The sequence below is a fragment of the Acinetobacter tibetensis genome, assembly GCF_023824315.1.
GTDB classification, from domain to species: domain Bacteria; phylum Pseudomonadota; class Gammaproteobacteria; order Pseudomonadales; family Moraxellaceae; genus Acinetobacter; species Acinetobacter tibetensis.
Map to the genome: position 1 here is coordinate 1,730,146 of NZ_CP098732.1, position 115,343 is coordinate 1,845,488.

120 protein-coding genes, 1 tRNA gene and 1 riboswitch (2 of these 122 only partly in view) are annotated in these 115,343 nt (G+C 39.4%); of the genes, 63 read left to right on the top strand and 58 right to left on the bottom strand.

Annotation, left to right across the window (positions count from 1 at the left end; all coding sequences use genetic code 11):
• Positions 1-321, top strand: partial view of a LysR family transcriptional regulator gene (locus tag M5E07_RS08370; RefSeq protein ID WP_252218437.1) — the 3' end only. Its footprint begins 618 nt before the window's first position; 321 of the gene's 939 nt are visible here — the last part of the coding sequence; the start codon falls outside the window, past its left edge; the stop codon is at positions 319-321.
• A 391-nt stretch (positions 322-712) separates the two neighbouring features.
• On the opposite strand, the gene M5E07_RS08375 is transcribed toward M5E07_RS08370, so the two are convergent.
• Together M5E07_RS08375 and M5E07_RS08380 are read right to left on the bottom strand one after the other, a co-directional pair.
• Positions 713-1,711, bottom strand: a complete 999-nt coding sequence (locus M5E07_RS08375) for an NADP-dependent oxidoreductase (RefSeq protein ID WP_252218438.1) — start codon at positions 1,709-1,711, stop codon at positions 713-715.
• A gap of 55 nt (positions 1,712-1,766) precedes the next feature.
• Positions 1,767-2,570 carry an oxidoreductase gene (locus M5E07_RS08380; protein WP_252218441.1) on the bottom strand — a complete coding sequence of 268 codons (804 nt, stop codon included), beginning with the start codon at positions 2,568-2,570 and terminating at the stop codon, positions 1,767-1,769.
• 234 nt (positions 2,571-2,804) lie between these two features.
• On the opposite strand from M5E07_RS08380, the gene M5E07_RS08385 reads away from it, so the two are divergent.
• The 4 genes from M5E07_RS08385 to M5E07_RS08400 are packed head-to-tail and all read left to right on the top strand — an operon-like array spanning position 2,805 to position 6,399.
• The gene (locus M5E07_RS08385) at positions 2,805-3,818 is read left to right on the top strand and encodes an alpha/beta fold hydrolase (RefSeq protein WP_252218443.1); all 1,014 of its coding nucleotides are present in this window, start codon (positions 2,805-2,807) and stop codon (positions 3,816-3,818) included.
• A gap of 24 nt (positions 3,819-3,842) precedes the next feature.
• A complete protein-coding gene (locus tag M5E07_RS08390) occupies positions 3,843-4,706 on the top strand; it encodes an alpha/beta fold hydrolase (protein ID WP_252218446.1) in 864 nt (287 codons plus the stop codon).
• A gap of 47 nt (positions 4,707-4,753) precedes the next feature.
• Positions 4,754-5,140, top strand: a complete 387-nt coding sequence (locus tag M5E07_RS08395; RefSeq protein ID WP_252218448.1) for a helicase — start codon at positions 4,754-4,756, stop codon at positions 5,138-5,140.
• 8 nt (positions 5,141-5,148) lie between these two features.
• A complete protein-coding gene (locus M5E07_RS08400) occupies positions 5,149-6,399 on the top strand; it encodes an NADH:flavin oxidoreductase/NADH oxidase family protein (RefSeq protein ID WP_252218449.1) in 1,251 nt (416 codons plus the stop codon).
• Between the two features lie 69 nt (positions 6,400-6,468).
• Here the strand turns inward: M5E07_RS08400 and M5E07_RS08405 are convergent, their stop codons facing one another.
• The 3 genes from M5E07_RS08405 to M5E07_RS08415 form a co-directional block, all read right to left on the bottom strand.
• A complete protein-coding gene (locus M5E07_RS08405) occupies positions 6,469-6,903 on the bottom strand; it encodes a winged helix-turn-helix transcriptional regulator (RefSeq protein WP_252218450.1) in 435 nt (144 codons plus the stop codon).
• 156 nt (positions 6,904-7,059) lie between these two features.
• The gene (locus M5E07_RS08410; protein ID WP_252218452.1) at positions 7,060-8,127 is read right to left on the bottom strand and encodes an alpha/beta hydrolase; all 1,068 of its coding nucleotides are present in this window, start codon (positions 8,125-8,127) and stop codon (positions 7,060-7,062) included.
• An 11-nt stretch (positions 8,128-8,138) separates the two neighbouring features.
• Entirely contained in the window at positions 8,139-8,654 is a 516-nt protein-coding gene (locus M5E07_RS08415) for a cyclophilin-like fold protein (RefSeq protein WP_252218453.1), read from the bottom strand.
• Between the two features lie 238 nt (positions 8,655-8,892).
• Between M5E07_RS08415 and M5E07_RS08420 the strand changes: the two genes are divergently transcribed.
• The gene (locus tag M5E07_RS08420; protein ID WP_252218454.1) at positions 8,893-9,798 is read left to right on the top strand and encodes a LysR family transcriptional regulator; all 906 of its coding nucleotides are present in this window, start codon (positions 8,893-8,895) and stop codon (positions 9,796-9,798) included.
• Here M5E07_RS08420 and M5E07_RS08425 read toward each other — a convergent pair.
• Positions 9,761-10,969, bottom strand: coding sequence for an MFS transporter (locus tag M5E07_RS08425; RefSeq protein ID WP_252218456.1), 1,209 nt, complete (start codon positions 10,967-10,969; stop codon positions 9,761-9,763). The two genes, M5E07_RS08420 and M5E07_RS08425, sit on opposite strands and share 38 nt — an antisense overlap.
• Positions 10,970-11,843: 874 nt before the next feature.
• On the opposite strand from M5E07_RS08425, the gene M5E07_RS08430 reads away from it, so the two are divergent.
• Positions 11,844-12,398, top strand: a complete 555-nt coding sequence (locus tag M5E07_RS08430; protein ID WP_252218459.1) for a TetR/AcrR family transcriptional regulator — start codon at positions 11,844-11,846, stop codon at positions 12,396-12,398.
• Positions 12,399-12,637: 239 nt separating this feature from the next.
• Here M5E07_RS08430 and M5E07_RS08435 read toward each other — a convergent pair whose 3' ends face one another.
• Together M5E07_RS08435 and lipA are read right to left on the bottom strand one after the other, a co-directional pair.
• On the bottom strand, positions 12,638-13,729 hold the full coding sequence (locus tag M5E07_RS08435; RefSeq protein ID WP_252218462.1) for a sigma-54-dependent transcriptional regulator family protein: 1,092 nt from the start codon (positions 13,727-13,729) through the stop codon (positions 12,638-12,640).
• A gap of 233 nt (positions 13,730-13,962) precedes the next feature.
• Positions 13,963-14,937 (bottom strand): lipoyl synthase, encoded by a 975-nt coding sequence (gene lipA / locus M5E07_RS08440; protein ID WP_252218464.1) that lies wholly within the window; start codon positions 14,935-14,937, stop codon positions 13,963-13,965.
• A gap of 342 nt (positions 14,938-15,279) precedes the next feature.
• Between lipA and M5E07_RS08445 the strand changes: the two genes are divergently transcribed.
• The 13 genes from M5E07_RS08445 to M5E07_RS08510 all read left to right on the top strand — a co-directional run bounded on the left by M5E07_RS08445 (position 15,280) and on the right by M5E07_RS08510 (position 28,396).
• On the top strand, positions 15,280-16,242 hold the full coding sequence (locus M5E07_RS08445; RefSeq protein ID WP_044740668.1) for a thiamine pyrophosphate-dependent dehydrogenase E1 component subunit alpha: 963 nt from the start codon (positions 15,280-15,282) through the stop codon (positions 16,240-16,242).
• A gap of 15 nt (positions 16,243-16,257) precedes the next feature.
• The gene (locus tag M5E07_RS08450; protein WP_004979604.1) at positions 16,258-17,277 is read left to right on the top strand and encodes an alpha-ketoacid dehydrogenase subunit beta; all 1,020 of its coding nucleotides are present in this window, start codon (positions 16,258-16,260) and stop codon (positions 17,275-17,277) included.
• 1 nt (position 17,278) lies between these two features.
• Positions 17,279-18,814 carry a dihydrolipoamide acetyltransferase family protein gene (locus tag M5E07_RS08455; RefSeq protein ID WP_252218466.1) on the top strand — a complete coding sequence of 512 codons (1,536 nt, stop codon included), beginning with the start codon at positions 17,279-17,281 and terminating at the stop codon, positions 18,812-18,814.
• A gap of 11 nt (positions 18,815-18,825) precedes the next feature.
• On the top strand, positions 18,826-20,226 hold the full coding sequence (gene lpdA, locus M5E07_RS08460; RefSeq protein ID WP_252218467.1) for a dihydrolipoyl dehydrogenase: 1,401 nt from the start codon (positions 18,826-18,828) through the stop codon (positions 20,224-20,226).
• Positions 20,227-20,237: 11 nt separating this feature from the next.
• Positions 20,238-21,023, top strand: coding sequence for an acetoin reductase (locus M5E07_RS08465; protein ID WP_252218469.1), 786 nt, complete (start codon positions 20,238-20,240; stop codon positions 21,021-21,023).
• A gap of 24 nt (positions 21,024-21,047) precedes the next feature.
• Positions 21,048-22,106, top strand: a complete 1,059-nt coding sequence (locus tag M5E07_RS08470; protein WP_116763636.1) for a 2,3-butanediol dehydrogenase — start codon at positions 21,048-21,050, stop codon at positions 22,104-22,106.
• A gap of 218 nt (positions 22,107-22,324) precedes the next feature.
• A complete protein-coding gene (locus M5E07_RS08475; RefSeq protein ID WP_252218470.1) occupies positions 22,325-23,656 on the top strand; it encodes a type II toxin-antitoxin system HipA family toxin in 1,332 nt (443 codons plus the stop codon).
• Positions 23,653-23,967 carry a helix-turn-helix domain-containing protein gene (locus tag M5E07_RS08480; RefSeq protein WP_252218471.1) on the top strand — a complete coding sequence of 105 codons (315 nt, stop codon included), beginning with the start codon at positions 23,653-23,655 and terminating at the stop codon, positions 23,965-23,967. The genes M5E07_RS08475 and M5E07_RS08480 overlap by 4 nt, the downstream gene beginning before the upstream one ends.
• A gap of 229 nt (positions 23,968-24,196) precedes the next feature.
• The gene (locus M5E07_RS08485; RefSeq protein WP_252218472.1) at positions 24,197-24,778 is read left to right on the top strand and encodes a TetR/AcrR family transcriptional regulator; all 582 of its coding nucleotides are present in this window, start codon (positions 24,197-24,199) and stop codon (positions 24,776-24,778) included.
• A gap of 183 nt (positions 24,779-24,961) precedes the next feature.
• Complete coding sequence (locus M5E07_RS08490; protein ID WP_252218473.1) at positions 24,962-25,096, top strand: Rossmann-fold NAD(P)-binding domain-containing protein; 135 nt, start codon at positions 24,962-24,964, stop codon at positions 25,094-25,096.
• Positions 25,097-25,138: 42 nt separating this feature from the next.
• Entirely contained in the window at positions 25,139-26,344 is a 1,206-nt protein-coding gene (locus tag M5E07_RS08495; RefSeq protein ID WP_252218475.1) for an MFS transporter, read from the top strand.
• A 369-nt stretch (positions 26,345-26,713) separates the two neighbouring features.
• Complete coding sequence (locus M5E07_RS08500; protein ID WP_252218478.1) at positions 26,714-27,265, top strand: shikimate kinase; 552 nt, start codon at positions 26,714-26,716, stop codon at positions 27,263-27,265.
• A gap of 576 nt (positions 27,266-27,841) precedes the next feature.
• Positions 27,842-28,396: a TetR/AcrR family transcriptional regulator gene (locus M5E07_RS08510; protein ID WP_252218481.1), complete on the top strand. Its 555-nt coding sequence runs from the start codon at positions 27,842-27,844 to the stop codon at positions 28,394-28,396.
• A 148-nt stretch (positions 28,397-28,544) separates the two neighbouring features.
• Here the strand turns inward: M5E07_RS08510 and M5E07_RS08515 are convergent, their stop codons facing one another.
• The 7 genes from M5E07_RS08515 to M5E07_RS08545 all read right to left on the bottom strand — a co-directional run bounded on the left by M5E07_RS08515 (position 28,545) and on the right by M5E07_RS08545 (position 33,665).
• Positions 28,545-28,976 (bottom strand): hypothetical protein, encoded by a 432-nt coding sequence (locus M5E07_RS08515; RefSeq protein WP_252218483.1) that lies wholly within the window; start codon positions 28,974-28,976, stop codon positions 28,545-28,547.
• Between the two features lie 330 nt (positions 28,977-29,306).
• On the bottom strand, positions 29,307-29,543 hold the full coding sequence (locus M5E07_RS08520) for a VF530 family protein (protein ID WP_003651786.1): 237 nt from the start codon (positions 29,541-29,543) through the stop codon (positions 29,307-29,309).
• Between the two features lie 335 nt (positions 29,544-29,878).
• Positions 29,879-30,640, bottom strand: a complete 762-nt coding sequence (locus tag M5E07_RS08525; protein WP_252218486.1) for an alpha/beta fold hydrolase — start codon at positions 30,638-30,640, stop codon at positions 29,879-29,881.
• Positions 30,641-30,782: 142 nt separating this feature from the next.
• The gene (locus tag M5E07_RS08530) at positions 30,783-31,661 is read right to left on the bottom strand and encodes an MBL fold metallo-hydrolase (RefSeq protein WP_252223759.1); all 879 of its coding nucleotides are present in this window, start codon (positions 31,659-31,661) and stop codon (positions 30,783-30,785) included.
• A 2-nt stretch (positions 31,662-31,663) separates the two neighbouring features.
• Positions 31,664-32,083: a DUF6691 family protein gene (locus M5E07_RS08535; RefSeq protein WP_252218489.1), complete on the bottom strand. Its 420-nt coding sequence runs from the start codon at positions 32,081-32,083 to the stop codon at positions 31,664-31,666.
• Between the two features lie 2 nt (positions 32,084-32,085).
• Positions 32,086-32,499, bottom strand: coding sequence for a YeeE/YedE family protein (locus tag M5E07_RS08540; protein WP_252218491.1), 414 nt, complete (start codon positions 32,497-32,499; stop codon positions 32,086-32,088).
• Positions 32,500-32,765: 266 nt separating this feature from the next.
• Entirely contained in the window at positions 32,766-33,665 is a 900-nt protein-coding gene (locus M5E07_RS08545; RefSeq protein ID WP_252218492.1) for a LysR family transcriptional regulator, read from the bottom strand.
• 124 nt (positions 33,666-33,789) lie between these two features.
• On the opposite strand from M5E07_RS08545, the gene M5E07_RS08550 reads away from it, so the two are divergent.
• Both M5E07_RS08550 and M5E07_RS08555 read left to right on the top strand, forming a co-directional pair.
• Positions 33,790-34,200 (top strand): CidA/LrgA family protein, encoded by a 411-nt coding sequence (locus M5E07_RS08550; RefSeq protein WP_434087809.1) that lies wholly within the window; start codon positions 33,790-33,792, stop codon positions 34,198-34,200.
• Positions 34,197-34,892, top strand: a complete 696-nt coding sequence (locus tag M5E07_RS08555; protein ID WP_252218497.1) for an LrgB family protein — start codon at positions 34,197-34,199, stop codon at positions 34,890-34,892. Before M5E07_RS08550 ends, M5E07_RS08555 begins: the two co-directional genes overlap by 4 nt.
• 16 nt (positions 34,893-34,908) lie before the next feature.
• On the opposite strand, the gene M5E07_RS08560 is transcribed toward M5E07_RS08555, so the two are convergent.
• The 12 genes from M5E07_RS08560 to ybaK form a co-directional block, all read right to left on the bottom strand.
• The gene (locus M5E07_RS08560) at positions 34,909-35,667 is read right to left on the bottom strand and encodes an adenosylcobinamide-GDP ribazoletransferase (RefSeq protein WP_252218499.1); all 759 of its coding nucleotides are present in this window, start codon (positions 35,665-35,667) and stop codon (positions 34,909-34,911) included.
• Entirely contained in the window at positions 35,664-36,269 is a 606-nt protein-coding gene (locus tag M5E07_RS08565; RefSeq protein ID WP_252218502.1) for a histidine phosphatase family protein, read from the bottom strand. Before M5E07_RS08565 ends, M5E07_RS08560 begins: the two co-directional genes overlap by 4 nt.
• A gap of 10 nt (positions 36,270-36,279) precedes the next feature.
• On the bottom strand, positions 36,280-37,332 hold the full coding sequence (gene cobT, locus M5E07_RS08570; RefSeq protein ID WP_252218504.1) for a nicotinate-nucleotide--dimethylbenzimidazole phosphoribosyltransferase: 1,053 nt from the start codon (positions 37,330-37,332) through the stop codon (positions 36,280-36,282).
• Positions 37,329-37,850, bottom strand: coding sequence for a bifunctional adenosylcobinamide kinase/adenosylcobinamide-phosphate guanylyltransferase (cobU, locus tag M5E07_RS08575; RefSeq protein ID WP_252218506.1), 522 nt, complete (start codon positions 37,848-37,850; stop codon positions 37,329-37,331). Before cobU ends, cobT begins: the two co-directional genes overlap by 4 nt.
• Positions 37,832-38,476, bottom strand: a complete 645-nt coding sequence (locus tag M5E07_RS08580) for a 2'-5' RNA ligase family protein (protein ID WP_252218509.1) — start codon at positions 38,474-38,476, stop codon at positions 37,832-37,834. Before M5E07_RS08580 ends, cobU begins: the two co-directional genes overlap by 19 nt.
• 112 nt (positions 38,477-38,588) lie before the next feature.
• Positions 38,589-40,724, bottom strand: a complete 2,136-nt coding sequence (gene mtlD, locus M5E07_RS08585; RefSeq protein ID WP_252218510.1) for a bifunctional mannitol-1-phosphate dehydrogenase/phosphatase — start codon at positions 40,722-40,724, stop codon at positions 38,589-38,591.
• Positions 40,725-40,997: 273 nt separating this feature from the next.
• Positions 40,998-41,234, bottom strand: coding sequence for a hypothetical protein (locus M5E07_RS08590; protein ID WP_116760598.1), 237 nt, complete (start codon positions 41,232-41,234; stop codon positions 40,998-41,000).
• A gap of 477 nt (positions 41,235-41,711) precedes the next feature.
• Positions 41,712-41,788: transfer RNA gene (locus tag M5E07_RS08595), tRNA-Met, on the bottom strand.
• 179 nt (positions 41,789-41,967) lie between these two features.
• A complete protein-coding gene (locus M5E07_RS08600; RefSeq protein ID WP_016167826.1) occupies positions 41,968-42,177 on the bottom strand; it encodes a cold-shock protein in 210 nt (69 codons plus the stop codon).
• A 170-nt stretch (positions 42,178-42,347) separates the two neighbouring features.
• Complete coding sequence (locus tag M5E07_RS08605; protein WP_116760600.1) at positions 42,348-42,569, bottom strand: transposase; 222 nt, start codon at positions 42,567-42,569, stop codon at positions 42,348-42,350.
• Between the two features lie 239 nt (positions 42,570-42,808).
• Complete coding sequence (locus M5E07_RS08610; protein ID WP_252218511.1) at positions 42,809-43,546, bottom strand: hypothetical protein; 738 nt, start codon at positions 43,544-43,546, stop codon at positions 42,809-42,811.
• A 238-nt stretch (positions 43,547-43,784) separates the two neighbouring features.
• Complete coding sequence (ybaK, locus tag M5E07_RS08615; RefSeq protein WP_116760604.1) at positions 43,785-44,252, bottom strand: Cys-tRNA(Pro) deacylase; 468 nt, start codon at positions 44,250-44,252, stop codon at positions 43,785-43,787.
• A 158-nt stretch (positions 44,253-44,410) separates the two neighbouring features.
• Between ybaK and M5E07_RS08620 the strand changes: the two genes are divergently transcribed.
• Genes M5E07_RS08620 through M5E07_RS08645 form a run of 6 tightly spaced genes read left to right on the top strand, consistent with a single transcriptional unit; the run spans position 44,411 to position 50,279 of the window.
• On the top strand, positions 44,411-45,061 hold the full coding sequence (locus M5E07_RS08620) for a CDP-alcohol phosphatidyltransferase family protein (protein WP_252218513.1): 651 nt from the start codon (positions 44,411-44,413) through the stop codon (positions 45,059-45,061).
• Between the two features lie 22 nt (positions 45,062-45,083).
• Positions 45,084-46,838, top strand: a complete 1,755-nt coding sequence (locus M5E07_RS08625; RefSeq protein WP_252218514.1) for a bifunctional alpha/beta hydrolase/class I SAM-dependent methyltransferase — start codon at positions 45,084-45,086, stop codon at positions 46,836-46,838.
• Between the two features lie 6 nt (positions 46,839-46,844).
• Positions 46,845-48,197, top strand: coding sequence for a phosphatase PAP2/dual specificity phosphatase family protein (locus tag M5E07_RS08630; RefSeq protein WP_252218515.1), 1,353 nt, complete (start codon positions 46,845-46,847; stop codon positions 48,195-48,197).
• Entirely contained in the window at positions 48,194-48,637 is a 444-nt protein-coding gene (locus tag M5E07_RS08635; RefSeq protein WP_252218517.1) for a hypothetical protein, read from the top strand. The genes M5E07_RS08630 and M5E07_RS08635 overlap by 4 nt, the downstream gene beginning before the upstream one ends.
• A gap of 14 nt (positions 48,638-48,651) precedes the next feature.
• Positions 48,652-49,338, top strand: coding sequence for a lysophospholipid acyltransferase family protein (locus M5E07_RS08640; RefSeq protein WP_252218520.1), 687 nt, complete (start codon positions 48,652-48,654; stop codon positions 49,336-49,338).
• Positions 49,335-50,279: a phosphatidate cytidylyltransferase gene (locus M5E07_RS08645; protein ID WP_116760616.1), complete on the top strand. Its 945-nt coding sequence runs from the start codon at positions 49,335-49,337 to the stop codon at positions 50,277-50,279. Before M5E07_RS08640 ends, M5E07_RS08645 begins: the two co-directional genes overlap by 4 nt.
• A gap of 314 nt (positions 50,280-50,593) precedes the next feature.
• Here M5E07_RS08645 and M5E07_RS08650 read toward each other — a convergent pair whose 3' ends face one another.
• Positions 50,594-51,088, bottom strand: coding sequence for a CinA family protein (locus tag M5E07_RS08650; RefSeq protein ID WP_116760618.1), 495 nt, complete (start codon positions 51,086-51,088; stop codon positions 50,594-50,596).
• A 141-nt stretch (positions 51,089-51,229) separates the two neighbouring features.
• Between M5E07_RS08650 and M5E07_RS08655 the strand changes: the two genes are divergently transcribed.
• The 4 genes from M5E07_RS08655 (at position 51,230) to M5E07_RS08670 (ending at position 53,934) form a co-directional block, all read left to right on the top strand.
• Complete coding sequence (locus M5E07_RS08655; RefSeq protein ID WP_116760620.1) at positions 51,230-51,460, top strand: hypothetical protein; 231 nt, start codon at positions 51,230-51,232, stop codon at positions 51,458-51,460.
• 232 nt (positions 51,461-51,692) lie between these two features.
• Positions 51,693-52,343, top strand: coding sequence for a TetR/AcrR family transcriptional regulator (locus tag M5E07_RS08660; protein ID WP_116760622.1), 651 nt, complete (start codon positions 51,693-51,695; stop codon positions 52,341-52,343).
• A gap of 106 nt (positions 52,344-52,449) precedes the next feature.
• The gene (argF, locus tag M5E07_RS08665) at positions 52,450-53,370 is read left to right on the top strand and encodes an ornithine carbamoyltransferase (RefSeq protein ID WP_116760624.1); all 921 of its coding nucleotides are present in this window, start codon (positions 52,450-52,452) and stop codon (positions 53,368-53,370) included.
• A gap of 90 nt (positions 53,371-53,460) precedes the next feature.
• Positions 53,461-53,934, top strand: a complete 474-nt coding sequence (locus tag M5E07_RS08670) for a hypothetical protein (protein WP_252218522.1) — start codon at positions 53,461-53,463, stop codon at positions 53,932-53,934.
• A 6-nt stretch (positions 53,935-53,940) separates the two neighbouring features.
• On the opposite strand, the gene M5E07_RS08675 is transcribed toward M5E07_RS08670, so the two are convergent.
• The 8 genes from M5E07_RS08675 to rpiA form a co-directional block, all read right to left on the bottom strand.
• Positions 53,941-54,294 carry a YnfA family protein gene (locus M5E07_RS08675; RefSeq protein ID WP_252218524.1) on the bottom strand — a complete coding sequence of 118 codons (354 nt, stop codon included), beginning with the start codon at positions 54,292-54,294 and terminating at the stop codon, positions 53,941-53,943.
• 98 nt (positions 54,295-54,392) lie between these two features.
• The gene (clpA, locus tag M5E07_RS08680) at positions 54,393-56,669 is read right to left on the bottom strand and encodes an ATP-dependent Clp protease ATP-binding subunit ClpA (protein WP_116760630.1); all 2,277 of its coding nucleotides are present in this window, start codon (positions 56,667-56,669) and stop codon (positions 54,393-54,395) included.
• A gap of 9 nt (positions 56,670-56,678) precedes the next feature.
• Positions 56,679-57,092, bottom strand: coding sequence for an ATP-dependent Clp protease adapter ClpS (gene clpS / locus M5E07_RS08685; protein WP_116760632.1), 414 nt, complete (start codon positions 57,090-57,092; stop codon positions 56,679-56,681).
• A gap of 14 nt (positions 57,093-57,106) precedes the next feature.
• Positions 57,107-57,859: a DUF6776 family protein gene (locus tag M5E07_RS08690; RefSeq protein WP_116760634.1), complete on the bottom strand. Its 753-nt coding sequence runs from the start codon at positions 57,857-57,859 to the stop codon at positions 57,107-57,109.
• Positions 57,860-57,937: 78 nt separating this feature from the next.
• A complete protein-coding gene (gene argC / locus M5E07_RS08695; protein ID WP_116760636.1) occupies positions 57,938-58,987 on the bottom strand; it encodes an N-acetyl-gamma-glutamyl-phosphate reductase in 1,050 nt (349 codons plus the stop codon).
• 105 nt (positions 58,988-59,092) lie between these two features.
• Positions 59,093-60,214, bottom strand: a complete 1,122-nt coding sequence (locus M5E07_RS08700; protein ID WP_252223761.1) for a GGDEF domain-containing protein — start codon at positions 60,212-60,214, stop codon at positions 59,093-59,095.
• 172 nt (positions 60,215-60,386) lie between these two features.
• Complete coding sequence (locus M5E07_RS08705; RefSeq protein ID WP_252218527.1) at positions 60,387-61,070, bottom strand: YgjP family zinc-dependent metalloprotease; 684 nt, start codon at positions 61,068-61,070, stop codon at positions 60,387-60,389.
• 152 nt (positions 61,071-61,222) lie between these two features.
• Complete coding sequence (rpiA, locus tag M5E07_RS08710; protein WP_116760640.1) at positions 61,223-61,894, bottom strand: ribose-5-phosphate isomerase RpiA; 672 nt, start codon at positions 61,892-61,894, stop codon at positions 61,223-61,225.
• 105 nt (positions 61,895-61,999) lie between these two features.
• Between rpiA and ilvA the strand changes: the two genes are divergently transcribed.
• Positions 62,000-63,538: a threonine ammonia-lyase, biosynthetic gene (gene ilvA / locus M5E07_RS08715; RefSeq protein WP_116760642.1), complete on the top strand. Its 1,539-nt coding sequence runs from the start codon at positions 62,000-62,002 to the stop codon at positions 63,536-63,538.
• A gap of 46 nt (positions 63,539-63,584) precedes the next feature.
• Here the strand turns inward: ilvA and M5E07_RS08720 are convergent, their stop codons facing one another.
• A complete protein-coding gene (locus tag M5E07_RS08720; protein WP_252218529.1) occupies positions 63,585-64,127 on the bottom strand; it encodes a hypothetical protein in 543 nt (180 codons plus the stop codon).
• 156 nt (positions 64,128-64,283) lie between these two features.
• Here M5E07_RS08720 and M5E07_RS08725 point away from each other — a divergent pair, with 156 nt between their 5' ends.
• Both M5E07_RS08725 and M5E07_RS08730 read left to right on the top strand, forming a co-directional pair.
• Entirely contained in the window at positions 64,284-64,934 is a 651-nt protein-coding gene (locus M5E07_RS08725) for a potassium channel family protein (RefSeq protein WP_116760646.1), read from the top strand.
• 1 nt (position 64,935) lies between these two features.
• A complete protein-coding gene (locus M5E07_RS08730; RefSeq protein ID WP_116760648.1) occupies positions 64,936-66,276 on the top strand; it encodes a TrkH family potassium uptake protein in 1,341 nt (446 codons plus the stop codon).
• 258 nt (positions 66,277-66,534) lie between these two features.
• Here M5E07_RS08730 and M5E07_RS08735 read toward each other — a convergent pair whose 3' ends face one another.
• The 3 genes from M5E07_RS08735 to M5E07_RS08745 all read right to left on the bottom strand — a co-directional run bounded on the left by M5E07_RS08735 (position 66,535) and on the right by M5E07_RS08745 (position 71,259).
• Complete coding sequence (locus tag M5E07_RS08735) at positions 66,535-67,689, bottom strand: phospholipase A (protein ID WP_252218530.1); 1,155 nt, start codon at positions 67,687-67,689, stop codon at positions 66,535-66,537.
• Between the two features lie 26 nt (positions 67,690-67,715).
• A complete protein-coding gene (locus M5E07_RS08740; RefSeq protein WP_252218532.1) occupies positions 67,716-70,655 on the bottom strand; it encodes an insulinase family protein in 2,940 nt (979 codons plus the stop codon).
• Between the two features lie 154 nt (positions 70,656-70,809).
• Positions 70,810-71,259, bottom strand: coding sequence for a GNAT family N-acetyltransferase (locus M5E07_RS08745; RefSeq protein ID WP_131323527.1), 450 nt, complete (start codon positions 71,257-71,259; stop codon positions 70,810-70,812).
• Positions 71,260-71,407: 148 nt separating this feature from the next.
• On the opposite strand from M5E07_RS08745, the gene M5E07_RS08750 reads away from it, so the two are divergent.
• The 8 genes from M5E07_RS08750 (at position 71,408) to M5E07_RS08785 (ending at position 77,239) form a co-directional block, all read left to right on the top strand.
• Complete coding sequence (locus M5E07_RS08750; RefSeq protein WP_116760657.1) at positions 71,408-72,415, top strand: adenosine kinase; 1,008 nt, start codon at positions 71,408-71,410, stop codon at positions 72,413-72,415.
• A 14-nt stretch (positions 72,416-72,429) separates the two neighbouring features.
• On the top strand, positions 72,430-72,738 hold the full coding sequence (locus M5E07_RS08755) for a Rieske (2Fe-2S) protein (RefSeq protein ID WP_165492958.1): 309 nt from the start codon (positions 72,430-72,432) through the stop codon (positions 72,736-72,738).
• A gap of 15 nt (positions 72,739-72,753) precedes the next feature.
• Positions 72,754-73,371 carry an OB-fold-containig protein gene (locus tag M5E07_RS08760; RefSeq protein ID WP_116760771.1) on the top strand — a complete coding sequence of 206 codons (618 nt, stop codon included), beginning with the start codon at positions 72,754-72,756 and terminating at the stop codon, positions 73,369-73,371.
• A 523-nt stretch (positions 73,372-73,894) separates the two neighbouring features.
• Positions 73,895-74,086 carry a cytochrome oxidase putative small subunit CydP gene (cydP, locus tag M5E07_RS08765; protein ID WP_116760773.1) on the top strand — a complete coding sequence of 64 codons (192 nt, stop codon included), beginning with the start codon at positions 73,895-73,897 and terminating at the stop codon, positions 74,084-74,086.
• Positions 74,086-75,666: a cytochrome ubiquinol oxidase subunit I gene (locus M5E07_RS08770; RefSeq protein ID WP_116760661.1), complete on the top strand. Its 1,581-nt coding sequence runs from the start codon at positions 74,086-74,088 to the stop codon at positions 75,664-75,666. Before cydP ends, M5E07_RS08770 begins: the two co-directional genes overlap by 1 nt.
• The gene (gene cydB / locus M5E07_RS08775; protein ID WP_116760663.1) at positions 75,663-76,808 is read left to right on the top strand and encodes a cytochrome d ubiquinol oxidase subunit II; all 1,146 of its coding nucleotides are present in this window, start codon (positions 75,663-75,665) and stop codon (positions 76,806-76,808) included. Before M5E07_RS08770 ends, cydB begins: the two co-directional genes overlap by 4 nt.
• Before the next feature lie 23 nt (positions 76,809-76,831).
• Positions 76,832-76,933, top strand: coding sequence for a cytochrome bd-I oxidase subunit CydX (cydX, locus tag M5E07_RS08780; RefSeq protein ID WP_002120988.1), 102 nt, complete (start codon positions 76,832-76,834; stop codon positions 76,931-76,933).
• A 21-nt stretch (positions 76,934-76,954) separates the two neighbouring features.
• Positions 76,955-77,239 carry a cyd operon YbgE family protein gene (locus M5E07_RS08785; protein WP_434087810.1) on the top strand — a complete coding sequence of 95 codons (285 nt, stop codon included), beginning with the start codon at positions 76,955-76,957 and terminating at the stop codon, positions 77,237-77,239.
• Positions 77,240-77,285: 46 nt separating this feature from the next.
• Here M5E07_RS08785 and M5E07_RS08790 read toward each other — a convergent pair whose 3' ends face one another.
• The 3 genes from M5E07_RS08790 to prmB form a co-directional block, all read right to left on the bottom strand.
• Entirely contained in the window at positions 77,286-77,822 is a 537-nt protein-coding gene (locus M5E07_RS08790) for a GNAT family N-acetyltransferase (RefSeq protein ID WP_252218535.1), read from the bottom strand.
• Positions 77,823-77,980: 158 nt separating this feature from the next.
• Positions 77,981-79,075, bottom strand: a complete 1,095-nt coding sequence (aroC, locus tag M5E07_RS08795; protein ID WP_252218536.1) for a chorismate synthase — start codon at positions 79,073-79,075, stop codon at positions 77,981-77,983.
• A 12-nt stretch (positions 79,076-79,087) separates the two neighbouring features.
• Complete coding sequence (gene prmB, locus M5E07_RS08800) at positions 79,088-80,098, bottom strand: 50S ribosomal protein L3 N(5)-glutamine methyltransferase (RefSeq protein WP_116760671.1); 1,011 nt, start codon at positions 80,096-80,098, stop codon at positions 79,088-79,090.
• A 282-nt stretch (positions 80,099-80,380) separates the two neighbouring features.
• Here prmB and M5E07_RS08805 point away from each other — a divergent pair, with 282 nt between their 5' ends.
• The 5 genes from M5E07_RS08805 (at position 80,381) to M5E07_RS08825 (ending at position 85,515) form a co-directional block, all read left to right on the top strand.
• Positions 80,381-80,683 (top strand): hypothetical protein, encoded by a 303-nt coding sequence (locus M5E07_RS08805; protein WP_252218537.1) that lies wholly within the window; start codon positions 80,381-80,383, stop codon positions 80,681-80,683.
• Positions 80,684-80,830: 147 nt separating this feature from the next.
• Positions 80,831-82,204, top strand: coding sequence for an ABC1 kinase family protein (locus tag M5E07_RS08810; RefSeq protein WP_116760675.1), 1,374 nt, complete (start codon positions 80,831-80,833; stop codon positions 82,202-82,204).
• 233 nt (positions 82,205-82,437) lie between these two features.
• On the top strand, positions 82,438-83,724 hold the full coding sequence (locus M5E07_RS08815; protein ID WP_252223763.1) for an acyl-CoA dehydrogenase family protein: 1,287 nt from the start codon (positions 82,438-82,440) through the stop codon (positions 83,722-83,724).
• A gap of 24 nt (positions 83,725-83,748) precedes the next feature.
• The gene (locus tag M5E07_RS08820) at positions 83,749-84,948 is read left to right on the top strand and encodes an acyl-CoA dehydrogenase family protein (protein WP_252218539.1); all 1,200 of its coding nucleotides are present in this window, start codon (positions 83,749-83,751) and stop codon (positions 84,946-84,948) included.
• A gap of 81 nt (positions 84,949-85,029) precedes the next feature.
• Positions 85,030-85,515 carry a GNAT family N-acetyltransferase gene (locus M5E07_RS08825; protein ID WP_252218541.1) on the top strand — a complete coding sequence of 162 codons (486 nt, stop codon included), beginning with the start codon at positions 85,030-85,032 and terminating at the stop codon, positions 85,513-85,515.
• A gap of 75 nt (positions 85,516-85,590) precedes the next feature.
• On the opposite strand, the gene M5E07_RS08830 is transcribed toward M5E07_RS08825, so the two are convergent.
• On the bottom strand, positions 85,591-86,808 hold the full coding sequence (locus M5E07_RS08830; protein WP_252218543.1) for an alkane 1-monooxygenase: 1,218 nt from the start codon (positions 86,806-86,808) through the stop codon (positions 85,591-85,593).
• 187 nt (positions 86,809-86,995) lie between these two features.
• Here M5E07_RS08830 and M5E07_RS08835 point away from each other — a divergent pair, with 187 nt between their 5' ends.
• Entirely contained in the window at positions 86,996-87,919 is a 924-nt protein-coding gene (locus tag M5E07_RS08835; protein ID WP_252218546.1) for an AraC family transcriptional regulator, read from the top strand.
• Between the two features lie 17 nt (positions 87,920-87,936).
• Here M5E07_RS08835 and lpxB read toward each other — a convergent pair whose 3' ends face one another.
• The gene (gene lpxB, locus M5E07_RS08840) at positions 87,937-89,106 is read right to left on the bottom strand and encodes a lipid-A-disaccharide synthase (protein WP_116760687.1); all 1,170 of its coding nucleotides are present in this window, start codon (positions 89,104-89,106) and stop codon (positions 87,937-87,939) included.
• Positions 89,107-89,327: 221 nt separating this feature from the next.
• Between lpxB and M5E07_RS08845 the strand changes: the two genes are divergently transcribed.
• From M5E07_RS08845 to M5E07_RS08875, 7 genes are all read left to right on the top strand, one after another.
• On the top strand, positions 89,328-91,427 hold the full coding sequence (locus M5E07_RS08845; RefSeq protein ID WP_252218547.1) for a TonB-dependent siderophore receptor: 2,100 nt from the start codon (positions 89,328-89,330) through the stop codon (positions 91,425-91,427).
• A gap of 61 nt (positions 91,428-91,488) precedes the next feature.
• Positions 91,489-91,782, top strand: a complete 294-nt coding sequence (locus M5E07_RS08850) for a hypothetical protein (RefSeq protein ID WP_252218549.1) — start codon at positions 91,489-91,491, stop codon at positions 91,780-91,782.
• 3 nt (positions 91,783-91,785) lie between these two features.
• Entirely contained in the window at positions 91,786-93,342 is a 1,557-nt protein-coding gene (locus M5E07_RS08855; RefSeq protein ID WP_252218551.1) for a PepSY-associated TM helix domain-containing protein, read from the top strand.
• Positions 93,342-93,629: a DUF1634 domain-containing protein gene (locus M5E07_RS08860; RefSeq protein WP_252223765.1), complete on the top strand. Its 288-nt coding sequence runs from the start codon at positions 93,342-93,344 to the stop codon at positions 93,627-93,629. The genes M5E07_RS08855 and M5E07_RS08860 overlap by 1 nt, the downstream gene beginning before the upstream one ends.
• 138 nt (positions 93,630-93,767) lie before the next feature.
• Positions 93,768-94,658 (top strand): sulfite exporter TauE/SafE family protein, encoded by an 891-nt coding sequence (locus M5E07_RS08865; protein ID WP_252218553.1) that lies wholly within the window; start codon positions 93,768-93,770, stop codon positions 94,656-94,658.
• A gap of 125 nt (positions 94,659-94,783) precedes the next feature.
• Entirely contained in the window at positions 94,784-95,875 is a 1,092-nt protein-coding gene (locus M5E07_RS08870) for a 3-deoxy-7-phosphoheptulonate synthase (protein ID WP_116760775.1), read from the top strand.
• Positions 95,876-95,936: 61 nt separating this feature from the next.
• Positions 95,937-96,461, top strand: coding sequence for a protein tyrosine phosphatase family protein (locus M5E07_RS08875; protein WP_252218554.1), 525 nt, complete (start codon positions 95,937-95,939; stop codon positions 96,459-96,461).
• Here the strand turns inward: M5E07_RS08875 and ispF are convergent.
• Complete coding sequence (gene ispF, locus M5E07_RS08880) at positions 96,449-96,940, bottom strand: 2-C-methyl-D-erythritol 2,4-cyclodiphosphate synthase (RefSeq protein ID WP_116760701.1); 492 nt, start codon at positions 96,938-96,940, stop codon at positions 96,449-96,451. The two genes, M5E07_RS08875 and ispF, sit on opposite strands and share 13 nt — an antisense overlap.
• 101 nt (positions 96,941-97,041) lie before the next feature.
• Between ispF and M5E07_RS08885 the strand changes: the two genes are divergently transcribed.
• Positions 97,042-97,692, top strand: a complete 651-nt coding sequence (locus tag M5E07_RS08885; protein WP_116760703.1) for an A1S_1983 family putative colistin resistance protein — start codon at positions 97,042-97,044, stop codon at positions 97,690-97,692.
• A gap of 65 nt (positions 97,693-97,757) precedes the next feature.
• On the opposite strand, the gene M5E07_RS08890 is transcribed toward M5E07_RS08885, so the two are convergent.
• From M5E07_RS08890 to pyrG, 7 genes are all read right to left on the bottom strand, one after another.
• Entirely contained in the window at positions 97,758-99,002 is a 1,245-nt protein-coding gene (locus tag M5E07_RS08890) for a D-amino acid dehydrogenase (RefSeq protein ID WP_252218555.1), read from the bottom strand.
• Between the two features lie 142 nt (positions 99,003-99,144).
• Positions 99,145-99,234: riboswitch (glycine riboswitch) on the bottom strand.
• Between the two features lie 204 nt (positions 99,235-99,438).
• Positions 99,439-100,575: a rod shape-determining protein RodA gene (rodA, locus tag M5E07_RS08895; protein WP_116760707.1), complete on the bottom strand. Its 1,137-nt coding sequence runs from the start codon at positions 100,573-100,575 to the stop codon at positions 99,439-99,441.
• A 126-nt stretch (positions 100,576-100,701) separates the two neighbouring features.
• Positions 100,702-101,418: a 2-C-methyl-D-erythritol 4-phosphate cytidylyltransferase gene (gene ispD / locus M5E07_RS08900; RefSeq protein WP_116760709.1), complete on the bottom strand. Its 717-nt coding sequence runs from the start codon at positions 101,416-101,418 to the stop codon at positions 100,702-100,704.
• Complete coding sequence (gene ftsB / locus M5E07_RS08905) at positions 101,384-101,785, bottom strand: cell division protein FtsB (protein WP_116760711.1); 402 nt, start codon at positions 101,783-101,785, stop codon at positions 101,384-101,386. Before ftsB ends, ispD begins: the two co-directional genes overlap by 35 nt.
• Before the next feature lie 17 nt (positions 101,786-101,802).
• Entirely contained in the window at positions 101,803-103,092 is a 1,290-nt protein-coding gene (gene eno / locus M5E07_RS08910; RefSeq protein ID WP_131265295.1) for a phosphopyruvate hydratase, read from the bottom strand.
• 44 nt (positions 103,093-103,136) lie between these two features.
• The gene (gene kdsA / locus M5E07_RS08915; protein WP_252218556.1) at positions 103,137-103,994 is read right to left on the bottom strand and encodes a 3-deoxy-8-phosphooctulonate synthase; all 858 of its coding nucleotides are present in this window, start codon (positions 103,992-103,994) and stop codon (positions 103,137-103,139) included.
• Positions 103,995-104,032: 38 nt separating this feature from the next.
• Positions 104,033-105,670, bottom strand: coding sequence for a CTP synthase (gene pyrG, locus M5E07_RS08920; protein ID WP_116760718.1), 1,638 nt, complete (start codon positions 105,668-105,670; stop codon positions 104,033-104,035).
• Between the two features lie 227 nt (positions 105,671-105,897).
• On the opposite strand from pyrG, the gene M5E07_RS08925 reads away from it, so the two are divergent.
• Positions 105,898-106,305 carry an internalin gene (locus M5E07_RS08925; RefSeq protein ID WP_252218558.1) on the top strand — a complete coding sequence of 136 codons (408 nt, stop codon included), beginning with the start codon at positions 105,898-105,900 and terminating at the stop codon, positions 106,303-106,305.
• Between the two features lie 73 nt (positions 106,306-106,378).
• On the opposite strand, the gene M5E07_RS08930 is transcribed toward M5E07_RS08925, so the two are convergent.
• From M5E07_RS08930 to M5E07_RS08945, 4 genes are read right to left on the bottom strand one after another with little or no spacing between them, the layout of a single operon-like run.
• On the bottom strand, positions 106,379-107,473 hold the full coding sequence (locus tag M5E07_RS08930; RefSeq protein ID WP_252218560.1) for a YheT family hydrolase: 1,095 nt from the start codon (positions 107,471-107,473) through the stop codon (positions 106,379-106,381).
• A 12-nt stretch (positions 107,474-107,485) separates the two neighbouring features.
• The gene (locus M5E07_RS08935; RefSeq protein ID WP_252218561.1) at positions 107,486-108,208 is read right to left on the bottom strand and encodes an SGNH/GDSL hydrolase family protein; all 723 of its coding nucleotides are present in this window, start codon (positions 108,206-108,208) and stop codon (positions 107,486-107,488) included.
• A 36-nt stretch (positions 108,209-108,244) separates the two neighbouring features.
• Positions 108,245-108,652 carry a nuclear transport factor 2 family protein gene (locus M5E07_RS08940; protein WP_252218562.1) on the bottom strand — a complete coding sequence of 136 codons (408 nt, stop codon included), beginning with the start codon at positions 108,650-108,652 and terminating at the stop codon, positions 108,245-108,247.
• A gap of 51 nt (positions 108,653-108,703) precedes the next feature.
• Positions 108,704-110,731, bottom strand: a complete 2,028-nt coding sequence (locus M5E07_RS08945) for an NADPH-dependent 2,4-dienoyl-CoA reductase (protein WP_252218564.1) — start codon at positions 110,729-110,731, stop codon at positions 108,704-108,706.
• 135 nt (positions 110,732-110,866) lie between these two features.
• On the opposite strand from M5E07_RS08945, the gene M5E07_RS08950 reads away from it, so the two are divergent.
• Together M5E07_RS08950 and M5E07_RS08955 are read left to right on the top strand one after the other, a co-directional pair.
• On the top strand, positions 110,867-111,409 hold the full coding sequence (locus M5E07_RS08950; protein WP_252218565.1) for a PadR family transcriptional regulator: 543 nt from the start codon (positions 110,867-110,869) through the stop codon (positions 111,407-111,409).
• A 17-nt stretch (positions 111,410-111,426) separates the two neighbouring features.
• The gene (locus M5E07_RS08955; protein WP_252218566.1) at positions 111,427-112,338 is read left to right on the top strand and encodes an alpha/beta fold hydrolase; all 912 of its coding nucleotides are present in this window, start codon (positions 111,427-111,429) and stop codon (positions 112,336-112,338) included.
• An 11-nt stretch (positions 112,339-112,349) separates the two neighbouring features.
• On the opposite strand, the gene M5E07_RS08960 is transcribed toward M5E07_RS08955, so the two are convergent.
• Positions 112,350-113,264: a LysR family transcriptional regulator gene (locus M5E07_RS08960; protein WP_252218567.1), complete on the bottom strand. Its 915-nt coding sequence runs from the start codon at positions 113,262-113,264 to the stop codon at positions 112,350-112,352.
• A 115-nt stretch (positions 113,265-113,379) separates the two neighbouring features.
• Here M5E07_RS08960 and M5E07_RS08965 point away from each other — a divergent pair, with 115 nt between their 5' ends.
• The 3 genes from M5E07_RS08965 to catA form a co-directional block, all read left to right on the top strand.
• Positions 113,380-114,489 (top strand): muconate/chloromuconate family cycloisomerase, encoded by a 1,110-nt coding sequence (locus M5E07_RS08965; protein ID WP_252218570.1) that lies wholly within the window; start codon positions 113,380-113,382, stop codon positions 114,487-114,489.
• Positions 114,490-114,504: 15 nt separating this feature from the next.
• Positions 114,505-114,795 (top strand): muconolactone Delta-isomerase, encoded by a 291-nt coding sequence (gene catC, locus M5E07_RS08970; protein WP_252218573.1) that lies wholly within the window; start codon positions 114,505-114,507, stop codon positions 114,793-114,795.
• Positions 114,796-114,930: 135 nt separating this feature from the next.
• Positions 114,931-115,343 carry the start of a catechol 1,2-dioxygenase gene (gene catA / locus M5E07_RS08975; protein ID WP_252218575.1) on the top strand. 508 nt of this gene lie beyond the right edge of the window, so the window shows 413 of its 921 coding nt (coding positions 1-413); it begins with the start codon at positions 114,931-114,933; its stop codon lies off the right edge, out of view.

A 115,343-nucleotide genomic window follows, 5' to 3' on the forward strand; every position in this document is an offset into this window, starting at 1 on the left:
CAATGGCATCTCGTCAGTGAAAACAGTTGTTCCTATCAAGTTGATATTACAGGGCCATTGATTGCAGATACACCAGAACTCTTACTGGACATGGTTCAACAAGATATGGGCATCGCATTGCTTCCAACCTTTACGGTGATTGAGGCGATACGTACTGGCAGATTACGTCGCATTTTAGCGGATTGGAGATCACCTGATATTGGTGTTTATACCTTACTACCATCGCGTCATTTTATTGATGCTAAAACAAGAACATGGTTAACGTGGGTTGAGCAGCATATTTCGCCTAAAATTCAGAGTGATACAAACTATTTTTTATAACCCTAATTTACGATTAAGCTCATTAAGGAAAGCATTAAATAAAAAGTAGATTGACCACGAACCACAGTCATAAATAAGATGCCGGTAAAGATTGCTGCGTGCGTAGATTACGACATAACCAATATTATGTTCATTTGTGTACTCGGCACCGTGAATATAATTTTACTAGGATTCACAAGGCTGAGCTGTTTTGAGCTATTTATCAAATGAGCACAACCTCTAGTCATTTAGAAAAAATGATGGGCTTTTTCTAAATGACTAGCATCAATTCAAGCTTGACGAAACAGTGTCTATAAAATCGTTTGCTGTTTATCCAGTATTCATTTAGCTTCTTGTGAGACATTTAAACCTGTTTGACCAAACAATTGATCATTCATATTTATCTCCGATCTTATTCAGAAATTTTTAAGATGACTTTACCTTTTGCTCGTCCAGTATTTACATATTGGAGCGCTTCTTTAATTTGAATAAATTCATAGACTTGGTCAACTACGGGTTTAATTTTTCCAGCTTCGACCAATTGGGAAATTTTTGAGAGCTGCTGACCATTCGGCTGCATAAACAAAAATGAATAGGTAACGCCACGTTTTTTTGCTTTATTGCGAATTGACCAACTTAAAAGCGGGATAACACATTTCAATAACCAGTTGACTTGAATTGCCTCAGCAAAAGCACGATCAGGCGGACCAGAAATACTGATAAGTCGTCCACCACGTTTAAGAATATTCAGAGACTTCTCTAAAGTTTTTCCACCTTGCGTATCTAACACCACGTCATAGTCTTTAAGCTCTTGCTCAAAGTCCGTCGTTTTATAGTCAATAATGATATCGGCGCCTAGTTCTCTAACCCAACGAGCATTTTTACCACTTGTCGTTGTAGCAACAGTTGCACCTAGATGTTTAGCAAGCTGAATCGCAATTGAACCCACACCACCTGAACCTGCATGAATCAGTACTTTTTGTCCGGCCTGAACTTTCGCAATTTCGACCAGAGCTTGCCATGCCGTCAACGAAACAAGCGGGAGAGAAGCCGCCAGTTCCATAGAAATATTTTGAGGTTTAAGTGCAAGTGAAGACTGTTGAACCACAGTATATTCAGCAAAAGCACCGTTTAAATCTGTCTTGGCATAGACTTCATCTCCGGCTTTAAACTGTGTAACGTTCGATCCAACTTCTACGACTGTACCTGCAAAATCATTGCCTAAAATAAAAGGAAATTGAACGGGCAGAATTGCTTTAAGTTCACCCTCTAAAACTTTTAAGTCGAGAGGGTTAATACTTGCAGCATGAACTTTAACAAGCACAGCGTCTGCTGTCAGTGGTGGTTGAGATTGTTCATTGAGCTGTACGTCATCAATGTTGCCATAACGGCTAATGTAGGCTGCTTTCATTTGAAACCTCTATTTCTCGAAATTATTTTTAAAGTTTTATAGGCTTGGGTTTGTTCTAAACTTTCAAGCTGCGGTGAATTAATTTGTCAAAGATCTTTGCTGGTGCAAATTGTCTTAACGCTTTTAAGCTTTTTGCAGTTTTTCCTGCTGTGTAGCGTGGTACGACCTGTTGGCTTTGAATGACGGTTAAAATTGTATTGGCAACTACACTCGGGTCATCTGACTTATTAATTGAATTAATCATTTGTTTATGTAGCTTTTCACGCGTTTGATCGTAAAAAGAAATTTTATTGTCTGCTTCGAGTAAGTTTACTCCCAAAGACGTATTGGTGTAAGCAGGTTCAATAAGTGACACACGAATGCCTTGAGATCTTAATTCGTGATCTAAAGATTCAGAGTAACCTTCAAGTGCATGTTTTGACGCAGAATAAAGTGCGCCAAATGGCATAGGCACAAGTCCAAGAATTGAACTGATATTTAAAATAAGTCCTGATTTTTTCTGACGCATGTGTGGAATCACTGCGCGAGTCATTCGAACAGCACCAAAAAAGTTGGTATCAAAAATAGCCTGTGCTTGCTGCATTGAGCTTTCTTCAGCGCCAGCAGGCGCTATTGCAAACCCAGCATTATTAATTAAGACATCAATTTTTCCTTCGGTTGCTATTACTTTCTCAACGGCTTGGGCAACTGAATTGTCTTGATTTACGTCTAACTCAATAAGATGAAATTTGTATTTTGATGAATCTTTTGCTTGTCGGCTTGTGCCATAAACAATAAATCCAGCCTCATGTAAAAGGTTTGCTGTTGCTAAACCAATACCAGAAGATGCACCTGTAATTAGAACTACTTTGCTGGTCATAGCATGTTCCTTACTTAAACTTTGTCGCCTGAACCAATGAATTCTGGCTTGATTTTTTCATCATAATCTAAAAATAAAATAGTTACTACTAAAAAGATAGCGACAATGTATTTTTGCCTGTGTATATTGAGTATTAAATCGATACTTACTCTGTTTTTATCTTTTCTCCCTTTGAAAGATCACTCATAAAAACAGATGAATCAGATCAATGAATTAAATTTGAGGATCAGAGAAATGAATTTTTTATTAAATACAGTTGCTATGAGTTTGACGGCGATATCTATTTTTAGTGCTCCCTTAACTCAGGCAGAGGTTGTGCCATCGGTTTCTTTTAATGAACCATCAATTCAGGCACATAAAGTGTCATCAAGTGCTGTTAGCAATCCGCAAGCAGGGCAACACGCCGAGCAAGATACAAATTGGAAGAATGTACCAACTCAATTTATTAGTGCAGGTGGCGTTAACTTCGCTTACCGAGAATATGGTCAACAAAACGGTGGAACACCTATCATTTTCTTAAACCATTTGGCTGCTGTACTAGATAACTGGGACCCACGAATTATTGATGGAATTGCGGCAAAACATCATGTTGTTGTGTTTGATAATCGCGGCGTTGGTGCTTCGACTGGTGAACCAGCACAGTCAATTGAACAAATGGCAGATGATGCGATTACTTTCATTCAAGCAAAAGGCTTTAAGCAAGTTGATTTATTTGGCTTTTCGATGGGCGGCATGATTTCGCAAGAGATTGTGCTAAAACAGCCGAATTTGGTACGAAAAATGATTTTATCAGGAACTGGCCCTGCGGGTGGTACTGGAATTAGCACAGTCGGGCGAATTTCTAATTGGGATTTAGTTCGTGGAATGGTGACTGGTCAAGACCCTAAGGTTTATCTCTTTTTCACTCGTACAGAAAATGGTAAAGCTTCTGCAAAAGCCTTTATTCAACGTATTAATGAACGTACCGAAAACCGCGATAAAGAAATCACTATTTCTGCCTATCGTGCCCAGCTTAAAGCACTCAAAAAATGGGGAAGTAAAAAACCTTCCGACCTTTCTGTGATTCAACAACCAGTGTTAGTTGCTAATGGTGATCATGACCGAATGGTGCCAACAGTAAATACTTATGATTTAGCAAAGCGCTTACCAAATAGCTCACTTGTTATCTATCCAGATGCTGGCCATGGTGGAATTTTTCAGTTCCAAGAAGATTTTGTAAAACAATCACTTACATTCTTAGATAAATAAAAGCTTAAATTTAGGACAATGATGATGACAACAATTACACACCAAACAGCCGAGACCCAATTCATTGAAGTAGATGGAGCAAAATTTGCCTATCGTCGATGGGGTAATGCAAATACAGGGCAACCACCGCTATTTTTTCTTCAGCATTTCCGAGGTGGTTTAGACAATTGGGACCCACTCATTACTGATGGTTTGGCACAAGGGCGTGAAGTCATTTTATTCAACGGTCGTGGCGTTGCTTCCTCTACAGGCCAGCCCCGTACTCGCATTGAAGATATGGCAGATGACGCGGCAGCAGTCATTCGTGCACTAGGCTTAAAGCAGGTTGACCTATTAGGCTTTTCACTTGGAGGGTTTCAGGCACAAGATTTAGTACGCCGTCATCCTGAACTTGTGAGAAAGCTGATGCTTTTAGGTACGGGACCAAGAGGCGGTAAAACACGTGGAGATGATCCAGAAGTCGCTGCTTTGGTATTAAAGCATGCAACAACTGCTATACCGTCTGAAGAAGACTTTCTCTTTTTATTTTTTGGCCGATCTGAAGCTGCTATTCAGGCGGGGCATGAATTTTGGCAACGTCGCCATGAGCGTAAAAACCAAGATCCAGCAAGCTCAGTTGAAGTCATGCAGGCACAAATAGAAGCCAATATGCATTTTTTACCTAAACTTGATGAACAAGATCCTTTTGCACATTTACATGAGATTAAACAACCTACTTTCATTTTAAATGGTGTCGATGACGTGATGATTCCGACCATCAATGCATATCACATGGCACTTAACATTCCAAACGCTCAGCTATTTATTTATCCCGATGCAGGACATGGTGCCCAATTTCAGTACCCTGAACGCTTCGTAAAACATGCAATACAGTTTTTAGATGAATAATGCCCATGAGTTCGGTCCATTCAATTTGATGAATCAAGAAGATAAAAATGATGAAATTTAAATTATTGCTGTGGATGCTGACCAAGCTCATGCAGCGTGCTGTAAAAAAGAACCCGAAATGCGCAGCTTATGTGAAAGATAAAAATGTCATCTTTCAGATTCAAACAGCAAGTGGTGAAGGCCGCTATTTCGAAGTGAAAAATGGCAAGATTAACTCTTACTCAGGGCTAACCAAGTCACCAAGTTTTACCTTTACGTTTAAGACGGGTGGCAAGGGGTTTGCCGTGTTATCAGCCAAAGACAGTGTAAACACTTTTTTAACTGCACTTAAAACACAAGACCTTGTCATTACCGGAAATTTTGTGGATGTGATGTGGTTTCAAAGTTTAGTGGACTTTATTCAACCTCATTCAAAACCCTCTTTAACTGTGTGAGATAAGCCATGACTCATCTGCAATTAAAAACGAATCTTTTGAATCAGCCCTTAACTTTACCGAATGGTGTCATCATTCCAAACCGATTAGCGAAGGCTGCAACCAGTGAAACTTTAGCCAGCTATTCAAATAATCCAAACGAAAAACATGTTCGGCTATATCAGCGTTGGGCCGCATCAGGGATTGGGATGATCATAACTGGCAACATTATGATTGACCGCAAAGCCTTAGGTGAGGCTGGCAATGTGGTGGTTGAGGATGAGCGTGATTTTGCAATTTTACAAAAATGGGCAAAAACCGTGACCGAACAAGGTTCTCAATTGTGGGCACAGTTAAATCATCCGGGAAAACAATCACCAAAAGGGCTAAATGTACGGAATATTTCTGCATCGGCAGTGCCATTTGGTGCAGAAATGCAGTCTTTATTTGCAACACCTGATGAAGCAACACACGAAGAGATTTTAGAAATTATTCAGCGTTTTGGGCGTAGCGCTGCGATATGTAAAAAGGCTGGCTTTAGTGGAGTCGAGATTCATGCTGCACATGGTTATCTGATTAACCAGTTTTTGTCGCCTTTACATAATTTAAGAAATGATGAGTGGGGTGGTACACCAGAAAAACGTCGCCGTTTCTTAATGGAAGTTTATGCAGAGATCCGAAAACAAGTCGGTAAAGCGTTTCCTATTGCGATTAAGCTTAACTCGGCAGATTTTCAAAAAGGCGGGTTTACCGAGCAAGACTCGTTAGAAACAATTCAGGCATTAGCGAATGCAGGCATTGACCTGATTGAAATATCGGGTGGTACTTACGAATCTGGTGTAGCCAAAGCTCCACAAAAAGCATCGACAATCGCACGCGAAGCTTTCTTTATTGATTTCGCAGAAAAGGTGAGAACACTCGTAAAAACGCCGTTGATGGTAACAGGTGGATTCCGAACTGTAGAAGGTATGGATCAAGCTTTGCAGTCCCATGCATGTGATGTCATTGGAATTGCAAGACTTATGGCAATTGAACCTGATGTACCTAAATCTTTACTAGCAGGAAAAAATGGTTTTCAGTCAGTGCAACCCATCAAAACAGGCATTAAGAAAATTGATAGTCTGGGGATTATGGAAGTACTTTGGTATACCCAACAACTCAAACGGATTGGTAAAGGTAAAGAGCCGAAACCTAAGGAAAGTGGCTTATGGGCATTTATTAAATCAGTTTTACTCAGTGGTTGGGGAAACTATGCAACCCAACGTAGCCGAGCAAAATAACCAATTTATTTTAAATAGAACCAATAAAAAGCACTCTAACTGAGTGCTTTTTTTAATTTAAATTATTCGCTATTTTTGACTAATCGGACGGGTACCAATTTCAGCTCCCGTCACTTGATCAATCACGATAGGTTTAATTTCAGTCCCTTGTTCAGCATCAAGGAATATAGGCATTTTTTCAGGATTTTCAAACGGTTTATGCTTACGTCCCCAAGCTCCAATCACAAACAAAACTGGTAGAAAATCGTGACCTGCTTGAGTGAGTACATATTCTTCGCGTGGCGGATGTTCTGAATATTGTCGCTTTTCAAGTAATCCTTCATCGACTAAAACAGATAAGCGTTTAGTGAGCATTGTGGGAGCAATACCTAAACTTTTACGGAATTGATCAAAACGAGTGAAACCCGCATGAGCATCTCGCAATATCAGCATGCTCCACGCATCGCCAAGAACTGAAAGACTTCTTGCAATTGGACAGACTTCAAGATTGGTATTTTTACTCATAAGAAATTAATAAACTTGAATGTAACTACTAAAACAATAGTAACATGGTTTTATATTCTTAACTATGATAATTACCCTATATAAAAGACAAGTGAACTGCGAATTAAAACCGAAAGGTGGCTCTTAACCACCTTCAAGTTTTTAATCCAATATTTTCTATAAATTCTTTTCAAAAAATGCTGCTAATTTATCGAATGGAATTAAATTCACACGATCATATAAATCAACATGACCTGCACCTTTAACGTAATACAGTTCTTTAGGTTGCCCAGCCAGCTTATAAGCCTCTTCACTAAACTCTTTTGAATGTGCCTGATCACCTGTAATAAATAGCATTGGGCGAGGAGAAATTGTTTCTATGTCATTAAATGGATAGAAGTTCATAAACTTGATGTTACTGCTAAGTGTTGGGTGTGTGGTTGTTTTAGGATCAGCACCTTTAGCTGTAAATTCACCACGCGGAGTACGGTAGAAGTCATAAAACTCACGTTGAATTGGATGAGTATCCTGAGTTAATTCATGCACCGTTCCACTGGTATATTCAGTTTTTCCACCTGTAAACTCCACATAACGTTGCTGAGCAGCAGACGCAATGATCTGTTTTCGCTGTTCTAAACTCTGAGAATGATTCAGTGCATTACGGTTTGCCGCACCCATGTCGTACATACTCACAGTCGCAATCGCTTTCATGCGCGGATCAATTTTTGCGGCACTAATGACAAAACTACCACTACCACAAATTCCTAAAGCACCTATACGTTCACGGTCAATAAAATCACGGGTGCCTAGATAATCAACCGCTGCATTAAAGGCTTCACTATACATGTCAGGAGAAACCACATTACGGGGCTGTCCTTCACTTTCACCCCAGAATGGCAAGTCAATCGCTAAGGTGATAAAACCCTGTTCTGCCAACTTTTGCGCATACAGCATGGAACTTTGTTCCTTGACGGCACCCATGGGATGACCAATTACAATTGCAGGTGATTTTGCTCCTTTTTTAAGGTTTTTAGGGATCACCAAATTACCCACCACCTGCATATTGTACTGATTTTTAAACGTCACTTTTTGGATGTTGACCTGACTACTTTGGTAAAAATTATCTGCATTATTTGACATATCTGCTGCCATCACTGTGGTAGAGGAGAATAAACCTACTGTTGCTGCCGTAATGACGGCTAAAACAGATTTACGAAATTTTTGGTTGTACTGAATGACTGACATAGCAATCTCACTTATTCATTGTTAGAGGGGTATTTCACTTGGCGAATCACAACGGTTAATTCCGACTGACTCAAAAACTCTTTTGGCAGGTCTTCCATTTTTCCAAGAAAAATAAGCCCATGGGCATAACCGACATCGGAATCTTTATAGAAAATTGCTAAATTTCCCCAAGGCGCGTAATAGGTCAGATCACCTGCTTGACCTGTGTAACCATTGGATGCGGATTGGGTTGAGAGTTTATGGGGTAAAGTGGCTATTTTTTCTGAGGATGCATAATCGCTAAGCTTCAATGAAAGCGGCAGTTGTTTAATAAAATCCTGGGTGCTTGATGATGAATCTAAAGTTGCAAAAATAGGCTGTTCTGAGCCTTCAACCTCAATTTGAATTTTCATTTTTGAAACTCTTGTCACAGTTGGATGATGGTCGAGGTTAGGTTTAGCGGTAGTGGTTAAGGCAAAGCAGCTCAAAAGAATTGCAAACACAATCGAACAGCCAACAAAAGCATAGGAATATTGAGTTTTATTCATGATTAATATGCCCTTAAATTCATTGATGCAGATGCCTATTTCCTATCCACATTCCCAACCGACCATCGTATAAACCAGTTAAAACCATGTGTTGAAAACAGTTTAGGTGGTTTTATTTAGAATGATTAGACTAAAAAAACAGCATGGACTTATGAGTGGTATTCATTAATCATGCATTAAATTGACTTATTTCGCGTTATACTGGATGAGGTAGCAATAAATATAAAAGCTGATTTTTATGATCACCAAAGAAAATTACAACGATCTCTATGCCTTTCTGATGGTGACGCGAGAGGGAAGTTTTACTAAAGCCGCTGGAAAACTTGGTGTTTCGCAATCTGCACTCAGCCATACCATTCGGGGGCTAGAAGAAAGGCTAGGTATGCTGTTACTCACGAGAACCACAAGAAGCGTCTCACCGACAGAAGCAGGAGAGCGTTTAAGGCAAACCATTAGTGCCAGTTTCGATCATATCGACAATGAGCTTTCCTTGTTAAGTAAGTTAAGGGATACACCCGCAGGCACCGTCAGGATTAATGCCAGTAGCCATGCCATCCGACAAATTTTGCTGCCAAAACTCCAACAGCTAACCCAGCGTTATCCTGACATTAATATCGAATTAACGGCAAACAGTGGCATGGTGGACATTGTGGCTGAACGCTTTGATGCGGGTGTCCGTTTTGGTAGCCGCGTCGCAGAGGGCATGATTGCTGTTCGGATCGGTAATGATGTCAAAATGGCTGTGGTAGCAACACCTGAATATTTTGCAAAACATGGTCAGCCTCAATCGCCACAGGAGTTGACCCAACACTCCTGTATTGGTTTCCGACTCACCACACAAGGCGGCATCTATGCTTGGGAGTTTGAAAAAGATGGGCTGGAAATAAAAATCAAAATTAATGGGCAATGGGTCTTTAATGAATCCTATCACAGTGCCGATGCTGTACAGTTGGGACTGGGAATTGCCTATATTCCAGAAGATATGATTGAGGATGATCTGCGTTGTGGACGACTGGTCAAGGTACTGGATGATTACAGCATCCAGTTTTCGGGTTACCATTTATACTATCCACATCGGAGACAACAATCCCCAGCCTTAAGATTGGTCATTGATGCTTTACGTTTAACAGATACCGCCGTGTAAATGAGGCAAATAGAGCACTCATCCCCAATACAACTGCACTTAAAGTAAAGGTTGCCTGATAGCCTTGCCAGTCGAAAAGTAAGCCGCCCGCAGTTGCTCCTAAGGTAATTGCCAATTGAATAATAGCGACCATGAGACCACCACCAGTCTCCGTTTCATGAGGCAGAGAGCGGGTGAGCCAAGTATTCCATGCCACTGGTGCAGATGTTCCGATTAAACCCCATAAAGCTATCAACACTGCAATCATCCAGACATGATGCCCAAATAAGATAAATCCACCTGCTAGAAATGCCATTGTGAGTGGAATCAAGATTAAATAACGATACAGATGTTTATGTAAGATGTGACTGATAATAAAAGTACCGAGCAAACCTGCAATACCTAAAATCAATAACAGCATAGAAAGCTGGTTTGCATCCACCAAAGTCACTTTTTCTAAAAAGGGGCGTAAATAAGTAAACAGTGCAAACTGCCCCATAAACAAGAACAAAATAGCGAACATACCTAAGCAGATCACAGGCCGTTTTAATAACAGGAATACATTGCCTCTCATTTGTTGAGTCTTGACTGGAGGTAGTGAGGGCATGGTTTTAACTTGCCAGAGTAATGCAATCATGGCAATGGGAACAATACAAAAGAAAGCCCCCCGCCAACCAATGACTGAACCTAGAAAACTCCCTAAAGGTGCAGCAATAGTAGTGGCTAAGGCATTGCCGCCATTTAAAAGTCCCAATGCTTTTGGTATATCATTGAATGATACCAATCGCATTACAATGGCTGTGGACATTGACCAAAAACCGCCTATGACGATTCCTAGAATTGCCCGTCCTAACATGAATACAAGAGCATTATGAGCAAAAGTAATAATGATGCCTGAAAGTATCATCAATAGCGTTAGCCCAAGCATCACGGAACGTCTATCCCAGTTTCTAGTGAGTTTACTTATCATCAAACTGGTAATAACGGCAAAAATCCCTGAGATTGCAATTGCCTGTCCAACCTGACCCTCTGTCATCTTGAGGTCAAGCGCAATTGGTGTAAGTAAGCTCACAGGCATAAATTCAGATGCGATCAGCACAGCGCAACATAGAGACATCACTACCACCGCGCTCCATGTAGCCGTATTCACCGTTATATCTGTTGAAGCGTTGTGTTCGATAGGAGAAGACATATACATACCTGCTTTAAAAATAAAGCATTTCTAAATTGAATTTGGAATGGGGGATAAACTAACAAATTAGAAAAGTATGAGTTAGGGGGCTTTGTTGAATAGAGTTATGAATGAAATGCATGAATAACTTGTGAATATAAAAATATCTTCTAGCATGAAATATTGAAAATGATTGTTGATAACAACATTATTTAGTGAAGTTCCCAAGGAATACACAATGCGGAACTTTAGTTTTTTAAACTTTAATTCATGATCTAAAAGTAGATGCTCAATATTTAATTAAGTGTTAACTTAATTATCTAATTAAATGAAAAATAACAACTATTTAAATATTTTCTAGCCAATTTTACATTGACACCTTAAATATTGAAGATTAACATTTATGTGCTGGCCACATTGCCAGTCGGTTTTGACAGACCGTTTCACTCATACATCAGGGCTATTCCTTCTGAGGGATAGTTTTGTGTGTATATCTCGTTCCCTCCCGTTGCGGTAGGACGGGAGAGGGACACCTTCGGGTGTGCTAGTTGAGTGACTAGTCTGTCAACCCTCTTTCGTTCTGCCACCATAAATTTCTTATGCTCTGGCAGAACTCCAAATATAAGGAGTTGGCTTTGCACATTCATATTTTTTTGGCAGCCATTGTCAAAGTACACTATAACGACACAACTTAAACTTTTACCAAGCTTTGATCGCCGTTCGGCTGTTCAGGCTTTCTTTTGTTATTACTAAAAAACTTAGATCAACAATAAAACTTGAGATGTGCTAGGCCCAGTCTTTACGGCTTTGCTACGCCTTTTTTTCACCTTAAAAAAAGTAAAAGGCTTTTATATCTCTTTTATATACAACAAGAATTTATTTTAACCGTAAAACTATGCCAAATTTAGCTCTCTCATTTCGTGCTTTAAGTGTGCTTCATACTTCAAGGTTTCTTTTTAATAAATATGGCTTTCACAATGTAGGGATAGACCGAATTATAAAGTCGGCAAAAATCCCAAAAGCTACGTTTTATAATTACTTTCACTCGAAAGAGCGTCTTATTGAAATGAGTTTAACTTTTCAAACAGATGGTCTTAAACATGAAGTTATTTCGATTATCTACGTTGATAAAGAGCTATCGATGGTTGAAAAGCTTCGTAAAATTTTCTTTTTACATGCCAATGTAGAAGGGTTCTACAATTTGCCGTTTAAAGCGATTTTTGAAATTTCGAAGGTATATCCAAAGGCGTATCAGCTTGTAATTGACTATCGAAACTGGCTGATGAATGAAATTTATAATTTGCTTTTAACGACTAATTCGAATGCTTTAAAACAAGATGCACACATGTTTTTGTTTGTGATAGACGGGGCAATGGTTCAGCTTTTAGACCCGAACAAACCAGATGAGCCAGAGAGGTTACTTGAGTATTTTTTGATGGGGTTGGGGTAAGGTGAATCATTTATTCACCTTCCAGATCTGCACACTAGATACAGACAATCATGAAGAAATAGATCAACTGAAATTAATGTTCATCAAATTAGATCATCATATCCAGTGTATGAGATAGCGATGGGTTTTGCATAACGAATATTATGTTACTTAAGGTACTCGGCATCATGAATACAATTTTGCAGATTCATGATGCTGAGCTGTAGCAACAACTGCGTTGTATAGGATACAAATCAGATTTAAATAAGATTTTTAAAATAATTACGGTGGATGCTGTCCTGTGGTAGTAATTCTAATAAGCGTTGTATTGCATCAATGCGATCGTGAGTTTGCCCAATAATTCGTAATAATTGATCGATATCTTTTATTTGATAAATCATCTGGCTTAAACGAGCGTCAAAACAATGTCTCCACGTACTCAATAAAGGGCTTTCTGATTTAGATAAAAAGCTCCCTTTATATAGCGAAAATGTACTGGCAATAAGATTCGCATTTAAAGATTGTTCAGCACGTAAAAAATCACATTGAACCTCACAGGTCAGTCTATAAATACGAGCTTCAATACAGTGTGGTAGTAGAGTACGCAATTGTGAAAGCTCAGCCTTTAGGGTTTTTAGGCTGACACTACGTTCACCATAAAGGGCATAGTGTAACTCTTCTAAACCAATACCATAGGGATGCAAAGCTAAAATGCAAAGTATTTCAATTTGACGGTGACTCAAGTTTAAAGTTTGCCCATTAAATTGAACCCAAGGTGAACCTAGCGCTTTAATGTATAAAAAATTTTGCTGCTCAAATTTTATGGCTCGCTGTATTAAATCTGCACAGCGTTCAACTGCTAGCAGCCCTAAAGGAGTATGTTTTTTATATTTTGTGGAAAGATTAATAATACCGTGAAATTGCCCTGATGTCGGATCCCAGATCGGCGCGGCGTAACAAACCCAATCACGAACACTGTCCATTTGGTTTTCATGAGAATATACGCAACTTGAAATTTGGCTGTTTAACGTCATACCAATCGCATTGGTTCCAACGGCCTGTGTAGACCAATGTCCGCCCTCAATAAAATGAACCTGTTCAGCAGAAGAAAGCATGGCTGAACTACTCCATGTCCATAAGAGAGTCCCGTGATGATCTGTAAGACCAATCGCCATATCTGAATCATCCGCTATTTTGAGTAAATCTGCATAATTATGTTGAATAGAGCGGCGGAATAAAGATGTTTGATCTTCTTGAGGCAATACTAAAACAGGGGCAGCATGCACAGTAGTTTGATTAACTAAATGGGTAGTTTGCAGCTTTTTTGCAGGTGGTGTATTGAACAGATTCATATCATATTCCTTTATGATCAGACTGTAATATTTTTAAACTTTAGAAATGAGCTTCAAAATTTATAGTCATTTACGTCATTTCTTCTTGCTTCGATTTTAAATGGTTTTTTCTTTGCTTGGTTAAATCACATCTTTTGGCATTACCCATCTTTGAGCTACTTTAAAAGTGTTCTTATGAGCTGAAAATGACTATTTCCATCTGAAATGTTAATAAACGTAAATAGGATGAAAATTCATTCGCTCATGTAAGGGTTAGGCACAGCCTCACCATGATACTGACGATCAGCAAAATAACTTGATCGTACCAATGGCGCACTCCAAATATTTTTAAACGCTAAGCGCTCTCCATGTATTTGATAGTGCTTAAATTCTTGCAACGCAACAAAACGATGAATTGGCGCATGAGACTTAGATGGCTGTAAGTATTGACCGATTGTGACATAGTCAACTTGATAATCTTTCAAATCATTTAATAACACAATAACCTCAGCCTCGACTTCTCCTAAACCGACCATCAAACCGCATTTGGTTGGGATGTCGGGACAGTAGTGTTTAAATTTCTTGAGTAAATCCAATGAATGCTGATAGTTAGAGCCTGGTCGCATGGCTTTATACAGACGTGGAACGGTTTCAATATTATGATTAAAAACATCAGGTGGGTTTTGGCTCAGAATCTTCAGGGCAATATCTGCACGACCACGAAAATCAGGAACCAAAATTTCAATCAAAGTATTTGGGCTAATCTCACGAATTTCTCGAATGCAATCGGCAAAATGCTGTGCGCCACCATCTTTTAAGTCGTCTCGATCAACCGAAGTAATCACAACATACTTTAAGTTTAAATTCTTGACTGTTTCAGCCAGATGCTTTGGCTCATTAGTATCTAAAACATGAGGACGACCATGAGCGACATCACAGAATGGACAGCGTCGAGTACAGATATCTCCCATAATCATGAATGTTGCTGTTCCACTACCGAAACATTGCGGCAAGTTAGGACAAGCCGCTTCTTCGCAAACCGTATGTAGTTTTTGTTGCCTTAATAAATCCTTAATGATTTGGACTTCCTCAGGTTGACTGATTTTAGTCCGAATCCATTCTGGCTTTTTCGGTGTCGTTTCCGTTGGAACAACTTTAATAGGAATACGCGCCATTTTTTCAGCGCCACGTAGTTTCTTTCCAGTTAATACTGTGTTATTTAAATCCATTTCAAACACTCCGTCGTTTAAAATAATTAATATAGACCCTAATATTAAATAAGCTGCTTTAAATGCATTAATAATATTAAAACAGGGCAAAAAACTTATCTTATAAAATAAAGGTTGGTTAAAGGTTTGTTTTTATATGTGATTGAACTATTGTAAAATTTTACAAAATTTTTTAATTTCATAACCTTCTGTTTTTAATATTTATCTCATCTTTTTATGCATTATATTTTTTTAGTCTAATATGAAATTAAATAAAAATATCTTTATATAAATATACGGTTTAAAAATCCAATTATTCAATTTTGGATTTTCTTTTAAGCGTAGTGAATAAGGAACAAAGATATGCAATTAACGGAAGAGCAATTGCTAGCAGCATACAAAAGAATGCGCGACATTCGTGAATTTGAGGATCGACTTCACGATGAAAACAATACAGGTGATATCCCAGGTTTCATCCATCTCTATAGCGGTGAGGAAGCTGTTGCAGTAGGGATTTGTGAAAATTTAACAGACAAGGACTTCATTACTTCAACGCATCGTGGTCACGGACATTGTATTGCTAAGGGCTGTGACATTCACGCCATGATGCTAGAAATTTTTGGCAAAGATGATGGTTTGTGTCGTGGTAAAGGCGGCTCAATGCACATTGCGGACTTAGATAAAGGCATGTTGGGCGCAAACGGTATTGTGGGTGGTGGCCCACCTTTAGCAATTGGGGCCGCTTTAAGTGCCAAAACACTCAAGAATGGTGGTATCGGTCTATCATTTACGGGTGATGGCGGGTCAAATCAGGGCCTAACTTTTGAAGCCATTAATATGGCTGTGGTGTTAAAGCTTCCTGTCATTTTTGTTTTTGAAAATAACGGCTTTGGTGAAGGTACTGCACATGACTATGCCGTAGGCAGTAAAGACATTGCAGGTCGAGCAGCAGGTTTTGGCTTACCTGCTGAAAAAGTAGATGGAACAGACTTTTTTGCTGTGTATGAAGTTGCACAAAAGGCGATTGAACGTGCCCGTCGTGGTGAAGGCCCGAGTGTAATTGAAACGGTAACCAACCGTTTTTATGGACATTTTGAAGGTGATCCGGGGCTTATCCGTTCCAAAGAAGAACTGGATTATGTCAAAGAACATAAAGACCCATTGAAAATATTCCGTGAAAAAGTCAAAGGCAAAATTGACGAAGCCAAACTGGATGCGATTGATGCCCAGTCTAAAGCCAATGTAGACGATGCCGTTGCAAAAGCACGTGCAGCTAAGTACCCAGAAGTCTCTCAGTTACTTACTGATGTTTACGTCTCTTACTAAAGGAATAGTAGAAAAATGCCAAATAAAAGTTATCGAAACGCGATTAAAGAAGCAATTGAATTAGAAATGCGCCGAGACCCAAGTGTCATTGTGGTTGGTGAAGATGTTCGTGGTGGGCATGGTGGTAAAAATACCGATGACAATAAACTGGAAGGTTTTGGCGGTGTACTTGGTGTAACCAAAGGCTTATGGACTGAATTTGGTTCTGAACGAGTCATTGATACCCCTATTACAGAATCTGCGATTATTGGTATGGCGGCAGGTGCTGCTGCAACGGGTTTAAGACCTGTGGCAGATTTAATGTTTATGGATTTTTACGGCGTGTGTTATGACATGCTGTATAACCAAGCGGCTAAATTTCGCTACATGTTTGGTGGCAAAGCCAAAGCGCCACTCGTTGTACGAGGCATGATCGGTGCAGGTTTTTCCGCCGCAGCACAGCATTCTCAGTCACCATATAACGTGTTTGCCTCAGTGCCTGGTTTAAAAGTGGTGGTGCCTTCGAGTGCCTATGATGTGAAAGGGTTGTTGATTCAAGCCATTCGAGATGATGACCCAGTGGTCTTTTGTGAACACAAGTTGTTATACGACATTAAGGGCGAAGTGCCAGATGAGGCCTACACCATTCCTTTTGGTGTCGCAAATTACACCCGGGAAGGCACTGATATTACCATTATTGCCTTAAGCCTGATGGTGCATCGTGCCAATGAAGTTGCTGACAAGCTCGCAAAAGAAGGCATTTCGGTTGAAGTGGTTGACCCTCGAACCATTTCTCCATTAGACGAAGATGGCATTTTAGAGTCAGTGGCTTCAACAGGTCGCGTAGTGATTGTAGACGAATCTGCGGCGCGTTGCGGTTTCGGACATGATGTGGCTGCACTCATTGCACAGAAAGGCTTTCATTATCTTAAAGCACCAATCGAGTTAGTCACTCCACCACACTCACCTGTACCATTTTCCCCAGTATTAGAAAAAGAATGGCTACCAAGTGTAGAACGCATCGAACAGGCTGTACGTAAGACGTTGGAGGCTTAGGATGAGCGAAATTAAAACCTTAGAAATCCCAAAATGGGGTTTGTCCATGGAAGAGGGTACGATTGCCCAATGGCTGATTCAGGAAGGTACGCAATTTAGTAAAGGACAGGAAATTTGTGAAATTGAAACCACAAAAATCGTCAATGTTCTGGAAGCACCTTTCGATGGCTTGCTACGAAAAATTATTGCTAAAGATGGTGACACGCTGGTCGTAGGTGGGGTGATTGCAATTTGTGCAGACGCTCAAGTTTCCGATGCAGAAGTCGAAGCATTTGCACAGTCCTTAGGTGGAACACCTGCTGTAACTGAAAATAAAGCGGTAGCAGCGGTTCCTGAAAAATTAGCTGTGGCTCAAGCTGAAACCAAAGTACAAGCTGCTCCTCAACAGAACAGTGTTGGTAATGGATCAAAAGCTGTCGCTCAGGGCGGATATTCAATTCCTACTGTGTTACAAGGCTACCAACAAAGCGATGATATTTTTGCAACGCCACATGCCTTGAAATTGGCTGAAAAACATAATGTAAACTTGTCTCAGATTACTGGTTCTGGACGTAAAGGTCGTATTAGTGTTCAAGATGTTCAGGCCGCAGTTCAAGCTGCTGGTGGTTCTTGGCCAGATGTACGTCATCAAGCCAGTACAAAAGCCGCGAAATCTAAAGCAGATGATAGTTATGTTCTAGCAACACCTGTTGCCCGCCGTTTGGCCAAACAATGGGGCATTAATTTGCATGATTGTCGTGCATCGGGTTCACGTGGACGAGTCTGTAAGGAAGATGTTGAAGCCGTATATCAACGGGAAAACCCTATACAAGCTCAACATGCTGAGCATGCGCATCCAACAGAGTCCGCAAAATTTACTACCGTTGCTATGAATGGTATGCGTAAAGCAATCGCTTCACGGCTACAAGCAGCAAAACGCAATGCACCACATTTTCGCTTAACGATAGACTTAAATGTTGAGTCAGTTCAGGCTTTGCGTCAGCAAATTAACAGTACCGTACCGCAAGTAAAGCTGTCCATTAACGATATGCTGATTAAAGCTGCTGCTGCCGCACTGATCAAAGTTCCACAGGTTAATGTTCAATTTGATGAAGAAAATCAGCAGATTTTACAGTTTGAACAGGCTGATATTTCGGTTGCTGTGGCCATCGAAAACGGACTGATCACGCCAATTATTAAAGCAGCGAACCGTAAATCTTTGGCGCAAATTTCCAATGATATGCGTGATCTTGCGACACGTGCCAAAACTGGAAAATTAGCACCTGATGAGTTTCAAGGCGGCAGTTTCAGTATTTCCAATTTGGGAATGCTGGGTATTCAACAGTTTGATGCCATTATTAACCCACCTCAAGGTGCAATTCTGGCCCTAGGTGCAGCAGAGAAACGTGCTGTCGTCGAAAATGATGAGATTGTTATTCGTCAAATGGTGACAGCAACATTGTCTTGTGATCATCGTGTCATTGATGGTGCGTTGGGTGCTCAATTCTTATCGGCATTTAAGCAGTTTGTCGAAAATCCTGCATTAATTTTGGTGTAGGAGGAATAGCCATGTCAGATACACAATTTGATCTTGTGGTTATTGGTGCTGGTCCTGGAGGATATGTCGCTGCGATTCGCGCAGCGCAACTGGGATTAAAAACGGCAATCGTTGAAAAACAACACTTAGGAGGAGTGTGTCTTAATTGGGGATGCATTCCAACCAAGGCATTATTGAGCGGGGCTGCGCTTGCGCAGCAGTTCAAACACGCAGAGCAGTTTGGCTTTACGCTTAACGCAGTTGATTTTGACATTCAAAAACTGGTCCATCATAGCAGACAAGTTTCTGAACAACTGGTGCAAGGTATCGGTCAATTATTGAAAAAGAATCAAATCACTGTTTTTAACGCAGCAGCCCAATTTATTGCCAAAGAGCGATTAGAGCTTACAGATACGAATGGTCAAAAACAGCAGATTTCTGCACCGCATATTATTGTAGCAACAGGTGCACGTGCGGCCAATTTGCCTCATATTCCTGTAGATGGTCATCAGGTCTGGAGTTATAAAGAGGCTTTAGTTCCAGAACAATTACCAAAATCTTTACTGGTCATTGGTTCGGGTGCTATAGGCAGTGAGTTTGCAAGCCTATACCATGACTTAGGTTGCCAAGTCACCTTGGTCGATATTGCAAAACAGATTCTCCCTAGCGAAGACATTGAAGTTGCGAAGTATGTACAAAAGCAATTTGAACAACAGGGTATGCGGGTTTTAACCGAAGCGACCGTAGAAAAAATAGAAACTGATCAGGCTCAAGTGCATTGTCATATTGAAACTGTAACAGGTGTGCAAATCATTAGCGTTGAAAAGGTACTTTCAGCTATTGGCGTGAAACCAAATGCTGAAAATCTGGGTCTAGAAGCTTTGGGTATTGAATTTGAGAATGGTTTTATTAAAGTCGACTCATGGTGTAAAACCAATGTTGTGGGCGTTTATGCAATTGGCGATGTCGCAGGCGCACCGTGTTTGGCACACAAAGCCAGTCATGAAGCCATTCTTTGTGTGGAGAAAATTGCAGGCCTAAGTCATGTGCATGCTTTAGATCGTACACAAATTCCAGGCTGTATTTTTACCCATCCTCAAGTGGCCAGTATTGGTTTGACAGAACAAAAAGCGAAAGCTGCGGGCTTGAATATCAATGTGGGGAAGTTCCCTTTACAAGCCAATGGTAAAGCATTGGCTTTGGGCGATAGCGCAGGATTTGTTAAAACCATTTTTAGTCAGGAAACGGGTGAATTGTTGGGTGCTCACATGGTTGGACATGAAGTCACCGAACACATTCAAGGTTTTGCCATCGCAAAATACCTAGAAGCTACGGATGAAAGCTTAGCGCAGGTCATTTTCCCTCATCCTACTTTGTCCGAGGCGATGCATGAGTCGGTCTTGTCGGCGATGCAACGTGCAATCCATATTTAAGGAGTCGCAACATGCCTAGAGGTTTAAACAATAAAGTTGCATTAATTACGGGTGCGGCACAAGGCATTGGACGCGGTATTGCCTTACGTTTAGCACAAGAAGGTGTTCATATTGCCTTGGTCGATCTTCATCAAGAAAAGTTAAATGCTGTTCAAAAAGAAGTTGAATCCTTTGGCGTAAAAGCCACCACATTTATTGCGGATATTTCAGATCCCATACAAGTCAGTCATGCAATCGATCATGCCGAATCGACACTTAATGGTTTTGATATCATGATCAATAATGCAGGTATTGCACAAGTTAAAGCTTTGGCAGAAGTAACACCGAGTGAATTTAACCAAATTATGAACATCAATGTTGGCGGTGTACTTTGGGGGATTCAAGCCGCAGCAAATAAATTTAAACAACGCCAACAGGCTGGAAAAATTATTAATGCGTGCTCAATCGCAGGTCATGAAGGTTTTGCTTTACTCGGTGTTTATTCGGCAACTAAATTTGCAGTTCGTGCATTGACGCAAGCTGCGGCTAAAGAATATGCCAGTGCTAAAATTACTGTAAATAGCTATTGTCCGGGTGTTGTAGGCACAGACATGTGGGTTGAAATAGATCAGCGTTTCTCTGAAATTACAGGTGCACCAATTGGTCAAACGTATAAAAAATATGTAGAAGGTATTGCTTTAGGACGTGCTGAAACACCAGATGACGTGGCTGCATTAGTTGCATTTTTAGCCAGTGAGGATGCAAACTACATTACAGGTCAGTCTATTTTGACAGATGGTGGAATGGTTTACCGTTAATATCAATAATATAAGGAATACATAATGAAAGCAGCTCGTTTTTATGACCGAGGGGATATTCGGATTGAAGATATTCCTGAACCGAAAGTACTTCCAGGCACAGTTGGAATTCAAGTTGCATGGTGCGGTATTTGCGGTACAGATTTACATGAATTCATGGAAGGCCCTATTTTTATTCCACCTTGTGGTCATCCACATCCAATTTCGGGAGAATCTGCACCTGTAACAATGGGACATGAATTTTCAGGTGTGGTTTATGCAGTTGGTGAAGGTGTAGATGATATCCAAATTGGGCAACATGTCGTAGTTGAACCCTACATTATTGCGGATGATGTGCCGACTGGCCCCAATGATAAGTATCATTTATCAAAAAATATGAACTTTATTGGTTTAGGCGGACGTGGTGGCGGTCTTTCTGAAAAAATTGCAGTTCAACGACGTTGGGTACATCCTATTTCAAATGATATTCCCTTAGACCAAGCAGCGTTGATAGAACCTTTATCTGTCGGTCATCATGCCTATGTCAGAAGTGGTGCAAAAGCTGGCGATATCGCACTGGTTGGTGGAGCAGGCCCTATAGGCTTACTTTTATCAGCCATTTTAAAGGCCAAAGGTCTTACGGTCATCATTACTGAACTGAGTGCAAAACGTAAAGAAAAAGCGATAGAGGCTGGTGTTGCAGATTATGTACTAGACCCATCTCAGGTTGATGTGGTTGATGAAGTAATGAAAATTACTGAAGGCCGTGGTGTAGATGTCGCTTTTGAATGTAGTAGTGTCAATAAAGTCATGGATACACTCGTTGCAGCAATGAAACCAACTGGTGTAGTCGTTATCGTTTCTATTTGGAGCCATCCTGCCACAATTAATGTGCATAGTGTGGTGATGAAAGAGCTAGATATTCGTGGCACGATTGCTTATGTCAATGACCATCAGGAAACCATTCGTTTAGTCGAGCAAGGTAAGATTAATCTAGAACCTTTTATTACCCAACGTATTGCATTAGATGATCTGGTGTCTAAAGGCTTTGAAACGCTGATTCATAATAATGAGTCTGCTGTAAAAATTATTGTTCATCCCTAATGTATAGCTAAACCATTTAGCAAAACCAAGATGCAATAGATGCAACGTCTATTGCATCTTTTTATTTTGAATCGTTAAGTTCGCCGTAAGTAACTCTGCTTTATTAAAATGAGCATAATTTTGCGCAAAAATCATATATTTAAATAAAAATGAGCAAATATATTCACAAAATTTGTTTTTTATAGTATTTTTGAGAAAATATTTGCTCATTTATATCAATGAAAAAATTAACAATACAAGCCTTACTAGATAAAAACTGGTTAGATATAGCCGAACTAAAATTACTAGAACCGAAGTTGGGTTCGGCTAGTGCCAGCGAACTAGAATATGAATTGGATTATGCAATTCAATATTTAGACAGACGAGATGAGCACGCCTGTAGTCTATCACTTCCTGTACAAATTCTTATAAAACACGAATCGAGCACATGGTTTGGTTTTTTAGATGATATTGTTCCATCTGGAGCTGCACGCCGTTATTGGGTGAATTATTTAGATTTGCAACGTTTAAGCTATGCGGAGCAAGAAAGCATCTTATTGGAAAAAGGGGGAATAGCACCCGTTGGCAACTTACGAATCAAAGAGGCACTTCCAGCTCTAAATCCAGAATCAACCTTGCACCTACGTTATTTTAGTAAGGAAGATGTTGCTGAGCGTAATATTGATTTTCTGGAATATGCACAGCAAATGGGTGCCATAAGTGGTGGTGCAACTGGTGCAGGCGGAGAAGCGCCAAAATTACTTATTCGTGTTTCACCAGAACAGAAAGTCTGGATTGATACCTACCAAGAGAGTTTTGATCAGCCAGATCAGCATTATTTAGTAAAGTTTCCGCGGAATAATCGTAGCGAGATTGATTGTGACATTCTCAGAGCCGAATATTATTACTATCAAATACTGAATGAATTGGGTTTCAATACGATTGAAACAACTCAAATGCAGCTCATTGAAGGTACAAAGTATCCTTCTTTGTGGCTACCAAGGTTTGATACAGAATGGCTTAATGATCAGTGGCATCGTCATGGTTTAGAATCTGTTTACTCGGTATTAAATAAATCCTCTGGTAGTCATCTTAACCATTTTGAAGTTATAGAAAATCTATGTAAATTACTGACTCGCATTGATTCAGATTTTGATGCGGCACAGTTTATTTGTGAATGGTTACAACGAGACTTACTGAATATTATTTTTGGTAATTCAGACAATCATGGTCGTAATACATCATTTCTAAAAAAATCTGGAAAAATTTCTCTTTCACCTATTTATGACTTTGCACCGATGAAAGCCGATCCTGAAGTGGTTATCAGATCGACCACTTGGGGAAGCCCGTATGAAGAAGGCGGTGAGTACCGTTGGGCTGACATTACCCAAAAACTGGCTCCTTGGTGTGACCCTGATGTATCGCTAGGCACTTTAAAGACTTTGGCACGTAATCTTGTTGGACTAAAACAACGATTGGTTGACAAAGGGGTACCAAAACAAATTATTGAAATGCCAGCACTGTCATTTGATTACATAGAAGCTAAATTGAAAAGATGGGAACTGTTATGAACATGAAAAATCAGACTCAAGATCGTCAGCAAGTTCTCATCGATTTATATAAACAATATTTATTGAGTGAAATTACGCTTGGGCAATTGCTGTCGTATTTACGCAAGAATGTACTGGGGCTATCGCAAGAACAATACGCGGCTTTGGTGGGTATAAGCCGTCGGACTTTAACCGACATTGAGCAGGATAAAGGTAAACTAACTCAGTCTGTGTTAGATAAGGTATTTAAGCCCCTTGGTTTAAAAGCAGGACTTGTGCCTACGCATGAACATATTGTTAATAAAATTATAAAGCCCTCCGATGAACACTGAAATGGTAATTTTTGGGTTCAATTTGAGTTGATGCAGAACCTGAGTTTTTGAAACTTTAATTCAATATTTCATGATCTAAAAGTAGATGCTTAATGCTTATTGGACTTGTGTGCCTACTTTCACCCATAAAATATATTCCTTGATAAATAGTGTTAATAACATTTTTTATTGACGTTTAAGTCGAGTGAATGATATATTTTTTGAATGATCATTCCAGAAAGAATTCAAAATGAGACCAAAAGAGTTTGAAGAAGACGATATAGCAGAAGCCGCTATGAAAGTTTTTTGGCAAAGAGGCTATGCTGGAACGAGTATTCAAGACTTAGTAGAAGGCACAGGCCTAGGACGTGGCAGCCTTTATAATGCTTTTGGAAGTAAATACGGATTATATGAATTTGCTTTAAAACGTTATTATGAGATTACTGCTAGCAATATAGCCATATTATCTGAAGATGGAACTGTCAGAGAACTAATACGCCGTTTACTCATGAAAATTGTCTCAGAAGAACTTAATGATACTGAAAATATGGGCTGTATGGTCGCCAATGCATGTTTAGAAATGGCAAGACACGATGAGGGAATTGCTGATTTAGTAGCAAAAAATTTAAGCAGAATGGAAAGAGCCATTAGCTCGTTAATACTGCGTGGGCAGGCTAATGGCGAAATTGATGCTACAAAAAACCCTGAAGCATTGGCTAGATTTATCGTGAGTACGATTCAAGGAATCCGTGTCGTAAGTAAAGGCAGTGAAAAAAAATGTCAATCCGAAAGGCTCGTTGACATCGTGGATATTGCGATAAGCGCAATCTAAATTTATGAATTGATAAAATAGTCATATTCCTTGATGTATTAATAGATGAACTGTTAATAGATCAAGGCATGTCCTTTTTTTACCTATTTTGGAATGATCATTACAAAACTATCCATTTTAAAAGTCAGTCATACAAATTCAACACACACCATTTTTTATCAGCAACAAAGAAAGGAAGTAACAATGACTCAAGCAGCACAATCTAAAGCAAAGACAATTGCAGTCTTCGCTACTGGCATTTTGAGGGCTGCAATAGCTAGGAACCTTAAAGAAAATAGTTTTAACGTGAATGTATGGAACCGTAGCTATGAAAAATAAAGCTTTAGAAGAGTCAAGCAAAGCACCATTAAAGGCTGGACTATGAATATACAAAATAACTCTGTGACATCAGATATTGTGAATAGCTCTAAAGAAGATATTCCTGTTTTAAAGCTTCTAGCATTTACACTTGCTGGTTTCATTACAATTATGACGGAAACCATGCCAGCAGGTTTATTGCCATTAATTAGTAGGGATTTACAGGTAACAGAAGCTTTAGCAGGGCAATTAGTATCTGTTTACGCTTTAGGTTCTGTAATAGCCGCTATTCCTGTCGTTGCAGCTACTCGTAGTTGGTCACGAAGACCTTTATTCTTACTGGCAATCAGTGGCTTATTAATCTTCAATACCTTAACTGCATTATCTTCCAGCTATATTGTTGTGTTGGTTGCCCGTTTTATTGCGGGGATGTCTGCGGGAATTATTTGGGGAGTACTCGCAGGTTATGCTCGAAGCATGGTATCTGCTAACTTACAGGGTCGAGCGCTAGCCATAGTTGGCGTAGGACAGCCTATCGCCTTATGTCTGGGAGTGCCTTTAGGTACTTGGTTAGGCAGCATGTTTGGTTGGAGAGGCGTATTTTGGATTATTTCTCTACTCGCTTTATTTCTATTGATTTGGATTAGAGCCGCGATTCCAAACTTTTCTGGACAAGTTGCAGAGCAACGCCAGTCGATTAAAGAGATTTTTTTACATCCAGGTATTCGCTCAGTGTTAGCGGTAATTTTCTTATGGATTCTTGCACATAACGTCTTGTATACCTTTATTTCACCTTATCTGACATCTGTAGGGCTTGGTAATCATATAGATCTGGTACTTTTATTATTTGGTGTGTCATCAATCATTGGGATTTGGGTCACTGGTGTTTGGGTTGATCAATCATTACGTTTATTAACCTTGCTAAGTTTAGCTGGGTTTGCGGTTGCTGCGATCTTAATTGGCTTAGGTGGTAGTGGTAACTCTGCTTGGCTAGTACTGAGTGGTATCGCGCTGTGGGGTATGACGTTTGGCGGGGCCCCAACTTTGCTTCAAACAGCAATTGCAGATACTGCTGATGAAGGTGCTGATGTAGCCCAGTCTATGTTAGTTACTGTCTTTAATTTAGCCGTTGCTGGAGGAGGATTATTAGGTGGAATATTACTTCAAAAAATCGGTCCGTCATCATTCACGATAGCAATGTGTGTTTTATCAATAATTTCCTTCTATGTGGTCTTACAAGCTAAGGCACATGGATTTAAAAATAGATAATTTTTAAATAACTTTAGATACTAGATTGGTTCCAATCAATCTAGTGTCTATCCAACATTAAATGAATATTTAGGGGATCGACTTCATGCATTCGATAAAAATACTTTTATTGATGCTATAAATTCTAAGAAAAGTTTAATTGATTCTTTATATGGGCTAATTCCTACATTCCTGTTTGTTGTGATTAAGAAAAACAAAATTAATTATTTCCATCATAAGTATTCTAAAAATGCCGTTCCTGAAGAGATAAGAACAACTTTGTAGAATGTTTTATTAATATAAAACATGATTACTTTCCAAATATCTTATTCAATATAAGTTGTATTGTGTTAATTTTAGAAAAATTTAATATCTTAAATGAGAGGTTTTATGATTATTCATTTTATTGGTCCAGGAGGTGCAGGGAAGACATCAACAGCAATCCACTTAGCACAGAAAATGGAGTTAAGTTATCATGATTTAGATCAATATTTTCTTGATACTGAAGGTAATATTTCTGAATATATCAATCAAAATGGTTATGATAAATATGCTATTAGGAATATTCAGCTATACAATGAACTTAAAGAATCTTTTGATAAAAACAAATTATATATAATTGTTTGTTCTTCAGGTTTTATGACTTATCAAGTAGATATTTTTTCTGGTTATAAAGAAATAAGACAAGACATAGAACTCAATCCTTTTACATTTTTATTACTACCATCATTAGAAATAGAAAGCTGTACAAAAGAAATTATACGTCGGCAACTCAAAAGATCATACTTAAATAGCTCTGTAGAAAAAGAAGAAAAAAAAATTAGAGCCCGCTTTCCAATTTTTATGAATTTGAAATGTGAAAAAATCATAACAAATGAGCCTCCAGAAAAAATAGCTGAAGAAATCTACGTTCGTTTATCAAATTTAATTTCCTTCATTTAAGTGAAAAACAATAATTATTTAAATATTTTCTAGCCAATTTTACATTGACACCTTAAATATTGAAGATTAACATTTGCGTGCTGGTCACATTGCCAGCCGGTTTTGACAGACCGCAATGAAAGACCGTATCAGAGTTATTCCTTCTGAGGGATATTTTTGTGCGCGAACTCCTCGTTCCCTCCCGTTGCGGTAGGACGGGAGAGGGACACCTTCGGGTGTGCTGGTTAAGTCTTTCTCCAGTCTGTCAACCCTCTTTCGTTCTGCCACCATAAACCTCTTATGCTCTGGCAGAACTCCATATATAAAGGAGTTGGCTTTGCACATTCATATTTTTTTGGCAGCCATTGCCAAAGTACACTATAACGACACAACTTAAACTTTTACTAAGGTTTGATCGCCGTTCGGCTGTTCAGGCTTTCATTTGTTATTACTAAAAAACTTAGATCAACAATAAAACTTGAGATGTGCTAGGCACAGTCTTTATGGCTTTGCTACGCCTTTTTTTCACCTTAAAAAAAGTAAAAGGCTTTTATATCTCTTTTATATACAACAAGAATTTATTTTAACCGTAAAACTATGCCAAATTTAGCTCTCTCATTTCGTGCTTTAAGTGTGCTTCATACTTCAAGGTTTCTTTTTAATAAATATGGCTTTCACAATGTAGGGATAGACCAAATTATTAGGTCGGCAAAAATTCCAAAAGCTACGTTTTATAATTACTTTCACTCAAAAGAACGTCTTATTGAAATGAGTTTAACTTTTCAAACAGATGGTCTTAAACATGAAGTTATTTCGATTATCTACGTTAATAAAGAGTTATCGATGGTTGAAAAGCTTCGTAAAATTTTCTTTTTACATGCCAATATAGAAGGGTTTTACAATTTGCCGTTTAAAGCGATTTTTGAAATTTCGAAATTATATCCAAAGGCATATCAGCTTGTAATTGAGTACCGAAACTGGCTGATGAATGAAATCTATAATTTGCTTTTAACGACTAATTCGAATGCTTTAAAACAAGATGCACACCTGTTTTTGTTTGTGATAGACGGGGCAATGGTTCAGCTTTTAGACCCAAATAAACCAGATGAACGGGAGAGGTTGCTTGAGTATTTTTTGATGGGGTTGGGGTGAGAAATGCTGTTTTATTTAATACGAAAGTCAAGTAGCTGTCTTAATATTCTGTTATTTGGTGCTCGTGGTATTAAGGCCGAGAGTAAGTGAAATAAAAAAGCCCCTAAGAAGGGCTTTTTAAGATTGAGCTATGTGACTGAATAAAAAATTATTCTCGATCTAAATAGATTTTACCTAAATCAATTTTTTTATAATGACTAAAACTAGACTTACCTTCTGAAACTTGTCGACTATATGCCTCTGAATAATCAATAATTTTAGGTTGATAATTCTTAAAACTTATAAAAATTTCTGAAGGGAAATTAGTGTATTCCTTTACATCAGGTCTTATAAAGTAATACGTTGCTGTAATAGCAGGAATGGTAAAGCTACCATCCGACTTCAAATTAATTTTGGCATTATCACTATCAGTTCGGCCATTAAAACCCATATATCCAGTTTGATTACTCAATGGTTTATGAGTTTTACTGTCATAAATATAACCAGTTACTTCAGGAGTAAAATATAAGGTATTTTTAGTACAAGCTGGGAGGGCTAGTACAGATAAAACCATACAGATAAAAGAAATATATTTTTTCATTTTTTAGAAATTCCTGAAATAAATAACAATCCCATAGTATCTTTTTCGTTCGCAACTAAAATCTAATTCACAATTAAATTTATGCTTAATAAACAATAAATTTAATTACTTAGAGCATTAAAATGATAACTTATAAAATATTTGGTTCACGAACCTAGCTATGAATACATATTTTCCTACTAAAAAAAGTCTTAAGAATAGACTAAATTTGTCTAGGAGAGTGGTGGTAGTCCACCACTAACTAACAGGTGTCTACAAAATCGATGGCTATTCAATAAGTGTAGTTTAGTATTTGGTATAAAATATTATGCTGAGGCTGGGTTTTGATAGCTACGATTTCTGTTTGGCTTTTTGGCGTAAGACATACAAATATAAGCTTTCTACTTTTTCACGTGCCCATGGTGTGGTACGCAAGAATCGCAATGATGATTTAACACTTGGATCTATGCAAAAACATCTAATTTCAATTTTACGACTTAAGCCTTCAAAGCCACCGTAGTAATCCAATAATTCATCCAAAATGTCAGCAAGTTTTTTGCCGTGTAGAGGGTCATTAGAGGCGTTCATAATAGATCAACCATATTTTGGGAGGACATCATTATAACCTGAGCTAGTTGAAAAATGAGAGGGTTGGAATTTAAACGTAATTAACATAGAAAATTACAGCTTATTTTCTAGTTAACTTTTTTCTAAATATAAATTAGTCAAATTCTAGTAATTAGGTAGTCATTGCAGTAGCACCAACTGTGTTGCGTAGGCTACAGTCTTTAGATATCCTATTTAACATAATATAGATTATACGAAATGCAGCATATAAAAGCATAAGACCATGATTAATAAAGACTTATTCTGTCTTAGCTACTTACTGTTCTACAGCGATATCGCTGTAGAACATGATCTTATTATTTTAAAAAGTTAGAGATCTCTAATAAAACTTCATCTGTCTTTTCAGCGTGTAGCCAATGTCCTGCATTCAAAACCTCTTTTATTTCAGCAACTGGAAACTGTTCCTGAATAGCATCAAAATGCTCAGGTTTATGAATGTATGGAGATAACCCACCACGTAAAAATAACACAGGCTTTGTATAAGGCTTTATCTCTTGCCAAGACAATATCTCAGCATAATGCGCAAAAATAGCATTTAAATTGAATCGCCATTTTCCTTGCGTAAATGATTTCAATAAAAATTGAATCACCATATCTTCTTGAATAAATTTCTTCATGATTTCAGTAGCTTGTAATCTAGATGCTGGTGCAGCTTCCTGTACAGCAAATAATGCTTTAAAAATTTGTTCGTGATGATTTTCTTGATAAGCAAATGGCGCGATATCTAACACAATTAGACCTACCACACGATTTTCAGCCTTCTCCGCCACTTTCATGCTTATTTTTCCGCCCATGGAGTGCCCAATGAGGGAAAATTTTTCAATCTGTAGATGATCCAAAGTCTCTAACACATCCTGCGCCATCAAAGCATAGTTCATCTGTTCACTATGCTCAGATAACCCATGATTACGTACATCTAACTGTATTACTGTACGTTGATCGAAAGCCCGAGCCAACATGCCAAGGTTACTCAAACTGCCGAATAACCCATGAATGAGTACAACAGGCTCCAATTCACTTGGGTTTTCTGATTTCTGTATTTGATGATTAAGGATCATAGTGCTTCTATCTGGCGTTTTTATATATAGTGGCTTTTTAGTTTTTAAGAATCAATAAATTTGCTTAGGCTATTTATGAAAATACTAAAAATCAGAGATAATAGTGATGTATTATCCTGATTTTTATGCGTTTATTTCATGTTTATATGCTAGATTTGAAAAAATTAAATGGAATTTTCAAATAACGAATCCCATTTTCTTCAGGTTCAGGGAATTGTCCAGCCTGCATATTGATTTGTATGGCAGGTAAAATCAATTTAGGCATGTTTAAAGTTGCATCGCGTTGATTCCGCATCTGGACAAAATCTTCTTTTTTAATGCTTTCATTGATATGAATATTATGCTTTTTTTGTTCAGCAATACTGGTTTCATAAATAAAATGATCACGATCTTCAGGTAAATAGTCGTGGCATAAGAACACGCGCATATTGCCATCTAAAGTAAACAGCTTTTGCACTGAGTCAAATAACGTCGCTGCGCTACCTTTAGGAAAATCACAGCGTGCTGTACCGTAATCAGGCATAAATAGCGTATCACCGACAAATACAGCATCACCAATCACGTAGCTTAGGCAAGCTGGCGTATGTCCTGGTGTTGGAATGTTATATGCGTCTATTTCACCAATTTTGAAATGTTCGCCATCTTTAAATAAATAATCAAATGAGCGTGTCGCATTAAAATATTTGGGTTCAAGGTTGTAAATTGCGCTAAAGGTTTCCTGCACAATCGCAATCTTTTCACTAATGGCAACCACTCCCCCCACCTTCTGTTTTAAATATTGGGAAGCTGTTAGATGGTCAGCATGGACATGTGTTTCTAAAATCCAATTTATGCTTAGGCTATTTTGTTGAACATATGAAATTATTTCATCCGCCAAAGTTGTCTTTGTCGTTGCAGATGCAGCATCATAATTCAGCACACTATCGATAATGGCAGATTGGCGACTCTTCGGGTCTGTAACCACATAGCTAAAAGTATTGGTTTCTTTATCAAAAAAAGCTTTAACGATTGGTTTTATCAACACTATTTCACTCCCATCGTTTTATTAAATATAATCATACCTATTGCCATAGCAATAATAAAATATAGCGTTTGATAGTGCCCTAAACCAATCAAGGTAAGACTTGGTGCGGGACAAATACCTGCTAAGCCCCAACCCATACCAAAAATTGCGCTCCCTAGAATTAATCTTGAATCAATCTGTGTATTCTTAGGCATTGCAATCGGTTCTTTAAAAACCGTTTTTGGGGCTTGTTGTTTAGAGAGTATCTGAAAAGGAATAAACGCCACCGCAATTGCACCCATCATCACAAATGCCAGACTAGCATCCCAAGTGCCAAAAATATCCAAAAAATTCAGTACTTTTTCTGGATTAGACATTCCTGAAAACATTAAACCAATGGCAAATAGACCACCAAAAATAAAGGCAAATATATTTTTCATGTTTATGCTCCCAAAATATGACGCATTACAAATACAGTCACGGCGCCAGCAAGCATAAATGTTGCTGTTGCTATGAGTGATCGTTTGGATAAACGACTAATCCCACAAATTCCATGACCACTGGTACATCCAGAACCTAGTCGCGTACCAAAACCCACCAATAAACCCGCTAAAATCATAATGAACGGTGAGCTCTCAATTTGAATCTGTGGTTGCGTAAATGCTCCATAAGCAAATGGCACGATAATTAACCCCAATAAAAACCAAACTGCTGGTGAGCCAAATAATGTTTTGGGACTAAGGACTTGTGAAATCAGGCCGCTAATTCCTGCAATACGACCATTGACCCACAAATAACCAACGGCGGATACACCAAGCAGTGTTCCACCGATAAAAGCAGTTAGATAGTCATGCATTTTCTACGTTCCACCTAAAACAATATATATTTTCATAATATGTTTATTTGTAAATTATTCAAGAGCAATTTTGTACGAAATTTGCGCAAACCCACCTTTCGAATTCAGTTAAGACCTTATCCTACCCCGCTTTAAGCTCATCGGCATTTAAATAAGCACGGATAGATGTGGTAATAATAATCCTTGACGGTATTTTTTCTAGAACGATTTCGTTCAACAAACATACGAATTCTAGATTAGAACATAATTTATATAGTTTTTTTTAGCTAAAAATGAATACTTTCCAAATTATCTTCAATAACATTCAGCCAAGCCCGAGTCGCTGGAGTCATAGTGACCGTGCTATTCCAAGCCATCTTTAAGTTCCAGTTGATCTTCGGCTCTGTCAGCAAAGCAATATGAAACTCTTCACGATTTAGTCGCTCACAATAAGCCTGAGGAAGTAAAGCAATCCCGACATTCGATTCAACCAGCTTGGCAATAAAGTCCCATTGACTACTCCGACAAGCCACTTTCGGTTCAAAACCTACAGACTGTGCCGCCTGAATAATGACGTTGTTTAGCGTAAATGTATTGGCATACAGTAAAAAAGATTCCTCCTTGAGTTCAATCAGTTTAATTTCTTGTTTTTTACGCCAATGTGAGCTTTTCTTTGCCAGTAGACAAATCGGTGAGTTGATAATTTCAAATCCACTCAGTAAAGGTTTTAACTCTCCCATCACCACCCCAGCATCAACCTCTTTACGAAAAATCGCCTCTTCGATGCCTGTCGCCCCGACTTCCAGAAAGTTCAACTCGATATGCGGATATTGACTATGAAATTTGGCAATCACAGTACTTAGCATCATGGCTGCCAAAGGTGGTAGACCAATCGTTAGCTTACCTTTTTTCAATCCTCTGACTTGTGTCACCGTATCAAAAATACGCTGCTGTTCATTCAAAATAATTAATGCATGTTCATACACTTGCTGCCCCACATAAGTCAAAGCCACGCCGCGTTTACGTCCTGCTTCCCCTTTATGTAACAGTGCGACTCCGAGTTGCTCTTCTAGACCGCGCATTGCCTTACTAATGGTCGGTTGAGTTAAATTGAGCTGTTCTGCTGCCAATGTAAAACTTTGAACCTCTACCAAGGTAACAAAGATTTGTAGACTTTTGATATCCACAAAAATATTCCATATTTACATAATTATTTTTTTATTATTCATAATCCATACGACAGGTCAATTTTAAAATACCCTCATGTTGTTTAAACCTGTTTGTATCATGTCCTCTCCCAATACTTCAAAAATGCCTTATCCCCTCAAAGTCATCACTCAACTTTTATTTTTAATTGGACTCTGGTGGATCGGTTCCTTTATTCAGCAATTCTTTCATCTTCCTATTTCTGCGGGCGTGATCGGACTCATTCTGCTTCTATTTGCTCTGATGTCAGGCATCATGAAATTGGTGTGGATTAAATCAGGAGCAGATTTCATTCTTGCCGAATTGGTGTTGATGTTTATTCCCTGTGTCGTGGGCTTAGTTAAATATAAACAGCTCTTTATCACTCAAGGCTGGCAACTTATTCTTGCGGTTGTACTTGGAACCATCTGCGTTATGGTGATGACCGCATACAGTGTTCATTTTGGTTTTAAACTCGAACGTAAACTTCAGCAAAAACACAGTCATCATAAAGCCAAATTGGAAGCACACTCATGAACTTCACGGCGCTATTTTGTTTCATTGCAACCATTATCGGGTACGTCTTGGCGAAAAAACTCTATCGTCGTTACCCTTATATGCTGCTGTCCCCTGCCATGCTCGTTCCTTTTGTGCTGATTTTAATCTTGTTGGGTTTCCATATCTCCTATGACACTTACATGCTCGATAACCATTGGATTGTCTGGATGCTTGGACCCGCAACCATCGCCTTTGCCATCCCTATCTATGAATATCGTCAACTGATTCGTGAACATCTGTTTTCTATTGCTCTTGGAATTGTCATTGGAATGAGTGCTGGTGTAATCAGTGCCTTTTATTTGGCAAAACTTTTTCATTTTGATAGCCAAACCACCTACAGCCTAATGTCACGCTCGATCTCGACTCCCTTTGCGATGGAACTGACCTCGCATATTGGCGGTTCAGTCGAACTGGTGATTTTATTTACCATGATTACAGGGATTGCAGGCGTACTTTTGGGAGACACCGTACTACTGCTGTTAAAACTGAACTCCGCCTTTGCACAAGGCGCTTCGCTAGGCAATGCAGCACATGGCTTTGGTACCCATAAAGCATTCATGCGTCATCATGAAGAAGGTGTAATTGCTTCCCTAACTATGGTTTTAGCAGGTGTATTTATGGTAATTCTCGGCCCGAACTTAATTCATCTGGTATCACGTTGCTTAGGCTAATGAGTTGGTTAAAAACTTAAAATAAGGTAGTCATCGGCAAATAATTCAGACCGATCACAAATATCAACAAGCAGATTGTTTCACTTAACTCAATACTCGCACCAATGGTATCTCCTGTAATGCCGCCTAGACGTTGCAGGAACTTAGCACGTAGATAAAAGAATGTTAGTACCCATGCCAGTCCTGTAAGTAAGCCTATACCGTAAAAATACAAGACTAGACTCAAACTGAGTGCAATCACGCCATATACACGGCGCTTAGGCAAATGTGCTGCAATACTCGAACCTAATCCATTGGAACGAACATATGGTGTGCTCACAAATAAAGCCAAAGGCGAAATTCGCGCAAGCAACGGAAACAGTAATAAAGCCAGTGCTGCTTTCTGCTCTAGCAATACATATAAGGCAGACCATTTTAATACGCAGACAATAATTAAACTTAAAACCCCAATTGGTCCACAACTCGGGTCTTTCATAATACGAAGTGTGCGCTCCTTGTCTCCAAAGCCTCCGACCCATGCATCGGCAGTATCCGCCAAACCATCGAGATGTAAGCCTCCTGTCAGCCAAATCCAAAGCACCAGAATTAAACTTGAGAGTAGAACTGTAGGCAATCCTGACAACAACAGCGCCACGACATATAAGATCAGCCCTATAATTAGACCCACCAAGGGATAAAATAAAATCGAGTTTGCATTCTGCTCAGCCGTCGGCATTTCTTTAAGTTGAATTCGTAACGTAGTCAAGAACTGTAAAGCAATCAGAAATGGAGTCATATTAACTCCTTTAAAGCCAACATCTGTGTAACCGCGTCCCAATGAAAAGAATTGAGTTGCCCCAATTCCGCCGACATTTTCAACACATCATCCAAGGGTTGCTGTAACACCATACATTTTAACAGTTTGATGACACCGCCATGTGTGACCACCAATGCAGATTGCCAACCATTGAGCTGCATCTGCTGCTGTATGTTTGTTATTGCTGTACTGACTCGGAGATGAAACTGCTGCATAGTTTCCGCATTGGGAAGTGTAGTCTGCGTTGGTTTTTGCCAGAAGTCTGCCAAAGTTTCAGGAAATTGTTCATACAGTTGTTGGATCGACTGTCCTTCCCAATCGCCAAAATGCATTTCTTGCAGGTTTTTATCTAAAATAAGCGGTATATCCCGCTCTTTTACAAAGTGTTCCGCGAACATAGAACAACGCTGCAAGGGTGAGGAAAAGACTACATCCCATTGCTGAGGCAGAGTTTGAGATTGACCTATACTGCTCAGCATTTGTTGCCACCCCTTAGCTGTCAAAGCATCATCCAGTGAACCGCGCAGCGTATGACTCAGTTCACTTTCGCCATGTCGTAGTAGATCAATCTTTAAATGCATAGCAGATTTCCTAAATTTTCTCACCAATCACAGCGGCTTCTGCAAATGTCGCCATTTGATTATGTAAATGACATGCCAATTTAATAATGCCGAGTGCTGCACCTGCACCACTGGCTTCACCTAAGCGTAAATTTAACTTTAAAATTGGTTCTGCATTTAACTCTTGCAATAAGCGTTGATGCCCATACTCGGCAGATTGGTGTCCAAACAGCATCCATTCACGTACCGCAGGGTTCAGTTGGACTGCAACCAGTGCAGCAGCCGTACTGATAAAACCATCAATGACCATTGGTAGACCCAATTGCGCACAACGGATATATGCACCAACCATCGCAGCAATTTCTAAACCACCGACGGCGCATAAGGCTTTGAAAGCATCTTGCTGAACATCATCACGGTGTAATGCTACTGCACGGTCGATCACTTGTTTTTTATGTGCTAACTGCTCTGCACGAATACCCGTGCCAACCCCTGTAAGTTGTTCCGCAGCTTCATTGAGTAACATACATGCCAAAGCAGAGGCTGAACAAGTATTGCCAATGCCCATTTCACCCGCAACATAGATAGAGGCTTTTTCCTTTACGGCACGTTCGACACTTTGCTTACCCAAATTCATGGCTGCAATACTTTGTTCTTCTGTCATTGCAGGCTGTTTGGCAAAATTGGCTGTGCCTGGAGCAATACAATGGGTTTCTACGTGTGGATATTGATAAGCATCTCCCACCGTACCACAGTCAATGACTTGTAAAGTTGCCGCATATTCCTTGGCAATCACACTAATACAGGCACCACCCGTGGTGAAATTCAGTAACATTTGACGGGTCACTGCTTGAGGATAAGCGGAAATATTCTCTTCCATCACCCCATGATCGCCAGCAAAAATACTAATCCACGGCGCTTGAATATCTGGTTGATCTTTATTCTGCAAACTTGCCAATAAAATTGCGATACGTTCTAACTCAGACAAAGAACCTGTAGGCTTGGTGAGTTGTAATTGGCGCGCTTCTGCACGTTGTTTCGCTGCATCATTCGGTTGTTGACACGCCTCTAACCACCAGCTCATGATTTATCTCCTTTTAATTGCATTGATAATCCCGCCACACAAAACTGTACTTTATCGGCAAGTTGAGCCAGTTGTTGATGCAATCGCCCCGACTCATCCACAAACTTACGGCTTAACTCTCCCATAGGCACAACGCCTAAACCAGTTTCATTACTCACAAGAATAATTGTGGAAGATAAAGTCGGTAAAACGTCGAGTAATTTTTGCATCTGATGTGCCAATAAGTTTTGATCATCTGCCAATAAGAGATTGGTCATCCATAAGGTCAAGCAATCCACTAAGATCAGTTGTTCTGGCGCATCTATACGCTGCAAACAATCGGCTAAATACAACGTTTCTTCGCTGAGTTGCCAATGTGATGGTCGTTGCGATTGATGATGTTGAATCCGTTGCTGCATTTCAGCATCTAAAGCCTGAGCGGTTGCCACATAATGAACCTTAAGCCCCGAATCTTGTGCAATCTGTTCAGCCAAACGACTTTTACCTGAACGAGCACCTCCTAATATGAGTTGCAACATACGTCACCTAATGAAATGTTCTGTAGAGTATGTAAAGGGCCTTGTAAAACTTGAGCCTGATAATAACCAAACTTGATCTGGCTAATGTCAATTTCAAACTGCTGAGCAGGAAATGTGGCCATTTTGTCTAAAATACTTTGGCTGGGATACGCAGCGTTATATAGACCCACGGTAATATGCGGACAATAGCTTAATGCCGCAACTTCATCACTAAACTGGGCACATTGCGCTCTGATTTTTTCTAAAGCTAGGTCGGTATCTAAAACATCAAGATATAAGGCGCTACTGAAACTATTCAGAGCACCTATTTTAAGTTTAAATTTTTGAGGTAGATGTGATTTTAAGCACAGATATTGTTGTTGGAATTGCTGTTGTGTGAAGTCATCATCAAAAATGGCTTGATTTTGTGCTAAAAAACCGCAAATAAACAGTGTGATATGAAACTGACGTGTATTGGGAAATAACAAATATTCAGAGAAATAATCTTGAACTTGATTAAGATACAAAATCAACTCTGGATTTTGAATTTCGATATACCACAAAGCATATTGTTCCCGACCATGATGCCATTCGGGATAATCACGGCGGCTTGTCGGAACAACATGACTGATGTGATCTAAAGACACGTTTAATATCACTTTAAACTGCAAAGTGATATTAAAACACGTTATTTACCCAACTCATGCAAGGCAAAGTGTAGAAATACTCAGCTTCAACTGAAAATCAATCAAATTATGCTCAATTGAAGAGAGTTGCATCCAAATAACTTAAAATTTGCTTAGGATGAAACTGGTCTGGATGCTGAAGCAAATTCACCAAACCACATTTTAAATGCATGAATAAGGCTTGTTGCTGAGGAACAGTCAATAACAGTTGATCTACTTCATACTGCATCGCGGTCACAACCTCATCTAAAGGCATTTGATTATGCAAAATGGCATAGGCATAACCCAATATGGCACCCGCAACCAAGTAATCATAGGCTTGTCCATTTACAATGAGCTGCTGTACAGAAGATAGAACCCGTTCGCCTGACTCCAGCTTGCGTAAAGGATCTCGTGCTACCCGCGAACAAGGGTCTTTAAAGGCAAATTTACAAGAATCTGTAAAACTCTGCGTTAAACGATTCAAATCCGCTTCCCGATGTGGCAGTTGAAGCAATAAACCCAGCTTAACTTGTGCTAAAACCTGTTGGCTAAACTGCTGCACACGCACATCACCCATAGCAATCCCAATCGTTTCATGCCCCAATAAGCAGGCATACCACGCCAACAAGGCATGTGTCCCGTTCCATAAGCGATTTTTGATCAGTTGAATTTCGGAAATATCATCCACAACGATCATTTGTCGCATTTTACTCAGTAAAGGACTTTGATTTTCCACATAAATCGGCATATCCAATTCAGCATGAAATAATATTAAATCCATACTTTGTAAAATATGACCCGGTTGGAAATTACGGCGTAAATCATCGATATACAAAGAAGCCTGATGTGTCTGTGTGGAATCCAACTGAATACTTTCATCTAAATCAGCATTTTCATTTTCGACTTCTTCCTGAAACTGTTTAAAAATACTGTATTTAATTTTCAGTTGACGATACAAATTTTTCTGACTGAGCTTCGAGACCATACGGTTAACCACCGTATCGCAAAAATAATGTTGTTGTAAAATTTGCTCGGTCACTGCAATACTGGTTAATTCATTCAGTGCTTGTCGTAAATAATCAAGAAAGAGCTGTTTCGCATTCACCTTGTTCAGAATAATCAAAACTGTCAGCGGTTCTTTAGATTGTCGAGCTTGATGGTTATGTCGCTCATACAAGCCTTTAGCAATCATCTTCACCTCATGTACTAAAGCATTCTCAGGTAAACACACGGCGATCAAGCTGGATTCAACATACATATCCATCATTTGTGCTTCATCATCCGCATCAATCACCAACACATTACGAATTGCTTCGTCATAAGAGATTTGCCCATAGCGAATACAATAACCAGCAAAGGCATTCACTGCTTCACGGAACAAATGATTCCGTGTTGAAGCCAGTATGCGTTTTGGACGCGTATAACCGTCCCAGTGTGAAAGGACTTGTGCTAAATAACCGCCACCAATCGCACCAAATCCATGAATACCGACAGTTAGCTGATTTAAAGTTTGAGGAAAAGATTCTTGTAATTGGGGTAAATCTTGTTTGGCAATATAACCATCTAAATCTTTCAGATAGTCATACATGTTTTCGTAATAGTAATTGGCTTTGCCACGCATATTGGTATTTGCTGGCTTAATATCTTTGAATAAAACGGTAATACCTTTAGCATCAAATGCCGATGTCACACCATTTTCCGAATCTTCAAACATTAAGCATTGGTCAGCGTTTAAATTGAGCTTTTCCGCAGCGGTCAAAAAAATCTCTGGATGAGGTTTGCCCTTTTCAACCTCATCGCCACAGACCACCACATCAAAGAATTTATATACATTGGCATTAATCAAATATTCTTCTGCAATGGCACGGCGACTAGAAGTCGCTACCGCCATACGTAAACCTGACTTTCTTAAACGCTCTAGAACCTGAACAAGCCCCTTTTTAATTGGAACACCATAGCTACGTACAGACTCTAATTCCAATTCATCTGCACGTTTACGAATTGCTGCATAAGGAATATCTGCTCCATAGGTTTCCTGTGCCAATTCATGTGCTGTTGTGGCACTTAAGCCTAAACATGCCATTAAGTACGCATTGGAAAAAGACTGACCGATAAGTTCTTGAGATGCCTGTTTCAATGTTTGAAACCGAAGACGCTCAGTATCAAACATTGTTCCATCCATATCAAAAATAGCACCCAAAACAACATGCTCATGAAATTTCAGCATTTATGTTCCTCAAGTTATTGTTATGTACAGCCGTTAGCCTAATCAAATAAATAACAGTTGAGCAAAAATGACACGATATGAAATAATTTTGATCAAAAAGCACCCATAAAAACCTAAATTCGCCGAATTCATGTTTTATTTGTTTAATACTCGGTAAGTTTATGTAACAAAAAATCTACTTTGGCTTTTTTTACCAAGGATTTTTTAAAAACAATAAAAAAACCTACCCAAAATATTGAGTAGGTTAAATAATTAAAATTACAGCATCAAAAACTAATTTTTCATTAGAAAAGTTAATTCATAATCATCATGGGTAATTTTAACTCGAATACCTCGATAGCTACGCTTATCTGGATCTAATGCTGAATTAATTACTTCATCCGCGAACTTTTGATGAGCCATAAATTTTGCGTATAGTTTATATCCAACACGAATTTTCTTAATTTTTTTGTCTTTTGCTTCGTACTTATCTATGGTCTGATCTAAAAACTCTAAATTCAAGTCACTCACGTATTTATCCTCTATTGTTCTACTCTATACCTTGCTTACTTGTACCTGAATTGAGTTCAAATAACCAGTAAATAAAAAGTCCAACTCAAAATAGAGTTATAGAATGTAAAGCACTTATGAAGCTAAAAAGGCATCAAAAATTTCAGGCTCTTTTCGTACACTCGAATCAGTTAAAGTTTTATTTTAGAAAACAATCTGTGGTTGATTAAATTGATCTACAGAATCACTCACCACATAGGATCAAAGAGGCTCACAATAGAAAGCTCATAGAAGAACGATAAGAAGCAGCTCAGTCTTCCGCATAGCAGACATAACGATTAAATAAGCCAACATGACAATGAACCAACACTTTCACTGCAACACACACCTATAAAACACTGCATTCGATGTGTGGATTACTCGTCTCAAAGCGACCAATCACGCATAAAAAAACCCAATCTAATAAGATTGGGCTATAAACTTTGAATCTTTTCTCGTTGGTAGCGGGAGCTGGATTTGAACCAACGACCTTCGGGTTATGAGCCCGACGAGCTACCAGACTGCTCCATCCCGCATCAACGAGTTGACTTTATACGCCCTACTGGAAGATAAAGCAAACTTTATTTTAAATTACTTACTTATTGTGTGAAAAACAAACAGATTTGAATAAAATAACCAAACTCCATACTTTTCACTATGCAATAAAAAAGCCCGCCTAAAGCGAGCTTTTATACTTTAAGCAATGGATTAAAGCTTAGATTGCTGTAATACCACTAGCTTGAGCACCTTTTTTCCCTGCAGTAACAGTGAATTGTACTCGTTGGCCTTCTTGCAAAGTTTTGAAACCATTTGTTTGGATTTCACTGAAATGAGCGAATACATCTTCACCATTGTCAGCAGCAATAAAGCCAAAACCTTTAGTTTCATTGAACCACTTTACAGTACCAGTAGTTAAATTAGACATAATATATTTCCTATACGATTGAGCAAATAATAGAAAATAATTTATTAAACATAAACTTTTAATAAAATGCAGGATGAAAATCAACAACACAATAAAATCAGTAAACACAATAAAATTATTGTTCTAGCGCGCACAACTATACACGCTTTATTGACTAAATAATAGAATATTTAACTATTTAATTTGTAAAGTTTGTGCAGTGCGGTATAAAACGATTTACCATCAACATTGAGAGAGCATTTTTCACCAGACTCAAATTCAATCTGTTTGCCCACTTCGACCCAACTCACACCAGATAAATTATTTTGTTTTCGCTTCAGAGGGATAATTTTCACACGTATTTCATCGCCATTTATGGCTCTTGCTGTGGTCCAGCCATTTAAAAAAATCAACTTAATTACTCATATATTGAGCCTTTGCAAACAAAAAGTATTTCATAAATAAGACCATTCGGGAGTTTGGAGATTATTCTATAAAGAGGCATTTTGCCTAGAACTTATAATATTTACATCAGCAAAGCATGTAAAATGGATATCAGGACGTATCCAACTTTGGACGTGCATACTACGCGATCTAAGCTTGGTAAGCAAACTGCATAAAAAAGCCCATCTGATGATGGGCTTATACAAACTTATACCTTCGTCCCTTTACACACAATATCTGCTATTTTTCCAGCAGGCTCATTAAAAATGTAGATCAGATTAGGATCTGTGACACAGACCGAAGCCTGAAATAAATCTCGAACGAATAGCCAAATATTGAATTCTTTTGCTTCATTTAAATTTGATCTATTTGAATTCATTTGCTCATGCTGCTGAGCTGCCTGAGTAAAGATAGCACTCCAGTTTTTCCCAAATTTCTTCAAATCTGCTGTAGAGGTACCTCTTAAATCAATAATCTGATCTATCTGAGACGAGTTAGGATTATATACCGCGATAAAAGGGCCAGTTGAATACACCAACTTAGGGTTGAGCTTAACCAATTCACTTTCCGCAAGATTGTAGTCATATACCCTTAAAATCAAATCGCAATCACGGGTATTTTGCGACAAATTTGTTGTTACAGGCACTTTAGTTACAACCTGATGCTCAATAGCCACGCCTTCACTCGCCTCAACATCCTCGGCAGTTTCTAATTGTACAAAGCCCTCACACAGTGCTTTGTTAAATTTTTCGGCATTCACACCTTTATTAAAAAAGATCACGGCGGAAGGTCGGGTACTATGCGCAACAGGCGTTAAATCGGCCAATGATGTCGTGAATTGTCGAGTCATCACATCTGAGTCATGAATAGGTATTATCATAGCATCTGGTGGCGGAGGCGCTGTTACAGGTGCTACAGAACACCCCCATAAAGGCAAAAGACTCATGCATAGCGTTGCTATAATCCTACATTTACCCATCTTATTTCATCCCTGTTTGCTACATATTAAGGTCGGGCATATTATCATTCTGACTTTATCGAAACAAATCAGCTGATTAAATAATACAATCTAGACTCAAATCATAAAACGACTGCATGTACCTTTTAGCAAAATCAGATACCTGAATCATCAGGTCAGCAACACTTCAAAAATAAGCTTAAATTCATCTAGCAAAATATCGCAATTATTCATCAACCACATCTGCAAACACTGCACTTAATACTTCACGCAGATCTTGTGGTGCCAGCCCAATATCTAAGCCACGTTTTCCACCACTGACGTAAATCTTTGCTAAGGTTTGAGCACTTTCATCAATCACAGTTTTAAGTCTTTTCTTTTGTCCAATAGGACTAATGCCTCCAACCAAATAACCTGTTAAGCGCTCGGCATCTTTAGGATCGGCCATATGCACTTTTTTTGCCCCAACCGCAGCGGCTACTTTTTTTAAGTTTAGTAAATGATGTACTGGTAAAATCGCAACGTAATAGTTCTTATCATCAGTGACTAAAAGTGTTTTAAACACTTCCTCTACTTTTAAGTTCAGCTTTTCTGCTGCCTCTAAACCAAAACTTTTCGCATTGGCATCGTGCTCGTATTCATGAATAGAGAAATCAATTTTTTTGCTTTTTAGTAATTTGCAGGCTGGCGTCATCTTGCTTCTACTCTTGAAATAAACCGCATGATTATAGGCATTTCATAATCAAAATGTGAATTCTACTTAGGCTATTAGTTTTGAAATTCATCTAGCTTGAATTCAACTTCCTGAAATGGGTACAATTCAAGCAAAATACGATACTTAAAAAAAAGCCAATGCCTTCTATTTATCAGCTTAAACCTGCTTTTCAGAATTTATTACGACCTTTCGTTCGTCGCTTATATCAACATGGCATTATGGCAAATCAGGTTACTTTATTTGCCATGTTCATTTCGTTGCTTTTAGCAGGTTGGTTAGGTTTTATTTTTAACAAGCCAACACAGGCAAATGCTTTTTATTTCCTACTTGTTCCCATTTGGATGCTTATTCGCATGGCATTTAATGCAATTGATGGCATGTTGGCACGCGAATTCAAACAACAATCTAAATTGGGTGCTTATCTGAATGAATTGTGTGATGTGATTTCAGATACGGCGCTATATTTGTGCTTTATCGTTTTAAGCTGTATATCTGCGCCTTTACTGTTATGCGTCGTATTCTTAGCCATCCTCAGTGAATATGCGGGAGTCATGGCTCCTGTTATTGGTCAAGAACGCCGTTATGATGGGCCTATGGGGAAAAGCGACCGAGCTTTCTGGTTTAGTCTTTTGGCCGTCTTCTATACACTCAGCCAATATTTTTCAGAACATGTCACATTTAAACTACAACAATTAATGAGTAATGGCTTATTAGCCATCATTGCGCTTTTGCTCATGATAACCATCTATAACCGCATACGTCATGCGATTCAAAATACTTCACATTAATTGATCATTAGGACAATAAAGAATGCCTTATAACAATAGTCAGCAACATTTCATTAGCCATGATGGTGCATCCTTGTTCTATCAACACTGGGCTTCATCACATAACCCAGAGAAAAAAGCCATTGTGATGTTTCATCGTGGGCATGAACATTCGGGTCGTATGGCGCATTTGGTTGAAGAGTTAGACCTGCCTGATTTTGATTTTTTTGCATGGGATGCACGCGGTCATGGTGAATCACCTGGTGAACGTGGCGATGCACCCAGCTTTTCTGCTTGTGTGAAAGACATTCAATATTTTGTTCAGCATATTGAACAGACCTACGCTATCCCACCTGAAAATATTGCAATAGTTGCTCAAAGTGTCGGAGCTGTATTGGCAGCGACATGGGTACATGACTATGCACCTAAAATTCGTGCCTTATGTTTAGCATCCCCTGCCTTTGATATTAAGTTGTATGTCCCCTTTGCTAAACAAGGTTTAACGTTACTGAATAAATTACGCGGCAATTTCTTTATCCAAAGTTATGTTAAAGCCAAAATGCTGACGCATGATTTAGACCGTGCACAGCAATATGATCATGACCCGAAAATTGCCAGAGCCATTTCTGTACGTATGTTGCTTGGTCTGTATGATGCTGCCGAACGATTGGTTAAAGATGCCCAAAATATCTATGTACCCACTCAAGTCCTATGTTCGGGTGCCGACTTTGTGGTAGAGCAGAAACCACAACGAGACTTTTATGAACGTTTGGCGCATCCCAATAAAGAATTTCATGTTTTAGACGGCTTTTTTCACGACACTTTAGGTGAACAAAACCGTGAGATTGCCATTAAAAAAGTCCGTCGCTTTATTCAACAGTGTTTTGCACATCCTTATGATACGCCTGACGTTTTAAATGCCGATAAAATTGGCGCAAGTTGCTCAACTGCTGAACAATTTAGTCAGACACTACCAAAAACATCTCTTAAGAAACTGTTTTGGGATTTGACTCAACGTCAACTCAAATTTGGTAGTCAGTTTTCTAAAGGCCTTAAAATTGGCGAACAAACAGGTTATGACTCTGGCAGCACCCTAGACTTTGTCTATCGTAATCAACCAGAAAGCCAGAATTTACTGGGTAAAGTCATTGATCAACAGTATTTAAATGCGATTGGCTGGCGTGGCATTCGAGCTCGTAAACAAAATATCGAATCTCTACTGGAAAAATATGCCGCACTATTGGTTAAAAAACGTAAACCTGTTCGTATCTTAGATATTGCGGCTGGACATGGGCGTTATATTTTAGATGCGGTTGCACAATTACCTAAACAACCCGAATCTATTCTGCTACGTGATTATAGCGAACTCAATGTCAAAGCTGGGCAAACACTCATTCAAGAAAGAGGCTTAAACGAAATTGCAACTTTTGTTCAAGCCGATGCCTTTGATACGGCGTCTCTCGCAAACATTAAACCCAAAGCAACCTTAGCTGTTGTTTCAGGACTCTATGAGTTGTTTAGTGATAATGATTTATTACGTCAGTCCCTAGCTGGACTATATAAAGCCATGCTCAAAGATGGCTATCTAGTTTATACGGGACAGATTTGGCATCCGCAGCAAGAGTTTATTGCCCGTGCACTCACTTCACATCGTCAGGGCGAAGCATGGGTTATGCGCTTACGTTCACAGGCAGAGATGGATGCGTTAGTCGAACAAGCAGGTTTTAAAAAAATTGATCAATGTATTGATGAGTTCGGCATTTTTACGGTTTCTGTCGCGCAAAAAATTGAGTCGTAATATTCTATGCAGGCACTCACACATCAGGCAGGTACATGGAAATGGGGAATACTCTGCCTGTTATTTCTTGCCCCTTTTTTCTTTTTAAGTTACGGCTTTGCCAATCATTATGCTGCGGGGCTGAATTACGTTCCAAGCATTGTGTTCTCTTGGGAAAAATATATTCCACTATGGCCATGGACGATTGTTCCTTATTGGTCAATCGACTTATTTTATGGACTTTCGCTGTTGCTGTGCTGGAATAAATTTGAACTCAAACAGCATGTGTTGCGACTTTTCAGCGCGCAACTGATTTCTATTGGCTGTTTTTTATTATTTCCACTGAAATTCAGTTTTGAGCGCCCCGAACTACAAGGCTTCTTCGGTGTTTGGTTTGATATTCTGATGGGTTTTGATAAACCCTTTAATCAAGCCCCATCCTTACATATTGTCCTGTTAATGATCTTATGGGATTTCTATCGTCGACATGTGCCTTCCTCTTATCGCTGGTTTGTCGATCTTTGGAGTTTTCTCATAGGTGTATCGGTACTAACCACATGGCAGCATCATTTTATTGATATCCCGACTGGCATTTGGGTTGGGGCATTCTGTTTGTGGTTATTTCCGTTGTATGCATCATCTCCATTACAAACACAAAAAGTACAACAGCGAACTTTAAAGCATTTCAAGTTAGGCAGTTATTACCTCATTGCAGCACTCCTTCTGACATTTTTAGCTCTGTTTTTTAAAGGATGGATGCTTTGGTTGGCTTATCCCGCAAGCAGTTTACTTTTGGTTGCTTGCGCTTATAGCCTCAATCGTCCACATTTTTTTCAGAAACAACCAGATGGCACGATGAGCATTGCAGCGTGGGTTTTATTTGCGCCTTATTTTCTTTTCGCAAAACTCAATAGCCGTATCTGGACCAGAACACATCCCAACGATTCTTTAATTCTGACCAAAGAGAACACTCAGATTTTTCTAGGCAGAATTCCTTCAACTCAAAACATGCAGCAGTATGATGGTTTATTTGACTGTTGCGCTGAACTTCCTTTAGAACCACTACACGATTATCAACAATATCTAAGTCTTGACCTCATTCCATTACAAGCACAACAGCTAAATCTTGCAGTACAAGCATTGAATCAACTGATGTCTTCACAGTACGGCAATAAGAAAGTTCTGATTTTTTGTGCATTAGGATATTCACGCAGTAGCAGTATACTTGCTGCATGGTTGCTCCAAACTGGACATGCCAGTCGAGTGGATGATGCCATTCAAATCATTCGTCAGGCTCGACCTTGGATTGTACTGAATGCTCAGCAACTCGCAGCGATAGATACCTATCAAAAACAATATTTACAGCAGGCCAAGACATGAAGTTACTGATTGTCGCCAAGTTACTACAAAATACAGACGGTATCCGTCATGCAGGCTATGTCGCATTTACGCTTTCCGTGCTGTGCTATTTTTTTTATGCTTGGCAGTCGATTGGCGTTTATCTTTCTCTCATCGTTATTTTTATTTTATGTCTACTTCAACATTATCTGAGTATTCGAATTAAGTTCGATGCCGAGCTGCTAAGTTTGATGGGGACTAACTCAGAGCACATTGAAGATGCACAATCCATAGCACAAAAAACGCAAAAACTTGACCAGAGTTTACTCAAATTAGGACTCATTCCTGCTAAAAAGCAACAGCGTAGCTGGGATATTCGCATTCAAGGCTGTATGCGCTTATTTAAGCTTCATGTATTTCTGGTCTTATGCCAATATATCGTTTTAATATCGCTCATGATATTTTTATTACAACAAAAATAAAACTCGGTGACGTTATGCAAAGTACAAATTCTTCCTCAACTGAAACCGATCATAAAGCCCATTTTCTTTCTCAGTCACTGGCACGTTTTATTGCTTTTTTAACCCGTCGTAGCGCACGACTGTTAACAGGTGCACGTAGTCGATGGGTCGGTTGCAAACCTGCCACCAAACAGCGAATTTACTATGCCAATCACAATAGCCACATCGATTTTATTTTACTGTGGTCATCATTGCCAACACCTATCCGTCGTAGAACTCGACCAGTCGCAGCGTCAGATTATTGGCTAAAAGATGGCTTTCGACGTTTTCTGATTCATGACACATTTACAGGTGTAACGATTCAGAGGAATCATAATGGGCAATCAGATCCACTTGAACCGATTAAAAATGTACTTCAGCAAGGCGATTCTATTATTTTTTTCCCCGAAGGAACGCGTAATTTAAATGATGATGTCGAACTGTTACCCTTTAAAAGCGGGCTATATCATTTAAGCCAACAATTTCCAGATGTTGAAGTCATTCCTGTTTGGATTTCCAACCTTAAACGTGTCATGCCCAAAGGGGCTTTAGTCCCATTACCCTTATTATCGACTGTGATTTTTGGTGCTCCATTAACATTCACAGTCCATACAGATAAAAATGACTTCTTATTGCAAGCACAAAAAGCATTATTAGAATTGAAAGAGGTTGAGTTCCAATGACAGCAACCAACTTACAGCAAACCTATTTGCTCTTTGCAATTTTTACTGGAATATTGGTCTTTGCCTCAACCGTGGGCTGGATCTTAAAAAAACGTACTGCTCAGCAAATTTCACCTGTTATTGATAATTTAAACGCACGTATCAATGCTTGGTGGGTCATGCTCATTGTGCTTGCTACAGCAATACTAATGGGAAAAGTTACTTTTATTTTACTTTTTGCAATTATCTCACTTTTTGCACTGAGAGAATTTATCAGTCTACTGCCTACACGCCGTGGTGATTATTTTCCATTATTGATCGCTTTTTATTTTGTTATTCCTTATCAATATTATTTGGTCTATATCGATTGGTACGGTCTATATTCCATTTTTATTCCATTGTATGTTTTTCTGTTAATCCCAATCGCTAGTTTGAAACAGGAAGACACCAAACACTTTTTAGAGCGCAGTGCCAAAATCCAATGGGGACTCATGGTTTGTGTGTTTTGTATTTCGCACGTTCCGGCACTCATCAATTTAAAATTACCTGGCTTTCAAGGCGAAAAAATCTGGTTAGCCATCTGGCTAATTATTGTGGTACAAGCCTCTGATGTGCTGCAATATGTTTGCGGAAAACTATTTGGAAAACACAAGGTTGCACCGATACTTTCACCATCCAAAACCATTGAAGGTCTTTTAGGCGGTATTTTCTTGGCAACAGGTCTAGGCATTCTTATGAAATGGCTAACACCCTTTAGTTATTGGCAAGCAGCACTCATTGGATTGATTGTGTGTATCTTTGGCTTTTTTGGCGGTTTGGTCATGTCTGCAATTAAAAGAGACCGAGGTGTCAAAGACTGGGGACAACTTATTCATGGTCATGGCGGTATGTTAGACCGCATAGATTCAATTTGCTTCTCAGCACCGATTTTTTTTCATATTTTGCGTTATTGGTGGAGTTAAAAAAGAAGCTGTTCTTTTTATACCACACAGCATAAACCCTAGTTTTATAACTAGGGTTTATCTGACTTTTAAAAATAAGATGATATTTTCAAAGTCGTTAATGCATCATTTGCCCAAAGGCATAAACTACAACCATCAACATCACAACCGACGATGACGTTATTAATAATTCTAAAGCGTTCATACCCCACCCCCATATTAAGATGGTAGTCCTATTTAGACACGTTTAAGCTACATTTACAACCCAAAAGTGTGACAAATTTTGACATTTATAGACAAAAATAAAACATTATTAGCCAAACCTCTAATCTTTCTTACTTCGCAGACAATTTACTGTCCATCGTGATTAATAACAAAACCGACGCTGCGACTTTTTCTGTCAGTACATTTAATCTTTGTTGTGGCGTCCCTGTAATCAAATAACGATAATCATGTAATTTCCCAGAAAAAAGAATTGAAATAAAAAAAGTCCCTTCTGGTTTTTCTGTGGTTGCACTACCGCCAGGTTTTAATAAACCTGTACAAGCCACAATCACATCGGCTTTGGTAAATAGTTTTTTCCCCTCATTTGCCAAAGCTCGTGTAACCTCTGCCGACTCAGCTGTATATTGCTGAATTAATTCTGGGGCAATATGCAACACTTGTAGCTTAATACTCGGATCGTAACAGACCAAACTGCCCAATAAAATTTCTGCACCGCTATGCTTATAAATAGAAAATTGGCTGCATAAAAAACCTGAGCTGGCACTTTCTATGAATGCTATTTTAAGCTGTTGGCGTTCTAATTCATTACAACATTGCTTGAGCATAATTTCCCCATTACACTTCATTACGCCATTTAAAGTGCTATTTGTCCAATTCCTAGTCAACCTCTAAGCATAACGGTTTATTCCGTGCTTAAAAACTGATACAACTAAAAATAAAGCATAGAAACAAAGGCAGAGATTACAATGAAAACAACCGTCAAATATGTGGTTTTAAAAAGTAAAGATTATCAGCTTGGCACATCACTGTTTGAAGAGGAATTAGATGCAGATAGCCAATATTTTGATCAAATTCCGTTAGTTATTCACTTTCAAAATCGAGATTTCAAAGTGAAAAGTAAGGAGTTACAGCGTAAACAAATTCAAGATGACTTTGAAGAAAGTCAGACCATTTTAGTCAAAGTGATTGCACAATAAGTTTAATAGACTCAATAGCACAACAAGTTAAATAACAATATAACATGGAGAAACCTTACTCCATGTTATAAGCAAACCAATCTAAATGTTAATGCACAAGAACAATATATAAATATAGTGTTATTAATTAATCTCATAACATGAGAAATACATATAAATACTATGGATTAAGTAAAATTGCGCAAACTTTTGCTATAATTTCAAGTGATTTTTAAAGATACTTTTCAAAAACATGCATGATATAGCAGATTTAGAACCGCTCGCACGTGATGTGCCACATACCAAACGTGGGCATGAGCGTTGTCTTGCACTTTTATTAAGTGCAAATGAGTTGTTTTTACAACATGGCTATGATGCAGTTTCATTAGACGATATCGTCAACCATGCAGGTGGCTCGAAAGCATCGATCTACAAATATTTTGGCAATAAAGAAGGTCTATTTACCGCAATCTGTGACTACCGTCGTGAGCAGTTTTTTAAAGATATTTGTATGCCCTTCGATATTGAGAAAGACGACTTACGGCATTATCTCATTCAAACTTTACTGCATTTACAAATTCATCTTGTCTTACCTGAAAATGCTTCGTTCTTTCGTCTCATTATGGAACAAACCCAACGTAGTACGCAGCTTGCTCAACATATCCATGAACAAGGTCCAAAGCATATTCAAAATGCGATTGCTTGTATATTAACTAAAGCCCATGCGCTCGGACTTATTCGGTGCGAAGAACCGCAATATTCCGCCCAACTCTTTTTTGGTATCGTACGTAATTTAGAATGGCAAGTGCTGATGAATATCTATGTACAAGAAAATGAGCAAGAAAACTTAAAATATATTCATTATTGTGTCGACCGCTTCTTAGACGGTCATCAAAAAACCTAGTTTTTTTGCATTTCCTAACATTTTTAGTATATAACTGTTAGTCTTTTCTTTTAACCAACCAACAACTAATTGTTGTACATGAAACAGCAATTATTGTGGAGTAACCATGGCTCTACGTCACTTTCTTACTTTACGCGATTTATCGACTTTAGAACTCAACCAAATTTTGCATCGTGCAATCGAATTGAAACGAAAACAGCACGACAACGAAGTTTTTCAACCTTTCGTTGGTAAAGTTATGGGCATGATTTTTGAAAAATCGAGCACCCGTACACGCGTTTCGTTTGAAGCAGGAATGAGCCAATTTGGGGGCAGTGCAATTTTCTTATCTCCACGAGATACCCAACTCGGTCGTGGCGAACCGATTGAAGATTCAGCACGTGTTATTTCAAGCATGTTAGATATTGTCATGATCCGAACTTTTGGACACGATATTGTTGAACGTTTTGCTTCTTATTCAAAAGTTCCTGTGATTAATGCTTTGACAGATGACCATCATCCATGTCAATTACTTGCCGACATGCAAACTTTCCTAGAACATCGTGGGTCAATCGAAGGTAAAACAGTCGCGTGGATTGGTGATGGCAATAACATGTGTAATTCTTATATCGAAGCGGCACATATGTGGGGCTTCAAATTAAAAATTGCTGCACCGAAAGGCTATGAACCACAGGAGAAATTCTTATCTGAGTTTGCTCACTGTGTTGAATTGGTAGACTCTGCGGAAGATGCAGCAGTGAATGCTGACTTGATCGTGACCGATGTCTGGGCAAGTATGGGGCAAGAAGAAGAGCAAAAAATCCGTGAAAAAGCTTTTGCTGATTATCAAGTCAATGAACGCTTAATGAACCTCGCTCACTCTGACTGTTTATTCATGCATTGCCTGCCTGCTCACCGTGGTGAAGAAATTTCTGAAACCATGCTAGACCATTTGAATGCTGTAGTCTGGGATGAAGCTGAAAATCGCTTACATGCTCAAAAGGCATTGGTTGAATTTCTCATTAATGAAAATCTTAAAAAAGACTAAGAAATACTTATAAAAAAAGCACCTTTAGGTGCTTTTTTTATTTCGGCGAAGATATAATCAAAACCATAATGTCTATAAGTGATTAAACATATGCAATTAAAAACTATTATTCTTGGTGTATTCACCACGACTTTCACCATGATTGCTTTGGCACAACCTACAGATTTAGATCAATATTTATTAAAGAAAAAAATCATCGATACAAATTACACCGTTAAAAATTCAACTGCGCTGAATGAAATTTTAGATTACATAAGTGATGAAGATTCTCGTACGATGCCCTATCAACTTGATCAAAACATCGTGATTGAAAAAATGCGCTTATATGCAAATCGGATGGAAATTTCAGGGCTAATTACTTCGCCAGACTTTAAACAATTTGCCCAAGACATTGGTGATGATCAAGTTCACGAAATGATGAAAAAAACATTAGTGCATAGTTGTCCTAAATTTTTCGAACATCAATTCCAAAGAGTAAATCCATATCAAGTTCAAATTAAACTCACTTCAGAACAAAAAAATTATAATCTAACTTTAAAGAACTCCGACTGTAATTTTGAATAACTAAGTTTAACGGATGAGTCCTTGGGGTTGCATAATAATGATTGCAGCCCCAGCCAATACAATTACCCCACCCAATACATCCCATCTTGAAAGCATGACTTGATCGACATATCGTAACCACATGAGTGCAGTAAAAATATAAATTCCTCCATAAGCAGCATAAATCCGTCCAGAAGCTGCAGGATGCAAAGTCAGTAACCACACAAAAATTACCAGACTAAGCGCTGTTGGGATCCACAACCAATAAGAGCGTCCTTGATTTAAAATTAAATATGGAAAATAGCAACCTAAAATCTCAGCAATTGCTGTAAGTATAAATAAGCAAACTGTGGTCAAAATTTTGATTAATGGCATATCCATAGAGATATTTGTCACCGTCAGAAAATATAAATAAAGCACTACTAAAAAATAAGCAAAAAATAACCCGTGTAAACACGGGTTATTGACAAAAAAGTAAATTAAGCGGGTTCAGCAGTTTGATCTTCAAACACTTCAAGTTTCAAACCAACAGCTTCACCATTTTCCATTTTCACAGAAACTGCTACGTTGCCACCATGTTCTGCCAACTCACCAAATAAAATCATTTCAGCAAGTGGTTTTTTCAAATGCTCTTGAATCAATCTTTGCATTGGTCGAGCACCCATGAGGCGGTCATAACCATGTTCAGCCATCCACTCACGCGCACTTTGATCGACTTCAAGCATCACTTTCTTATCATCGAGTTGCGCTTGCAGCTCAGTCAAGAATTTATCTACCACGCTCTCAATAACAGTCGTAGGGAGTGCTTTGAATTGAATCACGCCATCCAGACGGTTACGGAATTCTGGAGAGAATGCTCGTTTCATCGCTTCCTGATTATCACGACTATTGTCTTGTTCCATAAAACCAATACTGATACGAGAAATACTTTCTGCACCAATATTCGTGGTTAAAACCAAGATCACATTGCGGAAATCTGATTTACGACCATTATTATCCGTTAACGAGCCATGATCCATAATTTGTAATAACAAATTAAAGACATCTGGATGTGCTTTCTCAATTTCATCAAGCAACAATACACAGTGTGGATTCTTATGGATCGCATCGGTTAACAAGCCTCCTTGGTCAAAACCCACATAACCTGGAGGTGCACCAATCAAACGTGAAACTGCATGACGTTCCATATATTCAGACATATCGAAACGAACCAGTTCAACACCGAGCAACTTCGCCAACTGTTTGGTGACTTCTGTTTTGCCGACCCCTGTAGGACCTGCAAAAACGAAGCTTCCGACAGGCTTGTCTGGAGATTTTAAACCCGCGCGTGACAGCTTAATGGCAGAAGACAATGCATCAATTGCTTCATCTTGACCAAACACTACGCGTTTTAAATCACGTTCAAGATTTTCCAGAACTGTTTTATCATCTTTGGATACTGTTTTCGGTGGAATCCGAGCAATCTTCGAAACAATATCTTCAATATTTTCAACAGTAATCAAGCTTTCATCTTGTTCAGCTTTCAAACGACGCTGTGCGCCTGCCTCATCAATTACATCAATCGCTTTGTCTGGTAAAAAACGATCATTGATGAATTTCGCAGACAGTTCTACTGCCGAAACCAGTGCCTTATCGTCATATTTCACATGATGAAAATCTTCAAATTTAGATTTTAAGCCACGTAAAATATCAATCGTTTCAGAAATAGATGGCTCATTAACATCAATTTTTTGGAATCGACGTGAAAGTGCATGATCTTTTTCAAACACTTGTCGGTATTCTTGGAATGTGGTTGAACCAATGCAACGCAATGATCCATTCGCCAAAGCTGGCTTGATTAAATTCGATGCGTCCATTGTGCTCCCCATACTTGAGCCAGCACCAATAATCATATGAATTTCATCAATAAATAAGACAGCTTCAGGTCTTTTCTTCAACGCATTTAACAATTGTTTTAAACGTTTTTCGAAATCTCCACGGTACTTAGTCCCAGCAACTAATGCACCAATGTCTAGACTAAAAATTTCAGCATTTGCAAGCGGCTTTGGTGCCTTACCATTAACAATAAGCCAAGCCAAACCTTCTGCAATAGAAGTTTTGCCCACACCTGGATCACCAACGAGTAATGGATTATTTTTACGGCGACGGCATAAAATTTGTGCCGCGCGCTCAATTTCTTTTTCACGACCAATGAGCGGATCAGTTTTGCCTTTTTGTGCCTCATGATTCAGGTTGGTCGTGTAAAGCTCTAATGGACCTGCATTGGCTGAAGATGTGGACTCCCCATCCAACTCTTCGGCTTCCTCTTCAACTTGGACTTCATCTTTACGCGTACCATGCGACAAGTATTGCGTTAAAGTTAAACGATTAATTTGATGACGTTTTAATAAATAGACCGCAAATGAATCCCGTTCGGAATACATTGCCACTAAAATATCTGCCCCTTCTACAGTGCGGTCACCGCCACTCGATTGTACGTGGAAAATGGCGCGTTGCAGAATACGATCAAAGCTTTCAGTGGGATGTGGTGCTTGATCGCTGTTTTCACCAAGTTTCGGAGTATGTTGTTCTACGTATTCTTCTAATTCTTTCCGTAAGACGATGATATCTGCACCGCATGCTTTTAATGCATTCACAGCAGAGTCGTTGTCTAGTAATGCCAATAATAAATGTTCAACTGTTAAGAACTCATGTCTCTTTTGACGAGCCATGCTTACAGCCAAACGTAATGATACTTCCAATTGACGACTGAGCATGTAACCCCCTTAATCTTTTGGCTCAATCTGACAAAGTAGTGGATGACCTTGAGATCGAGCGTAATTATTGACTTGGTTCGCTTTGGTTTCCGCGATGTCTCTTGGATATACGCCTGCAACACCTTTACCTTCGTAATGTACTGTTAACATTACTTGAGTGGCTTGGTCAAGATTCATTGCAAAGTATTGTTGTAAAATTTCAATTACAAAGTCCATTGGGGTGTAATCATCGTTCATTAAAACGACAGCATACAATGATGGACGCTTTAATTCGGGTGGCGCAGTTTGTACAGCAACATCCCCATGCTCATCGTGCTGAGGTTCATCCACTAAACGCGGATTAAAATGCCAGTCGACTAAACCAGACTGATAAAAACTACTTTTAATGTCGTTTAGACAAATTGGGCGTTTCGAATTTCGCATATGATCATTTACAACTATTGAGCATTTGCTTCAGCTTGAGGAATTTCAGAGATATTGGCAGATGGTGACTCAACTGCATTCCCTTTCGCCCAACTAAAGCGTTTAATTACAGGTGTATTCGTTCCAGTTAAACGAACTTCTACAAATTGCGGGGTAAAGCCTTTAGGCATTGTCCAACGTCCAGTCAAACGCTCGTATTCATCAAAGTTAAAGTTTTTATCTTCCATTGGAACAACCAAAACTTCAGTGCCTTGAATCAGATGTAAGGCTACTTCCCCAGAAGTATTACGTTTACTTGGGCTAACTTGCACTAAATCTAGCTGATATTCAAAAGCATTTTCAGGTAAAGGCTTAATGCTTAAATTTTGTATAGTTAAGCTTAGACCACCACGCTGGCGCAACACTTCACGATAAAGTGCACCCAAACTACGGGCTTGATTTTCACTGTCTTTCGCTTGATTGAGTGCGGTGAATAAATCATTTGAATTACTGACTGCAACATCACGCTCTTGTACCGCGGTATTCATACTTTTGTTTAAGCCTTCAAGCGTTTGTTTTTGCTTTTGTACAACTTCAACCAGTTGTTCGGCATCTGCATCATAACCAACCACTGTTAAACCCTGCCGATGTCCGACCGAATAGCCAATAAACCCGCTTCCGAGTACCAAAACGGCAGCACCAATCACCAAAGGTAAATTGGTTTCAAGAAAAGGCTTTTTGACAGGTTCATTCGATTGTGACGTAGTGTTCGAGTCAGTATTCTGCATCGTCATCTCTTATTTTGAATTATTCAAAACACACATTTAAATCTAAATTTAAATGTGTGTGAAGGTATTTAATAAGTTTTATGGTAATAAACCAATGCCTTCTAGTCCTGCTGTTTCAGCAAAACTGAACATTAAGTTCATATTTTGAACAGCCTGACCAGCAGCACCTTTGACCAAGTTATCTTGCGCAACTAAAACCACTAATTTCTTAGGTTGTGGTTTATATAGAGCAATACGCAATTGATTGGCCCCGCGTACTGAACGTGTTTCAGGTGAGCTGTTTTCAGGCATTACATCCACGAAACTTTCGTTTGCATAGAATTGTTCATACCATGTTTGTAAATCGACAGCAGCACCCGCATCCGTTAGGTCCACATAAATAGTACTGAGCATGCCACGAATCATAGGTACCAAATGCGGAACAAATAAGATTTGATCAAAAACACCGGTTTGACCAGAAATATTTTCTAAGGCTTCTACAATTTCAGGATGGTGACGATGTCCTGCTACACCATAAGCTTTGAAGTTATCAGCATTTTCAGTGTAAATCATACCCATACTGGCTTTGCGTCCAGCACCAGAAACACCTGATTTCGCATCAATAATAATACTCTCAGGTTTAACCAATGTGTCGCTATGCTTAAACAATGGTGCTAAGCCAAGTTGTACCGTTGTAGGGTAGCAACCAGGATTACCAATGACATTTGCCTGCTTAATTTTTTCGCGGTTCAGTTCTGATAAACCATAGACCGAATCTTTAAGCAGTTCAGGGCAAGCATGTTGCATGCCATACCATTTTTCAAATTGCACCAAATTTTGCAAACGAAAGTCTGCTGCTAAATCAATTACTTTAGTATTTGCTGCGACCAATTCTTCTGCATGCTTCATGGCTACGCCGTGCGGTGTCGCAAAAAACACCACATCACACTGTTTTAATTGTTCGATATTTAAGTCTGAATATTTCAGGTCTGTATGTCCACGTAGACTAGGGAACATATCATCGACACGGCGACCATCTTCGGTACGTGATGTCAGTACATTGACTTGTACATTTGGATGTCGAAGCAATAGGCGCAACAATTCAACACCTGTATAACCTGTTCCACCAACAATACCTACTGAAATCACGCGTTTTACCCCTATTCAAAAGCAGCCATTTTGTAACTGCGTAGTATGACAGGAAGTTGAGGCTTTCTAAACTGTTTTACTTGGATTTTATATGTTTTAGTGTTGTTAAAGCTTTAATTCAATGCAGGGAGAAATCACTTTGGTATGATCCAAACCTATACAATTCCGTCCAGATCGCTTCGCGGAATACAGTAATTGATCAGCAACACCAATTGCCCGTATAAAATCTTGCTCAAAGATCTGCGCTAAACCAAAACTGGCAGTCACTGATATTTTGCTGACTGATAACTGACTAGTTTCTATATTGACCCGAATACGTTCGGCAATTGTATAAGCCTGATGTTGGTCGTCTACTTGTAGCAGCAGAATAAACTCTTCACCACCAAAACGCCCAACCAAATCCTGATCTCGAACATTTTCTCGAATAATCTGCCCAACCTGTTGCAGAATACTATCGCCAATCAAATGCCCATGTTGATCATTGATACGCTTAAAATGATCAATATCACACATGAGCAAAAAATAGGTGTCTTGCGATATACATGAAAGTGCTGACTTGGCCTTTTCATAAAAACCACGTCGGTTTAATAAATTGGTTAATGGGTCTTTCAAGCGCTCATCATTCAACTTATAAATAATATCTCGCACCAAAGTTCCTAACAAAACAATCGCAAACCACATGCTTAAAAAAATACTGGCAGCAAGCATAATTAACCACCAAACAGAGGTGACCAGCATGTCCGCTTCAATATTACTTAAAAATAGATAAATAATTAAACTGCGTACAAAGGTATAAATTACAATAAAAAAATAAGAGAAATCTACAATCTTATTGAAGATATCGATATCTTGATAATGCCGAAATATCGAAAATAAAACCAACGACTCAACTGTTGCGATAGCAAAATTAAGAATCAACATCCTGATCCATAATTCATTGTCTATATATGAAAAATAGCTCAGCAACAATAGTGCTATCACAATTAAACCAAAACACCAATACGAATGCGCATGGGCTTTTTTCCTTAATGCCATTGCATAAGCGCTTGCCCAAGCCCCAAATAAATACATCCCTCCCAGTAAAGGCGCGCACAAAGCCAACTCCAAATTAGACATAAAGCTTTGTGCTGCCACTGAAAAAGAAGGCACGATATAGCCTAGACCTAGCCAAAATAAGTATTTGGGAGCCTGATAAAAATAATGGCATATTAAAAACAAGCTTCCCATTAAGATCAGGCAAGCTGGAACAATTAATATAAAATAATGGGTATCTGTAAAATTCACGCCCAATACCAAAAATTTGTACTAAAAGTAACCGCAGTGTAGATGATTTATTGACTCATTCAAACTCAAATCGACCACATCAATCACATCAATCACATCGTAAAATTTAGGTATTTCAAGAAGAGAACCACCAAAAAGGTAATGTTGTATTTTTTAAGGTATGACGATGCTGTTTAAAGTTTGGATCGCATTCAGCCACTTTTGCCCAAAAATGAGCACTATGATCAAAATAAACGGTATGTGCCAATTCATGCACACACACATAGCGTGTAATTTCCAAAGGAAACAACACTAAACCACTATTCAACATAATGTCGTGCTTCGCACTACAACTCCCCCAACGCGTTTTAGGTTGCCGAATACTGCACTGCGAATATTGTAAACCCGTCTCACCAGCAATTTGTGCCAAATAAAATGGTAAATGCTGCTTTGCATAAGCAATCACAAAAGCTTTTAAATATTGTTCAGGCTGTCGATCACTCACCCAAAGCTGATGATTTTGTTCATCAAAAATAAAAGATTGCTTTTGTGTTTTATAAATAACTGCTAAAGGTTGCTCTAGATTAAACAGGTTCAATTGTATCGGTAGGCTTCGATCAAGCTGCCCCACTTTATTTTGTTGTTTTTGCCAAGTCTCAATCATCCATTGCTCAGACTCACCCAAGAAAGCCTGTATTTGTTTTTGGCTACAAAACTTCGGAACGGTTAAGCGAATTTGAGTAGGCTCAACACGTAAACGTAACCGCGTTGCACGAGCATGATGAGTGATTTGTATGTCAGGTAAGTCTGCTAAGGTCATTAATATTATTCTTTTATTTAATCATCCTCCCCAGCCCTCCTTTTTGAAAGAAGGGAGAAAACTAATAAGTAATAATTTTACTAAATGAGTTTTCTTGCACAAATTTTAAAGCAGTGCTTTAAAATTTGCTCAGGGTATGGGGAGATTTAAAATTAAACAGCAGTACGTTCTTCAATGCCGTTGTCTGTTGCAACGACAGCAATATCAGCTTTGTTTAATGCAAAAATACCATTACACACCACGCCCGGAATGTTATTGATGGTCTTTTCTAATTCAAGCGCATTTAGAATATTTAAGTTATAAACATCTAAAATCACATTGCCGTTATCAGTGACTACGCCTTCACGATAAACTGGGTCACCGCCTAAGCTTACGATTTTACGTGCAACAGCAGAACGCGCCATTGGAATGACTTCCACAGGTAATGGAAACTCACGACCCAATTGCTCAACCCATTTTGAATCATCAACAATACACACAAATTTCTTCGCAATAGAAGCGACAATCTTCTCACGCGTGAGTGCAGCACCACCGCCTTTAATCATATGCATGTGACGGTCAATTTCGTCTGCACCATCGACATAAGCATCTAAACCACCCACATGGTTCATATCAACCACTTCAATGCCGAGTTTCTTTAGACGTTCTGCGGTTGCTTCTGAACTCGCAACAGCCGCTTCAAGTTGAAGTTCTGGCAATAAATCAATTAGAAAATTAACGGTACTGCCTGTACCCACTCCTAAAATGCCGCCTTTTGGTAAGTGTTTTAAAGCGGCTTTCGCTGCTGCTTGTTTTTTCTCATCTTGGCTTGCATATAGACTCATGACATCACTCAACTTTTTTTCACGTTTTGCGCAATTTTAAAACGCAAATGTGCAGGGGTTTGTTACAATAAACGCCTATTTTAAACTGTTAGATGGAAAATTAACATGCTGTCTCGTTTGGTTCGACAAATTTTACAAGCAACGGTATACGACGTTGCAATCGAAACCCCACTCGAAGCAGCGCCACGAATTAGTGAAAAACTAAACAACAACATTCGCTTTAAACGCGAAGACTTACAACCTGTCTTTTCTTTCAAACTACGCGGCGCTTATAACCGTATTAGTCAATTGCCGAAATCTCAGTTGGAACGTGGCGTTATTACTGCTTCAGCAGGTAACCATGCTCAAGGCGTGGCTTTATCTGGTCAAAAGTTAGGTATTCGCGCCATTATTGTTATGCCGAAAACCACACCTGACATTAAAGTACAAGCCGTAAAACGTTTAGGTGGTGATGTTATTCTACATGGTGACTCATTCGATGTTGCCAATAAATATGCCATTCAACGTGCCAAAGATGAAGGTATGACGTTTATTCCTCCTTATGACGATGAACTGGTCATGGCGGGTCAAGGCACCATTGCCAATGAAATTTTACGTCAATGGCGTGATGTCGAATATGTATTCGTTGCTGTGGGTGGTGGCGGTTTAATCGCAGGTATCGCAGCTTATTTAGGCGATGTCGCACCGCATGTCAAAATTATTCCTGTTGAATATGACGAATCGGCTTGTTTAAAAGCAGCGTTTGAAGCCAATGAACGTGTGATTCTACCTCAAGTTGGTCTATTTGCAGATGGTACAGCAGTCGCACAAATTGGTGAAAAACCATTTGAAGTGTTACAACTGCAAAAATCAGATAACTCTGGGCCTATCGTTGAGCGTGACGTTGTACTGGTGAATACTGATGAAATCTGTGCAGCCATTAAAGATACTTATGATGAATGTCGTAGCATTGTCGAACCTTCTGGTGCAATGGCTTTAGCAGGTATTAAAAAATACGTTGAAGAACATAATATTCACGGTAAAAACATGGTGTCAATTGTTTGCGGTGCAAACATGAACTTTGACCGTTTACGCTATATCGCAGAACGTACAGAACTGGGTGAACACAAAGAAGCGATCTTTGCAGTAACTATTCCAGAAGAAAAAGGCTCTTTCCTTAACTTCTGTCGCGCACTACAAGGTCGCAACATTACCGAATTTAACTATCGTGCGAGCAATGCTTCTGCCGCACAAGTTTTTGTAGGGATTAGCCTAAAAAGTGGTGAAAAAGAACGCCACGACATTCATGAGTTACTCAAAACTCAATATGATGTCGATGATCTTTCTGATGACGAAGTTGCAAAACTACACATTCGCTACTTGGTTGGTGGTCATGCAGATTTAGAAAATGAGCGCTTGTTCCGTGTCGAGTTTCCAGAGCGCCCTGGCGCATTGCTCACTTTCCTTGAGCGTTTAGGTCCAACCCATAACATTACCCTATTCCACTATCGTAACCACGGCGCTGCCGAAGGTCGCGTTTTGGTCGGTTTAGAAGCCAGTGATGCCAAACAAAATCCAGATGGCTTAATTGAAACATTGGAAAGTATTACTTATCCATACGTGGAAATTACTAACAATCTTGGTTACCAACGCTTCTTAAAATAATCAATTGAGTCAACCCAAACAGAGTCTTTATGGCTCTGTTTGTCATTTAAATAGACCAAGACATTTCAGAAGGTTGATATTTTTCAACTGTTAAACCAGCACCATCAAATTGCTGATTAAATAACGCACAGAATGCTTCTATTTTTTTCGACTGATTCGGTACGGCAAGCCAATAGTGCTCCTCTCCCCAAAGCAACAATAACGCAAAATTCTGAGATTTCAGGAATTTATAAATTTCATCTAAGATGATTTCTAAAATTTGATCCTGTACTCGATAAAACCGTCCAATCACATGCTCAAATTGTTCATAGTGTTTTAAGATTGGATCTGCGCGTGATTGTATTTGTGCTTGCACCATTTCAATTTCAGTGATCATGTGCTGAAAAACAGGATGTGTTGCCAGTCCATTTTCCAAATATTGATGAATGTTCAATGCAATCAAATATTCAAAAGTTTGTTCATTTTCCTGAGCATTTAACCAAGCTAAAAAATGTTCTGCTTTTGCACGATACTTTTTTTTAGGTAATGGATGCTGTTTCAGCTCAGGAAACCACTTTCTTAACTGTTTATAAATTTTCTTTTCATTCATATGAAAACCCTAATTATTTTATTCATTTTGCTTTTACTACTAAATGTACAGTCAATGCAGCAAAACTTCATTTCAAGTATCAATTAACGCTATGATTAGACATTATGAAATTTTAATGTGTAAATAATAATACACCTAACACAATAAGGACCTAACATGGCTCAATTTGCAGTGATTGGTTTAGGAAGTTTTGGTGCAACTGTTGCAACTGAATTGGTAGAATTAAAGCATGACGTGCTGGGTATCGATAGCAATAAAAAATATGTAGAAAACATTTCTGATGTATTAACCCATGCTGTCATTGCGGATGCAACGGACGAACACGTACTCAATGAATTAAACATTCAAAACTGTGATGCTGTTGTAGTGGCCATTGGGGAAGATATTGAAGCCAGTATTCTCTGTGTTTTACATCTCAAGAATCTTGGCATTGAAAAAATTTGGGTAAAAGCAAAATCAAAATCCCACCATATGATCCTGAGTCATTTGGGAATCAATAAGATTATTCACCCAGAAGAAGATATGGGCGTCCGTGTTGCACAGTCGCTCAGCTATCCAATGGTCAGCCGTTATATGTCTTTGGAAGATGATCGCTATATGGTAAAAATTGAGATTAAAGACAATTTACATGGCACTCGCTTTCAAACCATTTGTGAGTACAACTCAGAAATTAAAGTCATATTACACAAGCGTGGCAAAGATATTTTATATCAGGTAGACCCCAATTTGGTATTACAACATGGTGATATCATTGTGGTTGAGGGTCATTTGGAACAACTACGAAAATTATCGAATCGTTTTAAATAATATGAAAATAATACGAAAAAAGCCCAAAAATACGGTTAACTTAAGCCCTCCTAGCTTATTAGCACTCGGCTTTTTAAGTTTTATCCTCATTGGGACCTTGCTGCTCAAATTACCCATTGCCCATCATGGCGACTTGTCTTGGATACATGCGCTATTCACCGCAACATCGGCAGTAACCATTACAGGCCTGTCTGCTGTCAATGTTGGTGAAGCTTATACTGTATTTGGCAAAGTCGTCATTATGCTATTACTGCAATGTGGTGGTTTAGGTTTTATGACTTTCGCCATTTTAGCCGTGATGAGCCTTTCAAATAAAATTGGGCTAAAACAGCAAATTATGGCGCAGGAAACAATTGGACACACCAGTTTATCCAAGGTCTCTCATACGATTAAAGCGGTTTTGCTGTATTCGTTATTTTTCGAAGCCATCGGCACATGTATTCTCACAATTGCATGGATGCAAGAATATGACTTTTTAAAGGCTTTCTTTTACGCAGCCTTTTATAGTGTTTCTGCCTTTAATAATGGTGGATTTTCTTTATTTCCGAATAGCTTAATGGACTTTTCCAGTCACTACTTCATTACTTTTACCATTAGCATGCTGTATATCATTGGTGGGATTGGTTTCTTGGTCTTAATGGACATTAAACACCAAAGAAGTTGGAAAAAACTCAGCCCAAATAGCAAGCTAATTTTATTAACGATCACAGGTCTTAATCTATGTGCCTTTGTGGCATTTTGGCTATTAGAGGTCAATAATCCTCTTACACTAGCCCCAATGAGCACGATGGAACAAGCCGTTAATGCATGGTTCCATGCGACAGTTCCGCGCTCCTCTGGATTTAACAGTTTAAATGTAGGTGACATGACCGATGCATCTGCACTGGTGACCATGGTGCTCATGTTTATTGGCGGTGGCTCTTTAAGTACGGCAGGCGGTATCAAAGTCGGTACTTTTATTGTTGTCACCTTAAGCGTGATCAGCTTTTTACGCCGTGCTGATGAAATACGTATTTTTAATTTTTCTATCCCACAAAATACGTCATTCAAAGCTATGGCTGTAGTTTCTATTACCGCCATGTTGGTGTTTATTGGATTTTTATCCTTATTGCTGTTAGAACCTAAGCACCATTTCCTCGATTTACTCTTTGAAGCCGTATCGGCAGCCTGCACTGTGGGCCTATCACGCGGTATTACTTCCGACTTACAACCTGCCAGTCAAATTACCTTAATGCTGCTCATGTTTGCAGGTCGACTGGGTCCACTTACTTTAGCCTATATGATTGCCACGCCCAAAAAAACACGCTTAAAACATCCACCTACGGATATTCAGATCGGTTGAAGAATTCAAGATGCATCTCTACTCAAAAGACAAGATGTTTGAGAATTTAAGCAGCATCCAATTTTATTCCCTACAGACAAACCATGAACTAAGCGCAAATAATCAAGTTTAAAGTGAATACAGCGCAATTTACAATACAGAATACCGACGAATAAAAGACTGCAAAACAAAGTGAAAATAAACTACAAAATAATCCCATATTAAAGAAAAAGCCTGAAATTAATATTTCAGGCTTTTTAAAATTCAGATTGGAAATGATCAGTACCAATTGAGTAACGAAACCCCCAACCCGACATAGGTTGCACGATGATTATAATCAATCAAACTTTCCCCATAACCATCAAACAATTGAACATAGCCACGCAATTTACCACTAATTGGAAATGCCCAATCAAATTGAACTGCTCCGTGTGCATCATCACCACCTTTTAATGAGTGACGTAGCATCAATGAAAAATCATGGTCATTCCAACGATAGAATGCGGTTAAATCACCACGACCAATATAGTTTTTAATATCTGGATTATTATCATCTTTCGCATCTTCTTCAATGCGATACCAAGGACGTAACATCAAGGCAAAGTTATCACGTTCAAAACCTACATTAAACATAATGCGGTTCCAACTACGTGATAGTGGATCTGCTCGACCATTCGATTGATGATTTAGGGTTACACCCAATAAGCGCGCATTTAAACCCAATATTTCGTAATTGGTCCGAAACACCAAACTTGCTTCAGGTTCATAGTTGGTTTCACGAAAAGGACGTGATTCATCACCATTATAAACTTGCCAACGTGATGATTGTGTATAGCCCAACCAAACATCACCATTATCACCAAATAAATTTTCCAACGCTTTGGTTTTTAACGATAATTGAAATTTGGCTTCCATTGAGGTGAGGTTGAGTTCCTCACCAGTTGGCACAGTATTGTTTTCGTTCGGACTAGATGGTCGTTCATTTTTATCAGAAGTCCAAAATCCCGGCATCAGATAAACGGGCTGATGCGCACGAATATTCCATGTTCCAAGTTTACTGGCCGTCGACAATTCCCAACGCTTATCTAGCAAAGAGGTATTCGGGTTAATTGCTGGGCCTTCAGCAGCGAAGATATTACTTACACCATGACTAATTTTTTCTTTCAGCGTTTCTGGTTGGGTCGGTTCAGGTGTCAGTTCATTTGCAGCCTGACGTTCAGAAAGAAGTGCTGGTTTTTCTGCCTCAGGTACTTTAAACAAAGTATCGTAACAGACCAAACGATCAGCATTCGATTCTAATGCCACACAGGCTTCTGGGCTTGCTGGCGCAATCGAAGAATCTTGATTCATAGCATGTACATTCGCCACATACAATGAACTGAGCATGATCATGCTCAGTTGCAAAGTAGTGCGTTCAAATAATTTGAACGCCATAAACACACCTCTTATTTTTTATTGTATTAGTTAACCTGATAGATCTTGAAACCAAGCGCTAACAATTCATCTTTTTTCGCCATTGGCGCCACAACAGCCTTATTGGCTTCTTGATTAAGTAAATATTGTTCCGCTACACGCTTCAAATCATCTAATGTCACTGCCAACAAGCGTTCACGTAATTGCTTGCGGAATGCAGGTGTCCGTGCATGCAACAACGCATAGCAAGCAGTAATCGCTTCGCCCGCTGGTGAGCCGGGTTTATCCATAGAAGCAATGAGACCTAAAATGGCTTCTTCCAACTGATGTGCTTGTTGTTCAGTATTCAACAACCAAGCCACACTGGCTTCAAAATCATTAAATGTTTCTGCTAAGCGTGGGTCACGGTAGCTATAGAAGCGGAAAGAACAAGCATTGCCATCATAACTTGCGCCACCACCATAAGCTCCGCCTTTTTCACGGATTGCACTATGTAAGAAACCATTACGCAAATATGCTGCCAATACCATGAGTGGTGCTGCATCAGCGTGTGCGACATCTACAGCAGGATAGGCTGATGCACAAAATTGTACATTGGCTTGAATCAGCCATGCTTCATCTGCATCGGTATCGACCTGCTCAGCAGTTTTTAAAGTTACAGTGTGTTTAGGAACTTCTAACTTGTCCCACACATTTTGAACCTCTTCCACCAAGCGGTCTGATTGATGTTCTTCGCAGACCAACAAGAACTGTTTCGGTGCTTGTAAAAGTTTTAAATGAATCGCTTTTAATTCATTAATCAAATCATCATAAGCCGCTACATCTTTTTCAATACGACTAACCAAATCACCCAGCCAGTTTAATGCACCTAAACCTGTATTATGATAATCACGTTGTGCTAAAGCACTGTGGTTACGTCCCGCAATTTGCATGGCGTAACTATGCCCTGAACCCGAAAGACGCGATGCCCAACGCGTTTTACGTTGCTGTAATAACTCGACAATTCGATCTTTTTCGTCAAAACGTAGCTGTTCAAAAGCCAATTTTAACAAAGCAATACTGTCAAAATTACTCACCAACGATTTAGTGGTCAAAGTTAACCATGCACTAATCTTCTGTTTATCATCCACTTTAGAACGTAAAGAGGCACCCATACCCAAACCACCACTCACTGCGGTTTGCAGTTGTTGTAGCTCAAGATAATTATACTGACCCGCACCAACTTCACCCATCAAAATAGATAACAAGTTAAAGTATGGCGATTGCACTACATCTTGCGGAATTTCAATCAGCACCTGATTATAGTAAATACCATTGGTACCTGCATGATAAAGGTTTAACGGGTAGTCAATACGATTTGAGATAATCTCGCGTAACTGCCCTTGTACAATTTGTAGTTCCGCAGGTACATCTTCCAAGCCTACTTTAGGCAACAAATTTAAGTCATCAGGTGTATCTTGACGAACTTTCAGCGCTTCAGTTTGTGCTTGAATTTCTGCTTTTTCCGCTTCGGTCAGTTGTGCACCAATTTCGGCTAAACGAGCTTTTTCTGCCACCGCTTCCACCGCTGACTTGTTGGCATCAGGCACCAAGGTCATTTGCACGCGATGCGGGTTATCAAGCAAATGTGTTTTGATAAGATTTGATAGCCACATCGGATCCTTGAGTTCTTCTTTCACTGCAGCAATGGCTGAATCGACATCCCAAACCGTGATTGGATCGCTATGGTGAATGGCGCTGCCCAAACCATTTAAGATGAGGCTTAGACCATACGGCATGCCATCACCATTGATTTCACGTTGGTGTAATTCAATTTGATGTAAAATCGCATCGACCATGTTTTGATCGACAGGTTTCGAAGCCACTTCTTCTAAAACTTTAAACACACCTGCTTTAAACTCTGCCGCATGCTCAGGGTTTGAACCTTGTACGCCACAGTAGAAAGTCATTTCATAGTTAGAGTCATCTACACCCATAATTGGGCCTGTAGACTGCGCATAACCGCAAGTCTCTAAATAATGGCGTAGCGGAGAAGCCGAATCTTCCAACAATACACCTTCTACAAGGCGCATACCTAAACGTAGTTTGATCTCACTGGCTTTAGGCAATAACCATGAAATGATGTGATAAGTTTTGTCTTTTAAATCTTCTGCATCCACCGCATAGGTTTCAGTCACTTCAAGTGGCGCAGTCAGACGTCGTTCTTCTTTAGAAAACAGGGTTTCACCTTTTGAAAACTTCGCCAATGCCAAAGTTTCAAATTGTTCTTGTAAGTTGTAAGCAGGCTCATTACCAAAGGTCATGAAAACTGCATTACTTGGGTGATAATGTGACTTATAGAAATTAACTAACTCAGGGTAAGTTAAATCAGGAATGTCTTTAGGGTCACCACCTGAGTTGTAATGGTAAGTTGTTTCAGGGAATAAGTGATGCGCAAGTTGGTGATATAACTGATCTGAAGGCGAACTCATCGCCCCTTTCATTTCATTGAAAACCACACCTTTATATACAGGCTCACCATTTTCAAGCTCAATGCGAATCCCTTCTTGAGCAAAATCTAATGGATTTAAATTGGCTGCAAATGCTGCATCCAAATACACTTCAAGTAAATTCTGGAAATCTTTTTTATTCTGGGTTGCAAATGGATACGCCGTCCAATCCGCAGCGGTAAACGCATTCATAAAAGTATTTAATGAACGTCGAATCATTAAGAAGAACGGATCACGCACTGGGAATTTTTCAGAACCACACAATGCTGTATGTTCTAAAATATGCGCTTCACCTTTTGAATCCATGGGTTGGGTACGAAAAGCCACCAAGAACACATTTTCATCGTGGTTAGTCGCAAGATGATAATGTACAGCGCCAGTCACTTTATGCTGATACTCGGTCACTAAAATATCTAAGGCTTCAACATGGTGTTGACGAATCAACTGAAACGCGGGATGTACAGTTTGGGAAAGGGTTTCAGTCACATCTACAGTCATGTGCGCTCCTAATAATCTTTTAAATAAAACTGAAATGATTATAGCTTTAGTTTGAGCCATAATTCACGTATAAACCCGAGTATTTTATTCAGGTCTGGAACAATACACAGTAACACACTGTGCATTGTGTTAAATGCAGTAAATTACTGAAAAACTAGATTAAATATTTAAAGTAGTTATAGCTTGGATTATTTTCGACCCAAACATAGTTCTGTTTTTGATAAAAATCTGCGGCTAATCGTGTATCCGTATGTAAACAGAGCGCTGAAAAGTTAGGTTTAGCTTTATTTTCCAAGTATGCCAACAGGTCTTTTCCAACGCCATGTCGTCTATATTTGGGGTGTACATAAAAACGTCTTACTCGACCAATTCGGCTTTTTTGCCCATCTTCTTCACGTTGTTGATTTAATCCACCACACCCAATCAGCTTTTCACCATCATAAGCAACTAAAAAAAATTCACCTTCATCCTGAAATCTATTTTTGCCATTGGCAAATTCTTCAATTAAACGCTGAACAATATTGAATCCTTCTTTATTTGCAAGTTTGAGTAAACTATCAATCTGAGTGGGTAATTGTGTCGCTTCTTTAATGATGAGGTCCATGTTTTATCTATTACCTAACACTGGTTTTTGCCTATTAAACAATAAAACACAATCAATTACGCATAATCTTGAATTTTATTCACAAAACTTCTGCAATCCTGAGCATTGGTGTAAACTTAGCGTTTTATTTTAGATGTGATTGAACGACATGACCTCTGTTGATCTTTTTGCAATTGGTAATGCGCTGATTGACCAAGAATTTAAAGTTTCTGATGAATTTCTTACGCAACACAATCTGCAAAAAGGAACCATGCAACTCACTGATGGCGATCAACAAGCAAATTTATATACTCAACTGCAACAGTCTGAAGTTTATAAAGGTCAGGCTTCTGGCGGTTCTGCTGCCAATACAACCGTGGCATTTAGCGCACTTGGTGGTACAGCATTTTATGGCTGCCGCGTAGGTAATGATGAATTAGGTAAAATTTATTTAGACGGCCTAAACGAAGCAGGCATTCAAACCACCGCTAAATCAGTCAGTGATGGTGTAACGGGCACGTGTATGGTTCTGGTCAGCCCTGACTCAGAACGTACTATGCAAACCTACTTAGGTATTACCGCGGAACTTTCTGCAGAACAAATTGACTTCGAACCTTTAAAAAATGCGCAATGGCTTTATATTGAAGGTTATCTATCTACAAGCACTACTGCACGTGTTGCAGTCAAACAAGCCCGTGAAATTGCGCGTGCGAATCAAGTTAAAATTGCCCTGACATTATCTGATCCAGCCATGGTGCAATATGCGCGTGAAGGCCTAAATGAATTGTTAGATGATGGCGTAGATTTACTCTTCTGTAACCAACAAGAAGCCATGATGTATACAGAGACTACGACAGTTGAAGATGCATTGGCTAAATTGAAGCTACATAGTAAATACGTTGTAATTACATTAAGTGCAGAAGGTGCGATTATTTCATCTGAACAAGAAACCATTCGTGTGCCTGGTCGTGCAGTGACTGCGGTTGATGCCAATGGTGCTGGCGATGCATTTGCTGGTTCATTCCTATATGCATTGAACACAGGCGAAAATTTACAGACTGCTGCTGAACTCGCCATTTTAATTTCAAGTGAAGTGGTTTCACAGTTTGGTCCACGTCTTGCCAATCAAGACTATGCACAATTGCTAACAAACTTTCAAAAGAAGGAATGTGCCTAATGCATAAACTTTGTATGACCGAAGACATTCCAGAGCGTGAAGCACGTGCTTTTGAAACGCCGAATGGTGATACGATTTTTATTACACAGCGCGATGGTGCTTTTTTTGCCTATCAGAATGTTTGCCCACATCTACAAGTTGAACTTGAATTTCTTGAAAATCAATTTCTAGACCGTGATCAAGAATATATAGAGTGCTCTACACACGGTGCACTCTTTACCGTAGAAACGGGCGAATGCATATCTGGTCCTTGCCTAGGTCAGTCACTTGAAAAGGTCGAGATAACTGTGCATTCTGATGGTGGAATCTACCTACCTGAATAATATATGGAATTTGCCATGCTTGAGTTAATACACGATATAAATTTAATGCCGTTTCATTTAAGTTTATTAGCACTTGTATTACTCAGCTTGGTAGAAACCATTGGTTACTTTTTACACATTCAACCAAGCCAATTTTTGAAGCGTGTTATTCCTCAAAAACTCGCAGAAGCTCCCTTACTCAACGTAAAATTTTCCAAAATCTTAATTTTAGTCTTCCTGTTGATGAATTTCAGTTTTTCTGGCTATTTTCTTCAATTTAGTTATTTCGCACAACAAGAAAGTTTTTTACCAGCATATTACGTCATTCTTCCCGCATTAATTATCGCAATTTTCTTTACTGTATTTATGATTCATTGCCTAGATCAGGTGATTAGACCTACGCAAATGCAGCTCCAGTCTAATTTGTTGGGTAGACTCGCAACCATTTCAAGTGGTAATGCTCGACCAGGTTTTTCCGCCCAAGCTCGAGTTAGAGATGAATATGGTCAACTGCACTATGTACAAGTCGAACCAGAATTTGGCGAATTAGAATTTCAATCTCAAATTATTTTAATTCGCATTAAACATGCACATTACATCGCCAAAAAAATCTCAAAATCAAATGAACTTTTCTCTAACGACTTACACAAATAAGTAAGCTGTCGAATTCTTAGCGCTCTTCAAGCTTTAATCCTTGCGCTTCTATTCCCCCTTAATACTTTACTAAGTTTAATTCAGCGAATGAATCACAACAGCTCAAGAGCTTCTTGGGTCTGTAGGATAAAAAAAATTACAAATAAGCCTTCCTTACTCCTTTCAATTATGTGTATATTTATTAATCAATAATAAATAACATGAGCATTAATTCAGAAAACTAAATTTCAAACCAACTCTTTTAGTATAGTTTAATAATCAATCTATTTTTAAATAGACTAAAATAGTTTGTTTTATTTTTTTAAATATAAGCATTTTAGTCGGATTTAAACACATTAAATCACAACTGTTTTAGTCAGAAAAATAACATTGATTACCAGAATAAAAATAACACATTTAAATTTACAAGCTACTGATTTATATTAGAATAATAATATATTTTTATTTTAAGTGTATTTCCTATTTATTTTTTGTATGAAATTGTTTAATAATACTAAGTATGTTTCAAAACAGGCTTATTCCTATGAGCTTAGTTCCAAAAGATTTTAATCGACGCTTAGTCCGTGAAATAACAATCATATTAATAATTAAGGTTGTTATCTTACTCACGATTAAACACATCTGGTTTGATGCACCGACTATTCCCAAAAACTTTGACAATCAAGTTGCTGAGCGTATTGCTGGCAGTCCATCCCAAATCAAGGAGACACGTTGATGATTTCTGAAAGCGTGGTCGATCTTTCGCGGTTCCAATTTGCAATGACCGCGATGTATCACTTTATTTTTGTTCCACTTACAATTGGTATGGCTTTTATTCTTGCCATTATGGAAACGACTTATGTCATTTCTGGTAAAGAAATTTATAAAGACATGACCAAATTCTGGGGAAAACTCTTCGGTATTAACTTTGCACTCGGGGTAACAACAGGTTTAACAATGGAATTCCAGTTTGGTACAAACTGGGCGTACTACTCACACTACGTAGGCGACATTTTTGGCGCACCATTGGCAATTGAAGGCCTAATGGCTTTCTTCTTAGAATCTACCTTTATTGGCTTGTTCTTCTTTGGTTGGGATCGGCTTTCCAAAGTCCAGCATTTAGGTGTGACGTGGTTGGTTGCTCTAGGTTCTAATATGTCAGCCCTTTGGATTCTTGTTGCCAACGGCTGGATGCAAAACCCTGTTGGTTCTAAGTTTAACTACGAAACCATGCGTATGGAGTTGGTCGATTTTGGGGCATTAATTTTCAACCCAGTCGCACAGGTTAAGTTTGTACATACTGTTTCAGCAGGTTATGTGACTGGCTCAATTTTTGTATTGGCAATTTCAAGTTATTACCTGCTTAAAAAACGCGATGTTCCATTTGCTCGTCGTTCTTTTGCAATCGCAGCAATCTTCGGCTTGGCATCAACACTCTCAGTAATTCTACTTGGAGATGAATCTGGTTATGAGTTAGGTGATGTTCAAAAAACCAAACTCGCTGCTATTGAAGCGGAATGGGATACACACCCTGCACCTGCACCATTTACACTGTTTGGTATTCCAAATAAAGAAACCATGACCACGGACTATGCAATTAAAGTTCCATATCTTATGGGCCTCATTGCAACACGCTCGACAACTAAAGAAGTCACAGGCATTAAAGACTTATTAGTTCAACATGAAGATCGTATTCGTAATGGTATGGTTGCATATTCTCAACTAGAAAAGCTTCGTGCAGGTGACACATCTCCTGAACTTAAAGCTGCCTTCGAACATTCTCAAAAAGATTTAGGCTACGGTCTACTTTTGAAAAAATATACACCGAATGTTGTCGATGCTTCTGAAGCTCAAATTAAATCTGCTGCATTAGACACGATTCCACACGTACCAAGTTTGTTCTGGGCATTCCGTGCAATGGTGGCATCTGGTTTCTTAATGCTATTACTGTTTATTTTAGCAACTTTTGCAGTAGCTAAACGTAATGCTGAAAACAAACCATGGTTACTCAAATTCGCGCTTTTCGCTCTACCTCTTCCGTGGGTTGCTGCTCAAACAGGTTGGTATGTTGCCGAAGTGGGTCGTCAACCATGGACAATTGGTGAAGTGCTACCTACACACTTGTCAGCATCTAGCTTAAGCACTGGTGATGTATGGGGTTCTATCGCTGCTTTAGCTGCGTTCTATACTGTACTTTTGATTATTGAAATGTATTTAATGATCAAATTCTCACGCCTTGGTCCAAGTTCGCTTCATACTGGTAAATACCATTTTGAAAAACTTGAAGCAGCTCGCAATGAGGAGACTCAAGCATGATCGAATATGAATTACTCAAAATTATCTGGTGGGTTCTGGTCGGTGTCCTTCTTATAGGCTTTGCCCTCACCGATGGCTTCGACATGGGCTCTATGGCGATCATGCCATTTGTAGGTAAGACAGATGAAGAACGCCGTGCAGCCATCAACACGATTGCTCCGCACTGGGATGGCAATCAGGTTTGGTTTATTACCGCAGGTGGGGCTTTATTCGCAGCATGGCCAATGGTTTATGCAACAGCCTTTTCAGGCATGTATTGGGCGCTGCTATTGGTACTATTTGCCCTATTCTTGCGACCTGTAGGCTTTGACTACCGCTCTAAACTGCAAAACACGAAATGGCGTACGTCATGGGATTGGGGATTATGTATCGGTGGTGCAGTACCTGCTCTAGTCTTCGGTGTAGCCTTTGGTAATATGTTCTTGGGTGTACCATTTAGCTTAGACGACACAGTCCGCTCAACCTATACAGGTAGCTTTTTTGCCCTACTCAACCCATTTGCTTTAGTCTGTGGTCTAGTCAGCTTGTCTATGCTGTGTGCACATGGTGGTGCGTGGCTTATGCTCCGTACCGATGGAGACCTACGTAAACGTTCAGCACAAGCAACAAAACTTATGGGCATTGTTTACCTCATCTGTTTCTTGGGCGCTGGTGCTTGGTTGTACTTTGGTGGAATCGAAGGTTATACCTTAGTGACCCCATTTGACACCAATGGTGCTGCTAATCCATTGGCGAAAGAAGTCTTAACCAATGCCAATCATGGCTGGATGAACAACTACTCGACTTATCCAATCACCATGCTTGCGCCTATCGCGGGGATCTTAGGTGGTTTGATTGTGGTACTTGCAGCAGGCAAAAACAAAGCGGGCTTTAGCTTCTTAGGTTCAAGTTTAGCGGTCGTGGGGGCAATTTTAACTGCAGGTTTCGCTTTGTTTCCATTCTTAATGCCATCAAGTATTCAACCAGTTGCAAGCTTGACTATGTGGGACGCTGTTTCAAGTCAAACTACGCTTACTGTGATGACGATTGCTGCATGTATTTTTGTACCACTTATTTTGTGCTACACCACTTGGTGCTACTACAAAATGTGGGGCGTTATTACCAAGAAACATATTCAAGAAAATTCACATAGCCTTTACTAAGGCAATGCTTAGGAGAATAAATTATGTGGTATTTTGCATGGATTCTCGGTATTTTGATGGCATGCTTTGCTGGTGTACTCAGTGCCCTATATATCGAACATCATCAAGATTTAGATGAGGAATAAAACATGACTGAAGAAGTAGCAATGACAACAGAACAGCCAAAAAAAACCAATAAGTTTGTAATGGCAGTGTCCTTTTTGTTGGCATTGCCTCTCGCAGCAGTCCTGTTAGTTCATCCAAGTGCAATGTTGGATGCCAATGGTGAATATAGCCATCGCGCCATGATGTTTATCATGATTGGCATTTCAGGCGGTTTCATTTACGGCGTAGGCTTTATTCCTCGCTTTTGGCTCTGGAAGTGGCTATTTAGCCCTCTTATTGCTTGGCCCCTCATGTTATGGGGATATTACACTTGGTTTTTCGCCTAATAAAAAAGCCCTCATCATCATGAGGGCTTTTTTATGAACGAAAGCTTTAACTTACACACTTAATTAATTGTTGTAATTCAATACTCAATAATGGTTTTCCAACATTAGCATCAATAGGATATGGCTTCCGCAGTTGAGTTAAACTGTAGCCCCGACGCTGATAATAAGCAATAAGCTCAGAACGAATATCTAACACATCCATCATATACAAAGTGAGATTAGGTTGAATCAACAGTGCCTGTGCTTCTGCAAAAGATAATACTGTTTTACCAATTCCTGTGTTTTGAAAGATCGGATCTACACAAAAAGTTCCAATTTCGACTTCATTATGATTAAAAGTCAAACCAATACAAGCAACTATTGATAAGCTAGATAGATCATTGTCGATTTCGGCAACATATAAATAGAAATTCTGATCTACTAAAGCCTGTTGTAATTGCTGCTTATTAATTCTTTGCCCCGACACATAATCTGCTTCATTGGTCCAGCTCTGGATAGGATTTTCGCGATAAGCCAAATTAATTAAATGTAATAGACGGTCTAAATCGGTTAATTCTGCTTTCCGAAATTTTAATGGTTGCATAAAGTCTACCCTTGAATACTTATTTAAAATTTAGGTGTAAAAATTAACTCAAATCTAGTGATTGAGTGTTTCTTATGAATTTATAATGGCATTAATGCTTAGGCTATTTAAAATTAAGTTATAAAAAACCAGTTCAAGCGAACTGGTTTTTGTGCAAATTATTTGGGTTCAATCGGTGCAAAAGGTGCAACAACATCAGCATTCTGTGCACGATGACGCATGAAATGATCCATCAGCACAATCGCAAACATTGCTTCTGCAATTGGTGTAGCGCGCACACCAACACATGGATCATGTCGCCCTTTTGTAAGGACATCTGTGTTTTCACGATAAATATTAATCGTTTTACCAGGTGTGGTAATACTTGCAGTAGGTTTAAGCGCAATCGCAACTCGAATGGTTTGACCGCTGGAAATACCACCCAAAATACCACCTGCATGATTTGCCAAAAAGCCATCTGTGGTTAATTCATCACGTGTTTCATGCCCAAACTGTTCAGCAACTGCAAAACCATCGCCAATTTCGACCCCTTTTACGGCGTTAATTGACATCATCGCATGAGCAATATCTGCATCTAAACGATCAAATACTGGTTCACCCCACCCCACAGGAACATTTTCAGCCAAAATTTCTAATTTTGCACCACAGCTTGTGCCTTGCTCACGTAAAGAAGTCACTAAGGCTTCAAAACGTGATACTGCATCGACATCGCCACAGAAAAATGGATTATTTGGAACTTCATTCCAATCTAACTTTTCTGCTTTTTCGGTACCAATTTGGGTGACATGACCACGGATTAAAATTCCGAATTTTTCTGCAAGGTATTTCTTCGCAATAGCTCCCGCAGCAACGCGCATCGCTGTTTCACGCGCACTAGAACGACCACCACCACGATAATCACGGAATCCGTACTTTTGCGTGTAGGTGTAGTCAGCATGCCCAGGACGGAAAGTTTGTGCAATATTGCCATAATCCTTAGATTTTTGGTCAGTATTGCGAATTAACAAACCAATCGGCGTACCTGTGGTTTTACCTTCAAAAACCCCTGAAATAATTTCAACTTCATCAGGTTCTTTACGTTGCGTGGCAAATTTCGAGGTTCCCGGTTTACGACGATCTAAATCTTTTTGTAAATCTTCAGCACAAAGCTCAAGCCCCGGTGGAACGCCATCCACAATTGCCATCAAGCCTACGCCATGAGATTCACCACAGGTCGTTACACGGAAGAGTTGTCCAATACTATTACCTGCCATGTTCACGACTCCTTATGCTTGAACAGATTGAATGAATAAATCACGGAATTGGCGACATTGCGCAGCAGTTAAAGCAAAGATGCCTGAACCACCTTTTTGGAATTTTAACCAATGGAAATCGATGGTATTGAAGTTTTGTTTCATCGCCCATTCAGAATTACCGACTTCGATGACAATTAAACCATCTTCAGTTAAGTAGTCTGCGGCTTGTGCCAACATTTTACGCACTAGATCTAGACCATCTTGTCCAGCAGCCAAAGCCAACTCTGGTTCATGGCGGAATTCATCAGGTAAATCTGCCATGTCTTCTGCATCCACATACGGTGGGTTCGATACAATCAAATCATACTGATTTTCGGCAGGAACTTTCGCAAACAAATCTGACTCTAATAGCGCAACTTGGTACTGCTTGTCATGATGTTCGGCATTAATTGAAGCAACTTCCAATGCTTCTTTTGAAATATCTGTAGCATCTACTTCCGAATCTGGGAATGCATAAGCCAACGCAATGGCAATACAACCTGAACCAGTACACATATCTAAAATGCGTTGCGGTGTTTTAGGTTGAGTATTGACTGGAAGATTATTGTCCGCAGCACGCATTTCACCGTTTTCATCTAAACAGTAAGGTGCAAAACGGTTTTCAATGAGTTCAGCAATTGGCGAACGCGGAATAAGTACACGCTCATCCACATAAAATGGCTTATTAAAGAAATACGCCAAATTCAATAGATATGAAGTGGGTACTTTTTCATTAATACGGCGTTCAAGCAATTGTAGAAATTCTGCTTTTTCGCTTGCTAATAATTTTGCATCCAAAATTTCTGAATCTGCATTCCAATCCAAAGATAAGGTTTGTAATACCAATGCTGAACTTTCAGCGAAAAAGTCCTCTGTACCTTGACCTAAGTGTGCATCGTATTGACGTAATGCTGTTACCCCAAAACGGATAAAATCACGAATAGTGGTAAGGGTTTCAGCGGCTTCCTGTAAATGTTCAGGGCTAATAGTCGGTCGATCCACTTAAGGCGTCTCCAAAGTTCAGAATCATAAAAACGGCTTATGATACCTTGTTTTGCCTGATTTTATAATGCTTAACTTTGTTTCTTCTCTATTTCATTCGATTTTTCAACCACCTGCAATTTAATTCAGAACCAGCATTTATCCGACAATCACAGGCACTGTATTTTATAGGTTTGCATCTTAATAAACAGATACAAAACTTTAACCGTTCTCGCCAAAAGCAACTTGAATTAAGGACTCTCGAGACTTATATATAGCTCATTATTTACTCCTTTTCTTGATATGAGCTATAAACACAACAATCTTATGGCAATGCGCCAAAACTATTGGAGCAATGAATCGCCCGATATTCTTTCTGAAAAATTATTTTTAATGCAGCAACTGTCCGAACATCAGGTTTTTAACAGCCCGACTTTAGACGATGCAAAATATTTATTTTTCAGCCTACCAAGCATTGTGATTGTTAAAGGCTATGCACATGGTTTTACTCATATTAGTGTGCAAAACATGATTACGACCTATATTCAAAGCCATAAGGTTCAACTCTCGAACAAAGAATCACTAAAAATAAAATTTCACATGTGAATAGAATGCCCTGATTCTCTATAAATTTAGATGCAGTTCCAAAAAAACCGTGTCATTCAGCAAGTTGAACTTTTTTAATACGTGAAGACGCGTTAATATCCGTTACAATTAACTTTTCTGTGAATTGCTGATTAAGGATTGCATTGAATGTCAGATCAGAATGATAAGCTCAAACAACTTAAAACCTCCTCTATGGATCGTCGCTTATCTATTGCAAAAGCATCCTTACTGGCGGGAACACGTTGGGCAGCATCCAATGCGACATCAATGTTCTCAAGCGAAGCTGAAAAAGAAAAAAAACGTAAACAAGCCATGAAAGAACAGGCTAACTATTTAGTGGCTGAAATTGGCAAACTAAAAGGTTCGATTGTCAAAATTGGACAAATGATGGCCTTATATGGCGAACATTTTTTGCCAGAAGAAATTACTCAAGCGTTAAATACCCTGAATAACCAAACCGTTGCACTGGCTTGGCCTGCAATTAAGCAGCATTTAGAGCAACAACTGGGTGATAAAATTCATGACCTGACCATTGATCATGAGCCACTGGGCACAGCTTCATTGGCACAAGTCCATCGTGCAACGCGTAAATCTGACGGATTAGAACTGGTATTGAAAATTCAATATCCTGGTGTTGCCGATGCAATTGATTCCGATATGAGCTTGTTTAAAAACATGCTCAAATTGACCCGCATGGTTCCGCAAACCCGTGAATTTGATCAGTGGTTTGATGAAGTCCGCGAAATGATGCATCGTGAAGTAAGCTATGATATTGAGGCTGCAACCACCAGACGCTTTGCTGAACGCCTGAAAGATGATCCTCGTTATATCGTGCCAGAAATTGTTGATGAATTTTGTACTAACCAGATTCTATGCATGACGTTTGAACGTGGTGTGCCGATTAACAGCCCTGTGATGCTTTCCTTGCCACAAGATCGTCGTAATCTTTTAGGTGAAGCTTCTTTAGAAATTGCTGTGCGCGAAATTTTCGAATGGGGTGAAATGCAAACCGATCCTAATTTTGGCAACTACTTGGTTCGCTTAGGAGATGGGAAGCAACAACCTGATCAAATTGTGTTGCTTGACTTTGGTGCCATTCGTCAATTTGATCAGCACCTGCTCAATGTTGCTCGCAATCTTATTCATGCAGGTTATCTGCATGATACGCAAGCAATGGTGAATGCCATGACTGGCTATGAGTTTTTTGACTCAATCCCGCAAAGTATTAAACCTGATATGGCGAAAGTTTTCTTATTGGCAACCGAAGCATTTAGCTGCCCTGCCAATAACAAAGATTTGCCTGCTGGAGTGATGGATGAGCATTACCGCTACGACTGGAAGAAAAGCCTGTTACATAGCCGTGTCATGCAACAAGCGTCTAAATCAATGGCTTCCCGTTATTTCAGTGTTCCACCGAAAGAATTCATGTTTATTAGTCGTAAATTTATCGGTGCATATACCTTTATGACCGTGATTGATGCCAAAACCAATGTCCGCGACATGATTAAATCTTTTATTTAATTTACTCAGACTAGAATGGCAACTTTGTCATTCTAGTCAATACATACCCTATTATCACAATTTAACTATAAATATTAATAATATAAATCAGCACTTTAAGCTAAATCTCTATACTAGATTACCGTTTATCTTTGACAATTGAGTATGTCAATAATGACATAGTTTTTTATATAACGTCATGTCAGCATAAAAATAGCAATTATGCTTATATGGAACGAAAAATAATGACAAATATGGTCAATAAGGCACAAGGATTAGGTTTATCGCTCATTACAAAAATTGCTGGAAGCGACGTTCTGGATCAACTTAAGCTCAGAAAATTCTTAGAAAAATCATTATATCAAGGCTCTAAAACCAGTTTTAAAGCACTGAGCAAAACACAAAAGGTTTTTAATAGTGCGGAGCCTCATGCTAAACAACGCCTGCCTAGTCAGCAGAAGTCTCTGTTCGATCTAAGCTTAACCGCAGAACAGCAGATGACCTGCGATGCCATGAGTCAGTTTGCGACTGAAGTCCTCTACCCGCTTGCCCATCAAGCCGACCATCAAGAACAATTCCCTCAGCAACTCTGGGCGCACATTAATGAATTAGGCTTAAATTATTATGCATTACCTGAATCATTTGGTGGTGTTGCCACTGAAAAAGACATCATCAGTCATATCTTAATTGCAGAACATTTAGCCCAAGGCGATTTCAGCCTAACCGCAGGCATGCTCTCAACGTTTAGTGTAATTAATGCCATAACACAATGGGGTTCCGAACAGATACAAGAACGTTATTTATCTGCATTTGCTGAAGATAGTGAAGTCAGAGCCAGCTTTGCTGTCCAAGAAAATACGCCTGCATTCAATCCAATGCAGCTTAAAACCAAAGCCCTCAGCAATGGTGGTCAATTTTATTTAAGTGGTGAAAAAACACTGGTGATGCTGAGTGAAACTGCCGATGTATTTCTTGTAAGTGCTGAATTTCAAGGCCGACCAGATGTATTTGTGGTCAAACGCGATGCTTCTATTCGTGCTCAGAAAAATCCCGCAATGGGCTTAAAAGCCACGGAAACCATGACTTTACAATTTAATCAAACTCCTGCCGAACGCTTAGGCGACGATGACTTTGATTACACTGCTTTTATAGATCTAGGAAATCTCATGTGGTGTGCTATGGCCGTAGGCACTTGTGAAGCCGTAAAACAATATTGTATCCGCTATGCCAATGAACGAACGGCTTTTGGTGAACCGATTTCCCATCGTCAAAGCGTCGCATTTATGATTGCAGATATGGCCATTGAAATTGATGCTATGCGCATGCTGGTCTTAAATGCGGCAAGTTTGGCGGAAGCAGGTAAACCTTATCACCGTGAAGCGTATCTTGCTCGTCTACTCTGCGCTGAAAAATCCATGAAAATTGGTACAGACGGCGTGCAAATTTTAGGTGGACATGGCTTTACCAAAGAACATCCCGTAGAACGTTGGTACCGTGATTTACGTGCTACGGCGATCTTACATTCAGGTTTACACGCTTAAAAAAATAAAATAAAGGTATCGATCATGAACTTACAAAACCCTAAAAAATTTAAAATCTTACTCGACCAAGCCCATGAAGTTGCATTAAATGTATTACGTCCAATTTCACGCAAATACGACAAAGCCGAACATGCCTACCCGAAAGAACTGGATATGCTCGCATCATTACTCGATGGTATGAATGACGGTGGTGAAGGTATAAACGCTGGTGCTGCGGTAGGAAAACGCGGTTCACAAGACGACAGCAATAAAAATGGCGTCAATATGTCTACAGCATTAGGCATTATCGAAATGTGTTATGGCGATACAGGACTGTTACTGTCCATGCCACGTCAGGGACTTGGCAATTCAGCCATCGCAGCGGTTGCGAACGATGAACAATTGGAACGCTTCAAAGGCACATGGGCGGCAATGGCAATCACCGAGCCAAATTGTGGTTCTGACTCTGCTGCTATTCGCACCACAGCCACTAAAGATGGTGACGACTACATCTTAAATGGTGAAAAAATCTTTGTGACTTCAGGCGAACGTGCCGATTCCGTGGTGGTCTGGGCAACACTGGATAAAAAACTTGGTCGTGCTGCCATCAAATCTTTTGTAGTCGCAAAAGGCACAGCAGGTATGACAGTTGAACGACTAGAACACAAACTCGGAATTAAAGCATCTGATACTGCCGTGATTCGCTTTGACCAATGCCGTGTTCCTGCTGAAAACTTACTGGGGAATGCTGAAATTGATGTCGCAAAAGGCTTTGCTGGGGTGATGGAAACTTTTGATAACACTCGTCCTTTGGTCGCTGCGATGGCTATTGGATGTGCCAAAGCCTCTTTAGAACGCATCAAAGAAATTTTTCAGGATCAACTTGATTCAAAGTATGCTACCCCTTATTTGCAATGTTCCAACCTAGCAGCCCAGATTTATAAAATGGAAGCAGAATGGGAAGCCGCACGTCTACTCATGTTAAAAGCAACGTGGATGGCAGATAATAAAAAACCAAACTCTAAAGAGGCTTCTATCGCAAAAGCCAAAGCAGGTCGTGTGGGCAATGACATTACATTAAAGTGTGTGGAACTTGCAGCTTCTGTTGGTTATAGCGAAACAGAGCTTTTAGAGAAATGGGCACGTGATTCTAAAATCTTAGACATTTTTGAAGGTACGCAGCAAATCCAGCAATTGATTATTGCACGGCGTGAACTGGGTAAAAGTTCAAGTGAGTTAAAGTAAGTACTATCCGCTTAAAAATGCCCTTACAAATGATGGATTATTTGCTATAACAATCCATCATTTAAATACTTTACTTATCTAATGTTTCAAATTCGTGCGCTCCAAAAACAAGATAATCCTGCAATTGCCCAAATTATTCGTGAAGTGTCCAAAGAGTTTGGCCTTGCACCTGAATCTGGCTTTGCTGTTGCAGACCCTATTTTAGACAATTTATATCAAGTCTATAGTCAGCCCAATGCACAGTATTGGGTAATTGAAAATGCACAAGGTCAAATTTTAGGTGGTGGCGGACTTTCACCGCTTAGTGGTGATCATGCAACGCTTGAAATCCAAAAGATGTACTTTTTACCTGAAATTAGAGGCTTAGGTTTTGCCAAGCAAATCTTAGAACAATGTTTTAAATTTGCTTTGGCACGAGGCTATCGTTCCTGTTATTTGGAAACAACCGAATCTTTATGGCAAGCGGTCAAACTTTATGAAAAGTTGGGCTTTCAACACTTATCCGCACCCAAAGGCCATACGGGTCATAGCCATGCCTGTGAAATTTGGATGGAAAAAAACCTTTAAAATACGCACAAAAATGACATCAATCCCACTGAATTGATGTCATTGCTTGCTCAATTTTAAATGATGTATAAATCATTATGAGTTCAGTAATTTATCTATCACACCAAATTTCTTAAAAATCTTCGCTCTACGCTTAGGGTGAATATTGGCTTTATTTAAGTCACCACGATAATGTTCAAAGACGCGCTTATCCATCATTTTGAACCATAAAGGTGGAATCATCGCGGGGAGCAACATACTCGCATAGCCACTTGGCAGCTCTGGTGCTTCATCGAAATGTCGCAGAGCTTGGAATGGTCGTGTTGGATAAGCATGATGATCTGAATGACGTTGCAATTGATATAGGAACAAATTAGTCACAATGTTATTGTTATTCCAACTATGCTCAGGCATGGTTCGCTCATATTTGCCATTTTCATCTTTCTGGCGCAACAAACCATAGTGTTCAATATAGTTAATAATTTCAAACAAGCTAATGCCATATAAAGATTGTGTGAGTAAATATGGCGTAATACCTGCACCAAACATTTTGATCATGCTGGCATGAAAAGTGGCACTCATCCCCCAGCCTTGTAACAACTCATTATCCTTAGACCAAAACGTCTTGCCTTTACGCTTCAAACGATTACTTTCAATTTCAATTGCAGATTTAAACGAGCCAATCACGGTTCTAGGTAAAAACTCATAAAAAGTTTCTCCCATACGCGAGGATGCAGGGTCTTCTGGTGTTGCCGCACGTTTATGATGCCCATACGGATGCTCAATGCGAAAATGGTTATAGCCTGTCGGGACTAAGGCCAAATGTGACAGAATATGATCCAAGCGATCCGACTTATGGCTTAATTCATGGGCTGTATTGACCGCAACACCGTTAATTGCTCCCATAGAAACGCCCAGTAAAATTTTATCCAATAAAGACGTCTCTTTACGTCCCACCAAATAACACGCATAAACATTGGCTACATACTGAAGCGGAATAAAAGTTTTTACCAAACGCGCATAATAAGGATCTTGTTCTAATAATTTCACATCTTCAGCAGTCGGGTTATTTTGATCTTTACCAATGAATGCATCAATTGTAGGAATAATCACATGCAGTAATAACGGTCCACCCAAAGCAAATGCTTTTTTAAACGGACGTGGTGCAAACTGATAGCCTGCTAAAATTCCCATACCAATCACAGGTAAAGCGGGACTAATTGCCCATAAATAACGTTTTTTATCTAAAGCCAATCCAGATTTGGCTTGAAGCAATATTGAATCCTGTTCTGCGACTTTGACTGTTGCATTCATTTGCAAACCTTTCCTTCTTTTCTTGTTATGTATATATTTTCTTAATTGGCCCTTGATCTACAGTAGTAACCGTCCATAAAAACTATGTAATCGTCTTTGGCTTAATTTGATAAACAATGACCTATAAACTCATATTACCAACCGCTCATATTTGTATATTTCAGCAGATTAAAAAGAACCCAAAAACATGGATGCACTTAGTAAAATTTTTGATGATATTCATCTGAACAAATCAGAATATCTTTATTTAAAAGCTCAAGGAGACTGGTGTTTTCAATATCAAGACCAGAGTGCCATGGTCGCTTATGTTATGGTTGCAGGTCATGCCTTTATTCAATTAGATGCAACTACACAAGTTCAAGCCCGTGCTGGCGATTTAATTTTAATCCCTTCTGGTCGCAGTCATACTGCCTTTAATACGCCAAACCCTTGGGTTGACACATTAAATATTACCCATCGTTTCGATGAAACAGGTGAAAAAAGTATTTCATTTGGCTCTGGCGACGAAAAGCAAACCGTGATTTTGGCAATTCGCTGTCATATGGACAGTATTATGGCGCGACCGCTGTTAAATGCCTTACCTCAATCTATTCATTTACACCAGATGAATGGACAAACGATTCCTGAATGGTTACAGATTGGCTTGCAGTTTTTAGCGGTAGAAACGCTACAAGTCCAACTGGGTCGTGACAAAATTTTAGATCATTTGGTGAGTATTTTTTTTATTGAATGTGTTCGCGACTACATTTTACAGTTGAGTGATCGCAACAACTGGTTAACTGCACTCTCTCACCCTGAATTATCCAATGCCTTAGCTGCCATTCATGGACAACCTCAACACGCTTGGACAGTAGAATCGCTTGCAGAACAATGCTGTATGTCCCGCTCCAAATTTGCCCAATTATTTAGTCAAATTATTGGTGAAACACCACTCGCGTATTTGCAGCAACATCGGCTACGCATTGCATCACAATATCTAAGAAAAGGACAATACACGATTCAGCAAATTGCTCACTTGGTGGGCTATGCCTCAGAAACAGCATTCAGTCAAACATTTAAAAAACAGTTTGATCTAACACCCACTCAATACCGCCAACAATTTATGCAATAGCACAAATATGTCACACGTTACAGCAAACTTAAAATGGCTTGTACAGGATCTTCACTATTGCCAGAAAGTAGCTGTTTATGCATCGTAATGTGCTGCATAACCTGAATTTGTGCGACTTCAATATTCATGAGTTTTTCGATTTCATGCGCTAAGTTTTCTGGTGTTGCGTCGTTCTGAATCAACTCCCGAATCACTTTTTTACCTGCAATAATATTAGGCAAAGAATAATAAGGAATCTTAATCAACAATTTAGCAATAAAATATGTCAAAGAATTGAGCTTATAAAAAGTCACCATCGGACGGTGTAACAGCATCGCTTCTAAAGTTGCGGTGCCTGAAGCCAAAGCCACAATATTAGCTGCATTCATCACCTGACGACCAATTTTAGACTCTGTGTCTGTATTTTCCAATAAATGCACTTTAGCGCGGAAAGCATCGGAATAATGTTGCAGTAAATGTTCAATTTGCTGTTTACGTGCATCATTAATCGCTGGAATAAGAAATTCGTAGTCTGGATGTTTTTGGCTCAGAATTTCCCCTGCTTTGAGTACCAATGGACCTAATCGTTCGACTTCACCACGGCGACTGCCTGGTAATAATGCAATATGCTTTTGATTCGTTGCTAAACCGAGTTCTTGCTTTGCTTCGATCAAATCATTTTTTAAAGGTAATTCACTCGCTAAGGGATGACCGACAAAGGCAGCAGACACATCAAATTTTTTAAAGAATGCTTTTTCGAATGGGAATAAGCACAACACCAAATCAATATTTGCCTTAATTCCATGTGCACGCCCTTGTCGCCATGCCCAAACAGAAGGACTTACATATTGAACGGTTTTAATCGGCAATTGCTTTTGCTTCAAACTTTTCGATAAGCGCAAATTAAAATCAGGTGCATCAATGCCAATGAATATATCGACAGGATTTTTAGACCATTTTTCGACAAGCCCATCCCGCACGGCAAATAACTTTTTGATATCTTTTAAGACTTCAACAATCCCCATGACCGATAAAATATCCATCGGGTAGTCACTTTGAAAGCCTTCCGCGATCATTTGAGGACCGCCTATTCCTTCAAACTCAGCATCGATACCTTGCTCACGAAAACTGCGGATTAATTTAGCACCCAAGGTGTCTCCTGAAACTTCACCTACAACAATGCCAATTTTTAGTTTTTTGTTGTTCAAGACTTTATGCTCTGTTCAAAGTTAAACGTCTAAATATTCTAGCATAGCTATAACTTTTGAAAAATTTCAACAATATGCCAAAACAGCACTACCTACCTATTTATAAATCTAATTTAGCTATGAGATTATTTTTTTAATCAATATTTACAATAGTTACACAATTGAACATCACTAATGGTAACAATAGAATTAATGATAATTATTTGCATTAATGTTCATCCATGTCTAAATCTCCGACTCTATTTAAATATTCCTTACTTGCTCTCACGATTGCACATATCAATCTTAGTTTTGCTGAAGATGATGTTGCAACTTTGTCTACTATACAGTTACAAGCAAATTCATCGGAAAATCAAAGCTCTGAACAGAGCAAAGCATATACAGTTAAAAAAAGTAGTAGTGCAACCAAACTGAATATTGATACTCAGGAAACGCCTCAGACTGTCAATGTAGTGACACGTCAGCAAATGGATGACTTCAACCTTACGTCAACGCGAGATATTTTAAACAATACTCCTGGTGTAACGGTGACTGGTCTGGAAACCAATCGCACAACTTATACAGCACGTGGTTTTGACATTTCAAATATATTGGTTGATGGCATTGGTATTCCACAGGTGGATAGCTACAACTACAACAATAGTGATGCCGACAGCTATTTCTACGACCGTATTGAAGTGGTAAAAGGTGCAGATGCCCTCACCAATGCATTAGGAGACCCAGGTGCGACGATTAACTACATTCGTAAACGTCCAACCAAAGAATTCCAAGCCAATGCAGGAATTAGCTATGGTTCATGGGATACTCAACGTTATGAAGCCGATATTTCAGGGTCACTGACACAAGATGGGCGTCTGCGTGGGCGTTTGGTTGGCTATGAAAAAACGGGCAATTCATATTTAGACCGTTATTCGGAGGAAAAGAATGGCTTTCAAGGGATTCTTGAGGCAGACCTTACCGATTCTACACTAGCTTCCGCGGGCTATTCTAAAACACGCCAGTATGCCAATGGCTCTCAATGGGGTGCATTACCTTTAGTCAATTCTAAAGGTGAAGCTTTAAGTTATTCACGTAGCTATAACTATGCACCATCATGGACATACTACGATTGGGAAATTGACAACTATTTCGCCAATATCGAACAACAGCTTGCTGGTGATTGGAAATTAAAGCTAGGCTATAACCTCAAAGAATCTGAAGTTCGTGACAAGATGCTCTATTTAAGTGGATCGCCTTCTGCCACGGACAATACTTCTGGCATTTATCTCTACCCTGAGATTTACAACCAGAAATTCAAAGAAACTACGGCAAATGCTGATATTCAAGGGACTTTCCCATTGTTTGGTCAGCGCCACGAAGCCAATATTGGCTATAACTGGTCGAAGTATACTGCGCAAAGTGTTTATTCTTATGGAAGCAGTTTAGGCACCTATACGACAGATCAGGCAAGTTGGTCACCTGAAGAACCATCATGGGGCGAGTTCTACACCGCTGCGCCAGAAGAACGGGTGATGAAATCGGTTTACACCGCTACCCGCTTACATCTAAATGATGATTTAAAACTGCTTTTAGGAGCAAACTACACTGAAATTGACACACTTGAATACAATGAAGATAAAGTTTCACCTTATGCGGGTTTAACCTATAACTTCACACCTGAATATACAGGGTATATGAGCTATACCTCTATCTTTAGACCACAAACCGTAATCGATCTAGCCACTCAAAAAACTGCTGTTCCTGTAGAAGGCGAAAGCTATGAAATCGGGGTTAAAAGTTCATGGCTAAATGGAGCACTCACAGGTAATCTTGCTGTATTTAGAACCGATGAAGATAATTTTGCACTCAATCCACTATGGGATGTAGCATATAACAAATATTCTTCAGATATTGGTACAGTCCGTTCTCAAGGTGTAGAAGTTGGATTATCGGGTAAAGTCACAGATAATCTAGATCTTGTCTTTGGTTTCTCTACATTCAGCCTGAAAAACATGGAATCAGGTGAAAAAGCACGTGTCAATATTCCAACCCAAACCATCAATGCTTTAGCTTCTTATACTGTTCCACAAATTCCTAAACTTAAACTCGGTGCAAGCATAAAATGGCAAGATGATATTCAAGACACTTCTTATTCATCTGTTACACAGGATGCTTATGCCTTATTCAATTTAATGGCAAGTTATGAAGTAAATAACAATCTGTTAGTGCAAGTAAATGGTAATAACCTAACCAATGAAAAATACCTCACGGGTCTTTATGGCGGTCAAGGTTATTACGGGGCTTCTGCAAATTACACAGTTGCTTTAAAATTTAAGTATTAATGAACCCGCCAAGTCTGAAGCATCAGGCTTGGTTTTTTTCATTTCCATAGCGATTCATTTTATGAGTAAAGCACAATCCCTTTCTCTGACCTACCGTATTCAAGTGCTGTATCGTTTTGTTATCGCCTTCATACTCGGTTTTATCTGTACCGCTTTACTCAGTTTAACCTTAACCCATCTGTTTCATCTGAGTTTACCCAAAGCAGAATCTATCTTTCTGGCGGCGTTCATCAACCTTATTTTTTATGTTTTTTTTGTGATGACCTGTTTCTGCATTCAATCACTGAAGAAGCTCACTCTCATGAGCACGGCATGTTGTGCTGTTCTTTTTGTATTATTTCTTGGAGTAGGCTAATTCATGCATAAAAGTATTCGACAATCAATGGCATGGCTACATTCTTGGACAGGTCTGCTGCTAGGATGGGTCATATTCGCCATATTTCTGATGGGCACGGCATCATATTATCGCCATGAAATTAACTTATGGATGCAACCCCAACTGGCAAAATATGAGATTCAACAACAAACCGCCATTCTCTCTGCAACAGACTATTTGCAAACGCATGCACCCGATGCAAAATCATGGTTTATAGGTATTGCCTCAGCCGAATCACCCGTCAATCGCATTTATTGGCAAAAAGCAGATGGCAGCTATGAAAGAAAAACTTTAGATGCCAACACAGGAAAAGAACTAAGCCTTTCAGCCACAGAAGGTGGCGATTTTTTCTATCACTTCCATTATCAACTTTTTGGGCTACCCGTTAATATCGGACGACTTGCAGTTTCTATCGCTGCCTTTATTATGTTGATCGCCTTAATTTCGGGCATTATGACCCATAAAAAGATTTTCACAGATTTCTTTACTTTACGTACTTTTAAATCTCAACGTTCTTGGCTCGATTTTCATAATGTATCCTCCGTGATTGCACTGCCTTTTTTCTTGATGATTACCTTTACGGGTTTAGCAATTTTCTTTTATCTGTATCTTCCGTGGGGTATGAAAGCGCTTTATCCTGAAAATCCATATCAGTATTTTACTGAAATCCGCACCAATGTCGTGACACAAAACACCTTAATAACACCTCAGGCTAATTTGCCAATGTCCGAATTACTGCAAAAAGTAGAACAGCATTGGGGCAAGCAAGAATTGCGTTCAATTTCGGTACAAAATCCAAATACTAATCAAGCTTTGTACACGTTTACACAACTCCAAGATCATAGTATTACGGGCAATCAACCGCAAATTACCTTACGTGGGCACGATGCTTTCACTACAGCCGCAACACGTAATGATAGTGCTGTTGCCACTTTAAGTTTTGGCGTGTACGGCTTACACATGGCGACCTTTGCTCAGCCCTTATTACGTCTGGCTTTCTTTTTTTCAGGGCTGCTCGGGTGTTGCATGATTGCGTCAGGGCTATTGCTATGGAGTTTAAAACGACAACTTCAAAATAAAACTCAGCAATTCCACTGGGGTCATTATCTTGTTGATCGACTAAATGTCGCAACTTTTGTGGGTTTACCCCTCGCCATGATGGGTTATTTCTATACCAATCGTTTGGTCTACATGACTGCTGACATGCCCAACTATGAAATCTATAGCTTCTTTACCCTCTGGGGCTTAAGTCTAGCGGCAGCGCTTTTCACCCCGAAACAATGGCTGTGGCGTTCTCAACTGGTGTGCTTAATTGTTTTGGCGGCATGTTTATCCATGTTCGACCTATTTTATTTGGTTCAGCATCAATATATCCATAGTCTTGTGAGCTATTGGACTTTCTTCCGAGTAGATCTATTTTTTATTTTACTGGCTGTTTTGGCCTATTTTATTCTTAAAAATATTCACCCCATTCAAACAACGGCTAAGCAAAAAATCATCAAAAAGCTTTCTTCGGCACAACAAGGAAATGCATCTTGATGATTCTATTTAGTTTGATATTTATCCTTTTAGGACTTTGGATCTTACACTTACTCAGCAGCAAGCAAATTGCAAAAACCAAGCAATCTTCGTTGCATATTTTGACGCAATTTCCATTGATGAGTCGGTGTGGGGCATACCTTCTATTTTTTAGTGCTGCTGTCGTTTTAATCGCCCATTACGGAATATCAATTGGTTTTATTAGCTGGTGGATCTTCGCCAGCCCAGTAGCCTTTATTTTAATAATGTATATCAATGATTTAAAAAAGAAGCCTGCAAAAAACTAAATTTGGTATTTGCATGATTTCATACAACGCTAAAGATGGCTTTAGCGTTTTTTTGCATAAGTAAATCACTTATCAAGACAAACACTTATCTCAAAAAGTCATAACATATGCATGGTTTATCATATTTGGCTTCTATACATGTTTGGTTCTCTTGAATATATTCTTGCAGGCGTTTTGGTTGGGTTTTGTGTAGGTATTACCGGTGTAGGTGGTGGTTCTTTAATGACCCCTATTCTCATTAGCCTGTTTAAAATTGAGCCACACATCGCTATCGGAACCGACTTGTTGTATGCATCGATTTCTAAATTCTGTGGCTCGATGGTTCATGCCAAAAAAATGAATATTGTCTGGCCCATCGTGATTTGGCTTGCTGTCGGCAGCCTTCCAGCATCTTTTGCAACACATTGGCTACTTGAGAATTATTTAAGTCAGTCCACACACTATAAAGCTGTGCTGACCATGGTTTTAGGTTTTATGTTGACCTTAACTGGGGTATCTATCATCTTCCGTGGGCATATTGAACGTTTCTTCAATAAATTCCGTAAAGATGCACAACTAGACATGACCGAAGACTTGGAGAAAGTGAACTTCCGAGCAAAAGATAAACGGGCTTATATCATTATCATGGGTGTAGTCCTTGGCGTATTTGTGACTTTATCCTCTGTGGGTGCAGGTGCCTTTGGTATCATGGCACTGGTTATTATGTTCCCCAATTTACCGATGATTCGTATCATTGGTTCAGATGTGGTTCACGCTGTCCTACTCACCCTTGTGGCTGGTCTTGGTCACATGAGTTCTGGTAATGTCGATTTCGCACTTTTAGGCTGGTTATTGGTTGGCTCAATTCCTGCGATTATTATCGGCACACTGATCAGTTCTCGATTGCCAGAAAAAATTATTCGTAAAATTTTAGGTATTACGCTTTTTGCGTTGGGTGTGAATTTTATAATCCATCCTGTAAAAGCCAAATCTGTTCAAAAACCAACCACCGCAATGGTTTATACTGTGGAAAAATCACACAGCATTTAAACTATCTCTGTGGATAATTGGATTATTTCACGGTTTTATTGGTCTTTTGTATAGTAAAAGGCTAATTAAATCGTGTTATATTCAAGCAACTAAAAAACTCTTGTATGATCGATCTAGTGACAGCAATGAATACACAACAGCCAACCCCTATTACTCAATCAGACATTGAAGACTTAAATGTGAAAAGCATTCAGCCTTTAGTAACTCCTGCAGAACTAAAAAAAGAATTGCCATTAACAGGAAATGCATATCACACCGTACTTAAAGGTCGCGACACCATTCGCAATATTTTAGATGGTAAAGATAAGCGTCTTTTTGTCGTAATTGGTCCTTGTTCTATTCATGATACAGTTGCTGCACATGATTATGCGGATCGTTTAAAAGTACTCAGTGAACAAGTTAAAGATACGCTTTATATCGTGATGCGCGTTTATTTTGAAAAACCGCGTACCACGGTAGGTTGGAAAGGCTTAATTAACGATCCAGATATGAATGACTCTTTCAATATTGAGAAAGGTTTGCGTATTGGTCGTCAATTGCTGTTGGAATTGAATGAAAAAGGTTTGCCTTGTGCCACTGAAGCACTCGATCCAAACTCACCACAGTATTATCAAGATTTAATTTCTTGGTCTGCGATTGGTGCACGTACCACTGAAAGCCAAACCCACCGTGAAATGTCTTCAGGACTTTCATCTCCTGTTGGTTTCAAAAATGGTACAGATGGTGGTTTAACTGTTGCAACTAATGCGATGCAATCGGTTAAACATGGTCATAGCTTCCTAGGTTTAAATGAACTTGGTCAAGTTTCTGTGATTCGCACCAGCGGCAACCCATATGCACATGTGGTATTACGTGGCGGTAATGGCAAACCGAACTATGATGCAGGTTCTGTAGCAGAAGCTGAAAATGCATTAGCGAAAGCCAAGGTCAGCACCAAAATCATGATTGATACCAGTCATGCCAACTCAAATAAAGACCCGTTCTTGCAACCGCTTGTTCTAAAAAATATTACTGAACAAATTTTGGATGGGAACAAATCCATTGTCGGTATTATGGTTGAAAGTCACTTAAAAGGTGGTCGTCAAGATATCCCTGAAAACTTATGTGATTTAGAATACGGTAAGTCAGTCACAGATGGCTGTATTGACTGGGATACAACAGAAAAAGTATTGCTAGAAATGCACAATGCTTTGAAAGATGTACTACCAAATCGCTAAGCATCCAAGCGCCATCCCCTAGGATGGCGTTTTGTTTTACTGCCAATGAAAAGTCACCGTTATGAATCAACTTGAAAACGCTTTAACTCACATTGACCATTTCCAGTTTGTCCATGAGCATTTATTTAGTTCTGGTCAACCGACAGTTGAACAGTTAAAACACATCAAAGAATATGGCGTCACAACTGTTATTAATCTTGCTTTAAATGATGCAGAAAACCATCTTCAGAATGAAGACCGTATTTGCTTAGAACTAGGACTCAATTACGTTCATATTCCTATTCTTTGGGACACACCTTCTGATGAGCAATGCCTCTTAGTTTTAGACATGTTGGATCATTTGATTCAAGAGCAGATGGTTTGGGTTCATTGCGCCCACAACCTTCGTGTGAGCAGCCTAATCTATCTTTACCGCCAATATTATATGGATATGGATATCGCCAGCGCTCAAGATTTATTACATGCAGTTTGGGAACCAAACGAGACATGGACAGGACTGATTCATGCTGTAGCCCTACAACTCCAAGGTCGTAAAGCTACTAAAGATCTACAACAGTCACTGATGGGTGCAGGTCATTTGGCTTGATGGCTAATCAAAACTGTAGCAGTTGCCAAAATACCTTCTTGACGGCCAGTAAAACCCAGTTTTTCTGTGGTTGTTGCTTTAATACTAATCTGAGTAACATCCACATCTAAAACATCTGCGACAGATTGACGCATCTCTAAATTGTACTTCGCTAACTTTGGACGCTCACAGGCTACCGTCATATCCGCATTATTCAACACATAGCCACGATCTAAAATGAGCTGATAGACGTGTTTTAACAGTACTCGACTGTCTGCCCCTTTAAATTCAGGATCTGTATCTGGAAAATGCTGCCCAATATCGCCCAATGCAAGTGCACCCAATAATGCATCACAGAGTGCATGCAGCACAACATCACCATCGGAATGTGCTTTTAAACCGTGTGTATGTGGAATTTTAACGCCAGCCAAAGTAACAAATTCGCCTTCCTCAAAAGCGTGTACATCCATTCCTTGACCAATTCGAATATGTGCGACCATTCAGTTACGCTCCTTCAGAAATAAATGTTTGAAATCTTGTATTCAGTGTTTCGACTTCGTTATAGTTACACCAGCACAGTGTTGTGAAAGTATAAGTCATCATGTTGTTGAATACAGACATTAAATTCCTTAAAACTATAGCATCTTTCATTGGTATGGGTTGTATATACACTAGCCTGACTTACGCTCAGGAAATAGATTGTAGTAAAACTGATACTGCTACAATAAAAACGATGTGTTCTGGCAGTTTCGAACAACAACGGCAGAAACTCAAAAACCAATATCTCACTGCGTTTTTAATCAGTGATGCACCCTTACGATTACTCGATGATACACATAGCGTATGGCTCAACCGTATACAACAATGCAAAACAGAATCATGTTTTACACAGCAATTTGAGCTTCGCACTGATGATTTAAATTTTTATACCTCATTAAATCAGAGTTTGACTCAACATTATTTAAAATTTGAAAAGGGTAAACTTGCACAACAGCCCATTCACCTACAAGTTCATCAGCTTGGTAAAGACAGTATTAAAATTGAAGGAATTGCCTACCGTAATCCAAACAACAAGAAGGAAACTCAAACCATTCCTTTCTTGGCGTACACCACCCCAGAGAAAAAACAAAATATTGTCGACAATGAACATGACTGTAAATATCAATTTGATTATTACAAAGCCATTTTAACTGTCAAAACCCAACAAAAAGGTTGTGAGCGATTTACTGGTGTTTATCGCCTTTATGATTAAAGACAGTTTTAAAAAAATAAAAAAGCACAGATATTTGTCTGTGCTTTTGATTCAACATGAGTACATCAAGCTGGATAAGCCGATGCAATTTCTTGACTGATCATCACTGCTGTAGCGGCTGACAAAGTCCAACCTAAATGTCCATGCCCTGTGTTATAAAATACGCGGTCACGTCGTCCACGTCGAACGATTGGCATCATGTCTGGCATCATTGGACGTAAGCCCGCCCAAGGCACAACACTCTGAGTGGAAATATCAAAATTTTTATTTGCCCAATCTACCAAAGGCTGAATCCGATCGGAACGAATATCACGGTTATACCCATTAAACTCCGCAGTCCCTGCAATTCTTAATCGGCTAGCACCTAAACGTGACGTGACAATTTTGGCACTTTCATCCAGCAAACTTACCCATGGTGCATGTTGCACACTCTGCTCATCATCCAAGTTAATGGTAATTGAATAGCCTTTTACAGGATAAACATTCACTTTATCACCCAGTAAATGTGCCAATTGATAGCTACCCACACCACCACACACCAACACAGCATCTGCTTCAAAATATTCTGATGCCTGCTCTTCTGGGTGCATATTTTCAGTGCTGCCTTTACAAATGACTGTCACGCCTTTCTCATGATGTTGCACGTCGGTGACGTCTAAACCAAAGCGATATTTCACCCCATATTTTTCTGTTACCTTGGCAAGACCATTGGTAAATTTATGAATATCTCCTGTGGCATCACCCGGACAATAAAAGCCGCCATAATAGTCACCTGTTAAACTCGGCTCAATTTGCTTAATTTCTTCAGATGTTACTGCATAACGCTCTAATCCACCTGTGCAAAGCAATTCATTGACACGGGTTGCGACTTGATAATCTGTTTGGTTGTGGTAAAAATGTAGAATGCCTCTTTTTTCTAAATCAAACTGAATCTGTTCCTGTTCAGCAATATCAAATAAGCGTTTACGCGCCATGAGTGCTAATTTCACCGTATCACGGGTATTTTCTTCATAGTGTTTAATATTGCCCAAAAATTCGACTAGCCATGCATATTTATGCAGATCAAACGACGGATTGAGCAACAAAGGCGCATCTTTACGGGACATCCATTTAATGCCTTTCAATACAGTGGATTTTTGATTCCAGACTTCTGCATTACATGCTGAAAGCTGACCACCATTGGCAAAAGAAGTTTCCATTGCAGGATAAAGATGTTTATCGATGACTGTCACATCATAGCCCAATTGTGATAGTTCATAAGCTGAAGTTACCCCAGTAATTCCAGAGCCAATAACAATAATATGTGGCATAAAGCACTCCTACGAAATGCATGCATTCCTTGTGTTGTGCCCCATCTGTCATTGGTACCTGAGAGCTTCGATCATATGCAACATATAACCATCCCCTTCGGTGAGTGCCTTTTTTATCTTTATGCACTTCTCTCCAGATTTTGAAATTATTACAGTCCTTCTGCCTGAGAGTTTCCGGGGTCGTTGCTCCTTCGGCGAGCACATCACTGTGCTTCTCTCCTGCAATAATTGCTTCTTATAATATGAGCAATATATATACCATTTTCGAGTGCGAAATATACAAATTTAGTAATTATTTATGAGAAAGTACTTAAAGATTTTTATTCCAATAAAATTCATATACTTAAAAAAATAATATTTGATTCTGTTTTATCTACATGATGCAATAAAATTGATTTCAACCTATAAAAAAAGCCCCAAATGGGGCTTACGCATTTTAACGGTGCGTATGAATGGACATCACAATTCCCATACCAGCAAGCAGTGCAATCACCGCCGTACCGCCATAACTCATCAATGGTAATGGATCTCCTGTCACAGGAAGAATTCCACTAATCATGCCCGAGTTGAGAAATACAAAGAAGAAGAACGTTAAACCAATGGCACTTGCCAGCAAACGACCATAGTTATGGAAGGAGTTTAAACCAATCATCATGCAACGGAAAATAATAGCTGCATAAAGCGCAAATAGGAACATAACACCTAAAAATCCGAACTCTTCTGAATAGGTCGATAAAATAAAGTCGGTATGATGTTCAGGCAAATAGCCCAAATGCGACTGCGTTCCCCCCAAATAGCCCTTCCCCATTAAGCCACCAGAACCAATTGCAATCTTAGACTGGATAATATTCCAACCCGCACCTAAGGCATCGGATTCTGGATCAAACAGAGTTAATACACGCTTCTTTTGGTAAGCCTGTAAGACATACATCCATAAAACAGGCGCAGTAACAGCGAATGCCATAAAGGCTCCCAAAATGAGCCTCCAAGACATCCCACTCAAAAAGAGCACGAAAATTCCGGGGATAATTAAGCCAATGGATAAGTCGGGTTGCAAGGCAACCAATACAAAAGGCACAAACATAATCACCAATGCCCCCAAAATATGAATCAGTTTCGGTGGAAATGGCTTTCTAGCAAAATACCATGCCATCATTAACGGCATCGCAAACTTCATAAACTCACTGGGTTGTACACTGCCAATACCGGGTACAGTCAACCAACGTTTAGCCCCTAAGCGGGTATCGCCTATGACAAGCACCAAAACCAACAACACAACTGAAATCAGATAAAAATATGGACTGGTGGCCTGATAAACCTTCGGTGGGATCTGTGCGCAAATAAATAACAGAATAAAACCCACACCAAAACTGGTGGCCTGACGCAATACCATTCCCATATCTTCAGCAGTGGCACTATAAACTGCCATTAAACCAATAATAGAATTTACAACCAACAATCCCAACAACCAAGGATCAAGATGTAAACGGTGCCATTTGGAGGAATCGTCTTTAATACTTCGACCATCACGTAAGGATTGGCGTAAGAAACGATACTGTTGAGAAGGTATCATCTGATGAGGCAATACAGCTAAAAGTGAGCAGAGTATAAATTTAAACTGCGAGAGAGTGAATGCTTAATTCAACGTTCAGGATAATTATTTCGTAAACAATCACAGCTACCGCATAAAATTTTTAAATTAGTTTTGCGATTGGGTAATCAAACGCGCCAACTGTAAGTCATCTGGATAGGTAATTTTGATATTATCAGAACGCCCCTGAACCACATGAACAGGATGTCCCGCGTATTCCAAGGCACTCGCTTCATCAGTAATCACTTGCTGGTCTTGCAAAGCCAGCTCAATCGCTTGTTTTAATACACCCAGTTTTGCCATCTGCGGAGTTTGAGCTTGCCATAATAGATCACGGCTCACTGTCTGACTGATGATCGCTTCAGTTTCAACTCGCTTCAAAGTATCACGGACTGGAATAGCAAGAATAGCAGCTTGATCTGTTTCAATCGCTTTATGAACCAATGTATTTAATACAGGCAAAGTAATGCATGGACGTGCTGCATCATGCACCAGCACCCAGTCATTTTCATCTGTGATTTGAGCAAGATAATTTAAAGCATTCAGTACAGAATCAACTCGTTCTTGACCACCCGCACAAAAATGTGATTTTTCTGGAGCCACCAAAGCCAAGCTTTGAATCACATTATCATCTTGCGCAACCGCAAGCACATAACCTGCTAAATCCAAGCCATTTAATCGTTCCACCGTATGTTCTAATACGGTTTTATGATCAAGCAATTGATATTGTTTTAATTTAGACTGAGAAAAACGTCGCCCTGAACCCGCAGCAGGAATAACCACCCAAAGCTTATTGGGCATTAACGGGCTCTGGTGGGATGGCATTGTCATCTTCATTGGTGCGTAAATCTGCTTTGGCGTTAGGATCAATATAAATAGGCTTATATTGAGTACTGATGGTACTCATTTGAACAAAAGTTTCGCGTGGTTTAATTAAACCCAAATCTAACCGTGCATGTTCTTCTATGGCTTCAACACCATTTTTTAAATCATAAACTTCTGCTGCAAGAACACGATTACGCTCTTTTAGCTCATCATTAATTTCTGTCTGTTGTTGGATTTTTTGGGTCAGTTGTTGATGATCATGATAACCACCCTCACCAAACCAAAATAAATACTGAAACCCTGCGATCAGTACGATCGCAAGGCCCAATAGTAATTTACTCGCAAATGAGTCAAATACATTTAACATAGATAGCATTCAATCGCTTAGTTCAAACCTTTGAACTCAGCTTTACCGCGATAGATCGCATTAGTCAACTCTTCAATACGAAGCAATTGGTTATATTTTGCAACACGGTCAGAACGGCAAAGTGAACCCGTCTTAATTTGACCCGCTGCTGTACCTACTGCAAGATCCGCAATTGTAGAATCTTCAGTTTCACCAGAACGGTGAGAGATTACAGTTGAGTAGCCATTTGCTTTCGCAAGGTAAATTGCATCTAAAGTTTCAGTCAACGTACCAATTTGGTTGTATTTAATTAAGATAGAGTTACCTACTTTCTCATTAATACCACGTTGAAGGATTTTCGGGTTTGTAACGAATAAATCGTCACCCACCAACTGGATTTTGTCGCCAAGGATAGACGTCAAGTAAGACCAACCTTCCCAATCAGACTCATCCAAACCATCTTCAATTGAGATAATTGGATATTGGTTTACAAGACCTGCTAAATAGTCAGAGAACTGGTTGCTTGTGAATGCTTTATTGCCTTCGCCAGCAAGGATGTATTGACCATTTTTGTAGAATTCTGAAGATGCACAATCAAGCGCAAGCATAATATCAGAACCCGCTTTGTAACCTGTTTGACCAATCGCCTCAAGAATAACAGTGATTGCTTCTTCGTTTGAACGCAAGTTTGGCGCAAAACCACCTTCATCACCTACAGCAGTATTTAAACCTTTTTTGTTTAAAACTGATTTTAGAGAATGGAAGATTTCAGCACCTGCACGTAATGCTTCAGCAAATGAAGTGAAGCCAACTGGCTCAATCATGAACTCTTGAATATCAACATTATTGTCTGCATGCGAACCACCGTTAATGATGTTCATCATTGGTACAGGCATGCTTAAAGTCGTTTGACCACGAAGATCTGCGATATATTGGAAAAGAGGAATTTTCTTTTCAGTAGCAGCAGCACGTGCAGCAGCTAAAGAAACAGCTAGAGTTGCGTTAGCACCTAGTTTTTCTTTGTTTTCAGTGCCATCTAGTGCAATCATCGTGTTATCGATGTCTTTTTGCTCAAATACTGATTTACCAACTAATGCAGCACGAATCATTGTGTTGACATTGTTTACAGCCGTTTTAACGCCTTTACCTAAATAACGCGCTTTATCGCCGTCACGAAGTTCTAAAGCTTCACGAGAGCCAGTTGAAGCACCAGATGGTGCACATGCACGACCTACAACACCAGATTCTAGGATAACGTCTGCTTCGATGGTTGGGTTACCACGAGAGTCCAAAATTTCACGTGCACGAATGTCAACGATTTGGCTCATGAATAATTCCTCAGTTGATTAATAACGAGATGCTTTAGAAGGCATCAATGAGTATCTAATTTTGCGAAACCTTTTACCAAGGTATCTAATTCTTTTAGCTGTGCTAAGAACGGCTCAAGTTGAGCCATACGCAAGGCACATGGACCATCACATTTAGCTTTTTCTGGGTCTGGATGTGCTTCCAAGAACAAACCCGCTAAACCAGTCGCCATACCTGCGCGAGCAAGTGTCGTGATTTGTGCACGGCGGCCACCCGCAGAATCTGCACGGCCACCCGGAGTTTGAAGCGCATGAGTCACATCAAAGAACACAGGAACATTCATTTCTTTCATGATGTCGAAGCCCAACATGTCTACAACCAAATTGTTGTAACCAAATGCCGAACCACGCTCACAAATAATGAGCTTGTCATTTCCTGCTTCTAAACACTTATGCAAAATATGGCGCATTTCGTGCGGAGCAAGGAATTGTGCTTTCTTGATGTTAATAATGGCATCAGTTTTAGCCATTGCTTCAACCAAGTCAGTTTGACGACTTAAAAAAGCGGGCAACTGAATGATGTCTGCAACTTCAGCCACTGGCGCAGCTTGATACGGCTCATGCACATCAGTAATGATTGGCACATTAAAGTGCTTTTTAATGTCCGCCAACCATTCAATTCCTTTTTCCAAACCAGGACCACGGAATGAATTTAAGCTCGAACGATTCGCTTTATCGAAACTTGCCTTAAACACATAGGGAATGTCTAAGCGCTTGCAAATATCAACATAAGTTTCTGCAATTTCAAAAGCTAAATCTTTTGACTCTAATACGTTCATGCCGCCGAATAGTACAAATGGCAAGTGGTTTGCCATTTGTATATCGCCTAAACGTACAATTTCTTGTGGTTTTAATTGTGACATTTAAACTTTCCTAGTTTAGTCCTAGACATACCTTATTCTTAAGCTTTTTGATGTTTTGCTTTCGCTGCACCAATAAAACCTGCAAATAATGGATGACCATCACGTGGTGAACTTGTAAATTCCGGGTGGAATTGTACCGCAATAAACCAAGGATGTTGAGGAATTTCAACTGTTTCTACTAAGTGCTGTACAGGTGAATAGCCCGAAATTTTCATCCCTGCGTCTTCAAGCACTGGAATGAAACGATTGTTCATTTCATAACGATGACGGTGACGCTCTACAATTTCAGCTTTACCATACACTTCACGTGTTTTGGTGCCTTCAACCAATTCAGACTTTTGCGCACCTAAACGCATGGTGCCACCAAGATCAGACTCAAGGCTACGCTGTTGTACTTCACCACGTTCATCTAACCATTCTGTAATCAAACCAATCAATGGTGATTTAGTTGAACGGTTGAATTCAGTAGAAGTCGCATCTGCAATACCTGCAACGTTACGAGCAAATTCAATGACAGCCAACTGCATACCCAAACAAATACCAAGGAATGGCACATTGTTTTCACGTGCATACTGAATCGCTTTCATTTTGCCTTCAGTACCGCGCTCACCAAAACCACCTGGTACAAGAATCGCGTCAGCATCTTTCAATGCAGTTGCTACGTCTTGACTTTCAAGGTCTTCAGCATTCACGTAATCGATTTGAACTTTAACGCGATTTTGAATACCAGCGTGTAATAACGCTTCGTTTACAGATTTATACGCATCTGGAAGTTCAACATATTTACCCACCATTGCAACACGAACTGTGTATTCAGGGTTTAACAATGCTTCTACCACATTGTCCCAATCTGAAAGATCAGCTTCAGGTAAATCATTAAAGCCAAAACGCTCACAAATTAAATCATCAACGTCTTGTTCATAGAATGTACGAGGAATTTGGTAAATTGTTTTCGCATCTTTACACACCACCACAGCACGTGCTTCCACGTTGGTGAACAATGCGATTTTGCGTGTCGTATCCGCATCAACATCGTATTCAGTACGGCAGATTAAGATATCTGGTTGAATACCAATAGATAACAACTCTTTTACAGAGTGTTGAGTCGGTTTGGTTTTTAACTCAGCCGCAGATTTAATATATGGCAACAACGTTAAATGCATCAGCATGGTACGTTTGTGACCTAATTCAACCATCAACTGACGTACAGATTCCATGAATGGGAGAGATTCAATGTCACCGACTGTTCCACCAATTTCTACGATGGCAACGTCATAACCTTCGCCAGCGCGAAGAACACGTTCTTTAATATTGTCTGTAATATGTGGAATTACTTGAACAGTACCACCTAAGTAATCACCACGACGCTCTTTATTGAGTACGTCTTGATAAACACGACCAGAAGTAAAGTTATTGAGTTTGGTCATTTTCGCACGACGTAAGAAACGTTCGTAATAACCCAAATCCAAGTCAGTCTCAGCACCATCCTCTGTGACAAAAACTTCACCATGCTGGAATGGGCTCATCGTCCCTGGATCGACATTAATGTATGGATCCATTTTGACCATGGTCACTTTTAAACCACGGGCTTCTAAAAGTGCAGCAACTGAAGCAGCTGAAATACCTTTACCTAGTGATGAAACTACACCACCAGTAACGAAAATAAAATGGGTCATTAAGTTTCTCGTACAATGGAGCCTAAATCGGCCTACAATGTTGTGCGATTTTACTTTACTATGTACCTAGAAAGCAAAGTCAATTAGCAGCAATTCATAGATCAATAAACAATTGGCTATTCTATCAGCATTTCCGATAAAAATTTAGTAGGGAATCTCAGGATTTTTCATCTGTAATTTTACTGCTATACTACGCGCACTCTATTTATGCTTTATTTTGTGCGATTATGAATAAGAAACTTTTAATTTGTGGTGCCCTTGCATTGGGTTTATTACTTACCGCATGTGTGAAAAAAGAAGAACCTAAAGATGAGCAAGCTGAAACAGCCCAAGCTGCATCTGAACCGACTGAACAAGCACAGTTCCAACCTTTAGAAGCATCTCAACCTGAAGCCGAAGTTGTAATCCCGACTCAAGTTGAAGTTGTGCGTGAGCAAACCCCAAATACTACGACTGAAATTCGTCGTGAAGTAGCACCGAAACCAGCTACAACTCAAGCAGTTGAAGCGCCTAAAGCTGAAGAGAAACCTGCTCAAGTCGTACAACAGCCGAAACCAAATACAACTGCTCAGTCTGAAGATGATGCTGTCGCTGCTGCTATTGCTGCTGCAACTCCTGCATTAGACAACAAATAATTTAAAATTTATTTAAAAAAACCAGTTCAAATGAACTGGTTTTTTTAATGGTCTATAAAAAGTCATCAAGACATTAATCTACATGCAACTTTAAATAATCTGCCATTAATTTTGCAGCCCATGATCGAGTTTGCGTGATCCCTTCATAAAAACCACAATGACTGCCCTTTTTGGTCGTTACAACAATAATATTTTCCATTCTTTGAACGATTGATTTATAAGGATAAAAGTTCTTGATATGACAAACGGGGTCATCCTCAGAATTTAAAACCATCAATGGAATTTTGACATTTTCAAATACATGGATAGGATTAATGGCTTGGGTATAACTTGCATAGTCGTGATAACCTGCTAATTCAAAATAACTTTTCTCAAATTCAGCAAGCGTTTTGACCGCCAATACCTGCGACAATGAAGTCACAGGTTTCCAAGTCGGCAAATAAGGATGAATAAAAGTCTTGAATAGCTTTTTGGTCATCACTTTACTATAAAACGGATGGATATTTTCAAATCCAAGTTCAGTGTTATAGCCCGGACATAAGGCAAAAGCAGCTTTAAAAGGTGTGTCATTACCTTGTTCGCCCAAATAACGAACCAATAAACCTGTACCAGCGGATGAACCCACGGCATATAAAGATGAAGCTGGAAATTGTTGCTGAATATAGGCGACTTGCTCCCGTAAATCGGAAGTAAAACCAAACAAACTCATTTTCGGTATAGGTAAAGGTAAATCTGCATGCCCACGGCGTAAACATAAAGCAATACGCCAGCCCGTATATTGATGCAGATCTCGAACCAACTCTCTCATACTGGCTAAATTACCCGTAATCGTATGTAGAATAATGATCGTCGGAGTTTCTGGGGGTAAAGCTAGACCATACCAAGCCACCGCAGTCACACCACCATCTTGCATGGTCAACTGATCAATTCTATCGTACTCTAGTTGAATGGTTCGCTTCTTAATCACATCAAAATATAATAAGTGTGCATGTGTGTTTGATAACCACGGGGTTGGACGATATTTTTGTTGAAGTTGAGGTAACTTTTCTAGCACCTTTTTACTTTGCCCTTGTGGGCTATAGTACAGTTTTGGTTGTTCAGCACCGATAACCGAATCAATCCATTCCGAACCTAGAACTTTAATTTTATTTAAAGTAGATATTCTCATATCGATTTACCATTATTGATGATGAGTAAAAGATTGCTGTACCAAGGTGGCGATCTGCTGACCCCAAATGGCATAAATTTCTTTACTTGGATGAAAACCATCGCTTGCCATCGGCAAATTCATTGTTTGAAAGGCATGAATGTCAAAATGTAGAAACTTAAATCGACTGTTCTGCGCTAAATATTGCTGTAATTGCTGATTCATTGCAGTTGCATATTGCCCCAACAACCATGCCAATGGATTCGGCAAGGCTGGAAAATGCTGCATCGGTGGGACACCTGTGACAATAATCAATTTCGGCTGAAATCGATTCTGTACTTCTTCAAATAAATGCTGTTGTTGCTTCAACCACGATTTGACTGAAGTTAATTTGGTAACATCATTCACACCGACTGATGTCACCACTACATCGTACTGCTGTGGTGCTAAATGTTGTGTTGCCCGAATGACTTGCTCCGTTGTATCACCAGTCTTTGCATGTAGTTTCCAGAGAATCTGATATTCATCTTGTAATGCTTGAAGAATCGCGCCAGACAAAGCCTCACTTTGTGATTCTACTCCAACTCCTGCTGCAGCCGAATCTCCTAAAATTAATAAGGATAATGACTGCCCTTGACCGATTATTCCCTCACGATCACCACTGGCTTCTAAAAGACGTGGTGTATTCTTGCGAACTTTTACCCCCTGAAACACCAACACAGGCAATAAAGCTAAAGTCGAAAGTTTTAACCACATTTGTTTAATCTCAGTAATTGTGTAAAGAAATATAAATTAAGCGGGCTGAAACTGCTTAATACGCTGCCCCATCTCAGTAGCCAATGCCTCCAAACCACTTTTTGGTCGAATCATCACTTCAAAATCAACAATTTGACCTTGTTCATTGAATTGAATCATATCGATCCCCTTCAACTTTTTGTCCCCGATATTTGCTGAAAACTCCAAAACAACAGATTGAGCATTTTCCGTCAAAAATTCACGATGATAGGTGAAGTTTTCGAATACCTGAATAACATTGCTCAGAATAAACTGCACCACGGCTTTACCTTCATAAGGATGAAAAGCAACAGGAGATCTGAAAACCACATTGTCTGCTAACAATTCATTTAAGTAATCCATGTCACGCGTTGCAACCATGTGATGCCATTTATGTAATGCATCTTGGTTTTGTTTTAATTGCATTGTTGTATTCTCTTTAATTGATGAAAAGAGGACCCGTAGGTCCCCTTGGTTTTAAATTACTGCTGCAAGCTCAGCACCTTGACGAATTGCACGTTTCGCATCTAATTCACCTGCTTCTTTTGCGCCACCAATTAAGTGTACTGCTTTACCATCAGCTTTTAATTGATCAAACATTGCTGTAAAAGGCTCTTGCCCCGCGCAAATCACCACATTGTCTACATCTAGAATCATTGATTTATCATTAACAATGATGTGGAGACCTTGGTCATCAACTTTTTCATAGCTTGCACCCGCAATCATCTGCACATCACGGTTTTTCAAACCTGTACGGTGAATCCAGCCTGTTGTTTTACCCAAACCTGCACCCACAGATGTAGGTTTACGCTGTAATAAGAAGATTTCACGCTCAGATGCTTCTACTTGTGGTTGTTTTAAACCGCCAACATCGTTGTAATGCGTATCAATACCCCATTCATTGTAGAATTTTTGAGGGTTTAAGCTGCCACTTTCACCTTCATGGCTCAAATATTCAGCCGTATCAAAACCAATACCACCCGCACCGATCACAGCAACGCGTTTACCCACGGGCTTACGCTCTCTTAATACATCGATGTAGCTCAATACTTTTGGATGATCAATCCCTTCAAAGCTCAACTCACGTGGCGTTACACCTGTAGCGACCACAATGTCATCAAAGTTGGCTTGGCTGAGTTCGTCATACGTCGCTTTATGATTTAACTGTAGCTTGATTTTTGGTTGTAACAATTCAATTTTACGCTTGAAGTAGCGTAAGGTTTCATAAAACTCTTCTTTACCTGGGACTGTTTTCGCAATGTTAAACTGACCACCAATTTGGTGCGCAGCTTCAAAAATGGTGACGTTATGACCGCGCTCTGCTGCATAAGTTGCAAAACTTAATCCCGCAGGACCAGCACCAATCACGGCGATATTTTTCGCTTGACCTGCCTCTTTGAAAATTAATTCTGTTTCATAACATGCACGTGGGTTCACTAAACAGGTTGCAATTTTCATCGAGAAAATATGGTCTAAACAGGCTTGGTTACAACCAATACAAGTATTAATTTCATCACTACGACCTTGTTCAGCTTTGAGCACAAACTCAGGGTCGGCTAACATTGGGCGCGCCATAGACACGATATCAGCATCACCAGACGCCAAAACATGCTCTGCCATTTCAGGTGTGTTAATACGGTTAGAAGTAACCAAAGGTACGTTTACGCTACCTTTTAATTTTTTAGTCACCCAAGTAAATGCCGCACGTGGCACTTTAGTCGCAATAGTCGGAATACGCGCTTCATGCCAACCAATGCCTGTATTGATAATGGTTGCCCCCACTTTTTCAATTTCTTTTGCCAGATGAATCACTTCATCTAAACTCGAACCACCTTCAACCAAATCCAACATAGATAAACGGTAAATAATGATGAAGTTTTCACCGACTGCTTCGCGGGTACGTTTTACAATTTCAATTGGGAAACGAATACGTTTTTCATAGCTACCGCCCCATTCATCCTCACGATGGTTCGTTCGTGCAGCAATAAACTCATTGATTAAATAACCTTCTGAACCCATGATTTCTACACCGTCGTAACCTGCGTATTGCGAAAGCTTGGCACAGTTCACAAAATCATCGATGGTTTGCTGAACTTCAGCAGAACTTAATTCTTTAGGACGGCTTGGATTAATCGGTGCTTGAATTGCAGATGGTGCAACAATATTTTTTTGGTATGAATAACGACCAGTATGTAGAATTTGCAGTGCAATTTTACCGCCCGCATCATGGACTGCCTGCGTAATGACTTTATGGTGTTCTGCTTCTTCTCGGGTATCAAGCTTAGAACCACCTTTAAAAGTCAAACCATGGTCATTGGGTGAAATACCCCCTGTCACAATGAGTCCAACACCGCCTTTTGCACGTTCAGCATAAAATGCTGCCATACGGTCATAACCACCTGGTGCTTCTTCAAGACCAACGTGCATAGAACCCATAAGTACACGGTTTTTAAGCGTAGTAAATCCTAAATCTAATGGGGCGAGTAAGTGTGGATAATTGGACATGAGACCTCCATGGCTTGCAATGTGCTGGCTAAATTTTGCTTTTATGCAACTTGTTGCACTAATTTATAGTCTAATTTTGAAATCTATGCAACATGTTGCATAATATCTTTATCTTAAATTTGTTGATGCTAGCTTATGTCTTTAGCACATGTTCTTCTTACCAGCTTAATTGAAAAACCCAGTACAGGCATTGAATTGGCACGTCGTTTTGACCGTTCTATGGGTTTCTTTTGGAATGCAACGCATCAACAAATTTACCGTGAACTCAGTGCCATGCAGCAAAAAGGCTGGATTTCAACCCTTGAAGAAGAGAGTTCCAATAGCCGAAAAAAAACCTATCAAGTGGAACAATTGGGGCGCACTGAGTTGGCTGACTGGATGGTCAAACAAGGCCCACCCGCTCAACTACGTGAAGAACTGATGGTGCGTTTAAGAGCAGAAGCACAAGTCGGTGAGGCAACCGTATTGCCTGAATTAGAAAGACACCTGATGTTGCATCAAGAAAAGTTGCAAATTTATCAACAAATTTTTAATAAAGACTTTCCATCTACAGAAAATGAAAATCGAACTTTATATATTCATAAAATGATTTTACAGTTAGGCATTAACTTAGAAGTGGGCTGGATTGAATGGCTTGAAGCCATGATTACAGGTCTGAAAAAATTTGAAAAATCTTAAAAAATAGAGAAATTATCATGCCTTACTATCAAATGCCCGATCAAGAACAATTGTATGTTCGTGAGTTTGGTCAGGGGGAGCCTGTTTTAGTACTCTCAGGTTTAGGCATGCAAAGTTGGCAATGGATGCCTTTTTTAATTCAGAACAGTAAACAATTTAAATTTATTATTCCAGATTGGCGTGGGTTTGGTCGCTCAAAGTACTGCCGTATACCTGAAATAGATGCTATTTCTAGCCATTGGCGCGATTTAGAAGCCTTAATCCAACAATTAAAGTATCCAGATTTTACCGTTATTGCGTTCTCAATGGGGGCAACAACTGCCATGCATGGCATGAAATATGGAAATTTTAAACAATATATCAATCGTTATTTACATATTGATCAAGCACCCAAAATTACGGTAGATAGCCATTGGCCATATGGACTACTGAGTCAGCAGCATTTGGACTTTAAAAAGCTCTTGGCTGAGATTTCATTGTTTTTCTCGGCCTTACCGCCTGTGCATAGTCTAGAAGACCTTAAACCTGCTTCACGCCATGAATTTATTAAAATATGGAGTAAATTCATATTATTACAAAATGACCATCGCTTAAGCCCCATCTTATGGAACACCGCCTTAAAATACGATAAATTGCAAAAACATCTCTTACCCTTACACCGCCTCGACTATCTCGCATGGTATATCAATAACTATCTCTATCATGATGAAGATTATCGAGAATCTTTAGCAGAATTGAGCTGTCCCACAACTTTTTTCATTGGGGAAAATTCGATACTTTACCCATCTCAAGGACAAAAAATTATTGCGAATAGTGTCAAAAATGCCAAGCAAGTCATTTTTGAACGGTCAGGTCATGCCATTTTAATTAATGAACCCTTCAAATTTCAGCGAGAAATTTCCCGCTTCCTTTTGAAGCGTTACGAATAGCAGCAGGTTAGTTAAAGCACTGCTCGATCATATTTAATTGCTTCAAGATCATAAACTTGATAAATGCAATCAAATAATGAGCGGATATCTTCACTTTCATCCATACTTCGAATAGCAAGAAAGATTGGGCTAACTGCGGCATCATCTAACAACGGAATATAGTTTAGGTGAGGAAACTGAATGCTACAGGCACTTTCAGGCACAATACACATCCCTTCACCCGCAGCCACCAAACCTAGCGCTAACTGAATTTCGCGGACTTCTCGCAAACTGCGCGGCTCTAAACCATACTCCGAAAATAAGCTTCGGACTTGAGTCGAGAAATTGGGTTTAGGGTGACTTGGATATAAAAACAGACTTTCTTCGACCAAATCTGCAAGATACACCCCTTGTTTTTGCGATGCTAAAGGATGACTACTATGTACTGCAACCATCAAGGGTTCTTCACGCAATAACACACGACGAATTGCAGGATCAGAGATTCTTAACCGTCCAAAACCAACATCAATTCGTCCTTCTTTAAGCGCCTGAATCTGATCTTTGGTGCTCATTTCAATCAGTTCAATTTTAAGCTGTGGTTGCTGCTGACGGAATAAATACACAATTCGTGGCAACAAACCATAAAGCAATGACCCAACAAATCCCATAGTTACTGTACGTTCGACCATGCCCACACGCTTAGTCATCGACTTCACTTCTTCAGCATTAGACAAAAGTTTAACCGCATGCTGATAGAAAAATTGACCTGCTGGTGTGGTCTGTAAAGGTCGACTACCGCGCTCAAAAAGTTGAATTCCAAGCTCAGCTTCAAGGTTTTGAATCTGCCGACTCAATGGAGGTTGGGCAATAAACAGTTTTTCTGCTGCTTTGGTAAAACTTTGTTCCTCTACAACCGCTACAAAATAGCGTAGGTGTCTAAGTTCCATAAGACTTCATACCTTTTAAATATAAAAAAATGCAAAAATGATCTTCGACAGGTTTAAATCATTCTTTTAAGGTATATCACATGAATTAGACAAATCAAGATAGCGAAGCCGAAAGATGTATAAATCGATTGAAACGTTGCTTGTAGAAATACCGACGATCCGCCCACATAAAATGGCGGTTGCAACAATGCAAACTCAGACCTTGGTTCTGGTTAAAGTCACCACAGAAGATGGCTTTACGGGTTGGGGCGAAGCAACCACAATTGGTGGCTTAGGCTATGGCGAAGAAAGTCCAGAAAGCGTCAAAACCAATATCGAAACCTATTTTGCGCCATTACTCAAGTCATTATCAGGTTTGAATGTGGCACAAACCATACAAACAATTAAACGCAATATCAATGGCAATCGTTTCGCTAAAAATGCCATTCAAACCGCTCTATTTGATATTCAAGCACAACGCTTAGGTCTACCCATCAGTGAAGTACTGGGTGGTCGTTTAAGAGATAGTGTCCCAGTACTTTGGGTATTGGCTTCTGGCAATACAGAAAAAGATATTGCTGAAGCACAGCAGATGATTGCCAACAAACGTCATAACACCTTCAAGTTAAAAATTGGTTCACGTCGCGTAGAAGAAGATGTAGAGCATGTTTTAGCCATCAAACACGCCCTAGGCTCAGACATTTCTATTCGCGTAGATGTAAACCGTGCTTGGTCAGAACTTGAAGCAGTTAAGGGCATTCAACAGTTACAAGATGGTGGTGTGGATTTAATTGAACAACCCTGTGCGATTGACAACATTGATGCCATGCAACGTCTTACCCGTCGCTTTGATATTGCCATCATGGCTGATGAGTCGCTAATGGGTCCAGACAGTGCCTATCGCTTAGCAAAACGTAATGGAGCTTCAGTCTTTGCAGTCAAAATCGCGCAATCAGGCGGTTTGGTTGAAGCCAGTGAAGTAGGGAAAATTGCCAAACTGGCAGGAATTGATCTGTATGGTGGCACCATGCTTGAAGGTCCAATTGGCACCGTGGCATCGGCACAAGTCTTTTCCACCTTTCATAATTTAGCATACGGTACTGAACTGTTTGGTCCACTGTTACTGACCGAAGAAATTTTAAAAACTCCGCTGCAATATCAAAACTTCGAGCTGGTGTTACCGACCACGGCTGGACTGGGTATTGAACTTGATGAAGACAAAATTGACCGTATGCGTCGCCAGTAATTAAAGGAATTCTACATGCTTTACCACGTAAGAATGGATGTAAACCTACCGCAGGATATGCCAGCAGAACAGGCAAATGAAATTAAAGCGGTCGAAAAGGCATATTCGCAAGAACTGCAACAGCAAGGCAAATGGCGCCACATTTGGCGTATTACAGGTCAATACTCCAACATCAGTATTTTTGATGTCGAGAGCAACGAAGAGTTGCATAACCTGTTGCAGGGTTTACCACTTTATCCCTACATGAATATTGAAGTAATGCCGCTGAACCAACATCCCTCTTCTATTCGTGAAGATGATCGTTAAGAAATAAAAGTTTAAGGAAAGTACGCTTTCCAAATTGTAAAAAACTACCTGTATTCACAAGGAATGTGGCCCGCCAAGTGTATTGATGAAATCAAACATGTGCCAGCCACCAAAACATACTTAAGGAGCGACAGTATGAACCGCCAACAAATTGATGCCCTCGTAAAAGAAATGAACGTCGACACTGCGACTGGTCCTGTCGATGCGCGTGTACAACAAATTGTTGTACGTTTAGTGGGCGATCTGTTCCAAGCCATTGAAGATCTCGACATCAGCCAAACTGAACTATGGAAAGGTCTGGAATATTTTACCGATGCAGGTCAAGCCAATGAATTAGGGCTACTCGCAGCGGGGTTAGGCTTAGAACATTATTTAGACCTTCGTGCCGATGAAGCCGATGCTAAAGCAGGCATTACAGGTGGTACGCCACGTACCATTGAAGGTCCACTCTATGTTGCAGGTGCACCAGAATCGACAGGTTTTGCCCGCATGGATGATGGTTCTGAAACAGACAAAATTCCAACTTTGTTTATTGAAGGTACAGTAAC

What these genes read in the sequence shown, in the direction of transcription:
- M5E07_RS08375 (WP_252218438.1), bottom strand. Translation starts at nt 1,711, where the DNA reads ATGAAAGCAGCCTACATTAGCCGTTATGGCAACATTGATGACGTACAG.
- M5E07_RS08380 (WP_252218441.1), bottom strand. Translation starts at nt 2,570, where the DNA reads ATGACCAGCAAAGTAGTTCTAATTACAGGTGCATCTTCTGGTATTGGT.
- M5E07_RS08385 (WP_252218443.1), top strand. Translation starts at nt 2,805, where the DNA reads ATGAATTTTTTATTAAATACAGTTGCTATGAGTTTGACGGCGATATCT.
- M5E07_RS08390 (WP_252218446.1), top strand. Translation starts at nt 3,843, where the DNA reads ATGACAACAATTACACACCAAACAGCCGAGACCCAATTCATTGAAGTA.
- M5E07_RS08395 (WP_252218448.1), top strand. Translation starts at nt 4,754, where the DNA reads ATGATGAAATTTAAATTATTGCTGTGGATGCTGACCAAGCTCATGCAG.
- M5E07_RS08400 (WP_252218449.1), top strand. Translation starts at nt 5,149, where the DNA reads ATGACTCATCTGCAATTAAAAACGAATCTTTTGAATCAGCCCTTAACT.
- M5E07_RS08405 (WP_252218450.1), bottom strand. Translation starts at nt 6,903, where the DNA reads ATGAGTAAAAATACCAATCTTGAAGTCTGTCCAATTGCAAGAAGTCTT.
- M5E07_RS08410 (WP_252218452.1), bottom strand. Translation starts at nt 8,127, where the DNA reads ATGTCAGTCATTCAGTACAACCAAAAATTTCGTAAATCTGTTTTAGCC.
- M5E07_RS08415 (WP_252218453.1), bottom strand. Translation starts at nt 8,654, where the DNA reads ATGAATAAAACTCAATATTCCTATGCTTTTGTTGGCTGTTCGATTGTG.
- M5E07_RS08420 (WP_252218454.1), top strand. Translation starts at nt 8,893, where the DNA reads ATGATCACCAAAGAAAATTACAACGATCTCTATGCCTTTCTGATGGTG.
- M5E07_RS08425 (WP_252218456.1), bottom strand. Translation starts at nt 10,969, where the DNA reads ATGTCTTCTCCTATCGAACACAACGCTTCAACAGATATAACGGTGAAT.
- M5E07_RS08430 (WP_252218459.1), top strand. Translation starts at nt 11,844, where the DNA reads ATGCCAAATTTAGCTCTCTCATTTCGTGCTTTAAGTGTGCTTCATACT.
- M5E07_RS08435 (WP_252218462.1), bottom strand. Translation starts at nt 13,729, where the DNA reads ATGAATCTGTTCAATACACCACCTGCAAAAAAGCTGCAAACTACCCAT.
- lipA (WP_252218464.1), bottom strand. Translation starts at nt 14,937, where the DNA reads ATGGATTTAAATAACACAGTATTAACTGGAAAGAAACTACGTGGCGCT.
- M5E07_RS08445 (WP_044740668.1), top strand. Translation starts at nt 15,280, where the DNA reads ATGCAATTAACGGAAGAGCAATTGCTAGCAGCATACAAAAGAATGCGC.
- M5E07_RS08450 (WP_004979604.1), top strand. Translation starts at nt 16,258, where the DNA reads ATGCCAAATAAAAGTTATCGAAACGCGATTAAAGAAGCAATTGAATTA.
- M5E07_RS08455 (WP_252218466.1), top strand. Translation starts at nt 17,279, where the DNA reads ATGAGCGAAATTAAAACCTTAGAAATCCCAAAATGGGGTTTGTCCATG.
- lpdA (WP_252218467.1), top strand. Translation starts at nt 18,826, where the DNA reads ATGTCAGATACACAATTTGATCTTGTGGTTATTGGTGCTGGTCCTGGA.
- M5E07_RS08465 (WP_252218469.1), top strand. Translation starts at nt 20,238, where the DNA reads ATGCCTAGAGGTTTAAACAATAAAGTTGCATTAATTACGGGTGCGGCA.
- M5E07_RS08470 (WP_116763636.1), top strand. Translation starts at nt 21,048, where the DNA reads ATGAAAGCAGCTCGTTTTTATGACCGAGGGGATATTCGGATTGAAGAT.
- M5E07_RS08475 (WP_252218470.1), top strand. Translation starts at nt 22,325, where the DNA reads ATGAAAAAATTAACAATACAAGCCTTACTAGATAAAAACTGGTTAGAT.
- M5E07_RS08480 (WP_252218471.1), top strand. Translation starts at nt 23,653, where the DNA reads ATGAACATGAAAAATCAGACTCAAGATCGTCAGCAAGTTCTCATCGAT.
- M5E07_RS08485 (WP_252218472.1), top strand. Translation starts at nt 24,197, where the DNA reads ATGAGACCAAAAGAGTTTGAAGAAGACGATATAGCAGAAGCCGCTATG.
- M5E07_RS08490 (WP_252218473.1), top strand. Translation starts at nt 24,962, where the DNA reads ATGACTCAAGCAGCACAATCTAAAGCAAAGACAATTGCAGTCTTCGCT.
- M5E07_RS08495 (WP_252218475.1), top strand. Translation starts at nt 25,139, where the DNA reads ATGAATATACAAAATAACTCTGTGACATCAGATATTGTGAATAGCTCT.
- M5E07_RS08500 (WP_252218478.1), top strand. Translation starts at nt 26,714, where the DNA reads ATGATTATTCATTTTATTGGTCCAGGAGGTGCAGGGAAGACATCAACA.
- M5E07_RS08510 (WP_252218481.1), top strand. Translation starts at nt 27,842, where the DNA reads ATGCCAAATTTAGCTCTCTCATTTCGTGCTTTAAGTGTGCTTCATACT.
- M5E07_RS08515 (WP_252218483.1), bottom strand. Translation starts at nt 28,976, where the DNA reads ATGAAAAAATATATTTCTTTTATCTGTATGGTTTTATCTGTACTAGCC.
- M5E07_RS08520 (WP_003651786.1), bottom strand. Translation starts at nt 29,543, where the DNA reads ATGAACGCCTCTAATGACCCTCTACACGGCAAAAAACTTGCTGACATT.
- M5E07_RS08525 (WP_252218486.1), bottom strand. Translation starts at nt 30,640, where the DNA reads ATGATCCTTAATCATCAAATACAGAAATCAGAAAACCCAAGTGAATTG.
- M5E07_RS08535 (WP_252218489.1), bottom strand. Translation starts at nt 32,083, where the DNA reads ATGAAAAATATATTTGCCTTTATTTTTGGTGGTCTATTTGCCATTGGT.
- M5E07_RS08540 (WP_252218491.1), bottom strand. Translation starts at nt 32,499, where the DNA reads ATGCATGACTATCTAACTGCTTTTATCGGTGGAACACTGCTTGGTGTA.
- M5E07_RS08550 (WP_434087809.1), top strand. Translation starts at nt 33,790, where the DNA reads ATGCCTTATCCCCTCAAAGTCATCACTCAACTTTTATTTTTAATTGGA.
- M5E07_RS08555 (WP_252218497.1), top strand. Translation starts at nt 34,197, where the DNA reads ATGAACTTCACGGCGCTATTTTGTTTCATTGCAACCATTATCGGGTAC.
- M5E07_RS08560 (WP_252218499.1), bottom strand. Translation starts at nt 35,667, where the DNA reads ATGACTCCATTTCTGATTGCTTTACAGTTCTTGACTACGTTACGAATT.
- M5E07_RS08565 (WP_252218502.1), bottom strand. Translation starts at nt 36,269, where the DNA reads ATGCATTTAAAGATTGATCTACTACGACATGGCGAAAGTGAACTGAGT.
- cobT (WP_252218504.1), bottom strand. Translation starts at nt 37,332, where the DNA reads ATGAGCTGGTGGTTAGAGGCGTGTCAACAACCGAATGATGCAGCGAAA.
- cobU (WP_252218506.1), bottom strand. Translation starts at nt 37,850, where the DNA reads ATGTTGCAACTCATATTAGGAGGTGCTCGTTCAGGTAAAAGTCGTTTG.
- mtlD (WP_252218510.1), bottom strand. Translation starts at nt 40,724, where the DNA reads ATGCTGAAATTTCATGAGCATGTTGTTTTGGGTGCTATTTTTGATATG.
- M5E07_RS08600 (WP_016167826.1), bottom strand. Translation starts at nt 42,177, where the DNA reads ATGTCTAATTTAACTACTGGTACTGTAAAGTGGTTCAATGAAACTAAA.
- M5E07_RS08610 (WP_252218511.1), bottom strand. Translation starts at nt 43,546, where the DNA reads ATGAGTCTTTTGCCTTTATGGGGGTGTTCTGTAGCACCTGTAACAGCG.
- ybaK (WP_116760604.1), bottom strand. Translation starts at nt 44,252, where the DNA reads ATGACGCCAGCCTGCAAATTACTAAAAAGCAAAAAAATTGATTTCTCT.
- M5E07_RS08620 (WP_252218513.1), top strand. Translation starts at nt 44,411, where the DNA reads ATGCCTTCTATTTATCAGCTTAAACCTGCTTTTCAGAATTTATTACGA.
- M5E07_RS08625 (WP_252218514.1), top strand. Translation starts at nt 45,084, where the DNA reads ATGCCTTATAACAATAGTCAGCAACATTTCATTAGCCATGATGGTGCA.
- M5E07_RS08630 (WP_252218515.1), top strand. Translation starts at nt 46,845, where the DNA reads ATGCAGGCACTCACACATCAGGCAGGTACATGGAAATGGGGAATACTC.
- M5E07_RS08635 (WP_252218517.1), top strand. Translation starts at nt 48,194, where the DNA reads ATGAAGTTACTGATTGTCGCCAAGTTACTACAAAATACAGACGGTATC.
- M5E07_RS08640 (WP_252218520.1), top strand. Translation starts at nt 48,652, where the DNA reads ATGCAAAGTACAAATTCTTCCTCAACTGAAACCGATCATAAAGCCCAT.
- M5E07_RS08645 (WP_116760616.1), top strand. Translation starts at nt 49,335, where the DNA reads ATGACAGCAACCAACTTACAGCAAACCTATTTGCTCTTTGCAATTTTT.
- M5E07_RS08650 (WP_116760618.1), bottom strand. Translation starts at nt 51,088, where the DNA reads ATGCTCAAGCAATGTTGTAATGAATTAGAACGCCAACAGCTTAAAATA.
- M5E07_RS08655 (WP_116760620.1), top strand. Translation starts at nt 51,230, where the DNA reads ATGAAAACAACCGTCAAATATGTGGTTTTAAAAAGTAAAGATTATCAG.
- M5E07_RS08660 (WP_116760622.1), top strand. Translation starts at nt 51,693, where the DNA reads ATGCATGATATAGCAGATTTAGAACCGCTCGCACGTGATGTGCCACAT.
- argF (WP_116760624.1), top strand. Translation starts at nt 52,450, where the DNA reads ATGGCTCTACGTCACTTTCTTACTTTACGCGATTTATCGACTTTAGAA.
- M5E07_RS08670 (WP_252218522.1), top strand. Translation starts at nt 53,461, where the DNA reads ATGCAATTAAAAACTATTATTCTTGGTGTATTCACCACGACTTTCACC.
- M5E07_RS08675 (WP_252218524.1), bottom strand. Translation starts at nt 54,294, where the DNA reads ATGGATATGCCATTAATCAAAATTTTGACCACAGTTTGCTTATTTATA.
- clpA (WP_116760630.1), bottom strand. Translation starts at nt 56,669, where the DNA reads ATGCTCAGTCGTCAATTGGAAGTATCATTACGTTTGGCTGTAAGCATG.
- clpS (WP_116760632.1), bottom strand. Translation starts at nt 57,092, where the DNA reads ATGCGAAATTCGAAACGCCCAATTTGTCTAAACGACATTAAAAGTAGT.
- M5E07_RS08690 (WP_116760634.1), bottom strand. Translation starts at nt 57,859, where the DNA reads ATGCAGAATACTGACTCGAACACTACGTCACAATCGAATGAACCTGTC.
- M5E07_RS08700 (WP_252223761.1), bottom strand. Translation starts at nt 60,214, where the DNA reads ATGGGAAGCTTGTTTTTAATATGCCATTATTTTTATCAGGCTCCCAAA.
- M5E07_RS08705 (WP_252218527.1), bottom strand. Translation starts at nt 61,070, where the DNA reads ATGACCTTAGCAGACTTACCTGACATACAAATCACTCATCATGCTCGT.
- rpiA (WP_116760640.1), bottom strand. Translation starts at nt 61,894, where the DNA reads ATGAGTCTATATGCAAGCCAAGATGAGAAAAAACAAGCAGCAGCGAAA.
- ilvA (WP_116760642.1), top strand. Translation starts at nt 62,000, where the DNA reads ATGCTGTCTCGTTTGGTTCGACAAATTTTACAAGCAACGGTATACGAC.
- M5E07_RS08720 (WP_252218529.1), bottom strand. Translation starts at nt 64,127, where the DNA reads ATGAATGAAAAGAAAATTTATAAACAGTTAAGAAAGTGGTTTCCTGAG.
- M5E07_RS08725 (WP_116760646.1), top strand. Translation starts at nt 64,284, where the DNA reads ATGGCTCAATTTGCAGTGATTGGTTTAGGAAGTTTTGGTGCAACTGTT.
- M5E07_RS08730 (WP_116760648.1), top strand. Translation starts at nt 64,936, where the DNA reads ATGAAAATAATACGAAAAAAGCCCAAAAATACGGTTAACTTAAGCCCT.
- M5E07_RS08735 (WP_252218530.1), bottom strand. Translation starts at nt 67,689, where the DNA reads ATGGCGTTCAAATTATTTGAACGCACTACTTTGCAACTGAGCATGATC.
- M5E07_RS08740 (WP_252218532.1), bottom strand. Translation starts at nt 70,655, where the DNA reads ATGACTGTAGATGTGACTGAAACCCTTTCCCAAACTGTACATCCCGCG.
- M5E07_RS08745 (WP_131323527.1), bottom strand. Translation starts at nt 71,259, where the DNA reads ATGGACCTCATCATTAAAGAAGCGACACAATTACCCACTCAGATTGAT.
- M5E07_RS08750 (WP_116760657.1), top strand. Translation starts at nt 71,408, where the DNA reads ATGACCTCTGTTGATCTTTTTGCAATTGGTAATGCGCTGATTGACCAA.
- M5E07_RS08755 (WP_165492958.1), top strand. Translation starts at nt 72,430, where the DNA reads ATGACCGAAGACATTCCAGAGCGTGAAGCACGTGCTTTTGAAACGCCG.
- M5E07_RS08760 (WP_116760771.1), top strand. Translation starts at nt 72,754, where the DNA reads ATGCTTGAGTTAATACACGATATAAATTTAATGCCGTTTCATTTAAGT.
- cydP (WP_116760773.1), top strand. Translation starts at nt 73,895, where the DNA reads ATGAGCTTAGTTCCAAAAGATTTTAATCGACGCTTAGTCCGTGAAATA.
- M5E07_RS08770 (WP_116760661.1), top strand. Translation starts at nt 74,086, where the DNA reads ATGATTTCTGAAAGCGTGGTCGATCTTTCGCGGTTCCAATTTGCAATG.
- cydB (WP_116760663.1), top strand. Translation starts at nt 75,663, where the DNA reads ATGATCGAATATGAATTACTCAAAATTATCTGGTGGGTTCTGGTCGGT.
- cydX (WP_002120988.1), top strand. Translation starts at nt 76,832, where the DNA reads ATGTGGTATTTTGCATGGATTCTCGGTATTTTGATGGCATGCTTTGCT.
- M5E07_RS08785 (WP_434087810.1), top strand. Translation starts at nt 76,955, where the DNA reads ATGACAACAGAACAGCCAAAAAAAACCAATAAGTTTGTAATGGCAGTG.
- M5E07_RS08790 (WP_252218535.1), bottom strand. Translation starts at nt 77,822, where the DNA reads ATGCAACCATTAAAATTTCGGAAAGCAGAATTAACCGATTTAGACCGT.
- aroC (WP_252218536.1), bottom strand. Translation starts at nt 79,075, where the DNA reads ATGGCAGGTAATAGTATTGGACAACTCTTCCGTGTAACGACCTGTGGT.
- M5E07_RS08805 (WP_252218537.1), top strand. Translation starts at nt 80,381, where the DNA reads ATGAGCTATAAACACAACAATCTTATGGCAATGCGCCAAAACTATTGG.
- M5E07_RS08810 (WP_116760675.1), top strand. Translation starts at nt 80,831, where the DNA reads ATGTCAGATCAGAATGATAAGCTCAAACAACTTAAAACCTCCTCTATG.
- M5E07_RS08815 (WP_252223763.1), top strand. Translation starts at nt 82,438, where the DNA reads ATGGTCAATAAGGCACAAGGATTAGGTTTATCGCTCATTACAAAAATT.
- M5E07_RS08820 (WP_252218539.1), top strand. Translation starts at nt 83,749, where the DNA reads ATGAACTTACAAAACCCTAAAAAATTTAAAATCTTACTCGACCAAGCC.
- M5E07_RS08825 (WP_252218541.1), top strand. Translation starts at nt 85,030, where the DNA reads ATGTTTCAAATTCGTGCGCTCCAAAAACAAGATAATCCTGCAATTGCC.
- M5E07_RS08830 (WP_252218543.1), bottom strand. Translation starts at nt 86,808, where the DNA reads ATGAATGCAACAGTCAAAGTCGCAGAACAGGATTCAATATTGCTTCAA.
- M5E07_RS08835 (WP_252218546.1), top strand. Translation starts at nt 86,996, where the DNA reads ATGGATGCACTTAGTAAAATTTTTGATGATATTCATCTGAACAAATCA.
- M5E07_RS08845 (WP_252218547.1), top strand. Translation starts at nt 89,328, where the DNA reads ATGTCTAAATCTCCGACTCTATTTAAATATTCCTTACTTGCTCTCACG.
- M5E07_RS08850 (WP_252218549.1), top strand. Translation starts at nt 91,489, where the DNA reads ATGAGTAAAGCACAATCCCTTTCTCTGACCTACCGTATTCAAGTGCTG.
- M5E07_RS08855 (WP_252218551.1), top strand. Translation starts at nt 91,786, where the DNA reads ATGCATAAAAGTATTCGACAATCAATGGCATGGCTACATTCTTGGACA.
- M5E07_RS08860 (WP_252223765.1), top strand. Translation starts at nt 93,342, where the DNA reads ATGATTCTATTTAGTTTGATATTTATCCTTTTAGGACTTTGGATCTTA.
- M5E07_RS08865 (WP_252218553.1), top strand. Translation starts at nt 93,768, where the DNA reads ATGTTTGGTTCTCTTGAATATATTCTTGCAGGCGTTTTGGTTGGGTTT.
- M5E07_RS08870 (WP_116760775.1), top strand. Translation starts at nt 94,784, where the DNA reads ATGAATACACAACAGCCAACCCCTATTACTCAATCAGACATTGAAGAC.
- M5E07_RS08875 (WP_252218554.1), top strand. Translation starts at nt 95,937, where the DNA reads ATGAATCAACTTGAAAACGCTTTAACTCACATTGACCATTTCCAGTTT.
- ispF (WP_116760701.1), bottom strand. Translation starts at nt 96,940, where the DNA reads ATGGTCGCACATATTCGAATTGGTCAAGGAATGGATGTACACGCTTTT.
- M5E07_RS08885 (WP_116760703.1), top strand. Translation starts at nt 97,042, where the DNA reads ATGTTGTTGAATACAGACATTAAATTCCTTAAAACTATAGCATCTTTC.
- M5E07_RS08890 (WP_252218555.1), bottom strand. Translation starts at nt 99,002, where the DNA reads ATGCCACATATTATTGTTATTGGCTCTGGAATTACTGGGGTAACTTCA.
- rodA (WP_116760707.1), bottom strand. Translation starts at nt 100,575, where the DNA reads ATGATACCTTCTCAACAGTATCGTTTCTTACGCCAATCCTTACGTGAT.
- ispD (WP_116760709.1), bottom strand. Translation starts at nt 101,418, where the DNA reads ATGCCATCCCACCAGAGCCCGTTAATGCCCAATAAGCTTTGGGTGGTT.
- ftsB (WP_116760711.1), bottom strand. Translation starts at nt 101,785, where the DNA reads ATGTTAAATGTATTTGACTCATTTGCGAGTAAATTACTATTGGGCCTT.
- eno (WP_131265295.1), bottom strand. Translation starts at nt 103,092, where the DNA reads ATGAGCCAAATCGTTGACATTCGTGCACGTGAAATTTTGGACTCTCGT.
- kdsA (WP_252218556.1), bottom strand. Translation starts at nt 103,994, where the DNA reads ATGTCACAATTAAAACCACAAGAAATTGTACGTTTAGGCGATATACAA.
- pyrG (WP_116760718.1), bottom strand. Translation starts at nt 105,670, where the DNA reads ATGACCCATTTTATTTTCGTTACTGGTGGTGTAGTTTCATCACTAGGT.
- M5E07_RS08925 (WP_252218558.1), top strand. Translation starts at nt 105,898, where the DNA reads ATGAATAAGAAACTTTTAATTTGTGGTGCCCTTGCATTGGGTTTATTA.
- M5E07_RS08930 (WP_252218560.1), bottom strand. Translation starts at nt 107,473, where the DNA reads ATGAGAATATCTACTTTAAATAAAATTAAAGTTCTAGGTTCGGAATGG.
- M5E07_RS08935 (WP_252218561.1), bottom strand. Translation starts at nt 108,208, where the DNA reads ATGTGGTTAAAACTTTCGACTTTAGCTTTATTGCCTGTGTTGGTGTTT.
- M5E07_RS08940 (WP_252218562.1), bottom strand. Translation starts at nt 108,652, where the DNA reads ATGCAATTAAAACAAAACCAAGATGCATTACATAAATGGCATCACATG.
- M5E07_RS08945 (WP_252218564.1), bottom strand. Translation starts at nt 110,731, where the DNA reads ATGTCCAATTATCCACACTTACTCGCCCCATTAGATTTAGGATTTACT.
- M5E07_RS08950 (WP_252218565.1), top strand. Translation starts at nt 110,867, where the DNA reads ATGTCTTTAGCACATGTTCTTCTTACCAGCTTAATTGAAAAACCCAGT.
- M5E07_RS08955 (WP_252218566.1), top strand. Translation starts at nt 111,427, where the DNA reads ATGCCTTACTATCAAATGCCCGATCAAGAACAATTGTATGTTCGTGAG.
- M5E07_RS08960 (WP_252218567.1), bottom strand. Translation starts at nt 113,264, where the DNA reads ATGGAACTTAGACACCTACGCTATTTTGTAGCGGTTGTAGAGGAACAA.
- M5E07_RS08965 (WP_252218570.1), top strand. Translation starts at nt 113,380, where the DNA reads ATGTATAAATCGATTGAAACGTTGCTTGTAGAAATACCGACGATCCGC.
- catC (WP_252218573.1), top strand. Translation starts at nt 114,505, where the DNA reads ATGCTTTACCACGTAAGAATGGATGTAAACCTACCGCAGGATATGCCA.